At 54.6% G+C, this 115,343-nt stretch carries 93 protein-coding genes, 6 tRNA genes and 1 pseudogene (2 of these 100 running past the window's edge); 43 read left to right on the forward strand and 57 right to left on the reverse strand.

What is annotated here, in order from left to right; all coding sequences use genetic code 11:
* Positions 1-213, reverse strand: the 5' portion of a protein-coding gene (locus ABWV33_RS01245; RefSeq protein WP_353328728.1) for an NADP-dependent oxidoreductase. It extends 828 nt beyond the left edge of the window; 213 of the gene's 1,041 nt are visible here — the first part of the coding sequence; the start codon lies at positions 211-213; the stop codon falls past the left edge of the window.
* 176 nt (positions 214-389) lie between these two features.
* Here ABWV33_RS01245 and ABWV33_RS01250 point away from each other — a divergent pair, with 176 nt between their 5' ends.
* Complete coding sequence (locus ABWV33_RS01250) at positions 390-1,175, forward strand: inositol monophosphatase family protein (protein ID WP_113821711.1); 786 nt, start codon at positions 390-392, stop codon at positions 1,173-1,175.
* Positions 1,176-1,247: 72 nt separating this feature from the next.
* Here ABWV33_RS01250 and ABWV33_RS01255 read toward each other — a convergent pair whose 3' ends face one another.
* Positions 1,248-1,616 (reverse strand): GFA family protein, encoded by a 369-nt coding sequence (locus ABWV33_RS01255; RefSeq protein WP_353328730.1) that lies wholly within the window; start codon positions 1,614-1,616, stop codon positions 1,248-1,250.
* Complete coding sequence (locus ABWV33_RS01260) at positions 1,613-2,356, reverse strand: rhomboid family intramembrane serine protease (RefSeq protein WP_353328732.1); 744 nt, start codon at positions 2,354-2,356, stop codon at positions 1,613-1,615. The genes ABWV33_RS01255 and ABWV33_RS01260 overlap by 4 nt, the downstream gene beginning before the upstream one ends.
* Before the next feature lie 219 nt (positions 2,357-2,575).
* Here ABWV33_RS01260 and ABWV33_RS01265 point away from each other — a divergent pair, with 219 nt between their 5' ends.
* Both ABWV33_RS01265 and ABWV33_RS01270 read left to right on the forward strand, forming a co-directional pair.
* Positions 2,576-3,142, forward strand: a complete 567-nt coding sequence (locus ABWV33_RS01265; protein ID WP_353328734.1) for a tetratricopeptide repeat protein — start codon at positions 2,576-2,578, stop codon at positions 3,140-3,142.
* A gap of 250 nt (positions 3,143-3,392) precedes the next feature.
* A tRNA-Leu gene (locus ABWV33_RS01270) sits at positions 3,393-3,478 on the forward strand.
* Positions 3,479-4,475: 997 nt separating this feature from the next.
* Here ABWV33_RS01270 and ABWV33_RS01275 read toward each other — a convergent pair.
* Genes ABWV33_RS01275 through ABWV33_RS01290 form a run of 4 tightly spaced genes read right to left on the reverse strand, consistent with a single transcriptional unit; the run spans position 4,476 to position 9,184 of the window.
* On the reverse strand, positions 4,476-5,867 hold the full coding sequence (locus ABWV33_RS01275; protein ID WP_353328735.1) for an ABC transporter ATP-binding protein: 1,392 nt from the start codon (positions 5,865-5,867) through the stop codon (positions 4,476-4,478).
* On the reverse strand, positions 5,864-6,703 hold the full coding sequence (locus tag ABWV33_RS01280; protein WP_353328737.1) for an ABC transporter permease: 840 nt from the start codon (positions 6,701-6,703) through the stop codon (positions 5,864-5,866). The genes ABWV33_RS01275 and ABWV33_RS01280 overlap by 4 nt, the downstream gene beginning before the upstream one ends.
* Positions 6,700-7,656 carry an ABC transporter permease gene (locus tag ABWV33_RS01285; protein ID WP_353328739.1) on the reverse strand — a complete coding sequence of 319 codons (957 nt, stop codon included), beginning with the start codon at positions 7,654-7,656 and terminating at the stop codon, positions 6,700-6,702. The genes ABWV33_RS01280 and ABWV33_RS01285 overlap by 4 nt, the downstream gene beginning before the upstream one ends.
* Before the next feature lie 4 nt (positions 7,657-7,660).
* Positions 7,661-9,184, reverse strand: a complete 1,524-nt coding sequence (locus ABWV33_RS01290) for an ABC transporter substrate-binding protein (protein ID WP_353328741.1) — start codon at positions 9,182-9,184, stop codon at positions 7,661-7,663.
* 573 nt (positions 9,185-9,757) lie between these two features.
* On the opposite strand from ABWV33_RS01290, the gene ABWV33_RS01295 reads away from it, so the two are divergent.
* Complete coding sequence (locus ABWV33_RS01295; protein WP_353328742.1) at positions 9,758-10,681, forward strand: anti-phage phospholipase; 924 nt, start codon at positions 9,758-9,760, stop codon at positions 10,679-10,681.
* Between the two features lie 8 nt (positions 10,682-10,689).
* Positions 10,690-11,586, forward strand: coding sequence for an anti-phage nucleotidyltransferase (locus ABWV33_RS01300; protein ID WP_353328744.1), 897 nt, complete (start codon positions 10,690-10,692; stop codon positions 11,584-11,586).
* 1,279 nt (positions 11,587-12,865) lie between these two features.
* Here ABWV33_RS01300 and ABWV33_RS01305 read toward each other — a convergent pair.
* From ABWV33_RS01305 to ABWV33_RS01360, 12 genes are all read right to left on the reverse strand, one after another.
* Positions 12,866-13,582, reverse strand: a complete 717-nt coding sequence (locus ABWV33_RS01305) for a transaldolase family protein (RefSeq protein ID WP_353328746.1) — start codon at positions 13,580-13,582, stop codon at positions 12,866-12,868.
* Positions 13,536-13,799 carry a hypothetical protein gene (locus ABWV33_RS01310; protein ID WP_353328747.1) on the reverse strand — a complete coding sequence of 88 codons (264 nt, stop codon included), beginning with the start codon at positions 13,797-13,799 and terminating at the stop codon, positions 13,536-13,538. The genes ABWV33_RS01305 and ABWV33_RS01310 overlap by 47 nt, the downstream gene beginning before the upstream one ends.
* An 81-nt stretch (positions 13,800-13,880) precedes the next feature.
* Positions 13,881-15,314: a xylulokinase gene (gene xylB, locus ABWV33_RS01315; RefSeq protein ID WP_353328749.1), complete on the reverse strand. Its 1,434-nt coding sequence runs from the start codon at positions 15,312-15,314 to the stop codon at positions 13,881-13,883.
* Between the two features lie 66 nt (positions 15,315-15,380).
* A complete protein-coding gene (locus tag ABWV33_RS01320; protein ID WP_353328751.1) occupies positions 15,381-16,334 on the reverse strand; it encodes an ABC transporter substrate-binding protein in 954 nt (317 codons plus the stop codon).
* 33 nt (positions 16,335-16,367) lie between these two features.
* Positions 16,368-17,366, reverse strand: coding sequence for an ABC transporter permease (locus ABWV33_RS01325; protein ID WP_353328753.1), 999 nt, complete (start codon positions 17,364-17,366; stop codon positions 16,368-16,370).
* Between the two features lie 9 nt (positions 17,367-17,375).
* Positions 17,376-18,893, reverse strand: a complete 1,518-nt coding sequence (locus tag ABWV33_RS01330; RefSeq protein ID WP_353328755.1) for a sugar ABC transporter ATP-binding protein — start codon at positions 18,891-18,893, stop codon at positions 17,376-17,378.
* Complete coding sequence (locus ABWV33_RS01335) at positions 18,890-20,026, reverse strand: Gfo/Idh/MocA family protein (protein WP_353328756.1); 1,137 nt, start codon at positions 20,024-20,026, stop codon at positions 18,890-18,892. The genes ABWV33_RS01330 and ABWV33_RS01335 overlap by 4 nt, the downstream gene beginning before the upstream one ends.
* Positions 20,026-21,081 (reverse strand): sugar phosphate isomerase/epimerase family protein, encoded by a 1,056-nt coding sequence (locus tag ABWV33_RS01340; protein WP_353328758.1) that lies wholly within the window; start codon positions 21,079-21,081, stop codon positions 20,026-20,028. Before ABWV33_RS01340 ends, ABWV33_RS01335 begins: the two co-directional genes overlap by 1 nt.
* 19 nt (positions 21,082-21,100) lie before the next feature.
* On the reverse strand, positions 21,101-22,396 hold the full coding sequence (gene xylA, locus ABWV33_RS01345) for a xylose isomerase (RefSeq protein WP_353328759.1): 1,296 nt from the start codon (positions 22,394-22,396) through the stop codon (positions 21,101-21,103).
* Complete coding sequence (locus tag ABWV33_RS01350; protein WP_353328761.1) at positions 22,389-23,453, reverse strand: LacI family DNA-binding transcriptional regulator; 1,065 nt, start codon at positions 23,451-23,453, stop codon at positions 22,389-22,391. The genes xylA and ABWV33_RS01350 overlap by 8 nt, the downstream gene beginning before the upstream one ends.
* A 1,004-nt stretch (positions 23,454-24,457) precedes the next feature.
* A complete protein-coding gene (locus tag ABWV33_RS01355) occupies positions 24,458-24,850 on the reverse strand; it encodes a DUF2147 domain-containing protein (protein ID WP_108788555.1) in 393 nt (130 codons plus the stop codon).
* Positions 24,843-28,238, reverse strand: coding sequence for an SDR family NAD(P)-dependent oxidoreductase (locus ABWV33_RS01360; RefSeq protein WP_353328763.1), 3,396 nt, complete (start codon positions 28,236-28,238; stop codon positions 24,843-24,845). Before ABWV33_RS01360 ends, ABWV33_RS01355 begins: the two co-directional genes overlap by 8 nt.
* An 84-nt stretch (positions 28,239-28,322) precedes the next feature.
* On the opposite strand from ABWV33_RS01360, the gene ABWV33_RS01365 reads away from it, so the two are divergent.
* Positions 28,323-29,270, forward strand: a complete 948-nt coding sequence (locus tag ABWV33_RS01365; RefSeq protein ID WP_353328765.1) for a LysR family transcriptional regulator — start codon at positions 28,323-28,325, stop codon at positions 29,268-29,270.
* Here the strand turns inward: ABWV33_RS01365 and ABWV33_RS01370 are convergent.
* The 3 genes from ABWV33_RS01370 to ABWV33_RS01380 all read right to left on the reverse strand — a co-directional run bounded on the left by ABWV33_RS01370 (position 29,267) and on the right by ABWV33_RS01380 (position 31,964).
* Positions 29,267-30,664, reverse strand: a complete 1,398-nt coding sequence (locus ABWV33_RS01370; protein ID WP_353328767.1) for an MFS transporter — start codon at positions 30,662-30,664, stop codon at positions 29,267-29,269. The two genes, ABWV33_RS01365 and ABWV33_RS01370, sit on opposite strands and share 4 nt — an antisense overlap.
* Positions 30,665-31,349: 685 nt before the next feature.
* Entirely contained in the window at positions 31,350-31,514 is a 165-nt protein-coding gene (locus tag ABWV33_RS01375; protein ID WP_353328769.1) for a hypothetical protein, read from the reverse strand.
* Positions 31,515-31,832: 318 nt separating this feature from the next.
* A complete protein-coding gene (locus ABWV33_RS01380) occupies positions 31,833-31,964 on the reverse strand; it encodes a hypothetical protein (RefSeq protein WP_353328771.1) in 132 nt (43 codons plus the stop codon).
* Positions 31,965-32,202: 238 nt separating this feature from the next.
* Between ABWV33_RS01380 and ABWV33_RS01385 the strand changes: the two genes are divergently transcribed.
* The 3 genes from ABWV33_RS01385 to pdxR all read left to right on the forward strand — a co-directional run bounded on the left by ABWV33_RS01385 (position 32,203) and on the right by pdxR (position 34,954).
* Positions 32,203-32,364 carry a hypothetical protein gene (locus ABWV33_RS01385; protein ID WP_258546999.1) on the forward strand — a complete coding sequence of 54 codons (162 nt, stop codon included), beginning with the start codon at positions 32,203-32,205 and terminating at the stop codon, positions 32,362-32,364.
* Entirely contained in the window at positions 32,361-32,588 is a 228-nt protein-coding gene (locus ABWV33_RS01390) for a hypothetical protein (protein WP_353328772.1), read from the forward strand. The genes ABWV33_RS01385 and ABWV33_RS01390 overlap by 4 nt, the downstream gene beginning before the upstream one ends.
* Before the next feature lie 944 nt (positions 32,589-33,532).
* Complete coding sequence (gene pdxR, locus ABWV33_RS01395) at positions 33,533-34,954, forward strand: MocR-like pyridoxine biosynthesis transcription factor PdxR (RefSeq protein ID WP_353328774.1); 1,422 nt, start codon at positions 33,533-33,535, stop codon at positions 34,952-34,954.
* 378 nt (positions 34,955-35,332) lie between these two features.
* Here pdxR and ABWV33_RS01400 read toward each other — a convergent pair whose 3' ends face one another.
* The 3 genes and pseudogenes from ABWV33_RS01400 to ABWV33_RS01410 all read right to left on the reverse strand — a co-directional run.
* Positions 35,333-35,752 carry a GNAT family N-acetyltransferase gene (locus tag ABWV33_RS01400; RefSeq protein ID WP_353328776.1) on the reverse strand — a complete coding sequence of 140 codons (420 nt, stop codon included), beginning with the start codon at positions 35,750-35,752 and terminating at the stop codon, positions 35,333-35,335.
* 348 nt (positions 35,753-36,100) lie between these two features.
* A complete protein-coding gene (locus tag ABWV33_RS01405; protein WP_353328778.1) occupies positions 36,101-36,376 on the reverse strand; it encodes a hypothetical protein in 276 nt (91 codons plus the stop codon).
* A gap of 30 nt (positions 36,377-36,406) precedes the next feature.
* A pseudogene (locus ABWV33_RS01410) lies at positions 36,407-36,601 on the reverse strand (sulfatase-like hydrolase/transferase); the annotation flags it as partial.
* A gap of 921 nt (positions 36,602-37,522) precedes the next feature.
* On the opposite strand from ABWV33_RS01410, the gene ABWV33_RS01415 reads away from it, so the two are divergent.
* The gene (locus ABWV33_RS01415) at positions 37,523-38,527 is read left to right on the forward strand and encodes a D-cysteine desulfhydrase family protein (RefSeq protein ID WP_353328780.1); all 1,005 of its coding nucleotides are present in this window, start codon (positions 37,523-37,525) and stop codon (positions 38,525-38,527) included.
* Here ABWV33_RS01415 and ABWV33_RS01420 read toward each other — a convergent pair.
* Positions 38,513-39,469, reverse strand: coding sequence for a LysR family transcriptional regulator (locus ABWV33_RS01420; RefSeq protein WP_353329225.1), 957 nt, complete (start codon positions 39,467-39,469; stop codon positions 38,513-38,515). The two genes, ABWV33_RS01415 and ABWV33_RS01420, sit on opposite strands and share 15 nt — an antisense overlap.
* Positions 39,470-39,598: 129 nt before the next feature.
* Here ABWV33_RS01420 and ABWV33_RS01425 point away from each other — a divergent pair, with 129 nt between their 5' ends.
* From ABWV33_RS01425 to ABWV33_RS01440, 4 genes are all read left to right on the forward strand, one after another.
* The gene (locus ABWV33_RS01425) at positions 39,599-40,606 is read left to right on the forward strand and encodes a TAXI family TRAP transporter solute-binding subunit (protein ID WP_353328782.1); all 1,008 of its coding nucleotides are present in this window, start codon (positions 39,599-39,601) and stop codon (positions 40,604-40,606) included.
* Between the two features lie 91 nt (positions 40,607-40,697).
* Positions 40,698-42,914, forward strand: a complete 2,217-nt coding sequence (locus tag ABWV33_RS01430; RefSeq protein WP_353328783.1) for a TRAP transporter permease — start codon at positions 40,698-40,700, stop codon at positions 42,912-42,914.
* A gap of 1 nt (position 42,915) precedes the next feature.
* The gene (locus ABWV33_RS01435) at positions 42,916-44,151 is read left to right on the forward strand and encodes an NAD(P)/FAD-dependent oxidoreductase (RefSeq protein WP_353328785.1); all 1,236 of its coding nucleotides are present in this window, start codon (positions 42,916-42,918) and stop codon (positions 44,149-44,151) included.
* 16 nt (positions 44,152-44,167) lie between these two features.
* A complete protein-coding gene (locus ABWV33_RS01440; protein ID WP_353328787.1) occupies positions 44,168-44,905 on the forward strand; it encodes an aspartate/glutamate racemase family protein in 738 nt (245 codons plus the stop codon).
* A gap of 1,137 nt (positions 44,906-46,042) precedes the next feature.
* Here the strand turns inward: ABWV33_RS01440 and ABWV33_RS01445 are convergent.
* Entirely contained in the window at positions 46,043-46,378 is a 336-nt protein-coding gene (locus ABWV33_RS01445) for a winged helix-turn-helix transcriptional regulator (protein ID WP_113821402.1), read from the reverse strand.
* Between the two features lie 74 nt (positions 46,379-46,452).
* On the opposite strand from ABWV33_RS01445, the gene ABWV33_RS01450 reads away from it, so the two are divergent.
* Together ABWV33_RS01450 and ABWV33_RS01455 are read left to right on the forward strand one after the other, a co-directional pair.
* Positions 46,453-47,547, forward strand: a complete 1,095-nt coding sequence (locus tag ABWV33_RS01450) for an NAD(P)/FAD-dependent oxidoreductase (protein ID WP_353328789.1) — start codon at positions 46,453-46,455, stop codon at positions 47,545-47,547.
* 93 nt (positions 47,548-47,640) lie between these two features.
* Positions 47,641-48,396 (forward strand): globin domain-containing protein, encoded by a 756-nt coding sequence (locus tag ABWV33_RS01455; protein ID WP_353328791.1) that lies wholly within the window; start codon positions 47,641-47,643, stop codon positions 48,394-48,396.
* A 292-nt stretch (positions 48,397-48,688) separates the two neighbouring features.
* On the opposite strand, the gene ABWV33_RS01460 is transcribed toward ABWV33_RS01455, so the two are convergent.
* The 5 genes from ABWV33_RS01460 to ABWV33_RS01480 form a co-directional block, all read right to left on the reverse strand.
* Positions 48,689-49,675, reverse strand: a complete 987-nt coding sequence (locus tag ABWV33_RS01460) for a zinc-dependent alcohol dehydrogenase family protein (RefSeq protein WP_353328792.1) — start codon at positions 49,673-49,675, stop codon at positions 48,689-48,691.
* A 185-nt stretch (positions 49,676-49,860) separates the two neighbouring features.
* On the reverse strand, positions 49,861-50,769 hold the full coding sequence (locus tag ABWV33_RS01465; protein ID WP_353328794.1) for a 2OG-Fe(II) oxygenase family protein: 909 nt from the start codon (positions 50,767-50,769) through the stop codon (positions 49,861-49,863).
* A gap of 151 nt (positions 50,770-50,920) precedes the next feature.
* The gene (locus ABWV33_RS01470; protein ID WP_353328796.1) at positions 50,921-51,766 is read right to left on the reverse strand and encodes an enoyl-CoA hydratase/isomerase family protein; all 846 of its coding nucleotides are present in this window, start codon (positions 51,764-51,766) and stop codon (positions 50,921-50,923) included.
* 102 nt (positions 51,767-51,868) lie between these two features.
* Complete coding sequence (locus tag ABWV33_RS01475) at positions 51,869-52,657, reverse strand: SDR family NAD(P)-dependent oxidoreductase (RefSeq protein WP_353328797.1); 789 nt, start codon at positions 52,655-52,657, stop codon at positions 51,869-51,871.
* A gap of 36 nt (positions 52,658-52,693) precedes the next feature.
* Complete coding sequence (locus tag ABWV33_RS01480) at positions 52,694-53,479, reverse strand: CmcJ/NvfI family oxidoreductase (protein WP_353328799.1); 786 nt, start codon at positions 53,477-53,479, stop codon at positions 52,694-52,696.
* Positions 53,480-53,577: 98 nt separating this feature from the next.
* Here ABWV33_RS01480 and ABWV33_RS01485 point away from each other — a divergent pair, with 98 nt between their 5' ends.
* The 3 genes from ABWV33_RS01485 to ABWV33_RS01495 all read left to right on the forward strand — a co-directional run bounded on the left by ABWV33_RS01485 (position 53,578) and on the right by ABWV33_RS01495 (position 63,385).
* Positions 53,578-54,489 (forward strand): LysR family transcriptional regulator, encoded by a 912-nt coding sequence (locus ABWV33_RS01485; RefSeq protein WP_353328801.1) that lies wholly within the window; start codon positions 53,578-53,580, stop codon positions 54,487-54,489.
* A gap of 682 nt (positions 54,490-55,171) precedes the next feature.
* A complete protein-coding gene (locus tag ABWV33_RS01490; RefSeq protein WP_353328803.1) occupies positions 55,172-57,067 on the forward strand; it encodes a hypothetical protein in 1,896 nt (631 codons plus the stop codon).
* Positions 57,068-58,360: 1,293 nt separating this feature from the next.
* Complete coding sequence (locus ABWV33_RS01495) at positions 58,361-63,385, forward strand: beta strand repeat-containing protein (protein ID WP_353328805.1); 5,025 nt, start codon at positions 58,361-58,363, stop codon at positions 63,383-63,385.
* Positions 63,386-65,154: 1,769 nt separating this feature from the next.
* Here the strand turns inward: ABWV33_RS01495 and ABWV33_RS01500 are convergent.
* Positions 65,155-65,228: transfer RNA gene (locus ABWV33_RS01500), tRNA-Cys, on the reverse strand.
* Positions 65,229-65,464: 236 nt separating this feature from the next.
* On the opposite strand from ABWV33_RS01500, the gene ABWV33_RS01505 reads away from it, so the two are divergent.
* The 3 genes from ABWV33_RS01505 (at position 65,465) to ABWV33_RS01515 (ending at position 68,788) form a co-directional block, all read left to right on the forward strand.
* Positions 65,465-66,118 carry a protein-L-isoaspartate O-methyltransferase family protein gene (locus ABWV33_RS01505; RefSeq protein ID WP_353328807.1) on the forward strand — a complete coding sequence of 218 codons (654 nt, stop codon included), beginning with the start codon at positions 65,465-65,467 and terminating at the stop codon, positions 66,116-66,118.
* Between the two features lie 107 nt (positions 66,119-66,225).
* The gene (locus tag ABWV33_RS01510; RefSeq protein WP_502930888.1) at positions 66,226-67,644 is read left to right on the forward strand and encodes a TolC family outer membrane protein; all 1,419 of its coding nucleotides are present in this window, start codon (positions 66,226-66,228) and stop codon (positions 67,642-67,644) included.
* Between the two features lie 76 nt (positions 67,645-67,720).
* On the forward strand, positions 67,721-68,788 hold the full coding sequence (locus tag ABWV33_RS01515; RefSeq protein ID WP_353328809.1) for a hypothetical protein: 1,068 nt from the start codon (positions 67,721-67,723) through the stop codon (positions 68,786-68,788).
* Between the two features lie 3 nt (positions 68,789-68,791).
* On the opposite strand, the gene ABWV33_RS01520 is transcribed toward ABWV33_RS01515, so the two are convergent.
* Positions 68,792-70,249 (reverse strand): cobyric acid synthase, encoded by a 1,458-nt coding sequence (locus ABWV33_RS01520; protein WP_353328811.1) that lies wholly within the window; start codon positions 70,247-70,249, stop codon positions 68,792-68,794.
* Between the two features lie 181 nt (positions 70,250-70,430).
* A complete protein-coding gene (locus ABWV33_RS01525) occupies positions 70,431-70,751 on the reverse strand; it encodes a DUF6280 family protein (protein WP_113825024.1) in 321 nt (106 codons plus the stop codon).
* A 219-nt stretch (positions 70,752-70,970) separates the two neighbouring features.
* Between ABWV33_RS01525 and efp the strand changes: the two genes are divergently transcribed.
* Positions 70,971-71,534 (forward strand): elongation factor P, encoded by a 564-nt coding sequence (gene efp, locus ABWV33_RS01530; RefSeq protein ID WP_113824812.1) that lies wholly within the window; start codon positions 70,971-70,973, stop codon positions 71,532-71,534.
* A 116-nt stretch (positions 71,535-71,650) separates the two neighbouring features.
* Here the strand turns inward: efp and ABWV33_RS01535 are convergent, their stop codons facing one another.
* Together ABWV33_RS01535 and ygfZ are read right to left on the reverse strand one after the other, a co-directional pair.
* Positions 71,651-72,580 (reverse strand): ABC transporter transmembrane domain-containing protein, encoded by a 930-nt coding sequence (locus ABWV33_RS01535; protein ID WP_353328814.1) that lies wholly within the window; start codon positions 72,578-72,580, stop codon positions 71,651-71,653.
* A gap of 94 nt (positions 72,581-72,674) precedes the next feature.
* Positions 72,675-73,409 carry a CAF17-like 4Fe-4S cluster assembly/insertion protein YgfZ gene (gene ygfZ, locus ABWV33_RS01540; RefSeq protein ID WP_353328816.1) on the reverse strand — a complete coding sequence of 245 codons (735 nt, stop codon included), beginning with the start codon at positions 73,407-73,409 and terminating at the stop codon, positions 72,675-72,677.
* Positions 73,410-73,481: 72 nt separating this feature from the next.
* Between ygfZ and ABWV33_RS01545 the strand changes: the two genes are divergently transcribed.
* Positions 73,482-74,159 (forward strand): TIGR04283 family arsenosugar biosynthesis glycosyltransferase, encoded by a 678-nt coding sequence (locus tag ABWV33_RS01545; protein ID WP_353328818.1) that lies wholly within the window; start codon positions 73,482-73,484, stop codon positions 74,157-74,159.
* Position 74,160: 1 nt separating this feature from the next.
* Here ABWV33_RS01545 and ABWV33_RS01550 read toward each other — a convergent pair whose 3' ends face one another.
* The 5 genes from ABWV33_RS01550 to ABWV33_RS01570 all read right to left on the reverse strand — a co-directional run bounded on the left by ABWV33_RS01550 (position 74,161) and on the right by ABWV33_RS01570 (position 80,479).
* Positions 74,161-74,919 carry a hypothetical protein gene (locus tag ABWV33_RS01550; RefSeq protein ID WP_353328820.1) on the reverse strand — a complete coding sequence of 253 codons (759 nt, stop codon included), beginning with the start codon at positions 74,917-74,919 and terminating at the stop codon, positions 74,161-74,163.
* A 361-nt stretch (positions 74,920-75,280) separates the two neighbouring features.
* Complete coding sequence (locus ABWV33_RS01555; RefSeq protein ID WP_353328822.1) at positions 75,281-75,862, reverse strand: hypothetical protein; 582 nt, start codon at positions 75,860-75,862, stop codon at positions 75,281-75,283.
* 667 nt (positions 75,863-76,529) lie between these two features.
* A complete protein-coding gene (locus tag ABWV33_RS01560; protein WP_353328823.1) occupies positions 76,530-77,843 on the reverse strand; it encodes an HlyD family type I secretion periplasmic adaptor subunit in 1,314 nt (437 codons plus the stop codon).
* 3 nt (positions 77,844-77,846) lie between these two features.
* Positions 77,847-79,622 carry a type I secretion system permease/ATPase gene (locus ABWV33_RS01565; protein ID WP_353328825.1) on the reverse strand — a complete coding sequence of 592 codons (1,776 nt, stop codon included), beginning with the start codon at positions 79,620-79,622 and terminating at the stop codon, positions 77,847-77,849.
* Positions 79,623-79,831: 209 nt separating this feature from the next.
* Positions 79,832-80,479, reverse strand: coding sequence for a TIGR02466 family protein (locus ABWV33_RS01570; RefSeq protein ID WP_353328827.1), 648 nt, complete (start codon positions 80,477-80,479; stop codon positions 79,832-79,834).
* A gap of 323 nt (positions 80,480-80,802) precedes the next feature.
* Here ABWV33_RS01570 and ABWV33_RS01575 point away from each other — a divergent pair, with 323 nt between their 5' ends.
* A complete protein-coding gene (locus ABWV33_RS01575) occupies positions 80,803-81,522 on the forward strand; it encodes a hypothetical protein (RefSeq protein WP_353328829.1) in 720 nt (239 codons plus the stop codon).
* Positions 81,523-81,898: 376 nt separating this feature from the next.
* Positions 81,899-84,724, forward strand: coding sequence for a putative sodium/potassium/calcium exchanger (locus ABWV33_RS01580; RefSeq protein WP_353328830.1), 2,826 nt, complete (start codon positions 81,899-81,901; stop codon positions 84,722-84,724).
* Between the two features lie 437 nt (positions 84,725-85,161).
* Here the strand turns inward: ABWV33_RS01580 and ABWV33_RS01585 are convergent.
* Positions 85,162-85,245, reverse strand: a tRNA-Tyr gene (locus ABWV33_RS01585).
* Positions 85,246-85,362: 117 nt separating this feature from the next.
* Between ABWV33_RS01585 and rlmB the strand changes: the two genes are divergently transcribed.
* The 4 genes from rlmB to ABWV33_RS01605 all read left to right on the forward strand — a co-directional run bounded on the left by rlmB (position 85,363) and on the right by ABWV33_RS01605 (position 87,672).
* Positions 85,363-86,136 (forward strand): 23S rRNA (guanosine(2251)-2'-O)-methyltransferase RlmB, encoded by a 774-nt coding sequence (gene rlmB, locus ABWV33_RS01590; RefSeq protein ID WP_353328832.1) that lies wholly within the window; start codon positions 85,363-85,365, stop codon positions 86,134-86,136.
* A 12-nt stretch (positions 86,137-86,148) separates the two neighbouring features.
* Positions 86,149-86,448, forward strand: coding sequence for a hypothetical protein (locus tag ABWV33_RS01595; protein WP_113824825.1), 300 nt, complete (start codon positions 86,149-86,151; stop codon positions 86,446-86,448).
* 78 nt (positions 86,449-86,526) lie between these two features.
* A complete protein-coding gene (locus ABWV33_RS01600; RefSeq protein WP_353328834.1) occupies positions 86,527-87,003 on the forward strand; it encodes a YHS domain-containing (seleno)protein in 477 nt (158 codons plus the stop codon).
* Between the two features lie 198 nt (positions 87,004-87,201).
* Positions 87,202-87,672 carry a CoA-binding protein gene (locus tag ABWV33_RS01605; RefSeq protein ID WP_121999138.1) on the forward strand — a complete coding sequence of 157 codons (471 nt, stop codon included), beginning with the start codon at positions 87,202-87,204 and terminating at the stop codon, positions 87,670-87,672.
* Positions 87,673-87,676: 4 nt separating this feature from the next.
* On the opposite strand, the gene ABWV33_RS01610 is transcribed toward ABWV33_RS01605, so the two are convergent.
* The 3 genes from ABWV33_RS01610 to hisA are packed head-to-tail and all read right to left on the reverse strand — an operon-like array spanning position 87,677 to position 89,536.
* Positions 87,677-87,991, reverse strand: a complete 315-nt coding sequence (locus ABWV33_RS01610) for a phosphoribosyl-ATP diphosphatase (protein ID WP_113824828.1) — start codon at positions 87,989-87,991, stop codon at positions 87,677-87,679.
* Between the two features lie 10 nt (positions 87,992-88,001).
* Entirely contained in the window at positions 88,002-88,763 is a 762-nt protein-coding gene (gene hisF / locus ABWV33_RS01615) for an imidazole glycerol phosphate synthase subunit HisF (RefSeq protein WP_353328837.1), read from the reverse strand.
* Positions 88,764-88,813: 50 nt separating this feature from the next.
* Positions 88,814-89,536: a 1-(5-phosphoribosyl)-5-[(5-phosphoribosylamino)methylideneamino]imidazole-4-carboxamide isomerase gene (hisA, locus tag ABWV33_RS01620; protein WP_164620756.1), complete on the reverse strand. Its 723-nt coding sequence runs from the start codon at positions 89,534-89,536 to the stop codon at positions 88,814-88,816.
* A gap of 131 nt (positions 89,537-89,667) precedes the next feature.
* Here hisA and ABWV33_RS01625 point away from each other — a divergent pair, with 131 nt between their 5' ends.
* The gene (locus tag ABWV33_RS01625; protein ID WP_113825025.1) at positions 89,668-90,066 is read left to right on the forward strand and encodes a DUF2147 domain-containing protein; all 399 of its coding nucleotides are present in this window, start codon (positions 89,668-89,670) and stop codon (positions 90,064-90,066) included.
* A 26-nt stretch (positions 90,067-90,092) separates the two neighbouring features.
* Here ABWV33_RS01625 and hisH read toward each other — a convergent pair whose 3' ends face one another.
* Together hisH and hisB are read right to left on the reverse strand one after the other, a co-directional pair.
* Positions 90,093-90,731, reverse strand: coding sequence for an imidazole glycerol phosphate synthase subunit HisH (gene hisH / locus ABWV33_RS01630; protein ID WP_353328839.1), 639 nt, complete (start codon positions 90,729-90,731; stop codon positions 90,093-90,095).
* On the reverse strand, positions 90,732-91,319 hold the full coding sequence (gene hisB, locus ABWV33_RS01635; RefSeq protein ID WP_121999132.1) for an imidazoleglycerol-phosphate dehydratase HisB: 588 nt from the start codon (positions 91,317-91,319) through the stop codon (positions 90,732-90,734). It abuts the gene before it with no gap.
* 185 nt (positions 91,320-91,504) lie between these two features.
* Between hisB and ABWV33_RS01640 the strand changes: the two genes are divergently transcribed.
* Positions 91,505-91,744, forward strand: a complete 240-nt coding sequence (locus ABWV33_RS01640; protein WP_113824833.1) for an Lrp/AsnC ligand binding domain-containing protein — start codon at positions 91,505-91,507, stop codon at positions 91,742-91,744.
* A gap of 6 nt (positions 91,745-91,750) precedes the next feature.
* Here ABWV33_RS01640 and ABWV33_RS01645 read toward each other — a convergent pair whose 3' ends face one another.
* The 4 genes from ABWV33_RS01645 to ABWV33_RS01660 form a co-directional block, all read right to left on the reverse strand.
* Positions 91,751-92,614 carry a GNAT family N-acetyltransferase gene (locus ABWV33_RS01645; RefSeq protein ID WP_353328842.1) on the reverse strand — a complete coding sequence of 288 codons (864 nt, stop codon included), beginning with the start codon at positions 92,612-92,614 and terminating at the stop codon, positions 91,751-91,753.
* 96 nt (positions 92,615-92,710) lie between these two features.
* A tRNA-Gly gene (locus tag ABWV33_RS01650) sits at positions 92,711-92,785 on the reverse strand.
* Between the two features lie 47 nt (positions 92,786-92,832).
* Positions 92,833-92,907, reverse strand: a tRNA-Gly gene (locus tag ABWV33_RS01655).
* Positions 92,908-92,953: 46 nt separating this feature from the next.
* Positions 92,954-93,028 (reverse strand) — tRNA-Gly (locus tag ABWV33_RS01660).
* Positions 93,029-93,183: 155 nt separating this feature from the next.
* Here ABWV33_RS01660 and ABWV33_RS01665 point away from each other — a divergent pair.
* On the forward strand, positions 93,184-93,336 hold the full coding sequence (locus ABWV33_RS01665) for a hypothetical protein (RefSeq protein WP_353328844.1): 153 nt from the start codon (positions 93,184-93,186) through the stop codon (positions 93,334-93,336).
* 227 nt (positions 93,337-93,563) lie between these two features.
* Here the strand turns inward: ABWV33_RS01665 and ABWV33_RS01670 are convergent, their stop codons facing one another.
* The 3 genes from ABWV33_RS01670 to ABWV33_RS01680 form a co-directional block, all read right to left on the reverse strand.
* On the reverse strand, positions 93,564-97,004 hold the full coding sequence (locus tag ABWV33_RS01670) for a pyruvate carboxylase (RefSeq protein WP_353328846.1): 3,441 nt from the start codon (positions 97,002-97,004) through the stop codon (positions 93,564-93,566).
* A 138-nt stretch (positions 97,005-97,142) separates the two neighbouring features.
* A complete protein-coding gene (locus ABWV33_RS01675) occupies positions 97,143-98,288 on the reverse strand; it encodes an alpha-hydroxy acid oxidase (protein ID WP_353328848.1) in 1,146 nt (381 codons plus the stop codon).
* Between the two features lie 38 nt (positions 98,289-98,326).
* Entirely contained in the window at positions 98,327-100,147 is a 1,821-nt protein-coding gene (locus tag ABWV33_RS01680) for a sensor domain-containing diguanylate cyclase (protein ID WP_353328849.1), read from the reverse strand.
* Positions 100,148-100,334: 187 nt separating this feature from the next.
* On the opposite strand from ABWV33_RS01680, the gene ABWV33_RS01685 reads away from it, so the two are divergent.
* Positions 100,335-102,743: an ATP-dependent helicase gene (locus tag ABWV33_RS01685; RefSeq protein ID WP_121999127.1), complete on the forward strand. Its 2,409-nt coding sequence runs from the start codon at positions 100,335-100,337 to the stop codon at positions 102,741-102,743.
* A gap of 536 nt (positions 102,744-103,279) precedes the next feature.
* Here ABWV33_RS01685 and ABWV33_RS01690 read toward each other — a convergent pair.
* Positions 103,280-103,504, reverse strand: coding sequence for a DUF1127 domain-containing protein (locus tag ABWV33_RS01690; RefSeq protein WP_215194145.1), 225 nt, complete (start codon positions 103,502-103,504; stop codon positions 103,280-103,282).
* A 982-nt stretch (positions 103,505-104,486) separates the two neighbouring features.
* Here ABWV33_RS01690 and mraZ point away from each other — a divergent pair.
* Genes mraZ through murD form a run of 8 tightly spaced genes read left to right on the forward strand, consistent with a single transcriptional unit; the run spans position 104,487 to position 113,587 of the window.
* Positions 104,487-104,990: a division/cell wall cluster transcriptional repressor MraZ gene (mraZ, locus tag ABWV33_RS01695; protein ID WP_113824840.1), complete on the forward strand. Its 504-nt coding sequence runs from the start codon at positions 104,487-104,489 to the stop codon at positions 104,988-104,990.
* Positions 104,991-104,994: 4 nt separating this feature from the next.
* Entirely contained in the window at positions 104,995-105,987 is a 993-nt protein-coding gene (gene rsmH / locus ABWV33_RS01700; protein WP_353328852.1) for a 16S rRNA (cytosine(1402)-N(4))-methyltransferase RsmH, read from the forward strand.
* Positions 105,984-106,334, forward strand: a complete 351-nt coding sequence (gene ftsL / locus ABWV33_RS01705; RefSeq protein WP_113824841.1) for a cell division protein FtsL — start codon at positions 105,984-105,986, stop codon at positions 106,332-106,334. Before rsmH ends, ftsL begins: the two co-directional genes overlap by 4 nt.
* The gene (locus ABWV33_RS01710) at positions 106,331-108,118 is read left to right on the forward strand and encodes a peptidoglycan D,D-transpeptidase FtsI family protein (RefSeq protein ID WP_113824842.1); all 1,788 of its coding nucleotides are present in this window, start codon (positions 106,331-106,333) and stop codon (positions 108,116-108,118) included. Before ftsL ends, ABWV33_RS01710 begins: the two co-directional genes overlap by 4 nt.
* 19 nt (positions 108,119-108,137) lie before the next feature.
* Positions 108,138-109,619: a UDP-N-acetylmuramoyl-L-alanyl-D-glutamate--2,6-diaminopimelate ligase gene (locus ABWV33_RS01715; RefSeq protein WP_353328855.1), complete on the forward strand. Its 1,482-nt coding sequence runs from the start codon at positions 108,138-108,140 to the stop codon at positions 109,617-109,619.
* Positions 109,616-111,019, forward strand: a complete 1,404-nt coding sequence (locus tag ABWV33_RS01720; protein ID WP_353328857.1) for a UDP-N-acetylmuramoyl-tripeptide--D-alanyl-D-alanine ligase — start codon at positions 109,616-109,618, stop codon at positions 111,017-111,019. The genes ABWV33_RS01715 and ABWV33_RS01720 overlap by 4 nt, the downstream gene beginning before the upstream one ends.
* Positions 111,020-111,057: 38 nt before the next feature.
* On the forward strand, positions 111,058-112,140 hold the full coding sequence (gene mraY / locus ABWV33_RS01725) for a phospho-N-acetylmuramoyl-pentapeptide-transferase (RefSeq protein WP_353328859.1): 1,083 nt from the start codon (positions 111,058-111,060) through the stop codon (positions 112,138-112,140).
* 46 nt (positions 112,141-112,186) lie between these two features.
* Positions 112,187-113,587, forward strand: coding sequence for a UDP-N-acetylmuramoyl-L-alanine--D-glutamate ligase (gene murD / locus ABWV33_RS01730; protein WP_353328861.1), 1,401 nt, complete (start codon positions 112,187-112,189; stop codon positions 113,585-113,587).
* 17 nt (positions 113,588-113,604) lie between these two features.
* Here the strand turns inward: murD and ABWV33_RS01735 are convergent, their stop codons facing one another.
* Entirely contained in the window at positions 113,605-114,387 is a 783-nt protein-coding gene (locus ABWV33_RS01735) for a 3-methyl-2-oxobutanoate hydroxymethyltransferase (protein ID WP_353328863.1), read from the reverse strand.
* A 193-nt stretch (positions 114,388-114,580) separates the two neighbouring features.
* Between ABWV33_RS01735 and ABWV33_RS01740 the strand changes: the two genes are divergently transcribed.
* Positions 114,581-115,343, forward strand: the 5' portion of a protein-coding gene (locus ABWV33_RS01740; protein ID WP_353328865.1) for a trypsin-like serine peptidase. 65 nt of this gene lie beyond the right edge of the window; 763 of the gene's 828 nt are visible here — the first part of the coding sequence; its start codon is at positions 114,581-114,583; the stop codon falls past the right edge of the window.

A 115,343-nucleotide genomic window follows, 5' to 3' on the forward strand; every position in this document is an offset into this window, starting at 1 on the left:
CATGGTGCCCCCAAGGGGGACGGGGGCTGCATAGGATTTGGCATCATCCATACGACCGCGCATATAGGGGTCGAGAGACATAAAATGAACGCGGACCAAGACTTCCCCATCGCCGGGAACCGGGATTGGAGCAGGTTCGTAGCTGAAATTTGCCGCTTCGGGTGCGCCCGATGGGCGACTGGCAAGCGCGACACGGAACATCTGATCTGACATAAAATTTCTCCTCTTCTCAGATGCCCACGGTATCGGCCTTGAGGGGCTTGGCAAGCTCTCGGCCCTTGTTACGCCGCGATAATCGAAAGTATGGGGGCTGCTATGCGAAACCAGCCCCTTGGCAAGTGGCTCTGCGGCAAGTATACGCGCGATCTGACCGAACAGGAGCCCATTCAATGATTGGCAGTGCAAATCTCAACATCATGATCAAAGCCGCGCGCAAAGCGGGGCGGTCTTTGGTGAAGGACTTTCGCGAAGTTGAAAACCTTCAGGTGTCGATGAAAGGCGCCGGAGACTTCGTTTCCAAGGCGGATATCGCTGCCGAAAAGATCTTGAAAGACGAATTGTTGGGCGCGCGACCAACTTATGGCTGGCTGGCCGAAGAAGGCGGTGAACTCCCAGGCGAGGATCCCACACGTCGCTGGATCGTGGATCCGTTGGACGGGACGACCAACTTTTTGCACGGCTTGCCACATTGGGCTGTGTCCATTGCATTGGAACATAAAGGGCAGATCGTTGCTGGCGTGATTTTTGACGCAGCAAAAGACGAGATGTACTTTGCTGAAAAAGGCGCGGGCGCCTGGATGAACGAGACCCGTATCCGGGTTTCAGGGCGTCATCGTATGATCGAATCCATTTTTGCGACTGGTATTCCTTTTGCTGGTCGCTCAGATCTTCCGTTGACCTTGCAAGATCTGGCGCGCTTGATGCCGGCATGTGCAGGTGTCCGCCGGTGGGGCTCTGCGGCGATGGATATGGCCTATGTTGCCACCGGTCGTTACGAAGGATTTTGGGAACGGCGCCTGAACTCTTGGGACATCGCAGCGGGGATAATTTTGGTTAAAGAGGCCGGCGGGTTTGTACAACCAATTGATCCGGAAGGGCATGTTCTGTCTGATGGGAATGTGATTTGCGGCAACGAGCCTATTTTTGACGCGTTCGCCAAGGTCATTCGCGGCTGAAGCTTAGGCTGAAAGAATGGCCCTTTCACTTTGAAGGGCTTTAGATGAAAGGGGCGTTTTACGTCCCTTTTTTTACGTCCGGTCAGATGGGTGGTTGATGCCGTCGTGCCAAGGAATGTCACCGTGCGTGCGCGGGTCTGCACCTTCAATACATCCTAGGTTTACGCCGCATTCATTTGGGTCAGAACGTCGTTGATGATGTGTGTAGATGCCACAGGTTTTGCAAAAATAGTGTTTGGCTGTGTGACTGCCCCATGTGTAAAGGCTCAGGTTCTCGGAGCCCTTTAGCACTATTAGGGACGCAGCAACCGCGGTCACCGCAGCGGCGCCCCTGCGTTTACAGAACGAGCAATCACATCGCGCGGCCGAGGACAGCCCATCAGGAAACTCAGCCGTCAATTTAACAGCGCCGCAATGGCAAGAGGCGTTCAACTGTGTCACTTTTTCACAACCTTTGGGATGCGAGAGGCAGCATAGCGATACTCTTTTTCTGGATGCGGGGGCTGGCCTTTGGTTTGGTTCCAGAACTTGACCCCTCCGCGTTTGAGCCAAAGTGGAACACACAAGGCTAGACCAACTGCAAAACCACCGGTATGGGCCCAATAAGCGACCCCTCCCTGGTCAGGGTTAGATCCGATACTGCCAATGAATTGAAATCCCAGCCAGATTCCCAGCATAACAAAGGCAGGTACAGTGAAAATTCGGAAATAGATAATTAGAATCAGAAGAACATCGACCTTGGCTTTGGGGAACAGCAATAAATATCCCCCCATGACACCGGCAATAGCGCCGGATGCACCAATAGTTGGAACACCCGAATAGGGGGCAGAAATCACATGAATGAGGCCCGCACCAATTCCAGAGATCACGTAGAAGATGAGAAACGGGATGTGTCCCATCTCTTCTTCTAAGTTGTCACCGAAGATCCAAAGGAACAACATGTTCCCGGCAAGATGCATCCATCCGCCGTGCAAAAACATAGAGGTCACTAGCGTATCATAGCGTGCACCATCTGTTATGCGTGCTGGAAGAATAGCCCAATCGTAGAAAAGCTTATTTATGCTTTCTGGATCACCCATCTTGCTGACATATAACAAGAATATGATGACATTCGCAGCCAACAGGAAGTAGACAACGTACGGAGAGCGGCCAGAAGGGTTATGATCTCGAATTGGAAACATAGCGCGACGCTGTGCTGAAAATTGGGCGCCGTCAAGGTTTCTTCAAAGGTTGAAGGGCCTGAACAGGCAGCTGGGTATTCCGGGTGACAAAATTGTAGCCAAAATTCTGCTAGTGGCAGTTGGTTCTCTAAGTCGAGGGCCGTGATACAATAAGGAGCAGAGTATTGGGTTTCAGAAACGTGAATTGACCTGATGCCAAAATGCGCCAGGCTTAAAAGCATGAAACCATTTTTGCTTAGTCTTTGCCTGATTGCAGTATCGACACAAACCGTATCCGCAGATCGGTGCCCTGCGGCTCCGGATCATTCCGCAGGGTTAAACCAGCTCATTCAGGAAATTCAAAAGGTTCAAACAGAAGGCGCTGCCCGAGACATTTCAGGGCAAATGTGGGGGCTTTGGGCTGACGCCCCAAATGAACAGGCGCAGGCAATTCTGGATCAGGGTATGAGCAAACGATCCAGCTGGGATTTGACTGGCGCTCTTCAAGATTTCAATCGGTTGGTTGAATACTGTCCTGACTATGCCGAAGGCTATAATCAACGCGCCTTCGTTCACTTTTTGCGGCACGATTTTGCATCTGCATTGACTGATCTGGATCGTGCTATTGTGCTGTCACCAAAACACATTGCAGCGCTGAGCGGCCGGGCGCTCTCTTTGATGGGCTTGGGGCGCACTCAAGAGGCACGAGATGCTTTGATCGAAGCTTTGGCACTAAATCCGTGGTTGCCAGAGCGCGGCTTGATAGATGCAGGAGGACGATTGGCCCCTACAGGCGAAGAAATCTAGATGTCCCAAGCAGTTTTTAATCGAACAAAAACTTTCTGAAAGCACAGTTCTACCGTTGAGCTCTTTCTATTCCCAGTTTAGAGGAAGGGGATACCATTGGACTACGGGCGTGATGGACTGGTGGACATGCCAGATTTAGAACTCTTGAGTCTGTGCTGTAATGTACATACGGAACAAGGCGTTGCGACGAAGAGACCGTTTTCAGGCCCGATAAAGGCCCGAAACTGAAAATTGAAGAACAACGCCAGATGCGGGCGTGATGGAATGGTAGACATACCAGACTTAAAATCTGGAGGCCGTATGGCCGTGTGGGTTCGAGTCCCACCGCCCGCACCACATTAAGTCAATGATATTTGCGGGCTGTGACGCTTCTGTCGCCAAAGCCCGTGTTGTGCGTAAAAAGCTGCGGTAACGCTGCTGTGATAAAATGCGCAATTTTACGCATCACATCGTGCCCATTACGAGTTACACGCATCTTGCGCAAATGAAGTGGTAGGGGCTGGCCACAGCACTTACAGATCGTTTCCATCCCGATTGTCTCTACCGCCACACTGGCACCGCGTTTCGCATCACTCAGGGTTTATCAGGCGAAATCAACATCCAGCTTGCGGATCCGTTTGTGGGCGTGACGTTGTCTTTACCATCGGCCCTGTGTTGGCGCGATATTGCTTGGCAAAATGAAGGTATTGCGTAAGTGCAGGTCGTGGACGTATCCCTGCAATGTGACATGAGATATGCGCCTTGTCCGGTCGTCGTGGGGCACCTCGCAAGGATTGATGGATGTTGCATGCGCTAGGTCCGCGTTGCTTGGCCAATAACTCATCTAGAGTAATTTTTCTGAGGAGCATCAGGCGGCAAGAGCGGGCACTGGTTTGGTGTGCCGATTCCGGTGGTTTGGAACGGAGAGCTTCCGTTCGCCGCGTTTGACACCAAGGGCAGCGATGCGCAGAAAGGGGACCTTGTAAAGTTCAGAGAACAGGCCACAGCCGACATTGGATAACCGAGAAATCAACAGCGGCTTCGAACCTATTGCTGCCATTAGCCTGGATCCTTTCAAGTTTTGCAAGACCGCCACAGAAGCTAGCCGTTTTGAGGTGATTGAAAAACGTAGCTGCAGAGCCGTACAGAAGGTGAACTTGGATACTTCAAACAATTCCAATTGCGTTGACCGACCGTGACCCGATGTCAAACCCAGCAAATGGGCCGGGCTCGTAACGGATGATGTCGACGCAAGGAAACCGGAAATCCCGTTGTGCGTTCGCCGCTATCAACAGGTTTCAAAGAACGTGTTCTTCCGGGGCACGCCAAAGTGCAGTCTGCCCCTGAATATCTCTCAGGCAAGATCAATCACTCTATCTGCCCATTTGGTCGCAATGTCCGGATCATGGGTCACCAGAACGACGGCGATGTTTTCCTCGGCGGCGATCCGTTCCAGCATTTCAAGCGTGTCGCGTTGCGTTACCGGATCGAGGCGCGAAGTCGGTTCATCCGCCAGCAGGACCTGTGGCTCAACGGTCAGCGCGCGGGCGATCGAGATGCGTTGCAACTCTCCGCCGGAAACAGCGTCCGGTTTGCGATCCATCAGTGACGGGTGAATGCCGAGCTGCTTAAGGTGTTGCACTACGCGGCCCCAATCCGTGTTGTGCAACTGGGCAGCGTCTTGCACTGAATGCCGCAGCGGGATCCGCGCCGGGAAGGCCGCAGGAGGATCCTGATAAAGCTTCTGCACCGCATCACGAGGCAGACGAGCGCAGCGCGTCACGGTGCCCTTTGCGGGTGACAAAAGCCCGGCCAGCGCGTCCAGAAGCGTCGTCTTGCCGATGCCGCTTGGCCCGGTCAACGCAACTCGTTCGCCTGCTTTCAGAACCAGATTGAAGTCGGAAATCAGCTGCTTGCCGTTTCGGTTGATGGCTAAGTCAGTGGCGGTCAGGACGACCTCGCCCGCCGGGTGCGGATCACTTTGCGGCCAACTTTTCGGATCGGCGTCGAGCAAAGATAGGGTATAGCTGCTCGAAGGCTTGGTCAGCACCGTTTCAACCGGCCCCTGTTCCACCAATTGGCCGTCGCGCAGCACGATGACAAGGCCACCCAAACTCCGAGCAACCGAAACCTCGTGTGTGATCACAACCAGCGTTCCGCCAGTGTCCGGCACTTCGGCCAGCAGTTCGACAACCTTGGCGTGGCGTTCGGAATCCAAACCTTTGGTCGGTTCATCCGCCATCAGGATCGGTGCCTTGCCCGCCGTGGCGGCGGCAAAGGCGACTCGCTGTGCCATGCCACCCGAAAGCGCGCTGGGAAGGCGATCTTCGGCCCCGGCCAAGCCCAAAGCAGCAAAGGCACCAACGGCTTCCGAACGCGCTTGTGCCCGAGATTTGCCCGCGACATAGCGATAGGATTCCGTCACTTGCTTGAAGGACCGCATCAACGGATCCAATGCGCGCCATGGTTCCTGGGGCAAGGTGGCGACTTCGTGCCCCCACATGGAGGCACGATCAACCTGCGACAGAGTATCGACGCGACGGCCATTTACTTCGATCCGGCCCTCGGCGTGTAGGGCACCGGGTAAAGTGCCTAGAATTGCCTGCGCGATCAGGCTTTTGCCCGCGCCGGTTTCGCCCATGATCACCAGCGTGTCCCCTGGTGAGACCGCAAAATTGACCGGCCCCATGAGACGTGTAGCCCCGGCATAAACACACAGTGCGTCGACTTTGATGGAATAGGTCATGATCGACGGGTTCCTCCGACGAAGAGATGCAGCGCCAGCACAGTCAGGACCAGACAAGCAACGGGTTGCAGGATCAGGAAGGGGGCCTCGCGCCAATAGGGCAGAAGTTCGGTCATCATGACGCCCCATTCGGCGGTAGGCGGGCGAATGCCAACGCTAACGAAGCCAAGTGCTGCTACGGCGGTCACGGCAGTGGCCGCGCCAAAGGCCGCAATGGTCAAAAGGCCCGGCCCGATCTCAGGAAGCAAGTGACGCCGGATCAGCAACCATGGGCCGAGACCCAAAAGCTTGGACGCCTCGACCGATGGTTCGGCGAGAACGATCCGGGCGCGTTGCCGGGTATACCGGAAGTACTCGACCCAAAGGGTCAGCGAGATCCCGGCATAAAGCGCCCACCAAGAGCCCGGTGAAATCGCCGCCAGCATCAACACTAGAAGCAACCCCGGCAGCGCCAGAACCGCATCGGCAAAGGCTCCTAGTAGGCGGTCGGGCCAGCCACCGAACCATGCGGCGGCCACCCCCAGCAGCGTGCCTGGCAGACCTGCCGTAATCACCGACAAGAAGGCCAGCGAAAGCGAAAGCTGCGCTCCGGACAAAAGCCGCGCGGCCATGTCCCGGCCAAGGTTGTCGGTGCCCAGAGGGTGGGCAAGGCTGGGCGATTCCAGCGTGTGCAAGAGCGACTGCTTCGCTGGATCTAACCCGAACAAGGCCGGTCCGCCGATGGCGGCAATGGTCAAAAGCCCCATTAGCCCCCCCCCGATCATCCGTGAGGCAGGCAAGCCGGGCCTTTCGCTGGTCGTTCCGGAAGCGATCATCATTTCTGTCTGGTAGCTCATGTCGTGCGCCCTCTCGGATCGATGCCGCGACAAGCGAGATCCACGAACAGGTTCAGCGCCACATAGGTCAGCCCCAACACCAGCGCAGTGCCCTGTACCATGGCAATGTCGCGGCCAAAGATCGCGTGCACCAACGCATGGCCGATCCCCGGCCATGCAAAGACAGTTTCCACGATCACCACGCCTTCGATCAGATAGGCCAGTTGCACACCCACATAGGCCACCACCGGAAGCGCCGCGTTACGCAGTACATGACGGGTGAGGGTCAGGCGTGAGGACAAGCCCTTGGTGCGGGCAAACAGCCGCCAATCCGCGCTCATCGCATCGGCCACGGCGTCACGAACCACGCGGTTGGACACCGCCGCCAGCCCAAGGCCCAGTGTAAGGGAAGGCAAGATCAGGTTGGCAAAGCTCTTGAACCCGGCAACCGGGAACAGCCTGAGTTGCACCGCGAAAACCAGCACCAGTACGATCCCCAACGCAAAGGCCGGGATGGCCCGCACGAACATCGAGACCGCCAAAGAAATCCGGTCCACCAGCCGGCCAGGGCGCAGACCCGACGCAATCCCCACCGGCAGGGCAATCAGCAGCGAGGCCACAATAGCCCCCGCCGCCAGCAACATGGAATAGCCCAGTTGGGTACCGATTTCATCGGCCACCGGTGTGCCATAGACCGCTGATTTGCCCAGGTCGAATTGTGCCAATGTCTTGAGCCACGACAAGAGTTGCACAATCGCGGGCTGATCCAGCCCCAGTTCCCGCCGCACCGCTTCGGCGGCGGCGGCATCCATCATATCATAGCCATAGCGCCCTGCGGCAATGCGATAGGCCGCATCCCCCGGCAAAGCCTGCATCATCGCAAAGCTGACGATCCCTACTATGATGGCCACGATAACGGCGTGCAGCCCTCGCGCGGCGAGGGCTGCAAACACGGATCTAGCAAAGGGTTTCATCAGCTTACTCGGTCCAGAACATAGTGCTCAAACCATAGCTTCGTTGCAGCGGGTCGATGACCACACCGCCCAGTTTCTTGTCGACCGACACGGTGTGCTGATACCAGACGACCGGTATAACCGGCAGTTCCTGATGCAGGATGCCAGCAACCTTGGCGATGTTTTCGCCGCGCAGGGTTTGGTCAGAGGTCGAGGCAATGATTTCAATGGCTTTGGCCACATCGGCATTGTCCCAGCCCATGGCACCCCAATCGCCGCCACCTTTGCCAAAGTCCTGCAGAACGGAACCAACCGGATCCGGCGTCAGGCCATAGTTGCGGGCATAAAGCGCCACATGCAACGAGCCGTCCTGATGGCCCGCAGGGATTTCGGAATAGCTGGCAACCGAGACTTCAAGTTCAATGCCAAGTTCGCGCCACGTGTCCTGAAGCGCAGTGGCGATTAGTGGCAGTTCAGGACGGTCGGGGAAAGTGCGCAACGTGATCGAGAAACGCTCTCCGTCGCGGGTCAGGATACCGTCTTCGCCTTTGGCCCAACCCAGTTCAGCCAGCAACGCGGCGGCTTGATCCAAGTTGGTTTCCAGCGGTGCCAGATCCTTGGAATGCCAAGTGTCCAGCGCTGGCGGGAAAAGTTGGCCAGCGGCAGCTTCTGGGAAACGCGTAATTGACTTGGCGATGCCAACTCGCGGGATGGCGAGGCTCAGCGCCTGCCGCGCGCGCGCATCGTCAAAAAAGGCGTGGCTGGCATTGACCTTGAGCGCCACGACCCGCGGGATCGGCACGGCCATAGTTTCAATGCCGTCCACATGCTGTAGGTGGTTGTATCCTGAGGGATCAAGGGTAAAGACGATGTCGGCATCGCCGCTTTCGGCCAGCAGGGCACGGGTTTCGGCGCGGCCCGCAGCCAGGTAGGTCGCGGTTTCGATCTTGGCGGCTTCGCCCCAATAAGCATCATAGCGCGCCATGGAAATGCTCTGCGGTGGGGTGAATTCTGTCACTTTGAACGCACCAGTGCCGATCAGCGCTACAGGGGTGCCTGTCGCATCGAAAGCCGCCGGGGATGGAATGATCGTGGTGGCATGGGCAAGAAAAGCAGGAAGCGCGGTGAAAGGCGTTTCGAGAGTCAAGACCACCTTGCCATCAGCCTCGGAAATTCCGGTGACCGGGGTCTTTTTTAACACGCCCGGCTGTTCCCAAGCACGCGTCAGCGCGGCCACGGCGGCCTGGGCATCAAATAGGGTGCCGTCATGGAAAGTAACGTCTTTGCGCAGGATGAACTCCCAGGTCAGCCCGTCCTCCGAGACCATCCACTCGGTCGCCAAACCAGGACGCAGCGCGCCGGTTTCATCGGCGTCGACAAGGTTTTCCATGATCTGAAGCTTCTGGATCGCAAATCCGGCCACGGCCGGATCAAAACTTGCGACTTCCCACGGGGACACAATGGTTACGTCAGTTTTGGTTTCCGCAAATAACGGTGTGGTCGAGAGGGCAAGTGCCATCCCAATCGCAAAGCCGATGGGTTTCATCATTGAAAGTCTCCTGTCCAAGTTCGTGGGATTCGGTCGTCAGGTAACACAAATTGATACGATATAACATATCAATATACATCGAGTGCAAAGATGCAAAACCCAGAACTCTCAAGGATGAAAGCCCGGTGCCGTGAAGAGCTGGTATTCAGTTACAAGTAGAGTGCCCGTCAAGGGGGTCTCAACACGCTTCTCCCGTGTGGTGCATTGCCCCGCATAGCGGCCCTTGTTGGCATTAGTAGCAAGCTTCTGCTGTTAGCTCGAGGTGCAGGACAGCCAGGTCTGCTTTGGGCTACCAGCCGTCATCCGCAGGGGATGGCCGCGTTGCGCAGTTAATGACCTTTGCAAAGTTGGACTTCAGGACGCGCCAACATGGCTTGACCGACCCTTAGCGGCCGTCGAGACTGGTTTTCAATTACCTCACCCGCTACCCGCATTACCGACTTCCGCAAAGAGCGCAATTATTGAAGCGGAGCGGACAGGCCGATATGGGTGAAGAGCTATTAAATTGAGAGCCGCCACTTGCATAGCCCCCTGACAAACACCACAATACTTAGAGTTGAAGAGCTAACAGAGATGAGCAGTGATTTCTGCCGAATTCTAAGTTTAGATGGCGGAGGAGCGAAGGGATTTTATCCGCTTGGTATTCTGCGCGAGTTAGAGGCGCTCTTGCCTCAACCGATCCATGAAACGTTCGATCTCATCTTCGGCACCAGTACTGGCTCAATCATTGCCACATTGTTGGCGACTGGTCGTTCCGTAGACGAAATACACGAGCTATATAAAGAACACGTTCCTCCGATCATGCGAGCATCTGGCCGTGCGGCCAAAACAGCGCGACTGCGCGAGACAGGTGAACAAGTGTTTGGTGACTTTGGCTTTGATACCGTCCTGACTGGACTCGGCATAGTGGCCACAAAGTGGCAACTCGAGACACCAATGATTTTCAAAAGCCGGGAGACCCAAGCACACGGGCGAAGAGCTACATTCGTTCCCGGCTTTGGATGCCGGCTCGCAGATGCTATTGAGGCTTCGTGTTCGGCCTACCCGTTTTTTGAAATCAAATCTCTGGAGACAATCTCTGGCGACGTTGTTGAGTTGTTCGATGGCGGCTATTGCGCCAACAACCCTGCTCTTTATGCATTAGCAGATGCAATCGTTTCGCTCGGTCATGCCCCTGAGGATTGTCGCCTTTTGTCCTTAGGATGCGGGCAGTATCCCGAACCCAGACGCGGGTTCATTGCCCGGCAGATAAACAGCTTCTTGCCAGTTCAATTACTCCAGAAGACATTGGAAGTGAATACATCCTCAATGGATCAGCTTCGACGCTTACTTTATGCAAACGTGCCGACCGTCCGGATCAGTGACACCTTTGATAGGCCTGAAATGGCGACCGACATGTTTGAGCACGACTCCAAGAAATTGAACCTCCTCCGCCAGCTAGGCGTGGAGTCATTTGCACAACGTGAACAAGACGTGTGCCACCTGCTTTTAGATTAGGATTAGTAATGGCGATTTCGGAAGACCAGCTCAGGACATGGTCACATCAGGGTTCTGTGCAACAGTCAGCGGCAACGTATCAATCAATAAAAAGGGTTCTGGAAAGTCCACAGGCGCCGTACTCCAATCGGAGCTTCAAGGTGTTTCTTCAGGGCTCATACGGAAATGACACAAACATTTGGGCCGATAGTGATGTAGATATCGTGATCTGCCTGAGCTCGGTCTACTATTATGACATTGCCAGCCTGAACGACGATGAAAAAGCTCGCTTCGAGGCCAACCGGTCCCCGGGGCAGTATTCGTTCCAGACCTTCAAGTCAGAAGTGACTGCATGGCTGAGGGAAAATTTTGGCAATTCAGTATTGCCGGGCAAGAAGGCAATCAAGGTTCCCGCAAGTAACAGCCGTCGGGAAACGGACGTTCTCGCCTGCGTTCAGAATCGCGACTACTACGCGTACCCGGCTAGCGGTCAATCAAGCTATCACGACGGCATCTGCTTTTGGACCTCGAGCGGCGACAAAATCGTAAATTACCCGCACCAGCATATGGGTAATAGCACCACCAAAAACGGCAACACAAACAATCGCTTTAAGCCGAATGCGCGGGTGTTAAAGAACATGCGGAATGCTATGATTGATGCCGGATACATCGGTGATGGGGTGGCGCCCTCGTACTTCATCGAAGGGATGTTGTATAATGTGCCAGATAACCACTTCAGCTGGACACACCAGCAAACTGTCGAGGATGTTCTTGCGTGGCTGGATAGGTGCACTGCCTCCGACTTGCTATGCACGAACGAGCGGTACTATTTGGTCCGTGATGGCTCGAACGTGTGCTGGAACAACCAAGACTTCAGCACTACTTTGACGGCTATGCGCCTGTATTGGAATAGTTCTGGGCGTTAGATTGTGAGACAAAAAGGGGGTGCAGCTTAGCCGTGAGCCTTTCATCAGTCGAAGTCTGCGCTCACGTCAGAGTTTCGATCTTGATACAAGGGCAACGATGGTCTGCTTCGCGCCCCTATGTAGGTGGCACACCTCACAGCTTTCTTAGTAGAATAAGTCGAGTTCGGGCTGAAACTTTCCTAAAGGTCGTCGAAATCGGCCGCGCTATCGGAGACGTGTCTCAAAGGACTTCCTGACTCGCCTGTTAATGAACGAGTTGAGCCCTTCTCCGGCCTCTGCCAACGCAATCATGGTTTGCAAGGCTTCAGCTCCAACAGATGCAAGACTGTAGCGGTAGGTAGCACCTCCTTTGAACTCTACATCAATAAAGTTCTGGCCCACCTCATAAGCAAAGACATTGGAGTCATGGTCGACATCACGGTATCTGGGCATACATAGTTCCACTCAATATTTGAAATGCTCCCTCAGGTTGAATGGATTCGGGGCGGTTGGCAATGACTATCACCGAGCTGGGTTGGATAGAGTAACTGCACCAAACAAGTAGCTCACATTCTCCGCGAGCGGTCAAAAACGGAGAATTTGCGCCGCAGCACAAAACCGCAGCTGATTGTGTCAAATGCCCTAGTTTGCAGAGAGTATTTTTACGCTCAACTGCCGTTGGAGGAGGTCGCAACGAACTCGGCTCTCCACTCTAGTTGCAGGAACTTCATGTCAGCTTTGGGCTGACACCGGGCATCCGGTGGGGCAGATCAAACCAGCGGCGGTGGCCTTTGGTGCAAGACGAGGTGCTGCACCGCCGCAAGTCGGCTTGGAGCCCATTCTGTGAGATCGGTTTTCACGCCGCGCGCGCTCGCAGCGTGAAAAATTCTGTGTCCGTATAAATCTCGATGCTGCCACGCGGTGGGAAAACCAGCCATTCGTGCAGAGTGCGGCATGGATCAGAGGCCGAACCTGCACTTCAAGGAACAAAGAAGTGGCTGTATTTGGGTGCAGCTGCTGTTTATGCAGCATTTGTTCGCAATTGCAGAGATGTTTTGGTCCAGGGGCAGCCGTTCTATAAATGTGGCCGTTTTAGTCTCTTGATGCTGGCCATTTTCCAACTGTCGTTTCTGTTTCACTGCCCACATGTCAGATGTTAAGCGGCATGCGATAGGATATTCGGCCATTGAAATAAGCTGCGAGCTTCACTGGTCGGATTTTCAATAGCTTCCGTGATAGAAGGCAGGCCTCTCTCGACGTGCAGGACTGTCGTCAAGACGACATCGCCGTCTCGGTTTTCTCAGGTCATTCGTGCGGCAATCAATGTGACCAGTTTTTGATGATCCATATCGAAGTTTCGAATACCTTCAGCCAGTTTTTCTGTGGCCATTGCGTCCCCATTCATGCGCCAACGGAAAGTCGCCTCATCCATTGGAGGTTCGGAAATCTCGCCCTTCTGATCAGGCGAAAGCACGCGCGTAAGTTGGCTGTGATCATTGCTCAATTGATCAAGCAAACTGGGTGCAATCGTCAGGTTGTCACAGCCAGCTAAAGCCTTGATTTGGTCTGTGTTACGGAAGGACGCCCCCATCACGACCGTGCTTATCTTATTGGCTTTATAATAGTCGTAAATTGCGCTTACCGACTTTACGCCCGGATCGTCGGTTGGTGCGTAATGAACCCGGCCTTCATTCTTTTTGTACCAATCGGTAATGCGGCCAACGAATGGTGAGATCAAATATGATTTGGCATCGGTGCAGGCAACGGCTTGTGCCATGAAAAAGAGAAGTGTCAGGTTGCAATCGATACCTTCCGCTTGCAGGGTTTCAGCGGTGCGGATGCCTTCCCATGTTGCAGCCAACTTGATTAGGATCTGGCTCTTATCGGCGCCACGTTTTTTGTATTCATTGATAATGGCGCGCGCACGCAAGACCGACCTTTCGGTATCAAACGACAGACAAGCTTCAACCTCAGTCGAGACGCGGCCCGGGACCAGCGCCGCAAGTTCCGCCCCCATTGCAACCGTCAGGACTTCGGTCAGTCATTCCCGCAGTTTTCCCTGCCTCGATTTCGCGTGCGATTAAATCTTCGGATGCCGCATGTTCCAGAGCCTTGAGAACCAGAGACTGATTAGTTGTGCAATCAATCGGCTCATATGTCCGAACCGCCGCAAGATCGCCGGTATCAGCGACAACAGTTGTCATAGTGCGGAGTTGATCCAGGACATTTGTCATTAGAGCATTCCTTCTTTGCGCCACGGTGTTGGCGGCAACGGCTAGAATAAGATCGAACAGTCAGGGCTGAAACCAAAAGGGTCAATCTTTCCAAGCGTCTCTGAAGCTTTGCAAACGCGTTGAATAGAGGTCCGACAGCGTTGGATCTGCCGTGTAGGTCTGACGCACTTTTGACGGCATAAGGACGTCATCGACGGTTGCATCGCCCGTTCCCAATATTGCGAGCCTCGCCGCGCCCAATGCGGCCCCTTGCACGCCGCTGTCAGGCACATCAAGCGTCAGCCCAGTGATGCTCGCAATTATTTTAAGCCATACCGCCGATTGACTGCCTCCGCCTGCGACGCAGACTGAACCTGGGAGCGAGCCACACGCATCAAGTGCTGTACAGCAATCGGCGAAGGCAAAACCGACTCCTTCCATAACCGCCTGCACCATGTCGGCTAACGTATGATCGCGGCGCAGGCCGTGGAACGCACCTGTCGCGTTTGGGGCGTTATGGGGTGTGCGTTCGCCCGATAGGTACGGCAGGAACGTGATGGGGGAGGGCGCGCTCACGTCTGCCACGAGGCTGGACAGGGCCGCAGGCGTTTGGCCGGTGATCTGGCTAAGCCAAGCAAGCCCATCGGTGGCACACAGAATGACACCCATTTGGTGCCACGTCTCGGGCACCGCGTGGCAAAAACTATGGACGGCGCTGTCGGTGTTGGTGGCGAATGTATCCGTCACCGTGAAGAGCACGCCCGATGTGCCCAGCGACAGAAAACCTTGACCCGGGTGCACAACGCCAAGCCCGCAGGCGGTCGCCGCATTGTCCCCCGCACCACCTGCGACAGCGACAGGGCCTGTGCCCCATTGCGTTGCAAGTTCGGCGCGTAAATCGCCCGCTTTTTCGCTGCCTTCAACCAATCGGGGCATGTGGTCACGGGTCAGCCCCGTGGCCGCGAGCAGGTCATCGGACCAATCGCGTTTGGCCACATCGAGCCACAGGGTGCCTGCCGCATCCGACATCTCTGAGGCGTACTCTCCGGTCAGCCAGAATTTGATGAAATCTTTGGGCAACAAAATTTTGCGCGTCTTTGAAAAAATCTCAGGTTCGTTCTTTTGCACCCAACGCAGTTTCGGGGCGGTAAAGCCAGCCATAACGATGTTTCCGCCGATGCCGCGAAAATCTGCGCGCGCTTCAAGCTCATCGCATTCGGCAAGGGATCGCCCGTCGTTCCACAAGATCGCAGGGCGTAGCGGTTTATCATTGGCATCCAACAACGTCGCACCGTGCATCTGGCCAGACACGGCAATTCCCCGCAGCGCCGAAAATTCGGCGGGGACTGCGGCGCGTACTTGGGCTATCGCGGCTTCACAAGCGGTGATCCAAGAGAGTGGGTCTTGTTCGCTCCACATCGGATGAGGGCGCGCAACAGTGAGTGAGCCATGACCCTCAGACAAAACGTTTTGATCGCCATCAATGAGCAGCGCTTTGACACCAGATGTGCCGAGGTCCAGACCAAGATATGTCACGTGCGTCTCATTTTTTGTTGGAAAAGGTGGCCACCGGCGGAACCGCCGATGACCTTGGGAGTGCTATTAGAACGGGCTGTCAGGATAGTAGAAGTCCATCGCGTTCTCCTGCGTGATCAGGACCGACCCGATCACGAAGTCGCCAGACACAGGGGCGTTCGACGTCAGACCAACAGCCGTCAATTCAATCGCTGTTGCGATCATTGAAGGCGGATAAGTCACGTTGGCAGGGATCATTGCGTCGCCGTCGGCTGTCCGCTTAATCATTTCCTTCATACCAGCACCGCCAAGGACGAACTGCACATCATCACGACCCGCCGCTTCGATCGCAGCCAGAACACCAATGGCCATGTCGTCATCAGAGGCCCAAACAGCATCGATGTTGTCATACTTGGACAAGAAATCCTGCATCACAGTAAAGCTGTCGTCACGGTTCCAGTTGCCGTGCTCCATGTCCAGCACGTTGATGCCGGACCCTTCGATTGCGGCTGTGAACGCATCCACACGCTCGTTGTCGATGGTCGTGGGGATGCCACGGAAGACAACGATATCGCCGCCGTCAGGCATCTTGGACACCATGTAATCGCCGGACACTGTGCCAAAGCCCGTGTTGTCGCCTGCGACATACAGGTCCTCGATACCAGCGACAGACAGACCACGGTCAACAACAGTCACCCATGCGCCGCTATCTGCAACAGCCTGAACAGGCGGTGTCAGCGGGTCGGATTCAAACGGCAGAACAACCAGCGCGTCAATGTTGCGCGTGGCGACCATGTCTTCGATATCGTTGACCTGCTTGCCCGGATCGGACGCCGTTGCCAGAACGAAGTCAAGACCTGGATAGACCTCTTCGAGACGCTCGACAGTTTCAGCGGCGTGGAAGTTCATGCCACCGGCCCAACCGTGTGTCGCGGCGGGAATGGACACGCCGATCACCTTGACCTCGTGACCATCTGCAAATGCAGCTGTGCTCAGGGCTGTTGCCAGTGCTGTGGCAATAATTGTTTTCGTAAATTTCATGTTTGCTCCTCCCTTGAAGCGTTGGCTTGCAGCCTAAGATGCCGCCTTACGTTCGCGCTGTAGGATCACAGCGAGAATGATGATGACCCCTTGGATCGCGCCGTTCAGGTAGGGCGACACAAAGTCGGTCAAATTCAAAATATTGCCGATCAGGCTGAGGATCAGCACACCGATCACAGTGCCCCAGACCCGGCCAAATCCGCCCTTCAGGACAGTGCCGCCGATGATCACAGCGGCGATGGCCTCCAGTTCCCACAGCACCCCAGTTGAAGCAGATGCCGAACCCAAGCGCGGCACATACATGATGGTCGCGATGCCCACCAAAATGCCAAGTGCGGCATAAGAAATCAGGCGCGTACGGCGCACGTTCACGTTGGAATAATGCGCGACATGTTCGTTTGATCCGGTGGCAGCACAGTGGCGTCCATAGGTGGTGCGCGACATGATGATCTCTCCGATAATCACGACAACCGCAAAAACGATGATCGGCCAGCTGATCCCAAGGATGCCGTCAAAGTAGACCGGGCGGTAAAACGTGCGCAGACCGAAATCGAGCGACAGCGTGCCCCCGTCGGCCAGCCACGTCACCAGGCTGCGGTAGATGCCCATGGAGCCGAGCGTGACGATAAACGCCTCAATCCCCAAGGTCGTGATCAGAAAGCCGTTCAAAAGCCCCGCAAGCATGCCTGCAATAATCGCGGTCAGCATGCCCAAGAGGATGATCGGAATGCCGATCCCCAAGCTTGGTAGCGCCGCGTTCATCACCAAGATCATCAGCCCCGCGATAAAGGCCGCCATTGATCCGACGGATAAATCCAAGCCCCCTGCGGTGATCACAAAGGTCATGCCCACCGCGATGATCCCGATAAAGGCAGAGCGCGCCAGAACGTTGGTGATATTGGCCGCACTCAGGAAATTGGAGTTCAACATCGCGCCGATGATCAACAAGACTACCAAGGCAATAATGGGGCCCAGCACGGACATCGACGGAAGACGCATGCCGCCAGATTGAGGTGTGGTTGTTTCAGTCATCTGTTTCCCTCAGGCCATTTCCGGCGTTTTGTCAGTGCGCAATCCCATGGACAGGCGCACGATTGCGTCTTCATTAATGTCGTCGGGGGCCAACATGCCGCTGACAGCGCCAAGGCGCATGACCATGATCCGGTCCGCCAAACCGATGAGTTCAGGCATTTCAGAGGTGATCACGATGATCGCGTGCCCCGCATCTGCCAGCCTGCGCAGGAAGGCGTAAATCTGTTGTTTGGTGCCGATGTCGATGCCACGGGTGGGTTCATCGACGATCAAGACGCGGGGCTCAGAGAGCATGACCTTCGCCAGCAGCAGCTTTTGCTGATTGCCGCCGGACATATTGCCGACCCGCACATCACGGGTGCCCGCGCGGATATCAAATTCTGTGATTGCGTCGGTCAGGGCGGTTTCCTCGGCGCGGCGGTCAATCATGAAACCGCCGAATTTGTGCAAATTCGCCAGCGTCAGGTTTTCACGCATGCCGCGTTCCAACAACAGCCCGCGTAGCTTGCGATCTTCAGTCAAATAACAAAGCCCCGCCTGCTGCGCGTCGCCGGGGCGTTTGAAACGGGCGGGTTTGTCAAACAAGGTAACCTTGGCGGCGGTTGCGGGGCGCAAACCTGCAAGGCCTTCCATCACTTCCGTCCGCCCAGAGCCGATCAACCCGCCGATCCCCAGGATTTCGCCCTGCCGCAAGGTGAATGACACGTCGCTTGCAAACCCTGGCACGCTCAGATTTTCAACCTGCAATACAACAGGCGCATCCGCCGCAACGCCCGGCTTGGTGGGATAGAGATCAGACACATCGCGACCCACCATTGCGGTGGCCATGGCATCCTCGCTCATCTCAGAGGTCGCGCCAGAATGCACAACATCGCCGTCGCGCATGATCGTTATGTGGTCCGAAATCGCGGCGACCTCATCAAGCTTATGCGAGGTAAACAAGATCGCTGTGCCCGCCGCGCGCAGGGCTGCGACTTGTTTGAACAACACGTCTGTCTCGCGGTTGGTCAGCACGGCGGTCGGTTCGTCCATGATCAAGACCCGCGCGTCGCGCGACAGAGCCTTGGCAATTTCGACCATCTGCTTTTCTGAATTGGACAGCCCAGAAACAAGCGCGTCAGGCGACACATCGCAGGCAACACGGGTCAGGTATTCCTTTGTGCGGCGGCGCATTTCAGCTTTGTCGAGCAGCGGTCCGCGTTTCAACTCCCGCCCCAGAAAGATGTTTTGTTCAACGGTCAACTGTTCGGCGAGGTTGAACTCCTGATGGATCATCACGATCCCCGCCGCTTCGCCGTCTTGCAGGCTGCCGAACTGCGCGGGGTGCCCTTCAAACAGGACATCGCCCTGTGTGGGCGGCTGATAACCCGCCAAAATCTTCATCGTCGTGGATTTACCCGCCCCGTTTTCGCCAATCAGCGCATGTACGCTGCCAGCATGCAGCGCAAGATTTACGCCATGCAGCACTTCGACAGGGCCGAAGCTTTTGCTGACATCTTGCAGTGCGACAAGGGGGCGGGTCGTCATAGCGTTGTCCACGCCGCATTGCCTGCCGACGACGTGACGCAGGCGGTGATGAACCGCATTCCGTCAATGCCCGCCGAGATTCCGGGAAGGATGCCCATGGCTGTGGCGCGGTCTGTGCCATTTTGAGTTGCGCGGATCGCGTCCGCTGCCTCGTTATAGATCGTCGCAAACCCTTCAAGGTAGCCCTCAGGGTGACCGCCGGGGATGCGGCTGACGGCTTGGGATGCTTCAGTGGCACCCGCACCATTGCGCGTCAGCAAGCGTTTCGGTTCGCCATGCGGCGTGAACCACAGGTAGTTGGGGTCTTCTTGCGCCCATTCCAACCCGCCCTTTTCGCCGTATATCCTCAGTTTCAGCGCGTTTTCATTGCCCGGAGCCACTTGGCTCGACCACAGCATCCCACGCGCCCCGCCTTCAAAGCGCAGCATCATATGGGCGTTGTCATCCAACGTCCGTCCCGCGCCAAAAGATTGCAGATCAGCGGCAAGGCTTTCGACCCGCAAGCCGCTGACAAAACACGCCAGATTATGCGCATGCGTGCCGATGTCGCCAATGGACCCACCCGCGCCAGAGCGCGCCGGATCGGTGCGCCATTCCGCTTGTTTCAACCCTTCGTTTTCCATCGGCGAGGTCAGCCAATCTTGCGGGTATTCCGCTTGCACGATGCGCACCTCACCCAAGTCACCCGCAGCGATCATCTCACGCGCCTGCCGGATCATCGGATAACCAGTGTAGTTATGGGTCAGGATGAACAGCGCCTCGGCGTCCTTCACGGCTGCCTCAAGTGCGACCGCGTCGTCCATGGTCGAGGTCAGCGGCTTGTCGCAGATCACATGAATACCGTGGGCCAAGAACGCCTTGGCCGCCGCCGCATGAACGTGATTGGGTGTGACGATAGAAACCGCCTCGATCCCGTCGTCGCGCGCGGCCTCGGCCCTGGCCATCTCCTCAAAGCTGCCGTAGGACCGTGGAATGCCAAGCGCCTGCGCACTCGCTGCGGATTTTTCAGGGGTGGAGGACAAAGCGCCAGCAACCAGTTCAAACCGGTCATCAATGCGGGACGCAATGCGGTGGACGCCACCGATAAAGGCGTCATTGCCGCCGCCAACCATGCCAAGACGAATACGGGTCATCAGTCGATCCCCAACATTTTACGGTTTGCAGCGTCGTCTGTGCCGCCATCTGCGAAATCATCAAAGGCGCGTTCAGTGACGCGGATGATGTGGTCTTTGACGAACTGCGCCCCTTCGCGTGCGCCGTCTTCCGGGTGCTTCAGGCAGCATTCCCATTCGACCACGGCCCAACCGTCAAAATTGTTCGCAGCCATCTTGGAAAAGATTGCCCCAAAATCGACCTGACCATCGCCAAGGCTGCGGAAGCGGCCGGCGCGATCGACCCAAGGCTGATAGCCGGAATAGACACCTTGGCGGCCCGTGGGGTTAAACTCGGCATCTTTTACGTGGAACAATTTGATCCGGTCTTTGTAGATGTCGATATTGTCGAGATAGTCCATACATTGCAGCACATAATGGCTGGGATCATACAGCATGTTGCAGCGGGCGTGATTGTCGACACGCTCCAAAAACATCTCAAAGGTAACGCCGTCGTGCAGGTCTTCACCCGGGTGGATTTCGTAGCAAATGTTGACGTCATTGTCTTCGGCGTGGTCCAAAATGGGCCGCCAGCGGCGCGCCAGTTCGTCAAACGCTGCCTCAATCAAACCCGCTGGCCGCTGCGGCCATGGATAAACGTATGGCCACGCCAACGCTCCGGAAAATGACACATGGTTCTTGATCCCCATGTTGTTGGACGCAGAAATCGCCTTCATCATTTGATCCACAGCCCACTCCTGGCGGGCCTTAGGATTGTTGTGAACAGAAGGGTCCGCAAAGCCGTCAAAGGCTGTGTCATATGCAGGATGCACCGCGACCAGCTGACCCTGCAAATGGGTCGAAAGCTCGGTGACCTCAACGCCGTTCTCTTGCGCTTTACCCTTGAATTCATCGCAATAATCTTTGCTGGATGCCGCTTTGGCCAAGTCAATCAAACGCGCATCCCAACTGGGCACCTGTACGCCCTTATATCCGCAATCCGCCGCCCATTTGGTGATGCTATCCCAAGAGTTGAATGGGGCTTCATCGCTTGCAAATTGGGCTAGGAATAGCGCCGGTCCTTTGATGGTTTTCATGGTCTTCCTCCCTGTCCGCTTACACGAAGCGATTGACGATATTTTCCAAGATTTCCTGACGACCCGAACGCGGTTGCGGGTCGATGGGATCGGACGCAACTTGCGCTGCAATGGTGGCCAGATCACTGTCGAGCAACGTTTTACCGCCCGCGCTATCCCATCCGGCGTAACGCGCATTTCGCATTTCTTCCAATGTGCCGTCTTCGAGCATTGCGTGCGCCGCCTTAAAACCCCGCGCGCAGACATCCATCGCCCCTGCGTGCGCCGCGATAAGGTCAACTGGGTCCAAGGATTGCCTGCGCAGCTTGGAGTCAAAATTTGTGCCACCAGTGGTGAAGCCACCCGCCTTGAGCACCTCGTAATAGGCCAAGGCAACTTCGGGGGCATTGTTGGGGAACTGATCGGTATCCCAGCCCGATTGGTAGTCGTTGCGGTTCATATCGATGGAACCAAAGATGCCAAGCGACGACGCCAGCGCCAGTTCGTGCTCAAAAGAGTGACCGGCAAGGATCGCGTGGCCTTGCTCAATGTTCATCTGAACTTCACCTTCCAGGCCAAATTCTTTGAGGAACCCGTAGACCGTCGCCACGTCGAAATCATATTGATGCTTGGACGGTTCTTGCGGTTTCGGCTCAACCAAGATCGCGCCTTTGAAGCCGATCTTATGTTTGTACTCGACCGCCATCTGCAAGAACCGGCCCGCTTGCTGGCGTTCACGTTTCAGATCCGTGTTCAGCAGGGTCTCGTACCCTTCACGCCCGCCCCAAAGCACATAGTTCTCGCCGCCCAGCTTATGCGTGGCATCCATGCAGGCTTTGACCGTCGCCGCTGACCACGCGAAAATCCCAGGATCAGGGTTGGTGGCGGCACCGGACATAAAGCGGCGGTGGCTGAACAGGTTCGCCGTGCCCCACAAAAGCTTTGTCTTTGATGTCTGCATCTTGGTGCCGAAATAATCGATGATCTCTTCGAAATTCCGCAGGCTCTCGGCAAAGCTGTCGCCCTCGGGGCGGATATCGGCATCGTGCCAGCAAAAGAATGGGACGTTCAGCAAATCGAACATCTCAAACGCGACGTCGGCCTTCATTTTCGCCAAGTCCATCGTGTCGCCAAACCAAGGCCGCTGGAATGTCTCGGCGCCAAACGGGTCCCCACCGGGCCAAGCGAACGAATGCCAATAGGCCACGCCAAACCGCAGGTGATCTTCCATCCGCTTACCCGCAATAACCTCGTCGGGATTATAGTGGCGAAACGCCAGGTCGGTGCTTCCTGGTGCATAGGCCAAAGGAGAGATGTCTTTGAAAAAGTCAGTCATTTGTCTTGGCTTTCGTCATATCGGTCAGGGGGTCGGCAGGCAAATTATCCCGCACGTAAATTGTTGGCATCAGGCCAGGCATCGGCGGCAAGTCGCGGTTATCGATTAAGGCGCGCAAAACGGTGAAGGCGCGACTGATTTCAACGTCGGGGCGCTGGTCGATCACTAAGTCAATCAAGCCGTCTTGCAGCGCTTGCCGGGAATGGGCGACCAATTCATGAACGACACAGAACGGCCGCCCCGACTGTGCCGCACCGATCGCTTGCACAAGTCCGCTGTTACCAGCCCCCACGTTATAAAGAGCAGTGGTCTCGGGCTTACCCGTCAGAACCGCGTTGGTTTGCGACAACAAGACAGCCGCGTCATCTTTAGTCATGATGGGGTCGCACACAGTGATATGCGGGTAATCTTTCGCAATGACCTCGCAAAAACCTTGCAAACGTTCGACGTGGTCGCGGGCGTCCATTGAACCGGCAAACGTCTGGATTGACCCGTTGCCGCCAGCGTGGGCCATGCCGACCATCCGAGCAGCCGTACGTCCGGCGACGATATTATCGATGCCGATGTAGGCGGAGCGGAACTGTTGCGGAAGGTCTGATACCAGACCAATGACCGCCACCCCCCGCTCGCGCAGCGCCGCCAGCGGCTCTTCAAGACGTTGGCTTTGCAGCCCAACGATGGCAACCCCATCGAAGTCTTTCTTCACTAATTCGGCAATGCTGTCTTGCAAGCCCAAAACCGCAAAGGCTGCAACTTCGATTACCTCAACCGTCACGCGTTCAGCACTCAGGTGATCGGCCGTAAGCTGAATATGGTCATGGATGCGAGTAAAGAAAGCGTTTGATCCTTTCGGGATCAAGAATGCCAAGCGGTAGACGCGATTGCGCGACAAGTTCGCAGCGGCCACGTTGCGCACATAACCCAAAGCGGAGACTGCATCGCGGACTTTCTTGATGGATTTCGCGGCAACATTTCCACGATTATTTATGACCCGGTCGGCCGTGGCGTAACTGACCCCAGCAGCCTGCGCGACATCACTTAACGTCGGACTTGTCATGCTTCCTCCCCTCGCAACGAATCTCCCAATCGCCGCAGTGCCCCCATCAAAGGCGTCAAAATGCCATACGTCAATCATTTTTTGATAGACGTATGGCATTTTCGAGTCGTACCTAATTTGGCGTGGCGGCATTCGTGTATCATTAAAATTTGCACGGGACTTACGCTGATGATCTGCTTCGGATCCACCCCGGCATTCTGGTGTCAAAGCGCAAGAAAGACGTTCAAATCAGAACGCGCTTTAGTCACTCGTTCCACTTCGACAAGATTGCCTCCACAGGCTTCGCGTGACCCCTAAAGTACTGGAGAAAACCAAATGCAACCAATCTCGAACCGACCTTCATCTTGATAAACTATGAATGCCCGCGTTTAAGGAATTTCCCGGCAACAACTTTGCCTGCGACATGTGGGTTTGAGATCAAGCGCTACTAGTCAGTTTGAACGTCCGCTTTGGTGAAAAATACTGCACTGCCAAACATTCATCGCCGTGGTTGCAAGAAAATGCTGCGTCAGCAATAGCCGCACGTGCACAAGTCCGGTTTGTCCCGCATAGCGGCCATCCCCAGCGGATGGCTGCTGCCGCCCAAAGCGGACATGACCTTTATACAGGGAGGGCGGACTACTGCCATTCGCTGCTCTCTCTACCAACAGCAGCTATGCGCGACGTTGCGATTTTTGCATAGTCATCCGAACTGGTCAAAGCAGATACCCGGGCGCATGATAGAGAATTTTCAGCCTATTCCAAAGCGGACATAGGCCTTGCTCACGAGATCGAGACCATACCCTTTACCATTTCACTAGTTCCATGTCCTCTGAAGCGCTCGCGGAATACGGCTCTCAGAAATCGCACTATTGCACTGGACGAATGTCCAGATATCTGACCAAAGCTTTGCCAAGAAGACCATCACACTGGCTCTCAGTCACGAAACAAAAAGAAATCTTCATTCGTTCCGATTGCAGGCAACAATTCACAGTGTTTTTTACTCGGGTCTGAAACTATGTTGCTTACTCTGGCCGCTTCCAGTTCTGACCGTCGCAGAAACCAGAAACACAGCCTTCTACTCTGATAGCAGTTTTGCCCAGCGTAACGCGCGCATCGTAGTTGGTATCAGTCAGAACGTCATAAACGGTTCCGTTTTCCCAGCGGTTTTCCTCCACAATCTCCATGTCCCAAAAAATGGCCCGTCCGATAAGCTCTTGTGCGGCTGGGTTGTCCGAATTCACGACTTCGGTCACTGTACTGCACAGTTTTTCTTCGGCATTCTGGCATGGGTGGATGTCCACCAACAAATGAGCACCAGTGTCATCCGTGATCGTGCGCCAAATGCCATATGGTTCGTTTGCGAAAGCCGGTCCGGCAATCATCAGGGCCACGGCGCCAACAAACAGTTTATTCATGATATCCTCCTATTGGATCTGAGTGTTCTGTGAGTGATGGATTGAAGTTCTCGTGTTTTTTCGTCGCCTTTCGCCCTTGTGAACTTGCGAGCGTCCCTATGCGTTCAGCAATGTCGTGCAAGGCCGCAGCGGCGTCCGGAATAATGCCAACCCAGCTTTTGAAGCCGTGGATTAGGCTGCTGTATTCGACGTAATCTACTGGCACGCCCGCATCCCTTAGTGCGGAGGCAAATTCCTGCCCTGCGTCGCGCAATGGATCAAAACCGGCTGTCGCAATCAACGCCGGCGGCAGGTTTGCGTGAGTTACAGCCCGTAGCGGTGAAATTCGCGGATCTTCCCAATCGACGCCTTCGGGGATGTAATGGCGCGCAAACCAATCCTGCAACGCTGCATCCAACCCAAAACCTTCGGCAAACTCGATGGACGATGGTGTTTCATGCCCCACAGCAACCGAAGGATAGATCAACGCACTCCAGGCACATTTCGGACCGTCTGCGTCACGCAACAACTGAGCAGTCACTGCTGATAGGTTCGCGCCGGCGGAGTCACCTCCTACGCCAATGCGCGTTGGATCAAGGCCAAGTGCGGCTGCGTTTTGAACCACCCAGAGATATGCATCCCGGGCGTCTTCGACGGGCGCAGGGAATTTGAATTCCGGCGCGCGGCGGTAGTCCACGGAAATCAGCGTAACGCCGCTTCCAATCGCAAGTGCGCGGCAGGCATTGTCATGTGTGTCCAGATCCCCGATCACCCACCCGCCACCATGAAAGAACACCATTCCGGCCGCCTCGGGACTCGCCTCGGCGGGCCTGTAGATCCGGTAGTTCAGGGTTCGGCCTTCAAGCTCCATGGCCCCGTCTTCAATGGCGCATGGGATTGAGATCGGAGCTTCCAGTCTTTCAACCATCGCAGAGAACAATGCACGGGCATCCGGGGCAGACATCTCTTGCATCTTGGGGCCATTCTTGGCGTCCGGAGATGACAGGATCGCCCCGATTGTAGGATCCAATTTACGTGCTGGTGTCGGATCTTTGCCTGCTTGCCTTCTGGCCGTCCAGTTGCGGGGCGGTTTGCCTTTGTTGGATGCAAGTTCGGTCAGAACAAACTCTGCCTCATCCACATGGCTCATCTGGTTTGCAAAATCCCGTGCATTGCCCGGAAAAAGAGTTTCGATGCGGCCATTTGAACCGATGTACCAGCTATCACACCCGGACGCCCAAACGGTGTTGTCCAACTGCGATTGCAATGTGTCACTGAACTTATGGCAAGTCTCATCACTCACCGAAACCAAGCTATCACGCCCTGCCAATTTCATAACGTCAACGATCCAGTCCACGGATTGTTCGATCAGATAAACAACCGAAGTGGTGCCGACACCGGAGTTGGGACCAGTCACCAAGAAATAGTTCGGCAAGTCAGGAACCATGCTGGATTTATAGGCGTCAGCGCGTGACTGCCAGATGTCTTCCAACGAGCGGCCGTTCTGCCCTGTCACGCGGAAGGCAGACCGCTGCCCTTCGATATCAAACCCCGTCGCATAGATGATCGCATCCACCGGCGTCAGCGCTTCTTCGGATTTGACACCAGCCGGTTCAATTGCCGTGATTGGGGCGGTTTCAAGTGTTACGTTGGAGCGATTGAGCGCGGGCAGGAAGTCGTCCGAAATCAGGATACGCTTACAGCCAAGTTCATAATCTGGCATCAGCTTGTCAGCGAGGGCTGGATCGTTGATCTGCGAACGCATGTGCGCTTTGATTTCAGCTTCGGCAATCTTGCGGATCGCGGGACTTACGACAATCGGGTAAAGCCGGGTGTCCTTGTCTTTGAACTGTTCCTCCCGAACCGCCTGCATTTTCGAAGGATCTCTGCGGAAGCTTTGTTTTTCCTCGTCGGAGTACCCAAAATCTTCGCGCGCCGCGATGTAGTTGGGCGTGCGCTGATATAGCGTGACATGCTCTGCGGTCTGAGCCAATTGGGGAACTGCTTGAATGGCGCTTGCTGCGCTTCCGATGACAGCAATGCGCTTGCCGGTAGGATCAAAATTCTCGTCCCATTCCGCCGTGTGCATTTCGACGCCGTCAAATTTCTCGCGTCCGGGGAATTCGGGAATGAACGGCTTGTGCAGCCCACCGGCCGCATTTACGACAAAGCGAGCACGAACTTCTGATCCGTCTTCAAAACGAACGATCCACAGCGAGCTGGTTTCATCAAATTGAAGTTCGGTGATCTCGCACTTCAGGCTTATCCGATCCCGCACGCCATACTTTTCGGCGCAATGTTGGATATAGGACTGTATCTCTTTCTGCGGTGCATAGAAACGGCTCCAGTCGGGGTTCATCTCGAAAGAGTAGCAATAGAAGTGCGAGGGGATGTCACAGGCTGCCCCCGGATAGCGGTTGTGCCACCAAGTGCCGCCAAGACCATCGCTTTTTTCAAAGACGCGAAAGTTAACGATGCCGCTTTCTTGCAGTTTGATTGCCGCGCAGATTCCGGAAAAACCTGCGCCGATAACGGCCACGTCCAACGGTTCCTGGCCGACCCCAATGGCGTGCTCAAGCGCATAGTCTTCGATGGCTGCGCTTGCCTGCAAATCGGTCTCGATCTCGGAGAACCGCCCTGCAACGAAAGGCGCAAGATCGGCTTGTGTGAAGATATAAAAACGCCCTTTGTCGATCTGATCCAGGGCCCACTCGGCGACGACGTCCGGCTCGAGTCCTGCATCAATCGCGGCAGCCACCTGCCGGTCCTGCTCTGTTTGTTTTCGTGGGGCTTCACTTTCTTTTTTCGACGGGCTTCCTTGGGCGCTTTTATGAATATCTGTGCGCACCCACCCGGGGCACAACAGACCCACGCCGATGTCGGTAGACGCAAATTCCTGACGTAGTGCCTCGCTATATCCAACAAGACCAAACTTTGATGCATTGTAGGGGCCACCGCCGGGCAAGGCGAGGTGCCCTGCCATGGACGCAGTGTTCAAGATAAAGCCGCCCTCGCTTTGCGATTTGAACACGGGGACCAATGCTTCGGTGCAATGCACTGCGCCCATCAAGTTGATGCCAAGAATCCAATTCCAGTCTTTGATGGGAATTGTTCCTGTCTCTCCCCCCAAGGACACTCCGGCGTTGTTCGCCAGGAAATGAACCCTGCCAAATCGCTCTAGAGTAGCTTCGACGGCATTCTTTACCGATGCCGGATCCGAGACATCGCATTCTACCCAAGCTGCATCGATGCCCTTATCGCAAAGCTTTGCACAGCTTTGGACCAATGTGTCGCTGTCGACGTCCGCAAGCATGACGCACATGCCACGCCGACCCAACGAATTGGCAATCGCCAAACCGATGCCATTTGCCCCCCCAGTGACAAATGCGACTTTACCTTCGAATTCCATAAATCATCCTCTGCTCACAGTGCAAAGTTTGACCTGCTAACCTAACTTGTAAAGAATGTAAGCAATGCTTACGGAGATATCGAAATGGACGGCCTTAACCCTCTCAGGCAACTTGTTGCGCTTGGTGACACTGGCAATTTTCGCTTGGCTGGCGAGGCTTTAGGTGTTTCCCATTCGGCTGTGAGCCAAACAATTCGCAAGCTCGAAGAAAGCTACGGTGTTGAATTGTTTGATCGCACACGCGGGCGTACCGTGCCTACGGCCTTTGGCGAACGGTTAATCGAATCAGCCAGACGCTCGCTAAACGACATGGATACCGCAGCGCGCGATTTACAGCTGATGGAGAGCCATCAAGGCGGCAGGTTGGTTATCGGAGTGGATCCCGCAGTCAGCGAAAGCCTGCTTTCCCTGCCTCTTGCCAAGATGATCAACAAACATCCATCGTTGCAATTTACCGTCCTCTCCTGCAATCGCGCACGTTGGGAAAAGCGCCTGCGCAACCGCGAAATTGACGTGTATCTTGGCCTTCAGCCGGATCGCGAGGAAGACGTGCTGAGCTATCGCAAGCTTGTTTTGCAACCGCCCGCTCTGTTTTGTCGGTCTGATCACGCTTTGCTGTCGAAACCAACTATTCTTATCAACGACCTGCGACATCTGTCGGTCATTGGCGGGGACGTTCCAGACTGGTTCCTGTGGCGCATTCTTGATGCATATCCCGACGCTTTCTCGGGGCTTCAAGATCTGCGCGGTACGTTTCTGACATCGCAGGATTTCGGTTTGCTGCGTCAGCTACTGTTAAGAACCAATGCATTGGCCATCTTGCCTGAGTTCATAATTCAGCAAGAGATCGCTACAGGTCTAGTGCGCAAAATCGAAGTCCAAAGGTGGCCGTTCAACGATAGCACCATATCCGGCGTAGCCGCGTGGCTGCGGGAACGTCCACTGCCCCCAGCGGCCAAGCAGCTTCTCTCAGAAGTGCAACGCATGTTGGATCAATCCGTCTTCCGGCGCCGCACACCAGGTGGGCCTTAACCTTTCCCGAGGGCTTGGAGGTTATCGCCATGTTCGGATCGGGTCAGTGTGAATCCCTTCAGCACCCAAACAGAATAGGTGTACAACACTGCGATCAGTACGACATAGGGGATGGCAATGGAGTGCATTGTATTGCCATCGATCAGCCGACCGCTTTGCGCTCCCAAGCTCAGCATGACGCCCGACACAAATATCCCGAGGCCTGTCACAACCTTGCGCGTGAACGAAAACGCCGCAAAATACAGCCCTTCGGCGCGGTGCCCAGTACGGATCTGATCGGCGTCCACTAGATCAATCGTCATCGAAAATTTCACTGCGCTCAAAAGTACGGTCACGGTTGTCGTCAGGAATGTCAGGATGGCAACCACGTAAAACAATTCCGGGCTGCGTGGAGCTGGGAGCACGTCGAAGTACTTTCCAACAACCAGAGAAACCGACAACACCAGAGCCATCCAGCTCAGTGTTACAGCCACAGATTTCTTTTCAAAACCACGCACAACAAATGCAGTGGACAAGTAAGCGATGATCGCAGCAGGAACCATCGTTAGTGTTACAAGCGCGATCTGGGTTGAACTCAGACCAAAATAGAAGATTCCAAAATAGAGTTGCAGCGACATGGCTAAGCCAGACACTAGGTTGGTGCACAGCGATGCCAGAAACACCGACCTAAAGGAACTGTCGGCAAAGACATGCCCCACGTTCTTGAAAAATCGAAATCCGTAGCCTTCGCTGCTGGTGTCGGGAGTGCTGAAAACCTTGACGGCCCGTTGGGTTCCAACCGCAGACACAAACATCGTCACTACCATGACCAACGTGGCCCAGAATGCGTATCGTGTATAACCTTCTGGGTTCAGGATACCCGGGTCGTAGTCTACTGAATCCGGCAGAAACACCTGATAGACGACCACTGCCATGATGACCCCACCCAGCCAGCCAAACATTAGGCGCAAACCAGTGATGGCTGTCCGCTTGTCATAGTCATGAGAGATTTCACCGATCAACGCCGAGTTGGGAATCTCAAAAAAGGTGAGCGTCAGACGCACCGCCACCGACATGAACGTCAGATAGAGAAACAGAATGAACTCGCTGGCCTCTGGCGGCGTCCAAAGCAGGTAATAGGTGATCGCAATCGGCACGATGGAGGCATACATGAACGGATGTCTGCGTCCCAAGCGGGAGGTGCAACGATCTGACAAGTAACCGGCCCAGGGATCTGAAATTGCGTCAACCAACATCGCGACCAACAAGGCGATCCCAACCAGATAAGCCGGAAGCCCCAAAACTTGGTTGAAATAGATCATCAGGAAAGTCGAGAACCCGTTGTCCTTGATCCCATATGCAATCGATCCGATGCCGTATGAGACAATACCTCCCAAACCTACTTTTTGCGTCATGACCGTTCCTCCCGGTCGCCATGGTGTCTAAGGGGTATACGTTCGTAAACCGCGTAAGGGTTGCTTACAGGGACGTTGAGAACGTGCGAAAATAAACTTTTGGGTCGGAAGATCTGCGTCCTTATCGGCAGTGTTCTGTGACGATCCGTTCTCGCTTTCTTTCGAAGAAGGACGTCTGCACGCCTCTGCACCAGGCTCGAGAGGCAGTGAGAACCGGTTCTCACCCGATGAATCGGCGCTTTCAATTGGTAGAGTAACTAGCAGTCCCAATGTCCGCTTCTAGGTCGAGACATGAGTTAACAACACTCGCCGCAAAAGTTGGGGTTCTCGCCGGAGATGTAGAAGATCCATGTTCTCTTAGGACCGGGAGCAGCCGTTAGATGCCTTTTGCACCAACGTCCGCTCAGGGCCGGAAGCGGTTGTTGGATTGTTAGTGCACAGCGCCCGCATTTGCAATTTTCGTTGTGTCACGTTCGCAACCAATGAAGGTAATCCTCACGTATTCCATCGAGATCAATCGCCTCCTTGGCAATATTTCAAATTCTTCGGTATTAGTTCATCGTCGACGGTCGGTCGAGACGGTCTTGCACCTTGATGGCAAGCCGACGACGCCAATCCATGTTGTCGCGTCCTGGGCGGTCTGGGCTTACGTCAAACGACATCATGGTGCACCCCTTTGTCGGATCTAGGTGGGGCGCATGCCAGCGTCGTCAGCGCGACCGTGCAGTGTCCGGGATCGGCCACAGTGGACCAAGCCACCCGCGATGGGTACGAGCAGGTCAAAGCGATCGGTTTCGATCCGTGTGGGGCGCAATATACCCGCTTTGCTATAGCTGTTGACTAGGGCCATCAGTGCTTCCTCAATGCAGGGTTGAAAGCCCACTCTTAGCAATCATCGAGGTCGGTTTCACGGGTGTACCAAAATTGTGGCTGATCGCTGTAAGTTCCCATTTCGATTTTGGCGGTATTCTTCGGCGGTTGTACCAGCGTTATACGCCATCAACCCCAGCGGCCCAGATTGCTATTGAGTCCGGCAGAACTTAGGTTTTCCATTCGCCCCAAAAACAATAGGGATCGTCGGTGCGGTGACGGGGGGGCTCGTTAAAATTAACCAGCGGCTTTCCAGCCCAATCGAGCTTCATTTACGGCGTCCATTCTTTTTGACAGGCTAGATCAGCAGGAAACCCGCGGCCATCATCTGATTGATTTTGCCGCGCGCATTCTTAAAGTTGACGCGGGTGCACGGGTCTACACTTGCCGCCACTAGAACCTTGCCGATTTGCTCTGTAGTGGCGGCCATGGTTATCGCGTCGCGAAAGCAGTGGCAGTTCGCGCACTGAAACCATGATGGTCACCGGATCGTTAAGGCGGTTAATCTGGCCAATCAACCTAAACAAATCTGGGAGCGTCACTGGTGACTTATCGCAAACGATATCGTGTCATTTCGAAGAATGCGAGTTTGGATCGCACTGACATTTGAGGGATAGGGTGCTTAAAAGTGAACTTTAGAAATCTTTGGAAATGCATGCGGCACTCCCATTGTTGGTTCTGAGGTTAACGAGCTTATCTTGGGCAACGGTGGGAACGATATGGTATTGGGGGCAGGCGGCGACGACACTTTGGACGGAGCTGCCCTGGCAGATATCCTTGTCGGGGGGGCACGTAATGACACGCTAGAAGGCGGATTGGCGGTGACGTGATCACGCTGAACGCTCTGGTGTTAAGCGCAATCGGGTTCACCTTGTCGCCCAGCGAATTTCGGGTCCACAGCAAGGCGCAAGGCAACAATGGCTTGATCATCCACGATGCCACGAACTGCGCGCTCTACTACGATGCCAATGGAGTAGGGAGTGTTGCGCAGGTACAGTTCGCACAGTTCGATCCAGCGATCAGGCTCACCTCATCTGATCTTGAATTAGGTTGATCGCAATTTTCTCATCAACCCAAAGCTCATCTCCAGAAGGGGCTATCTTCGTTTAGCTACCACTCGTTCCCAATGGCAGGAGGCAGCCCAAGTTGATTTTGATGTCCAACTTCCCAGGCGGATATCAGCCAACAGTTGTACCAAATAGACCGTTTCGAGCGCGAGATCTCTGCGCGCCAAAACGCCGTATACCGGGTCTAGCTGGGAGGGGAGGAATCGGCTGCGCTGGCTGGAGTGCACTGAGATGGTTGGCATGCGACGGATCTCATCCGCTGTTTCCATTCAGCGTTGTCGCGATGTGGTTCGGGCAACCGATCAGCCTCACCCATGTTGGGTGACGCCCGCAGATACCATCTGGTTGATCAGCAGGCGGGATCGCCAAGTTAGCACAGCGGTATCATCTGGGGCTTTGGCGGATACTTGGGCATGCATTCTCTGGCAAGGTAGTTCGTTGCAGTTTCTCAATACTCATGCCTTTAATCGGGGTTGCCCTGAAAGCGGGAAAGGCGCTCACACCCTGCTCAAAAACCGCGCGCGCGTAGGCAAGTTTGCGGCCCTGGGGTAGTTGCTTTAGTTGGTTCCATTCTCCTTGGTCGCCCCTCCGGTGGTGTCTTGATTAGCAATGATTGGTGCAGGGCGGATGCACCGCCACTATAAAATCCCAACACAATTTCAAAACGCCATGCTCCAACGTATCAAGAACGAGAAGCGTCAAAACAATTGTTGTGATCAGCGCTTTGGCCATTTGCAGGATGGAGATGAAACACAGGAGCTACCCGTCACTGAGGCAATCCGACTAGGAAAATGTAAAAGCGCCCGGCAACTAATTTCCTCAACAAAGCCATAACGCGGACATTGTGAAATCATCAGTTCTGTTGGTGTAAGGATTGCCATAATTTTGGTCGCTCTCTATTGTTAGAATCTGAAAAAGTGAACATACCAAAATGACGCAAACTTCATGGTTAGCATTTTCCATTGATCGCACTTCCAAAACCCCGGTATTTGAACAAATCTGCGCTGCTATCCGCAAACGGGCCATCTCTGGAGAGTTGAGTGAAGGTACAAAACTGCCGCCAACCCGGGTGTTTGCAGCCGATGTTGGTGTGTCGCGATCCACCATTGTAACCGCTTATGAACAACTTGTTGCTGAGGGGTATTTGGACAGCTTGCAAGGGTCGGGGTATACGGTTTGCGCCCTGTGCGAAGTCGAACTGCCGAGCAAGACAAAACGTGCTCAACTCACGCTAGAGGAGGGCCCGGAGAAAAAAGTGCTCCCCTTTGAGGCCAGCCAACCTGACATGCGCCTGTTCCCGCACCGGCAATGGGCCAAAGCGGTATCCCGCGTTTGTCGTACCAATCCGCAAGCGATGCTTGTCGGCGGCAGCAGCTTTGGGAATTTCGAGTTGCGGCGCGCCATCGCCGCACATGTGTCAGAATGGCGGGGCATCGAGGCCCTTCCTCATCAGATCATGGTAACTGCGGGATCGACGGATGCTCTTGAGATCTGCTTGCGCACTCTGCTCAAAAAAGGAGACACCATTGGTCTGGAAAATCCAGGTTATTTGCCAATGCGTCATTTCGCAGATGCACATGGGCTTTTCACAAACTTTCTGGCTATCGACGAGAGCGGTGCCAAACTGCCGACGGACGCGGGATTAACTCGCCTTGTGGTTCTAACGCCGTCACACCAATATCCATTGGGTGGGGCAATGTCACCCAGCCGCCGGCTGGAATACCTGCAGTGGGCGACGAAAGAAGACGCTTGGGTCGTTGAAGACGATTACGACAGCGAATTTAGGTACTCTGGCCGCCCAATTCCGGCCATGTCGGGTTTCGACAACCTCAACCGAACAATTTACATTGGCAGTTTTTCCAAGATTTTTTCGAACTCTCTGCGGCTTGGATATGCCATCGTTCCCGAACCATTGATCGCACGCTTTCGCACCACAATGCGCCGGTTCGGGCTCAAGGCAAGTTTTATGCCGCAACAGGCATTGGCCGAATTCATGGCGTCGGGTGAGTTTTATCGACACCTCCGTCGTGTGCGCCGCACTTATGGTGAACGCCGTAAATTCCTATTGGAAAGGCTCGCGCTGGAATTTTCCCAATTCGGGTATGTGCGTGACCACCAAGCAGGTATGCAGATCGTATTCCATTTGACGGAAGGTTGCAAAGACACTGAAATTGCCCGCCGTGCATCTGAACAGGGTATTACTGTTGTCCCGCTGTCCATATTTTCAAAAGGAAACTCTGTGTACAATGGCCTGATTATGGGTTTTTGCGCATACTCTGAGGAAGAAATGGAGCTAGCTTTGGAACTCTTGAAAACTTGTTTTTGCGAAGCTCGCTCTGGGCATTCGGGGTAATATCAATGCAGTCATGGCTCCGCAACTCATAGCACGGGAACAGTGCAACAGAAGTATTAGTAAGCGCATCGTATTCTGTGTTTCACCCAACTTCTTTGGGTGGCAGCTCCACTTCCAGAACCTTCATTGCCCAAAGAGAAATCAGATAACGTCAAAATATTGTCCTGAGATATTCTTGGTTCTTCGCTATTACAGCTTCGTTGCTTTTAATGGCTGCTTTCAGCGTCGCCCAAGCGCTGTGTCACAGCAAGGCTGAGACGGACCTAGCATGCAATTTGTTGCGCGGTGCTCCAAGGACATAGTTGTGTACGAACCAGACACTCGGCTTGCAACGCCGAACGTCTGGTGTTGGGTATTGCAGTAGGGGGGAGAGTAACATCACCGACGCCCCGAAGTGTCCCATCTACGCGATTGCATAGACTGAGCGATCGCCTTTGTCTTTCCGCTTAGTTTCTCGACAGTTCGGGCTGCCAACTCAAGCGCAATCCTTGCCTCCGGTACAGTCAGAAGATCTGGGTAGGGTGTCTTCTTGTCAGTTGGTGTAAACCCATGCCGAGGGTAGAAATCCGGGACATCCAGAACGAACCAGGCATCCGTTCCAACGGACCTTAGGTGTGCGATACTGGTTTCCATCAACTCTTTGCCAACCCCATGGGCTTTAAGCTCTGGCAAAATGCCGGAAGGTGCCAAGAAGTAGTACTTTTTGTCCGGGTGGTCCTGTAAGACGAATGGGGTAAACAGGACGTTGCTAGCAACCAGCCCGTTACGTTTAACATAGGCTAAGGAAATCTTTGGCAAGTTGAACGGCTTCTTCTACTCCTGTTTTTCGGAACTCCAGTCTTTGGACTTTTGCGATAGTATCCATTTCTGCCTGGCACAGTTGTTCGTTCGGGAGCCCCTACATGAGAGGCGCTGCATCAGGGCCAGTCACGCTGGATGTGGATTCGCCAATGCTATCCAATGCCACTCTACGGTATCGACAGTGTAGATGATTAGAGTGTTTTCTTCGATCCTAAGTTCCTTGACCTTCTCGAGGATTTTCCCGGTGCGATAGTCAAGTGCTACGACCTTTTTACCGTACTTGTTTTTGATCGCAAGTTTGCCCTCAAAATCAGGTGAGGGAAGATTTGTCTGGTAGTGTGCTGCTCAGTTTATCGACATGAAAAACGGTTGATCCAGACCTGCGAGGCGCTCAAGTTCAGCCACAGATTTCTCGGCTCCTACGGAGTCCAAGTTAACCAGATCTGCGGTCGTCAAATCTTCGATGGTAAGTATCTCATTTGGCGCTTCACACGCCACTCTTTCAAGTACGCCAGTTGTCGTTTCACGAAAGAAAGCGCGCCGGTCTTCGGTCATCTGAACATGCCAGTCGGGAAGAGCATAGGTCAACGAGTTCAAATGATAGAGAAACGTTTTCTGCATCTTATCATATCCATGGGGTTTCGGCAGCGCTTAATCGGACTCTCCGAGGTGCCACTTGCCCATGAAGAAAGTGTTGTAATCAGCTTGCTTCAGCACCGACGCGAGCGTCCATTCTGCTGCTGGAAGCCCTCCGCCTTGGTCTTGAAAAGCCATGGTTGGCATGCCCGACCTGTTCGGGAAGCGCCCCGTTTGCATGGCTGCGCAACCCGGTGTGCAGGAAGATTGCGCATAAAAAGTCGGTTTACATCATTCCTTCCTTAGCCAATTGGTCAAGGTTAGGCGTGGCCATTCCGCGCGCGCCGCCGCAGTGGTAGGCTCCGAAGTTCCAATAGCCTGTGTCATCGGAGACGATTAGAATAATGTTCGGTTTACTGGCGTAAGTTGACAATGATGTCGGATCAAAGTTCTGTGCCGACGCAGAAACAGAAATTGTACACGAAAAAGCTGCGACAATCGCAGTCAGGCGATGAATTTTGGGCAATTTTTTCCTTTCGTAAAAGTGGTGGCGAGGACTTAGATCGCCAGGTTTTTGGTTTCTTTCTGTGATCTTGATTACTCAGAATGGTCCTATTTAAATATCGTTTAGATAATAGATCAATCTTTCAGCATTTCTAATCCTTGATCGTAAGGTTTATCTAAGTGGTGCAATCTAATAAGTTCCTATTGATCTCCCTGTTGTCTCCGATAAATTTTCCTGCATCAAGTAAGATGGTATTTCTGACTTAATAGATTAATATGCCAATGAGTGGAAGCTGGTTTGGGCGCGCTAATCAAAGGGTAGACTGAAGAGTGTCTTGGTTAAGTGGGAACCTAGAAATGGGTCGCAGTAATTTGGTAATATGGAATTTCAAAAACAACAAGAACGATATTTGTGTGATTTGTTTTTTCAATTAAGGTCGATTTGGGTTCAAGCCAGTCATTCGGTCAGGTTGTTAGGAGGGGTCGTTGATTGCATGTGTCGGATGGCGGTCAGCGGTCAAATTTAAGCCTCGATCAATTCAGGCCAATACCCTCTTTCGATTATCACGATTGTAGGATAGCGTTTCATCAATTGTTAGAAACTGGACTTCCAAAGCAGTTGCGGTGTGGTAACTCTACATTGTAGGGGCTGGGTCGTGCCGTTGCCGTGTCTTGCGAGGCAAAAAAATGATGGAAATTCCACAAGCAGGTTTCGTTTTAGTTCCGACACCGATCGAAAGGTTGAGTTGCCTTTCGGAAGCGCTCGAAATTGATCTTTGGGTGAAGCGTGACGATTTGGCGGGGCCATCATTTGGCGGAAACAAAACCCGTCAGTTGGATTTTTATTTAGGTGCGGCCGTTCAACAGAATTGCGACACCATTTTGATCACAGGTGCCGTGCAGTCGAATTTTGTGCGCACTGCTGCTGCGTTGGCTGCTAAGCTCGGTATGAGGACAATCATTCAGCTCGAGGCGCGGGTGCCAGAGCAGGACGTGCTCTATCAAAGCTCTGGCAATGTTCTACTGAATCAGCTTCTAGGGGCAGAAGTGATCTTCTACCCCGAAGGGGAGGATGAGGTTGGAGCAGATGCAGCCTTACGTGAGCGTGCTTTGCAAGAGCGCGCAAATGGGTTTCGTCCATATGTCATTCCGCTGGCACTTGGAAACCCTCCACTTGGAGCTTTGGGTTATATCAGTGCCGCCAATGAAATCATGGATCAGAAGCCGGACTTTGATTTTGTGGTTGTGGCATCCGGCAGTGGGCTTACCCATGCAGGATTACTGACAGGGTTAAACTCGCGTGGGTTTCCCGGGCGCGTGATTGGCAGTTGTGTCCGGCGGGATGCGGTTCAGCAGCGCGAGCGGATCAGAACGGTTTTGGATGGAATTGAGGCGCTGAACACACCGAGCAAGCATGTGCCATCGAACAAGATTTCAATCTGGGATGGAGCACTCAACCCTGGCTATGGGCAAATCGGCGCCGCTGCGTTTTCCGCTATGAAGATGATGGCGCAGACCGAAGGACTGATCCTCGACCCAGTCTACACCGCCAAAGCCTTCGCGGCCATTTCGGCGCATGTCGAGAACGGAGAGATCACAAAAGGAAGTAAGGTCCTATTCGTGCACACGGGCGGGCTGGCGTCGTTGTTCGCTTATCAAACCGACCTTGAACGGCTGCTAAGCCTCAACTGACGGAACCCCAAGCTCAGCACGTGCCCCAATCTCGTCTATCATCGTGAACAGGCTTTCCATCCAGCTATCTTTCACCCGTGTCGCCAGTTGCGAAAGAGGGCGGTGTAGCGGTGTCAACGTTGCGTATTCATATCGAATGGGCGCGTCAAACGGAACAAAGGCGACCTGACCTTTGGAAATATCCAGCTCCCGTTCCGTCACAACGGTCAACGGATCCACAATCGCACAGCAATGCCCCAGGCTTATAAATGGAATTAGCGGTTGGAAGAACTGCGCTGCTATATGGGATTCGAATGATGCGCCTTCCTGCTCGAATGCCACTGCTAGTTTGCGCGGGAAAGGATGATTGCCATGCAGCGTCCCGATGGACTGACCATCCAGATCCGCAATGGTGACAGTTTCGTTCTGCGCCAGCGCGTGATCGCGGTGCACAACGCAAAAGCAATCCGAACTAATGGTTTCCGAATTGTATTGCGGCAGCTTCCCCTCCGGTTCATCGAAATCGGCAAATCCAAAATCGATGCTTTGCGTGCTTGCCAACTCGCGGATCTGCGGAGAGCTTCGCGAAGAAATAGTGGTCTGAAAATTGGCATCAGGCCCAATATTCTGACTGATAAACCTCGGGAAAATATATGCAGACGGCCCCGGCATCGCCGCCACGTTTAGACTTCCTGTCTCCGCCGATCTCAATCCTTTCATCGTACCCGAAACAGTCGATAACCGATCAAGAACCATGGTTGCTTCGGCCAATAGATATTGTGCCTCAGGCACAGGGACTAGCCGCCTGCCGCGCCGCTCGAACAAGGACAGCCCCAGGCTTCGTTCAAGGTTCTTGATAGCCAAGCTGATCGCTGGCTGCGTGCGTCCAAGTTTTTTGGCGGTCTGAGAGATGGAGCCAGATTCCATCACCTCCCGAAAAACAGTGAGTTGGGTAAAGTTCATAGTCAATATATAAGGGAAACTTCTGTTTTATGAAATATTACAAATTTGTTTTTATGTAGATTTTCCATAATCTGAGCTGATCAGAATTCGGCTGAACCGAATCTCAATTTTTCCAACTGGGAGACGACAATGAACATGATCAAACATCTGGCGGGTATCGCTTTGGCCGGAACGCTGGCCGTTCCCGCTGTAGCTCAAGACCCTACGTTCTTTCGCATCGGCACTGGCGGTGCCGGCGGCACCTATTTCCCAATCGGCGGCACAATCGCGAATGGTATTTCAGCTCCCCCAGGCGCGCGTCCATGCGATAAAGGTGGCCAGTGTGGCGTTCCGGGTCTGATTGCGATTGCACAGTCGACCACTGCATCAGTGTTCAATAATGCCGCCGTTCAGAATGGGGAATTGGAGGCCGGTCTGGCTGGCGCTTATTCAACACGCGATATGTATCTTGGTGAGGGGAAATTCGAAGGCAAACCGCATCCGAAATTGCGCATCGTTGCCAATCTTTACCCAGAAGACCTGCACCTTGTTATGGCCAAGGGCACGAAAATCGACAGCCTCGCGGATCTGAAAGGCAAGCGCGTCGGTATCGCCCAAGCAGGTTCCGGGACACAAGTCGCAGTAGAATCGATGTTGGGTCTCTGGGGGGTAAATCGCGACAACATGGACGAGGCCGAACTGAACAACAGCCAATCCGCCGAACGGTTGGCGGATGGTCAACTGGATGCATATTTCTATGCGGCAGGCTGGCCAGTCGCAGCAATGGTTCAGTTGTCTTCGACCAAAGGAATGGAGCTGCACAACTTCTCAGAAGAAGACATGGCAAAGATCAACGAAGCCGTTCCCGCATATATCCCATCGGGCATTCCGGCCGGTGTTTATGAAGGCATCGACTACGACGTGAAGACACCAGCGGTGTCCGCGATGCTTGTCGTATCATCGGATCTGTCTGAGGAGTTGGTATATGGCATCACGCAGGCGTTGTGGAACGACAACACCCGGAAATTGCTCGACAATGGCCATGCCAAAGGCAAACAGATCACCGCTGAAACCGCACTTGATGGCGTTGCTGCCTTGGGGGTGCCGCTGCATCCCGGAGCCGAGAAGTTTTACAAAGAAGCCGGACTTCTGAAGTAACACTCCCAGACCCAACTTGGTCAAAGTCCGTGGTGCCCTATTTCTGGGCACCACACTCTCCCCCTACACGCGTGCCAAAGGGACTTGCAAGATGTCCAATGCCAATCTGTCCGAGACCCATGAGCTAACCGAAGAGCAGCTCGCCGCGATCGAAGAAAAATACGACGAAGGCTCCGCCACTCGAAAGGTTGGCCCTACCACGGGCATAATCTTGCGAACTGTTGCGTTGAGTTTCGCCATTTACCACTACATTACGGCCGGTTTCGGCCTGCCTGCGGACTATTGGCACATGGGCTGGCATCTGGCAGGTCTGTTCATCCTGACCTATGCCTTGTTTCCAATTATCGGGTCAAAGAACCTGTACGCGATTAAGGCAAGCGCGCTACGCATTGGCAATATTCCGATTTACGATCTTATCTTCATGATCCTGGGCGTCACCTCGGCGCTCTACGTGGGTCTTGCCTGGCGCGGTATTCCAATGCTCGGCATCGAGGAACAAACCTTTCGGATGGGCAACCCGAACCAGTATGATGTGTTCTTTGGCGTGGTCATCATTTTACTGGTGCTGGACATCGCCCGACGCACGTTGGGCTGGATATTGCCCCTGATCATCTGCTTTTTCATCTCATATGCGCTGCTGGGCCAATACTTCCCTGGTCTACTCAAGCATCCGGGGGTGAACTTTAAAACCTTCGTATCGTCGATGTACTTTCCTCAGGAGGGGATCTTTGGCGTCACGCTTTGGGTCGTTTCGACCATAGTGTTCCATTTCGTCCTCTTTGGTGTGATCGCGCAACGCACAGGGCTTGGGCAGCTCTTTATCGATAACGCAACGATCCTTGCTGGCCGATACACGGGCGGACCCGCCAAAGTCTCCGTCGTCTCTTCTGCATTCTTTGGAACGATCTCTGGCTCATCAGTTGCCAACACCGTATCCACCGGAGCCCTCACGATCCCAAATATGAAACGCTTGGGTTATCCAGGTCATTTCGCAGGCGGGGTTGAAGCTGCATCCTCTGCCGGGGGCCAGATCACGCCTCCGATCATGGGGGCTGCCGCTTTCATTATGGCCGAGTTCCTCGAACTGCCCTACACCACCATCGTGATCGCTGCGATCTTCCCTGCGCTACTGCACTATGTTGGTGTCTTCACCGTAGTGCACCTGATGGCGCGTAAACTGGACCTCAAGGGCCTCACCAAAGAGCAGCTACCACATTTCAAAACGGTATGGTCAACAGGTTGGGCCAACATCGTGCCGCTGATAGGGCTGCTGCTCGTATTGTTCTCAGGCTACACGCCTTACATGTCAGCGTTTTGCGGCATCTCGCTGTCCGTGGTTGTGGGAATGTCTCGGCTGCGTGAGCCGCCAACGTTGATCTATTCCGCGGCCTTCATAGCGTTTGTTCTCTGGAAATATGCGGGCGGTGGGTTCGACCTGACGATGACCATGGTCCTCGTGGCCGGATCGGCGCTGGCGACCTTGAACCCACAAGAACGCATCAAGATCCCCGAGATGTCCGCCGCGATGGAACTTGGAGTGAAATACGCACTCGCCGTGGGTGCTGCATCTGCCGCCGTGGGCATCGTTGTCGGTGTCATTAACACAACAGGAATCGGGTTCCGCATCGGCTTTATGGTCACCCAAGGCGCAGGTAACCTGGCCTCCGATATGTTCGGTTTTCTCTCGCTGGGTGGTTTATTCGAGTGGTTCACTGTGCAGGATTTGCAACTGTTCATCTCGCTGATATTCATCGCAATTGCGTGCATTTTGATGGGCGCAGGCATTCCGACGACGGCTCTCTATATCATGTTGGTTTCCGTGGCGCAGCCCGCGCTTGCGCAGCTTGGTGTGCCACCCATCGCAAGCCATATGTTTGTGCTCTACTACGGCGTAGTGTCTGAGATCACACCGCCGGTTTGTACCTCTGCCTATGCAGCAGCGGCCATCGCGAACTCGAACCCATTCCGCACAGGGCTATCTGCTTTCTCCCTCGGGCTTGGCAAAGTTGTGGCTCCGATGGCATTCGTCTACGCGCCTGTGCTATTGTTTGTCTCCTCCACCGGCTTCGATCTTTGGGAGTTCAGTTACACTGCGACCAGCTGCATCGCTGGCGTAATTGCGCTATCGACTGCTGTCGTCGGCTATTGGTTTGCCCCGATGGGGGCGGTGTCACGCATCTTGATGGCTATTGCCGGACTGGTCTTTGTGGCCCCGTCGCTGGCTGCTGACATGGTCGCACTAATCATTGCCGCGCCCGTGATTATCACACAGATGCTCGCGCGTCGCTCCGCGCCGAACCCCGCTTAAAGTGGGCGAGTCTGTCACAATCATCGGGGCTGGCATTGTCGGAATCTGTTGTGCGTTGTCCCTGCAGGAACGCGGTGTGAAAGTCAGATTGATTGACCGTAGCGCGCCCGGCCAGGAAACCTCCTTCGGCAATGCGGGCGTCATCTCGCCTTGGTCGATCATCCCGCAAGCGATGCCAGGGATCTGGAAATCAATACCTAAGATGTTGCTCAGTCCCGATGGCCCACTTTCTGTCAAGCCGACTTTTTGGCCCAAGATGATCCCGTGGGGGCTGCGGTTCTTGAGCAACGCAAACGAGACAACGACCCGCGCAACATCTGATGCAATGGAGACATTGTGCCAACCCTCTGTGATGCTCTATCGTCGCCATCTTGAGGGCACTGGCCACGAAGACCTCTTGGTCGACAGCTGGTACGTGCACGCGTTTCGTAACGCCGAAGGCGCAAGCCTACGCGACCTCGGCTTCCAGATCCGCAAAGAAAAGGGGGCAGAACTTGAGTTGATCGGCAGCGACAGAATTATGCAAATCGAGCCAGCTCTCTCAACAGATTTCAAGGCCGCGATCCTGATCAAAGGCCAAGCAAGAGCCCGCGCCCCGGGGCAAATCGCTGAAGTACTAGCGGAAAAAGCCCGCACCCAAGGTGCGGAAATCATTCGCGCCGAGATCACAGCCCTGCAAAGAGTCGATTCAGGCTGGCACCTGACCACGTCCAACGGCCTGCTCAAAGCCGGTGATCTTATCCTCGCCGCAGGCGTATGGAGCGCCGACCTGCTCAAACCCCTCGGCATAAAGCTGCCGCTGGCTGCAGAACGTGGATACCACGTCGAATTCGCAAACCCGGGCGTCTCGCTCAACAACTCTGTCATGGATGTGGATGCAAAGATCGTCGCTAGTTCCATGCTGGGAGGGATACGCGTCGCTGGCTCGTCTGAGTTTGCAGCAATCGACGCCCCCGCCGATCCCCGTAAGCAAAAGCTGTTGGCCAAACAGGCGCGCGCGATGTTGCCCGGCCTAAAATCAGAAGCAATGACCACATGGATGGGCCGCCGTCCGTCCTTTTCCGACAGCCTCCCCGCGCTTGGACCGATCGCTAACCAGCCGGGCCTCTATGCCGCCTTCGGCCACTCTCATTACGGCCTGATGATGGCTCCGAAAACCGGTGAGCTGATCGCCGATCTCGTCGCAGGCGTCGCTCCAAACACCGACCTCACCCCATTCGAACCGCTCAGGTTCTAACCCGAAAGTACATATCATGCCCCTTCACAAAGGCGGACAAAACATTTGTGGCGCAACCATCGGCGTCCTATGCCTTGAAAGTCATTTCCCAAAACCGCCGGGTCACATCAAAAACCCTTCCAGCCTGCCTTTCCCTGTCCTGTACGAAATGATCGACGGCATCACCGTCCCCGATCTGTTGAACAATCCGACACCAGAACTGCTCGAACCCTTCTTGGAAGGTGCAAAAAAGCTCGAGCGCGAAGGCGTCCGTGCGATCACGGGCAGTTGCGGGTTTCTGGCTCTGTTCCAGCAAGAACTTGCCGCCGCCGTAGATGTCCCCGTCTTCGCATCCAGCCTGATCCAGGTGCCCTTAGCCTACCAAATGACAGGTGCATCCGCCCCCGTCGGCATATTGACTGCGGATGCCTCGGCCCTCACAGGTGCCCATTTCAAAGCCATCGGAGCGGGCGATATTCCAGTCGCCGTACAGGGGCTTGAAGACAGCACCGAATTCGCTGAGGTCATCCTGAAATACCAACGCACAACGATGGACACTGACCTTATCGAGGCAGAGGTCATCGCGGCAGCACATAAGCTGCAGGCCGGTGCGCCAAATATTCGTTCGCTTGTACTGGAATGCACTGATCTGCCGCCTTACGCTTCAAGACTGCAACACGAGCTGCGCTTACCAATTTACGACCTCACGACCTTAGCGACTATGGCCCATAGTGTCGTTGTCCGAGAACCGTATAATGGGCATATGCCCTGGTGAGTACGCTTCGTTTCCACTCTTTGGCTCGCAGATTGTATCTTGATAGGTCACCCGCGAGCCGCGAAGTAAGCCCAGATCGGTTGCGCCGCTTTTGAAAATACATCTTGCGCAGCTTGTTCGCCTCTCCGGGTGTTCGTTGAACACGATAAGCCATGCTAGACTGCTCAGTACGGTGCTCCCGGCAAGTCAATATTTTAACTGTGCCAACGTTCCTTGTCGGTAAGAAGTCAACCAAGGTATCGCGATCAACACGGTCGAGATGACAAGAACAGAGTGGCTAACCGCCGCAATTTGTCCACGAATTGCCACCTAGACCCAATAATATCATCGTCATGGGTAATACGCAGCAAGACGCCACGCCTAGGGCTGATGGTGATCCTAAATAGCTAAGGCCAAGATTCTCTGCATTCCGGGTCTACTGTGGTCATCTTGGTGGGGCGTTGCGACAAAGGTCATAGGCCTGAATAGCTCCTTTTTGGGCTACAGGATCAAGAAGGATACCCAAAAAGACACCGCGATGTTGCGCGAGAACCAGTCGTTGTGAAGTTCGCAGAACGATTTCGAATTTAAGGGCAATTGAGAGGAGATTGCCTGGCACGAATACCTCTGACACTATACGAAGAGCTAGCAAGGGAATTGGAAGTGAACGACGGAAAAAGTGCCCCAGAAGGGTATCAATAGATTACGCCCAATTTCACGATCGTGGGAGCTGACCGTTTGATGGATTTTTTCGGCCTCATTCGACGCATGCGTGATCAAAGAAAGCAGATATGACGATAGCCGAATCCAGTATGCACGGCTGCGAATAGGCAGTTCTATCATCATGTTGACCGGATGGCTGGCATAAAGGATCCGTTTGGCAATGTTTGGTGGATTGCCACACACCGTTCATAGAACCGGGAAGCCTGTTAGAAGAAATAGTACGTTTGGGCTTGGACCCGATATGACACGGCGGCGGTGGCAATCGCCTGGACACCGCAGCTCCGCAGGCTGACTGAAGCGGTTACCATGCATAGAGCCCATTGCATGAAACGTAGACATTCACTCTACTGACGCTCGATGACGGGTGATTGGAAGACCGCCGATTGGCTCACGGTTCAAGGCGTCCTCATTTGCGCGCGCAATTACTTTAGGCTGCTATTTTTGAACGGATAGTTTGGCCGCGTTTGTGGCCGCCCAGTCATGCATTACTTGCAACAGGGGGATCAGGCTTCGACCCAACGGGGTCAGGCTGTATTCGACATGCGGTGGGATGGTCTTGAAGTCTTTGCGCGTAACAAATCCTGCATCTTGCAACTCGCTCAGTTGGCGAGTCAGTGTGCGATGCGTGATTTTACCAAGGTTGCGCTGAAGCTGATTAAAGCGAGATGTTTCCTGCGCCAGCCAGAAGATAATCAACAGCTTCCACTTTCCCGAAATCGCTTCAATCAACGGCTCAATGAGGCAATTCTCATCCGGGTTGGGCTCTTCCATGGCAGTATCCTAAATGACCGTACTTGCGGCATTGATCCTGTATTAATACCTACGGCTCGAAACGCGAGAATGCAATGAGGACCAGGATCGACATGAAAAAAGTAGTGATAGTTGGCGGCGGGTATGTTGGTTTTGAAGTCGCTCAGGAACTGGATGCATATGCAGATGTTACGTTAATCGAACAGCGCGAGGCCTTTGTGCAGCCACCTGCCACCATTCGGGCGCTCTTGGACCCTGCATTATTGGATCAGATCATCCTTCCCTACGATCATTTACTAAAGAACGGGAGTGTCGTTCGCGGACGCGCCGTTTCGGTGTCCCAATCCGAAGTTAGGTTGCAAGACGGTACCGCCTATCCGGCCGATTTCATTATTCTGGCAACAGGTTCGTCCTATGCAGCCCCTTTCAAACCTGTGGGCGATAGCATCGCTGCGTTTCGGAAGGCCAGCAGCGATGTCAGCGCGCAACTAGCGATGGCGAAATCTGTCGCCATCGTTGGGGCCGGGGCTGTTGGCACTGAATTGGCAGGGGAAATTGCGGTGGCCCAACCAGAGAAAGACATCACGTTGATATCGTCGGACACTGCCTTGTTTCCAATGTATCCCGCCAAACTTGGAGCGGAACTCAAACGAAAGCTAGAGCGCCTTGGCGTTTCTGTCGTTCTCGGGCAGCGCGCGCAGGATCTTCAGCGCATGGACATGCCCTATGCTGGATCAGTCACCCTGACCGATGGTCAAGTGGTGGCGGCAGATCTGGTGTTTCCGGTGATCGGATCAAAGCCAAATACGTCCTTGGTTCAGACTTTGCCGGGGGTAAAGAGCACGCCTTCTGGTCGGGTAAAAACCGACAAGTGGATGCGCCCCTCAACCTGCCCGAATGTCTTTATCGCAGGGGACATCGCTGATGTAGGTGATGGTATGACGATTGTCGCGATCTCAAGGCAGAACCCTTGGCTGATCAAGACATTGAAACACGCGTTGAAAGGAAAACCTGTTGAAGATCTAAAGCCCTATTCCCCTTGGAAGAAAGCACCAATCCTAGTGCCGCTTGGTCCGTCGATCGGTAATAGCTGGCTGTTCGCAACCGTCGGCGATTGGGTCACCCGCAAGATGAAGGGTAAAGAGCTGTTTATCCCAAAGTATCGCAAGGCGTTTGGCTTAACTCGCTAGCCGGCAAATGCACCCTTCGATCGTTGCCCGTGCTCTGATGAATGCGTCAGTCATCCGAAAGACCACGATCTGAATATCCAAGGAAATCACATCATGACTAATGTTGACCTTCCCAAATTCCCAACACGCCATGGATACATGAGTGAAAAGATTCAGCACAGCTATATTGCTGGCGCAATCGAGAAGGGATTGTTGCCTTCAGATGCGCACCGGCTTGCTGAGGTTGTTTCACTGACGGCACCGGGAGACCTGTCGAAGCCCATTCAGTTTTGGCAGCTCTACTCGGCCCTCGGACAAGACCCGATTGTCGGCATCGTGCAAAGATTCTATGAACGCGTCTTTGCGGATGAGCCGTGGTTTCGCTCTGTTTTTGAGCGGGTGGGAGGGCTTGGCCACCACATCAACACGCAGGCGTCGATGTGGATCGATGTCTTGGGTGGGGGCCCATACTATCATGGCGCGGAGTTCCGGTTGAGCTTTCATCATACACACAATGCAATGGCGCTGATGAATGACAAAGGGGCGGCGCGATGGGTCACTCTTATGCGCGAGACGCTGGATGATTCCGCAGATTTGATGACGGACGACCTGCGGGTGCGAACCAGTTTCAATACATTTCTGGCTTACTTCATGACCAAATATGCGGACGAATTTGCATTCGAGGATCGGCATGTTTTCGGGTGCACAAATGGTCCGCTCAAACGCCAGATCAACTTTATGAGGATGACAGCCGAAGCGATAGAAGCTTTGAGTTCACAAGAGCTTAGTGATGCTTTGGCACAGATGGGCGTTGACGTTTCGCAATGTCCAAGTAAGCAGGCGATGGTGAGTAAGGCACTGATGGTCTGACAATCGCAAGACATTGCCTGCCAGCGCTCACGGGCCAAAGTGAAAGCAGGGCCCAATTGGCAGATTGAGAAAAATTGCCCTGCAACGTGGCAGAACCATGAGACAAGCGTGCGGCGCAATGTGAACATTTACTGTTATTGCGCAAAAGGCTGCTATTAAAAAACAGTCAAAAACGGTCGTTCTTCTGGTAACTGAAACGTATGGGTTTTGGTAAACATGTAGCCTAACCTAATCCAACGAAAGGAACAGGCTGCGCAATTTGCGTAGCCTGTCCTAGGTTTTCTTGCACTGTTTAGATGTCAACGACCACTTTGCCGATGGCCTTACCGCTTGTCAGACGATCATATGCTCCACCGACATTTTCGAGGCCGAATACTTCATCATCTAACAAAGGTTTCAACGCGCCTGCGTCTACAATCTCCGCAAGCTTGGCCAAGATCGCGCCGTGTTTTTCACGCCCTTGGTTACTTAGCATCGGCAACAACATAAAAACTATGTGCAGCGACAAGCCTTTGAAGTGGGCGGGCGATAGATCAATTTCCAACAAGCCAACAGTTGAGGAGAGATTGGCATTGAGCGCTGCTGCTTCGAATGAATTTGTCATGTTAGCGCCTCCAACGGTATCAAAGATCAGATCAAAGCCTGCGCCATCTGTGTATTCGGCAACATAATCAGCGATCTTTTCAGCAGCGAAATCAATCGATGTTGCGCCGTACCCTTTGATCACCTCCAACTGATCTTCGCCCGTGCCTGTGCCATAGACATCAGCGCCAAAGTGTTTGGCCAACTGCAGAGCAAGGTGACCAACACCACCCGCGCCACCTTGAATCAAAACCTTCTGGCCAGCCGTGATGCCGGCGCGTTCAAGTCCCTCATACGCTGTGATACCAACCAATGGCATAGCCGCAGCTTCGCGCATTGAGATGGATTTGGGTTTGTGGGCGATCAGTTTAGAGTCGGCCAACATGAATTCGGCCAGTGCGCCTTGAATGTCGGCTAAACCACCTGCGCAACCATAGACTTCATCGCCCACGGAAAATTCTGTTACGCCTTCGCCAACACCCTCAATCACGCCTGCAAAATCCATACCCAAAACCGCAGGGAGTGCGGGGGACAAAGGCAGATCAGCTCCCATCGAGCGGATCATAGTGTCAACGGTGTTAACGCTACATGCTGCGATGCGGATCACAACGTGGCCCTGCGTTGCGGTTGGTTTAGACAAGTCAGCGGCTTCGAATGTTGCGCTCTCGCCGTAAGCGGTAATGGTCATAGCCTTCATTGTGCTGTTCCTTAGGGGTATTTGCTTAGCGATGGATATAGAATTCCAAAATGTAGTAAATCGACCGAAAAATAAGTTCAGTATTCCGTTTCTGAATACAATTTGGGCGCGCGCCACATTCCTGAGAAGGGCAAATCACTTTGCACTTCTCTTGCATCCGTTCATCTTGTTTCCGTGTCTCTGGCTCAGAACGGTGCGAATCCGTCGTTCAGGGTTGGTGGTACTGTCCAACGTTCTTTTGCAGGGATGGCATCTTGCGCTCCGCCGACACGGGGCACCTGACTACGATCGCCATACAGCCACAGAACAATGTTTGACCGTTCGCCTTTGGTGATGGGCATGGATTCATGGGGCACGCTGCCATGGTGGATCAACGCGGTTCCAGGAGCAAAGCTCAGCTCCGCTACCTGACGGGTTTTCGGGTCGAAGAACCTTACGCCAGAGCCGGAAAAATCTTCACCGGGAAGGTTTAGGTTAAGATTCAACGTCACAGACGACGCATCCGTATGAGCGCGCAGGGAGGTGTCCGCATCCGCTTGCCACTGGGTCGAGAAACCGAAGGTCTGGGTGTCATAGCCAATTATGTCAGGGAACAAGAGCCGCGATATGGGACGCATGTACACGTTCATCAGATCGCGGTAGAAGGCCTGAAAGCTCGGCGCGGCGATGTACCCTTCTGAGCGGCTGTCCAACATCGCGCCCCCACGGTTAAGCGAAATCCCGTAAGGGGGGCGCAGGGGAATATCCGCGTCGGCGACGTTCGCAAAGTAGTCGCGTAGAGCCGACAGCCGATCTGGATCAAAGAACTGCGCCTCATAGACGTTCGGAAAAACCTCTTTCCACAGCTCTTTAACCGCTATCTCCTTGCCAGGATCTTTCCACGCTTGCTCAACGGCATCACGCAACTTCGGATCATAAAGGCTTCTATCCAAGATAGGCCTTTGATCATCTCTGCCATCCCACTCCTTCCACGCATCCTGGAAGAGGTCTTTGTTTTGCTCCCAAAAATGTTGGACGGTTGGTGCCCGTTGCAGCATCTCTTGTCGGGTGGGCCGCTGAACCGAGCGGGCGCGTGCAAGTGAATTTTGTGCCATTGTTTCTTCTATCTTCGTGATTGTTACGCAGGCATTAGCCCTGCGCCTATCTGTGCAGCAGGTTAAGGCCAATTGGCGGGGCTGCGTTTGGGGGCTAAAGTTGCAGGAACTTCCCCGAATTTCGTCGGAAACCCCCAGCAAGAATTTGTGATTAATGAATTTCTTGCACATCCATGACCAAGTTATTCCAGTTGCGCTGGTTTTCCATGCTATGCTCCAGCCCTTGCTCATCAGCGATGGCAAAGCGTTTAATGGCAGGTGTTTTACTGGTTGTTTGATACAGCCAATAGGCTTCGGCTTTCAGAGCCTCATTAATCGGCTTGTCGATCGATTCATAAACCATTTGCTTGCACGCGTTGATCGATTCCGCTGGAAATTTGGCAATGCGATTGGCTAGCGCATTGATGTACTCGTCGATCTCATCGACCTCAAACGCTTTGTTGATCGTGCCCATGGCTTCGGCTTCATCAGCGCTGAAATCGCGGGCACTCAGGATGATCTCCAAGGCGCGGCCCAAACCAGTTTGACGGGCCATGCGGGACGCACCTCCGCCGCACGGCAGAATGCCCATTCCAACCTCCATCTGCATAAATTTGTATTTTCCCCGCACAGCGAAGCGCATGTCGAGAGCAAGTGCCAACTCGTGTCCACCGCCTCGTGCAAAACCTTCAAGCTTGGCAATTGTCGCCTGAGGCACCTTACTGATGCGCTCGCACACAGATTGCAGATCAAGCAGTTTGGCCTCTTCGCGCGACACCTCCTCGGTGGACATGTCCTTTAGCAGTTCAGTGTCATAGTGGCAGACCCAGATTTCGGGGTTGGCGGATTGGAAAATCACGACCTTTGTTTCGCGATCGCGTTCAAGCCGCATGGCAAGACTATTGAGGTCGGCGAGCATTTCTTGGCCTTGCACATTCACCGTGCCGAAATCAAACGTTACGGTTGCAATTGCGTTTTCGACTTTGACGTCAAATGTCGTGAAATTCTCATATTTCATCAGACTGCCTTTCTTGCTTCCGCACAGAATTCTCTGGCGGATTAACTGGGTTTCGGTATTTAAGTGAGGCTAAAGCCCGAAGTCAGGCGAACCTTTATGGGTTCAGTGCTGTTGGGTCAGAACACCCTTGATGCCCTGCATCACATCGGCACATAGAGCAGTATCAAGTGCCGCTGCATGTGGCTGTGCGAACTGCCCTTTGTCGTTATCAAAATACTTGCCGCTGGCCTTTGCAAACGCCTCCCCTAACGCAGCTTCACGCAGGATATTCGCTCCAATGGACAGATCGTTGCCAGCAAGCCCAAAGCCTTCTTTTACCATCTTAGACGCCAGCAAAGAACCAGGATTGACCGCGATGATCGAAGGGCCATCTGGCTGCTCTTTCGCCATTTCACGCGACCAGATCGTGAGGGCCAGTTTGCTTTGTGCATAAGCTTCCATATCATCCAGTTGCTTGCGCCCAAACAAAGCATCCAGATCAATCGGGGCTTGCGCTGCCGAGGACAGGTTCACGACACGCCCGTCTTTCGCGATGATCGGCATAAGATCCTGCGTTAGCGCATAGGGGGCAAATGTGTTCACCATAAACCTGATATCATAGCCTTCTTCGGTTACGGTGATCGGGGCCTTTAGGATACCTGCGTTGTTGATTACTACATCGATTTGACTGTGCTTTTTGCGAATATCGTCAGCCAGTGCATGCACACCAGCCATAGTAGACAGGTCGGCTATGTATTGCTCAGCCGTCCCCCCGACAGTTTTCGCCGCGGCCGCCAGCTTGGCAGCATTACGACCATGAAGCAGAATCGTGTGCCCCTCAGCAGCAAGGGTTTGAGCAGTAAGAAGCCCAATACCGTCGGTGGAACCTGTGATAAGAATTGTCTTGGTCATTTGGTGCTCTTTCTATGTAGATCCCAGCTTGGGGAATTAGGCCGCGTATCGGACCAAAGTTCGGCTTTCGATGCTGCGCCGGGCCGTGTGAATGTTTGGCTCCTCAATCATGTCCAAAGCACTGTGGGCGACTGAAGGCAGGCCGCGATTGTCGAAGATGTTGAAGAACGCGACCTCATCCGGCGTCATTTTGGACATATAAAGCCATTCATGATCAGGGCTCGCCGCGACTCCCATGATTTGCCCTTTGCGGTCCGGATAAATCAGGTCGAGTAAAACCCAATCCTGTTCTGCAACACTGGATGGACGGATAAACCCCAAAGGTGCTGAATTGATCGTCGCGCCGATGGGCCGCCACACGTTGATAAAGGCATAGTGCCCCTTGGACCACTCGGTGGCTTTGTCTTCACCCAGAATGTCGGTCAAGCGTTGCTTGGCCCCATCAATGCTGTAATCGCTATGGACGTTGCGGGCCGGTGCGCGATCTGCGTTTGGGTCATCCATACGCACCGTATGGTCAAAGATGATAACCTCCTGTGCGCCGATTTCGGCAGTCAGAAAATCGGACAATTCATTGTCGTAGTCATGCTGCCACTCATTTCCCACATCAAAGGAATGAACATCAGTTGGGGAAGTTGTGAAGCCAACAGAGTTACCTTCGAACGACATTTCTGCCTTAGGCATACGCAAGTCACGAACCGCCACCTGCATCGGCACGAGTTCGGGTGAAATCAGGTTGCCGACAATCCCGCCAGCATCTAGCTCAAATGCTTGCCGTTCAGGCTTGTGGACGTGGTAATTTACGGTTGCTATCTGGGCCATCGGATACTCCTGCGTTCGTCTTGCTATCAAAAATATCACTTCCATTAGCTATATAAAGTAGCTATTTTTGATTTCAGTATTCCGAAAAAGTAAATGGTATGGACACCCAAACTCTTCGCCTTTTTGTTCTCGCGTGCGAGACACTGAATATCAGCGCGGCAGGCCGCACGCTCGGCATGGCACCAGCCGTCGCGAGTACACGTATCGCGAAGTTAGAGCGTCTTGTCGGCGCTGATTTGCTACACCGATCAACCCGCAAAGTGTCGATGTCCTTAGAAGGTCAAGACTTTCTGCCATATGCGCGCGAAATGATTGCTCAGGAAGAAGCAGCTCTTGCTGCCCTTGGCAAAGGCCGCACAAAGATTAGCGGAACACTACGCTTTGCAGCGCCCAGCACCTTTGCTCAGCTCTACATCGCGCCGCTGCTGCCGATATTTATGGATAAATATCCAGAACTTCGGCTAGATTTGCATCTATCAGACTCGCAGTTTGATCTTATCGAAGGCAGTTTCGACCTTGCGCTCCGAAACTCGGTTCTTGCAGATAGCAGCCTCACCGCACGCAAACTGGCTGATGATACGCGCATCCTGTGCGCTGCGCCGGCCTATCTTGAACGCTATGGATCCCCCGGTAATCCAGACGATCTGGCAAAACATCGTTTGATTGCATTCAATGATGCTGAACCAAGGACGCTGGTATCAAGCGATGGCACAAAGGCGTTGTTCGAACCCAAGCGTGCAGCACATTGCCTGATCTTGAACGATGGGCTGACCCAGAAATTAACGACGCTCGACGGCGCAGGTATTTCAATCAATTCACTCTGGGCGGTGCAAACAGAAATTGGGAACGGAACGTTGACGCATGTTTTGCCCGACTATGAGTTAATAAACAAACCGGCGCTTTGGCTGATCTACCCAAAAAGCAATGTTGTCTCTGCCAAAGTCCGCGTGTTTATGGATTTCCTAATAGATCACTTAGGGCGTGCAAATGTAGCACCTAAAGAACCCTGATCAGCAATTTTACGCGACTGGCGGGTTTCGCAATTTGGAGCTTTGGCAGACATTTATCATGAGATGGGTAAATGTCGACGAAGAGCCTGTAGCTGTCTTCAACGTGAGGTGGGTTTGATGCTATCAACCAGCTGATCTTTTTGAAGGGCGGCAAAGCATGGTTAATAGCCTTTGCAAATTGTTGGCTCTGAATAATAGAACCGAACTTTCTATCGAACATTCGAGATATAGACTTGGTTGAAAGGATGCCCCTTCAATCACGTCGGCAGGTTGAAACCTAACAAAGTGTCAGCTACGCGCCAAAATGAGCGGTCATGCGGTACACATTTTTGGTGTCAGCAGCATCGGATCGCGAATGTAAACGCGCCTTGCCCTTATTACTTTAAGACGTCTCTCTCTGTGGGCGTGAAGCCTAGATCACCCGGGGACCACGGCCCTGCAGCATAGAAGCCTGATATCGCTATGGCCTGAATTCAGGAAGTTGAGCCAGGATAACTGATCGAACGCGGAATGAACCAATCCTATTTGGATATGCATTTTTCGTGTATGTTTACTCCCAGCTCGGCCTAGGAGTGTTCGATTCCGGGCAGGTTGAGTTTGTGGTTTTGGTATTTTCTTTGGCTTTTCAGCAGAATTTCCTGACGATTGGCCCATTACAAGTCAACATATTTTGGAGGTCTTCATGCCCAACCTTTCTGAAAGCAAATTCGAAATTCTTCTGGAAGCTATGCTGCAGAATGTCGATCTGTTTAGTCCTGTCAGCTTTGCCAATGAAGGGGACGAAGGCAATGAGGACAATGAAGGCAACGAGAATGACGAGGGCAACGAAGGCAATGAAATCTCGGCCTCGGCCTTTGATGACGATCACAACGAAGGCAACGAAGGCAACGAGGGCAACGAGGGCATAGCCGACCAGGAAGATGACGAGGGCGACGAAGCCGACGAAGGCAACGAAGGTCAAGAAGGCGACGAGGGCAACGAAGACGACGAAGGCAACGAGGGCGACGAAGGCGACGAAGGCGACGAAAACGACGAAAACGATGAGGATGATGAGGCGGATGAGGACAACGAATTCGACGAAGACAACGAAGATCAGCGCGCATTAGAAGATGAAAACGGGAATTTGGTTCGTCTTGAAGAGGCGGATGAAAATGATGAGCATGATGAAGGCGATGAGGACGGAACTGACAATATCGGTGGCCAAACTTACCTTCTAGACGAAAACAACGAAGACAACGAATACGACGAAGGCAACGAAGGCAACGAAGGTGATGAGGACAACGAAAGCAATGAAGGGGATGAAGACACAGAAGGAGATGAAGGCGATGAAAAGCTGCTCAATTTCTTCGATGAAGACAATGAAGACGACGAAGGCGATGAGAACAACGAGGACAACGAAGACAACGAAAATGATGAAGGGGATGAAGGCAACGAAGGCAACGAAAACAACGAGAACGATGAGTTCGATGAAGGAAATGAGAATGATGGCGCTGGAGATCGCTTTCAGGAGGCCGATGAGGGAGATGAATTCGACGAGGGGGATGAAGACACGGACATAGACAATCTCGGACAGGAAGCTGACGAAGGTGACGAGGGAGATGAAGGCGACGAGGATGACGAGGGCGATGAAAACGACGAGGGCGACGAGGGCGACGAAGGAAATGAGGCGCAAGCCAACGACGAAGGTGATGAGGGTGACGAAGGCGACGAATTGACCGACGGTGACGAAGGCAACGAAGGCAACGAACGCGACGAAGACAACGAGGGCAACGAAGGTAACGAAGGCAACGAAGACAACGAGGGCAACGAAGACAACGAGGGCAATGAAGACAACGAGGGCAATGAAAGCAACGAAGGTAACGAGACTGACGAAGATAACGAGGGCAACGAAGAAGACGAAGGCAACGAAGACAATGAAGGCAACGAAGGCAATGAAGGCCGTGAAGGCAACGAAGGAGATGAAGGCAACGAAGGTAACGAAGGAGACGAAGGCAACGAAAGCAATGAGGGTAACGAAGGTGGCGTAGACAACGAAGGCGACGAAGGCGACGAAAACGACGAGGGCAGCGAGCACGACGAAGGCGACGAGAATAACGAAGGTGACGAAGGCAACGAGGACAATGAGAACAACGAAGAAGATGAAGGCGACGAGGATGACGAGGGCGATGAAGACAACGAAGATGACGAAGAAGATGAAAACGACGAGGACGACGAGGGCGATGAAGGTGACGAATTCCATGAACCGGATCGACCATCACTGAACGATGAAGGTGACGAAGGAAACGAGGACGACGAGGGTGACGAGGATGCCAATGCTCTGCTCGATGATGAAGGGGACGAAGGCGATGAGGGGGACGAGGACGACGATGGCAACGAAGGCGACGAAGATGACAACCTCGCCGACTCCGGTAACGAAGATAATGAAGGCGACGAGCTGTACGAACCCGACAATGGCGACGAAGGCGACGAGCATGACGAAGGTGACGAGCACGACGAAGACGACGAGGATGATGAGGGCGATGAAGGTGATGAGGGCAATGAAGATGATGAAGATGATGAGGGTGACGAAGGCGTATAGGTGGAAGGCCGGTTGTTCCCACCCAATGGCACGGAAATGTCTTTGATCTCTGCTGGCGAACAGAGCTCTGAAGACATGTATGCGTCTTGATCATCGTTTAGGGGCTGTGCATCGAATTTCCAATATGCGCAGCCCGCAGGCCGTAAAAATCGTGACGACAATTTGATTTGCGGAACCGAACAACTCCGATATGTGGCCGGGAAATCATTGGCAAAAAGCACCGATGAATACTGAGGTTAATGACAGTCTGGGATTTGCAGAAATCGCGCTTTCTAGCCGTCAATGAATGCCGACTTTGGGCGTGGTGAAGCACGTAGAACAGCAGAAATCAAAGCGTCTAGAGCCTAAGGAATCCGGTTGTTTCGAGCCTGATTTGACGCGTCCGCTTGATTTGGGCGGAATTGTTTAAAGTCCATTTCCTTAATCAAAGATGGCCAGCGGATTGACGTCGAACATGGCGCAGAACGTCATCACCTGATCGCCGTGTATCGGTACGCCGTTAGACAGCCAGCCATAGAGCGCCGTGCGCCTGCGTTGCCTTGGAAACTCTGGATGCGATGCGGCGTGGTCTTCCCAGTCAGCCGAAAGCTATCCCAGCCCGCCAAACCTGAAGTTCACCAGAGTTTTTCTCGCCTGTTTTCGAAGAAAATTCGCAATGTGGTCAGGTTTCGCAGGTGCGGAGCACGGTGACAATAAGCGCGCAATGTGCTCTCTTTCAATATGTCTTATTGTGGCGGGGTATTTTTGGTGGAAAAGATTGATCGGCGGATTCTTCCCGATGAAAACTCTCAGAGTATTAGCTTGCCATTTGACATATCAAGTACTTCAAACGCAGACGGAAGCAATAATAATAGAGTTCAGGTTATTAGTAGTCCCATAAGCCCAGATGCAACGCATAGCGGAAAGTATAATTGGGACTTCGCATTTGATGGTATAACCATCACATCCATCTTACCAAATCAGGTTTCCACAGCAGAGTATTTTTGGTCAGAAGCGGAAGGGAGCGCTCTTGGGGATGGTATCACGCTCGGTCATACTGTCGATGGTGGGTTCTTCTATAGTACGTATGCGCATTTTCAGGCAGGTAGTGTCACTGTTTCTGACAGTAATCCCTTCGATAACAACTATCAAACTGTCGAAGGTGAAGCTTTAGGCGTTTCTGGTGATACAGGTTTTGGTAGCGGTCCGCATCTTCATCTCCAGATAACACCGCTATTCGATAATCGAGAAGAATTGAGAGCTAACAATCCACTGGTCATTGGCGGTTCCTTTGGTGCGAGCGTAGCGTCACCCGTGAAGTTTGATACGGCGCTTGGCGTTGTCCTTGATGGCGTTGTGTCAATTCAGAACATTGACTTATCGACGGATACGTCAGCCCTGAGAACCCCTGGTGGAAAAATAGTCGATGCGAACATATTCCTCATTTCCGATGATGCCATCGACGCAACAGGGAATGATGATGAGAATATCCTTTCTGGAAACTCAGGCAATAACGTCATTGCTGGTCTTGGTGGCGCCGATGCAATCTGGGGCGGCCAGGGCAACGATGAGATCTACGGCGAGGGTGGCAATACCGACACTGACAACGATACGGTCTCGCCCGGCGACACGATTTTCGGCGGCGGCGGTATTGATACGATCTATGGAGGTTCGCAGGGCGACTGGATTCACGGCGACAGCGGAGAGTATCGGCTTTGGCTCATGCAGGCCAGTTCCTCTGATCGCAGCTACGGCTTGTTACATCTGTCTACCTTCGACGACGGTGTCGTAATTGGTGGACCGGTCGACTTCCGATACGAAAGTCCACTAACCGCGGTCGCTGATTTAGGTGACGATCTTCGGGGTGACTCGGGCAACGATACAATTTTTGGCGGGGCCGGGAATGACACCATTTATGGCGGCACGGGTAACGACATAATCTTCGGCGGTGGGGATAATGACATCCTGTTCGGAGAACAGGGCGACGACACTCTTATTGGCGGAAGCGGCAACGATACCGCCGTCGTTGCGGAAATTGACGCCGAAGGAAACAACGCGTTCCTCGTACAACTGACCGGCGACGGTGGTGTCCGTCTCACCCACCAGGTACTGAATGGAACGACCGTGGGAGCCGGTTCAGATGGGTCTGATGTATTGTACGAAGTGGAAAGAGTGCGCTTCGGTGCAAACGGCGAAGAGTTCACAATCGAACAGGTCACAGCGGCGGGGTACCTTTATAAAGGGGATACATTTATTGAAGCGAATGGCAGGCTATCGCTTGGAAACCTAGACCGAGGCATTATCGTTACCAATCTCGCCGTGTTGTCAGGTAGCCGAGGTGACTACTTGTTTTCGGAGACTACCGATGGCGTAAACGTTCAACGGCTAACCGGGGTAGGCGCAGGCGAAACCTTTGAACTTATTGATACCGAGTACGTTCAGCTGGCGGGAATGCAGGTTGTCCGGTTCGACAAAATTTTGTCGCCAATTCCTGCACCAGAAGACGACCACAGCGACACGCGTGGCACAGCAACCCCTATCTCCGACCTCGATGGCACAGTGGTTCACGGCGAAATCGAAGTGTCGGGTGACGAGGATTATTTCACGTTCAGTACGCAGGCCGGTCGGACCTATGGCGTCGTTGTCACTCCCGATGGAAGCGCGGTCGACCCGGAAATAAGGGTCTACAATTCTTCGGGTCAGCTCGTAGCCTCGAACGACGATTTCAACGGTGTAAGCAGCGCTGCCACCTCATTCACAAGCTCGGGAGGAACATACTACGTCAAAGTCGCTGGCGAGGATGGATCAACGGGCGACTACGGGCTCGGCGTCGCGTTACTCACAGATGGATCGGGGGACGATGCGCCAGGAGATGCGCCAGAACCTGACGCGGATCTGGATGTGGATACCGGGCGCAGCGTTACCCACGAAGGGGATAACGGAGAAGATACCTGGCTCTTTAGCAGTTCTTCCTCGACCGAAGTGTTCATAGATGCGCGTGGAGGGGATGATCGCGTGGTCACGGGCCGCCGCGACGACATCGTTTTTGGCGGCGACGGAGAAGATGACATCGAAACAAATGGAGGCAACGACACGGTTAGCGGCGGCGATGATGATGACACTATCGACGGCGGTTCCGGCGACGATGGCCTTGTCGGTGGCGATGGCGACGACAGTATCGAAGGTGGTTCAGGTCATGACATCCTGGTCGGTGAGAGGGGCAAAGACACCCTGAAGGGCGATACCGGTGATGATGTCATCTCAGGCGGTGAAGGCGATGATCGGTTGGATGGCGAAGATGGCGACGATGGGGTCCTGGGAGGGGATGGAGACGATAACATCGATGGCGGTGATGGCGATGACGTTCTCTATGGACAAGACGATGAAGACGATATCGACGGAGAAGATGGCGATGATCGCCTTTATGGTGGGAACGGGCGCGATGACTTGAATGGCGGCGAAGGCAATGATCTCCTGGATGGTGGCGATGGCGACGACATACTTCTGGGTGGAGCGGGTAATGATCGGTTGAAAGGCGGAAGGGATGACGATCTTATTCGGCCAGGTCAGGGCGACGATGATGTAGATGGTGACGGCGGACACGACACTTTAAGCTACGAGCAGACTGATGGTGGGTCTGTGATTGATATGAACACAGAAACAGCCCGCGGGCCGGAAGTCGGTTTGGATACGTTTGACAGCATTGACGATGTAATTGGGACGCGCGGGCGGGATCTGATCCTGGGGGACGGCCAAGACAACTACATTGATGGAATACACGACCGCGACACCATTTCGGGCGGCGGCGGAGACGACTCCCTAGACGGGGGATCCAGCTCCGACACCGTGTTTTATTCAGGAAACCGGCGTGACTATGCGATTACTGTGTCGACAATCGCCGGCTACGACTTTCAGGTCGTTGATCTGCGGGGAGGATCCCCGGACGGAACTGACCAGGTCAATTCATTCAGTTTCTTTCAATTCGCCGACATCACGATCCGCGATGATGACGTTTTGTCGTCGGCGCCTCTGGCTGTGTCAGACAGGTTTGAGTTTTCCTCAATTGGACCCAAAGTGCTGGATGTCTTGGCCAATGATGCCGACCCCGACGGAAATCCGCTTTCAATTATTGAGGTTTCTGAAATCCCCATGGATACGTCGGTTTACACTGTCGGTGAAAGTATCGTTATTGATCTCCAAAATGCCATCAGCTTTGGCGAAATACGAGCGTTCAGCTTCTCCTATTCAATTTCTGACCAAACTGGTTGGTTTTCGGAAGCTGATGTAACGGTTTCAATAGATTTAAGAAATGTCTTTCCTACGATCGAAGGCAGCTCTGGCCACGAACAACTTACTGGTACAGGTTTAAGAGAGATCTTAATGGGTCTCGCCGGCAATGACACGCTGCTAGGCGGCGGAGGTGCTGACGAGCTTGATGGTGGTTCCGGCTTTGACCTCGCAAGCTATGAAGGCGCTGGTGAGCGTGTAAACCTCGATCTGCGGACGCGAGGTACAGCAGGCGATGCTGCTGGTGATACATTCATTTCGATCGAAGGCGTCATAGCGTCTGATCACGACGACTATGTTTACGGCAATAGCGCAGACAACTTCATCTTTGGTGATCAGGGTCATGATCGGTTGCGCGGAGATGGCGGTGACGACACTCTCGAAGGCGGCTCCGGGCGCGACGATATTCACGGAGGTTCTGGTGGCGATACGGCTTCTTTCGCCACGGCCGGATCCGGCGTGACAGCGAATTTGACCAGTGGCGTCGGGACGCGGGGCAACGCCAATGGCGACACCTACACGTCGGTCGAGAACCTGTTGGGGTCAGAGCATGAGGATCTTCTAACAGGGTCTTCAGGCAACAATCTGATCGAGGGCGGGCGCGGCAACGACACGCTGCGGGGCTCAGCCGGCGATGACACGCTTGAGGGTGGGATTGGCGCTGATGTGATCCACGGCGGATCTGGCACTGATACGGCGAGCTTTACCACAGCTGGATCTGGGGTGACCGCGAACCTTACGAGTGGGGTAGGGACGCGGGGCAATGCGAACGGCGATACCTATCACTTTATCGAGAATTTTCTAGGTTCGACTTACGGCGACGTGTTGACTGGATCGGCTGACAACAACCTGAGCGAAGGCGGCCGCGGCAACGACACACTGCGCGGCTCGGCGGGCAACGATACGCTTGAGGGGGGCATCGGCGGCGATGAACTCCACGGTGGTTCCGGTGTGGATCTGGCCTCCTTTGTGACCGCTGGATCTGGGGTGACCGCGAACCTTACCAGTGGGGTAGGGACGCGGGGCAATGCGAACGGCGATACCTATCACTTTATTGAGAATTTTCTGGGTTCGACTTACGGCGACGTGTTGACTGGATCGGCTGACAACAACTTGATCGAAGGCGGCCGCGGCAACGACACACTGCGCGGCTCGGCGGGCAACGATACGCTTGAGGGGGGCATCGGCGGCGATGAACTCCACGGTGGGTCCGGTGTGGATCTGGCCTCCTTTGTGACCGCTGGGTCCGGGGTGACCGCGAACCTGACCAGTGGCCACGGCTCGCGCGGCAATGCGAACGGGGACACCTATATTGCGATTGAAAACCTGCTGGGGTCAGAGCACGCGGACTTATTGACAGGGTCTTCGGGCAACAACGTGATCGAAGGCGGGCGTGGCAACGATACGCTGCGTGGGTCGGCAGGCAATGACCGACTAGAGGGCGGCATCGCGGGTGATGAGGTCAACGGTGGGTCAGGCACGGATTCAGCCGCCTTTGCAACTGCAGGGGCTGGAGTGACGGTGAACCTCACGGCCGGTGTGGGCACACGTGGAAATGCCAACGGTGACACCTACATTTCGATTGAGAACGTCATCGGTTCGAACCACGACGATATCATCACCGGCTCTTCGGCACGCAATATTTTAGTAGGCGGGCGTGGAGACGATCTGCTGCGCGGTTCAGCGGGTAATGACGTGATGCGGGGCGGCTTGGGAAATGACACGCTGAACGGCGGCTCTGGTGCGGATGAGTTCCGGTTTGATACAGCGCTGAATGTCGGCACAAACCTAGACACGATCGAGAACTATTCCCTCTCTCATGACCGGATCAGCCTCGATGATCGCGTGTTTGCTGCCATCGGTTCCAGCCTGTCATCCAGCGAATTCCGCATTGGATCATCGGCCCAGGACGGTAACGACTATGTCATCTACAATTCCACAACCGGGGCTCTTTATTATGACGAAGACGGGGCCGGTGCTGCTGCGCAGGTTCAGTTCGCTACTCTGACTGTGGGCATAGCCCTGACTGTATCAGAGTTCGATATTGTGTGAGGGTGGATCAAATACAAAAAATTGCTGTTTCGCCACCTCTTTCAAATTTGATAGATACAGAAAGCTTTTGCTAGCAGTCGCTCCCGGCTAATGCGACGTATGTAAATGCGGGAATGCTTGCACGTGTTCGGTTCACCGCTACGACTGCGCGATGCCATAAACGCGCTTTTATCAAATCAAATACTTGTTGGTTTATGTTCGGGATGTGCAGCCAGAATTCGATTCTGGTCACGATTCACATGGTGCGTGTTGGCTCAAACTTGATCAGCATGGATTGGCGAAAATTCGAACAAATTTGGCAACTTTGAGCAACCAAAAATCAATAGAATACATAATTGGTTGGTGTAGCTAAAGATAAAGGTTCTTATGAAATTGCTTGCAGCATTTACGCTTGGGTTAGAAGCCCTCATGACCGCATGTGGGACTACAGTATCCACTTAATAATACGCTTCGAAGGATGGCATCAGTTTGAGGTATAGTGCGTGGGATACTGTGCCCACGTTAACAGCACAAGCGCTTGATTTGGCCGTCGAACACTGCGCAAAGTACGCTAACTACAAAGGTGGAAATTCGGTTACCGCACTTGTAAGTGCTGAAAGGATTCATCAGTTCGCATGTGAAGTGAATAAAGCCGACGACAGTGTGGTATTGGCGGCACAATCTTTGAGACCCGCATACTTTCCGGTGGTTGCACCTTCTCCAACAACAAATACAAATTGCACGACGGTGGGCTATTTGACCAACTGCGTTACATATTAATCGGCGTTTCTCGGGTGGATGACATGAAAGACTCAGCCGTCGATTTGCCAGTAGCAGGATGTCCCTGTTTGTACCCGGATTGGCCACATTGAAGCATGCGTTCGTAGGGACATGGGTGATAAAGCACATGTCTGATTTAACCCTGTGCCTGAAGTATCAGCCGGTTTCTGGTATCCGTAACTGGTCTTCAATGCAAAGAGCATCCGTTCCCACTGACAGGCAATTTCGCGGCGCTGCGTAAGTCGTCTGGCTCGGTTGTAGACCCGATACACACCTTAGGCCGATTGGGTTGAACAGTGTTTCAGCATCCGATCAATGTCTTCTTCGCTATTCTTGGCCCCTGCCAAATGAGTGGCAAAGCTGCGCCGGTTATCGTGCAACCGGAATGACAGAGAAACGCCAGCCCGACGAAACCAGCACTGTTTGCAATGGGCCCTGTTCGCATTTTGAAGCCGTGACGGGCAAAGGTTGACGGAGATTGCCCACTTGGTCCAAGGCGACGATATGGGCCGTTTCTATCTTGTTGGTGGGCAAATGCATATCGACACCTTGCATCCGTTAAACGTGGAAACTCATCGCGTCCCTGTGCTGTTGTCCACTCAAGATCAAGAGCTACCAATAGGAGGTCTAGTGAACATCTTCTTTGTATGCGGTCACACGATACGACACCCGCAATTGTTCCAGTGATAAGACGGTGTCACGCGGGTTTTCTTTGCCGGGCATAAGAGTCGGATGCAGATCGGTGTGACCTTGTGCCAGTTGTCCAGCGCCTCAGGGCATTCGTCAGGTCAACATTGGACAGGTCTCGCATTTCAGAATATGAGTGAGTTCCAAGTACCCTGCAAAGCTGGGCGTTTCGCTCTGCACACGTCCTGATTGGGTCTAGGTGCTGGTCATTATTGGCCGCGTGGCCGCGTCGATACGCATGGAGCTTCTTTGGAAATTCGTGGACGTATCGTGCGTTAGAATGTCACGACGATTTAAGTTAGCCCAATCAATGGCTTGTGACTTGGAGGCGAGTACGAGAATCGAACTCGTGTACACGGATTTGCAATCCGCTGCGTCACCACTCCGCCAACTCGCCTTCTCTAGCAATTTCAATAACTTGCTGTGGTGTGCGCGGGTTTTATCAGTAATCGCTTAGGGCGTCTAGATGTAGTTTTCAATTTATTCGCTCGAAGCTGGGTGTAGGCGTAATTGGCGATTTTTGGGCCTAGAGAGCAAGGCGCGACGCAGGGCGTAAAGTCACGTATTGGGGCGTTGCTGGTTGCGAACAGATGTGGCAAAAGTGCTATAACCAACTGATAGATGAGTTTAGCTATGACAGATTTCGCGGCCCGGCGTCGATTGATGGTGGATACACAAATCAGGCCTTCAGATGTGACGAAATTCCCGATCATAGAAGCAATGCTTTCGATTGAGCGAGAGAAGTTTGTTCCGGATGCAATGCGCGAAGCCGCTTATGTTGGTGATCTGGTGGATTTGGGGCAAGGGCGATGCCTTTTGGAGCCTCGGACTCTGGCAAAGATGTTTGATGCGCTTAATGTCACCAATACTGAGTTGGTACTCGATATCGGCGCTACCTACGGGTATTCGACCGCGGTCGCGGCGCGGATGGCCGAACTGGTCGTGGCAGTCGAAGAAGATGATGCAATGGCCGATGAGGCGCAGGCTCTATTGATGGAGAATGGTGTCGACAATGCCGTTGTCCACAAGGGACCTTTGGTTGGCGGAGCTGAAGAACACGGTCCTTATGATGTGATCTTGATTCAGGGTGGCGTAGAAGACGTTCCGGCGGCCCTTCTTGAGCAACTCAAAGAGGGGGGGCGCATCGCTTGTATATTTATGGACGAAGATCTCGGAACTGTCCGGATTGGCTACAAGTCGGCTGATCGGGTTTCTTGGCGGTTTGAGTTCAATGCTGGTGCACCGGTGTTGCCTGGATTTGCAAAGCAGCCTGTATTCTCGCTGTAGCGGTAACAATACCATATTGGGCTTGTAAAAAGGCGAGGCGTCCTTGCCTTATGTGTTGCAAACGCGCATTTTGAGCGGGAACACACATTAAGATTGTGAGACACGTGATGCGCAGAGCAGTTAAGAGTAGATTTTCCAGGACAATTCTAGCCGCGATGGGAATTGCGGTTTTTGGTATGATGCCTCGAGTGGCAGCCGCTGATAATCTGGCTGATGCTTTGATCGGCGCCTATAATACCAGCGGGTTGTTAGAGCAAAATAGGGCGCTGTTGCGTGCCGCAGATGAAGATGTAGCCATTTCAGTTGCCGCGCTCCGACCGATTATCGACTGGACTGCACGGGTTCAGCGGAACTTAGTCGAAAACCGAACCGGCGGGTTGGTATCCGATAGCCAGACGTCGACTTTTTTCACAGGCATTTCGCTTCAACAGTTGCTATATGATGGTGGCGCCAGCCAGCTTGCTAAGAGTGCAGCCCAAGAAACAGTTTTGGCGACACGGCAAAGCCTTTTGCAGGTCGAACAGTCGGTCCTGTTCACAGCGGTTTCTGCTTACATGAATGTGCTGCTTCAGGAAGAGAATGTGGTGCTGCGTCAGAACAACGTGCGGGTGCTGGGAGAAGAACTCCGTGCGTCGCAAGATCGCTTTGAAGTTGGTGAAGTGACGCGAACTGATGTTGCCTTGTCCGAATCTCGGCTGGCCGGAGCGCGTGCAAATCTAGCGGATGCACAAGGCGCTTTGATCACAGCGCGCGCTGTGTATGTGAATGCTGTAGGGAACGAGCCTGGTAAAATCGCTGGACAACCTAGGTTGCCACAACGACCCGCTTCGATCGACGCAGCTGTCGCCTTTGGGGTGCGCAATCACCCGAGTATCCTTGCTGCGCAACATCAGGTCAAAGCTGCTGATCTTACCGTTGAGCGGACACGAAAATCGCTAGGGCCCAACGTTACCTTGCGCGCTGACATCGGACTTACCAATACTTACGGGAACTCAAACTACAACGATACCGCCAGCGCCGGCGTACTGTTTACGCAGCCGGTTTATGCGGGGGGGCGCCTTGCGGCGACGGTACGGCGCAGTATGGCTACTCGGGATTCGATCAAAGCCAATTTGTTGAATGTCAACAAAGACGTGATTCAAGCGATAAACGAAGCCTATGTTCGCTTTGAAACAGCCGGTGCAAGCCTGACAGCATCGAACGAACGTGTACGGGCCGCTCAGGTTGCATTCGACGGGATTCGTGAAGAGGCTACATTGGGTGCACGGACCACGTTGGACGTCTTGACCGCAGAGCAAGAATTGCTGGATGCGCAAACGGCACAGATCAGTGCCCGTGCGGAACGCTCTTTGGCGGCGTATCAGCTGTTGTCTTCGCAGGGGCTTTTGACAGCTGAACGTTTGGGGCTCGCTGTTCAGATTTACGATCCGACACTTTACTACAACCTGGTAAAGGGGGCTCCGGCTAAGGTGTCCAAGCAGAGCAAAGATCTGGACCGTGTCTTAGAAGCCCTAGGTAAGAAATGAGAATTCTCGCTATCTGTTGTGAGAATCCCTGACGTTGGTTACACTTACTACCTGAGGCTAAGTGTGGTGAATTCGAATGTCTGATCCTGTAACCAATCTTGAGATCGAGGATGTCTTGTCCTCGATCCGTCGTCTGGTCAGCGAAGAGGGTCGATCAGAAGCGCGCGCAGAGGTGGTTAAACCGGCGCGAACTACAGATCGATTGGTTTTGACCCCAGCGTTGCGTGTCGCAGAGACTTTAGATGAGGATGAAGCTGAATCGGTTGTGCCGGTTGAAGATGCTGCGTCATCCCAATCCTCTGACCCCGTTGATTTGGGGGATGAACCTTGGACTGTTCCAGACGCAACCCTGTATGAAGCAGCGCAAGCGGCCAGTACAGACCCTTATGATGTTGACTACACGGTCAAAGATCACTTCGAAGAGACCGATTGGGAGAATGGCGAAACACCCACAGCTGATGTTGAATGGGCGCAGGTTAAGCCGGACCAAGAGCTGGATGATGTCGATGTGACGTCGAAGGATCAGTTGCTTTCAGAAACTGAAAATGAAGGACCTTTCCTTGAGGATGAAATCTCAGAGGAAGTCAATTTCGAAGCAGAGTTAGAGCCAGCGGCTCTTGATCCAATCGATAGCCTGAGCGCAAAGATACAAGCGTTAGAGGCGGCAATCGGACGTACACCCGATCAGTGGGAACCTGATGGCGAAAGCGACGAGGCATATTCGGGAACGCGGATCGAGACAATTGCTTGGCAAGATCACGAGCCAAACTCCGTTGTGTTTGAAGAAGACGAAAGGTCAGATGTCGAAGCCGCCCCGTCGGATCGTGAAATGGCGGGTATCGAAATGCCTGACGTAGCGCCTCTGTCAGAGGTGGACCCGATTCATGAAGACTTATCTTTTCAGACTGATGACGTGCCAGTTGAACCGCAGGACCAGGTTGAGGACGAAGTTCAGGCGGGTGGCGAACGCGATATTTTAATGTCGGACGATACCATTTTGGATGAAGAAAGCCTGCGAGAATTGGTTGCTGATATCGTGCGCCAGGAATTGCAAGGCGCTTTGGGCGAACGGATCACACGCAATGTGCGCAAGCTCGTGCGCCGCGAGATTCATCGCGCTTTGACCGCTCAAGAGCTAGAGTAACCGTTACTTTCTGTGTGGTACAGCCGCGAGCGCCAATAGGTGGTCGAGATCCATGTGCGCTTCTAGATGGTCGGCGAGGGCTTCTAAAACCTCTTCGACTTCATCTTCATAGGACAGATCTGATTTATGCCCCAGCTCAGCCAAATAGGTTGCGCGGAATGCATCCGAAGAGAAAACCCCATGCAGATAAGTGCCGCGAATTTGGCCATTTGCCGCAGCGGCGCCCTCACGGCGCCCCTCAACCGAAAGCCACGGGCGATCACAGTCCGGTCCTTCGCTGCGACCCATATGGATTTCATAACCGGTCACCGGTTCACCACCAGGCAGGGCTGTTGCATTGCGCAGGGTGACTTGTTTTTCACCTGCCATAACAGTGTCGATGTTCAGCAAGCCAAGACCGGGAACTTTTCCCGGGGTGCCGTCAACACCCAGAGGGTCATCGATGCTGTTGCCGAGCATTTGAAATCCGCCGCATAGGCCAATCACATGTCCACCGCGTCGTACATGAGCATGTAAGTCGATATCCCATCCTTGCGCCCGGAAGTACGCCAGATCGCCAATGGTTGACTTGCTGCCGGGCAGCAGGACTAAATCGGCGTCGCCGGGCAGGGGGCGTCCGCCGGGGATGATCTCAACCGTTACATTGGGTTCTGCTGCTAGCGGATCCAGGTCGTCAAAATTGGCCATGCGCTCAAGTTGAGGCACAACGACTTTGCAAGCGCCTCCCTTGGTTGAAGCTATGTCCATCATGTCTTCGGCGGGTAACTTCCACGCATCTTTGAACCAAGGCACAACGCCCAAACTGGGCCAACCGGTGCGGCGCGAAATGTCGTCACGACCCTCATCAAACAGGGTAATGTCTCCCTTGAACCGGTTGACGGCAAATCCCTTGATTTGATTCAAATCCGTTTCATCCAATACGGCCTGTGTGCCGACGATCTGGGCGATAACACCGCCACGATGTATGTCGCCCACTAGAATGACCGGGACACCTGCGGCACAGGCAAAGCCCATATTGGCGATGTCGCCTTTGCGCAGGTTGGTCTCAGCCGGGCTACCGGCTCCTTCTATCAATATCAGATCGGCATCAGCGCAGAGGCGATCAAAGCTCTCAAGAGCGGCTCCAAGCAGCTTGGATTTGTCGCGACGATAGTCTCCTGCTTTCATCGTGCCAGCGCGCTTCCCCTGCACGATAACCTGCGCTCCAGTGTCTGTTTCGGGCTTTAACAGGATGGGGTTCATATCTGTGTGGGCTGCGCGCTTGGCGGCGCGAGCCTGCAATGCCTGTGCGCGCCCAATTTCTCCACCATCTTCGGTTACGGCGGCATTGTTGGACATGTTTTGGGGTTTGAAGGGGGCAACTTTAAGGCCGCGACGAGTAAATGCGCGGGCGATGCCAGCAACCAGCATGGACTTCCCGACGTTGCTGCCAGTGCCCTGAATCATGATGGCTCGAACCATGCATCGCCTCCTGTGTTTTCGTGCAAATGACCTGAAATGAGGCCAAAGGGAAAGACCCTGCGCGAGGTGGGTTAAGAATACTCATAGCAAGGTGGGCAAGCCTGCCCAGATCCGACCCTCTGAAACAGAAAAACGCGCCCCCCCAGGAACGCGTTTTTCAATTCATAATTCAAACAGCTGTTTAAGCTGCTTCGGCCTGTTGGGCTGCATTGCGGCGTTCGCTTTCTTCACGCGACAGAGCGACAGAGGTGCGGACCCCACGGCCAACAAAATCCATCAGGCCCGACACAACGCGTTCGTTGGGGTCGATGCCCGCGCAGGACAACACTTCGCGGCCATCCCGCGAACGTGCCCAGCGTGCGATTTGTTCAGGACCATTGCCATATTTCTTGTCGTCTGCGATGGCGTCGTCCAGAGCAGCCAACACAACGGCTGCAAACAGTTTACGTGCACGATTGCCTTGCTCGTTATTAAAGGCAGTGCCGTCAACGAAATCTTTCATCTCGTCTTCCTTGTTGTTCTTGCTCTTGCAATTTTCGGCGTGGCGTTCCTTATGACTGAACATATTTGATTCGGATACCCCAGGAATGCATAGTTGCGTTGCGTAGCGTGCATGGCTTGCTGCAGGTGCAGCACTAGGTATCGTTGTCTTGTCAGCCTCCTTCCCGCCAGATATAGGGGCACAAACCAATGCATCAACCGTGTGTGAAGGATTTATGTCATGCCCAAAATTAACGGAAACGAAATCCGCCCCGGTAATATTCTGGAGCACAATGACGGACTTTGGGCCGCTGTGAAAGTGGATCACGTCAAGCCAGGCAAAGGCGGAGCGTTTGCTCAAGTCGAAATGCGCAACCTGCGCAACGGATCGAAATTGAATGAACGCTTCCGGTCTGCGGACAAAGTTGAAAAAGTGCGTCTGGAACAGAAAGACCAACAATTTCTCTATGAAAACGATGGGATGCTCGTTTTCATGGATATCGAAACCTACGACCAAGTCGAAGTTTCTGCAGAGATTTTGGGTGAACGTCGCCCGTTCTTGCAGGATGGCATGACCGTTGTTGTGGAGTTCTACGACGAAGAAGCCCTGAGCGCGTCATTGCCCCAAAAAGTAACCTGCAAGATCGCTGAAACAGAGCCGGTGGTCAAAGGTCAAACTGCCGCCAACTCTTTCAAGCCCGCGATCTTGGACAATGGTGTCAAAGTCATGGTGCCTCCCTTTGTTGGTCAGGACGAAATGATCGTAGTGAACACGGAAACCATGGAATATTCCGAACGCGCGTGACGCCACGTCGATTTGAAATGCAAACAGAAAGAGCGGCCCAATCGGGTCGCTCTTTCTTGTTTGGTAGGGTCCAAAAGGGGCGGTTCAGCGAAAATCCAATCCTGTTCGGCTGCAGATTAGCCTTTGGTGCGCTTACCTACCGGGGGAAAGATTTCCAGCAGCAGCTCGTATTTGATCCGATTGGCGCTGACTTGTCGGTAATAGGCGATCAAAAAGGCAGTCGGCCCCTGAATGCGCCCCAAACCTATCGTGGCTGCGACAACGGTCCCCACATCTGTGCGTCCCTCGATAACCATCCACCCGCCCAGCAGCAGGATGGCCACCGTTCCGCTGCCATTGATGGCACTGAGCAGGAACTTGGTTGAAAGTTTCCAGATGAACATGCTTTTACGCGCGTCATAAATGGCATCAAAGCGGGTTAGGACATCTTGCTCGACTTCGCGAATTTCGTTTCCGGTCAATTGATCCGTAGCATTGCGCAACAGACGTACACGTTCGGCGACATACTGGTTCACTTTGCGCTGAGACAGCAAAACGATGACAATCTGGGGGAACACCATCAACAGGGCAACGGTTCCCAGACCGGGTTGTGATGACGCGATGTATCCGATCACGCTGATCAACGTTCCGATTTGGACAACTGGTTCTGAAAAAGCAGCGCCCGCAAATTTCCCTAACTCTTCCGCCTCGGCAGACACCGCGGTCGAGAGTGTTCCCTTGCGTAGGTTGCCGCCTTCGCTGCGATAGGTGATGGAACGGGTGACCAAGCGGCCGCGAATAAATCGAATGATGTCTTCGCCCAATAGGCCCGAGCGAAACCCCATCAGCCATTTAAGCGCAAGGCTGAGCAAAATCGCCCCCATCATGTAAAGGCAGTACCAAAACAGATCTTCTTCGTTGATCTCGTTTTGCGTCAGAAGGTTGACGATTTCCTTTTGAAATTCCAGCGGGACCGCGGCAAGACCTGCGATCGCAACAGAGATCAGAATCAAGATAACTTGGCGACCTGAACTGATGCGCCAGATCGCTGCATAGAGTTGGAACATCGCTGACCTCTTGTGGCGTCCCCCAATGGTGCGCCGACTGGATCAAGAGTTCAAACAGTTGTAGCCGCAGTCCGCGGCAACCGTGCCGGATGGGTCACAATGGGCGAACGATGGCGTCTCCAGCCTGCATCTCATCCTGAACCCGGTCAAAGCGCAGATAAGCGAGGCCATAGCCGCCAGCCTGCGTGAACAATGCGCCGATGGTTTTGCCATTCGCCGTGATGTCCGTTCCAACTGGTGCGCTGCCCTCGAGGGCAACCCGGCGCAGCCCTTTGCGCAATTCTGTTTTGTGTTTCATCCGGGCAGTTACTTCTTGCCCCACATAACATCCCTTACGAAAATCAACGCCGTTCAAGGCTTCGAACTGGTTTTCCAGGATATAGCTGTCAGGCGTCAGTTCTATGTTGGTTTCCGGGATACAGTGTGTAATCCGAATGGCGTCCCAATCAGTGCCATCATCGCGGGCTGCGGCGTGAGTGTAGGCACGCCAGCCCATGTCCGGGTGTCTGGGGTCCGTTAGCCCGCCGTCTGGGGCTGGGCCAGTGCCACGCTGCAAGGACAGCCCGCTATCTGCGATTTGCACATCCGCCCGCAGCTTGTACATGGTCAACCGCTTGATCAGCCCGTCCGCAAGTGTCTCAGAGATGTCCATCAAGAAGCCATCACCGTCCTGTGTGACAAAGAAATCTGCTAGAAACTTTCCCTGCGGGGTCAGGATCGCGGCGTACAAAAGCCCTTCGCTAGCACGCTTGATATCGTTGGTGATCAAGCCTTGCAGGAAATCCTCGGTGTCATTGCCAGTTAGGCGCAGGATACGACGGGCGGTCATGGGCGGTTCCTCGTGTCAATCTTGGTCTCTGTGATATAGGCAAAACCAACCCGCTGACCAGAGGAGAGAGCCTTGCCCGCAAAGATCAGTATCGTCATCCCGACGCTGAACGCTGAAACTGCGTTGCAGCAGTGTCTTGAGGCCTTGATGGAGGGGCTGTCCGAGGGCCTGATCCGCGAGCTGATTATTAGCGATGGCGGGTCAAACGATGCGACTATGCAAATTGCCGAGGCAGCAGGGGCCAAAATCGTGACCGGACCGGCCTCGCGGGGGGGGCAATTGCAACGAGGCTGCGCAGCGGCGCGCGGAGATTGGATCTTGGTTCTGCACGCTGATACGGTGCTAAGCCGTGGGTGGGCGACCGTCGTAAACGACCACATCAACAACAGCGAGCAGGGCGCTTATTTCCGGCTGAAATTCCGGGCAAGTGGCTTGGGGGCGCTTTGGGTTGCGGGTTGGGCAAATTTGCGATCACAGGTATTCAGCCTACCATACGGCGATCAGGGCTTGCTGGTCCGCAGGGCGGACTATGAGGGGGCCGGGGGCTACCCAGATCAACCCCTGATGGAGGACGTGGCCTTGGTACGTGCCTTGCCGCCATTAGTCGGATTGTCCGTAAAGGCGACTACGAGCGCAGACCGTTATCAACGCGCCGGGTGGGTGCGCCGCGGCGCACGCAATCTTTGGACATTGCTCCGGTACTTCGCAGGTGTATCACCAGAGAAGCTGGCGCAAGCCTATCGTCGCTAAGTTATTTTAGCTCGACAATCGATTTACCCAATCGAAAAGGGGCTGCGAAACTTACGAGACACAACGCGATAACCTGCAAGATCAAAATATGTGCATTGTCCTGCAGAAATTCCCATTCGTCTTTTAGCTTTCCAACCTGTTCAATCAGGTCATCGTAAGCCATTGCTAAGATCAGATAGTCCCCGGCAATCGTTGGTATTTTCCGCCGCAATGTATCCACGGCCGCCTGCGTTGGCTCATCCATCGAAGTGAAGACCAAAAACTGGTCAGGGTTGAAGGCATTGGCCTGTTCTACCATGGTCTCCATCTTGTCCATGTCATCCGTGCCGCCAAGGCCAAACAAAACGGTGAATCCCGTAAGTGGAGCCACTTCATTCGTCACGGCAATAAACAGCGGCAATTCCGAATTGCTGGCTGTTGAGGCGGACAGGAATTCGACCTTTTCACACAACATTTCGATGTCGTCGTCATAAGCCGGATCACAGAACCTAAGCCGAAAGCGTGCCGCATCGCGATCAAAGGATGCGGTGGCGGCATAGGCAATGTCGATTTGGCGATCCAGGCGAGAGCTGTCGGCCTTGTACAGGCCGGCCATAACGGCCACCAACGCACCAATACCGCCCAGCACGACCCACACAAGGTCGGCCATCTTCCAAGAGCGGTGCCCAGCCGGTTTGCGAAACAAAAACGCAGTTCCAATACAGCCAGTGATAAAAAACACGATCAAGAGCGGCAGCTGGTTGTCGGCGATAAAGGTCATTCATGGCTCCGCAGCGGGTGTTAAGTGACCATAGTAAGGAGTGGTGCCTCGCTACAACCGGGCTCACGAGGCTGTGTAATGCTTTGTTTGATCCGTCGCGGTCGAAATGATCCTTTGAACTGGCTGGGCTCAAAAGAAATCCCCTCGCCCCTCATTTACAGGGGAATTGGGTCATTGTTGAAAATACACTCACTCACGTGTCGTGATATTGGACGCCGCCGCAATTTTATCTCATTCATTTGCACCTGCTAATGTGCCGTGTTGTCCGGAGGCTGGGCCTCGAGTTGTTAAAGCCTATGGAATTGCTACAGATTTTCGCCGGATCAGCACGATGTCCGGTTAGCGCCCCTTGCTCTTCTGTCTAGTCAGAGCAGGAAGGGGGCACAAAAGTTTCCAACATATTGCCAAGGTATATTATCCGGTTTGGCATGATTTTCCGAACAGAGGCCTCGATATCTGTCGGTAAACGGCCAGGGTGATGCGTCATTGTCCACACAAACAAAGCGCTTTCTGCGATATCTTCGGTGTTTGGGTTTTTAGCTGCATATTGAGTGATGAAACCGCCGTCAGAAACCTGATTTGACCGCCAATCAGGATCGTTAGAAAAAAGAGAGTCCAGCGCAATATGTGCAGTCTCATGAAAGACAGTTTCATCCAGATCATGCTCGAGCAAACGGCGCTCCATCAACCCATCGTAAAGGGTAAAAAAACGCCCCAGATCTTCGGCCCATGCCGACCCGTCACCGTCTAGGATATTGACGTACCTAACAGCTGTTCTCATTTGAAGAGGCAATCTGGAAACAGATGCAGCAGCTTCAAGAGCGCGTTGTTTAGGGTCGCCCACTTCAGGATGCACATTGATACGAATTTGTTGGTTGGGATAAGAAACGCTGAAATGAATAGCACCCTCGACAAAAAGAGTATCACGCCTTGGGTCATACATCTCGGTCTTCTCGCGCCCGGTTTCTGCGATTGACCAACAAGCACCAGGGTCGTCTGGCAGAATAAAATCAATGTCGTTGGACGCGACCGAATTTGGATAGAGTGGCTGCGCACCTAATGAAACGGGGGCACAGAGAAGCATGAACGTTAAAAGGAGCGGTTTCAATATTGCCTCCAATTTTTAGAATGTACTTACTCTTAAGCCCTTTAGAGATGCCTCTCGATTGCAGGTCAAGTTTCAAAGCATAGGAGATTGCGATGTGAGGGCGGTCATTTGCGTCTCGTATCGCGATCAACGCAAAGTGTTCGATGGGGCCACTCACTGGACGCGGCCCCCATGTCATCTCTCCGCTAATTCTGTTGGAAAACTCCCGGGCCAGTAAACCGCTTGCAAAGTTTGAGCCATTGTTTCGTGGATGCACCTCTGACAAGCGATAGCCTTAGCATGGCATGTCAGCAGGACAGCGGTCCAATTTAGTGCATCGAATTGGGGCAGCGAAAGATAACTCACTGAGCCAGAAAAGAAGGGTAGGGGGCGGGCAAGCGCGCCACATCCGTCGATACATAAAATTGGGTTGAGGGATCGCCAGTCGTTGCTTTCAGTTAGCTACCCGAGATCGGTCTTTCTCAACGAATTGAAGTTCAAGAAATATCACACTTTTCTAAGGTTAGCTGTCCCGGAAAGCTCTATCGAAGTAATTCTTTAACGGCCGCAGCACATAATTGAATGGCGTGCGGCTTTCAGTGGATAGATAAGCCTCGACCGGCATGCCTGGTAGTAATTCCCGCTGCCCCAGCTTCTTCATTTCGTCGTCCAGCAGCCCGACCTTGACCTCATAATAGAACTTCTTGGTCACTGGATTGGAAAAGACATCTGCTGAAATGCGTTCCACCTGACCGACTATGATTGGAATGTCACGACCACTGAAGGCTGTAAATTTTAACGAAGCGCTTTGACCGACAAACACCTGATCTATGTCCGCTGCTCCCACCCGTACACCGACTTGGATCGGGTCGTCATCCGGCACGATCATCATCAAGGGTTTGGCCGCCACGACCACTGATTGCGGCCCCAGAACCTTGGAATCGTGGATCTTTCCGTTGATCGGTGCCCTGATTTCCAACCGGCTCAGGTCAGCTACCAAGCTAACTCGCTTTTCCAGAAAGCGAGTACGCAGGGGGCGCAGTTTGCTCATGGCTTCTTCTGCTTTTTCCTGCGCTGTAGGCAGGACTGCCAACCGTTTTTGGTTCAGTTCAGAGATGCGGCCACGCAATGCTGCGATGCGGGCGCTGAACCGGCCAATATCGCCGCGGACGGTCACAGCGGCCTTCTGCAAGCGGAACACTTCAGACAGTTTAATCAGCTGCCGGGTTGCAAGATTCTGCACATTCACCAGCTCTTGTTTCAGATACTCCTGTTCGTCGCGTTTTGCTGCAAGCTGGGCCTCGACCCCCTCGATCTCAGCACGGACCTGCTCGATCTGTTCATCCAACAGGCTGGTTCCCGCATCGAGCGCCTGGAAATACGACAGCAGCTGTTGTTGTTGACGGACGACCATCCGCTCGAGATCCGGACGTTGTCGCAACGCTTCGCGCAAGAGCGGTGGCGGTTCTAGCGTGCGCCGACTGTCGATGATGGCTTGGAGACGGGCAATGTTCGCGAGAACCTCAAACAGTTCGATCTCAACCACATTCAGATCTGACCGCAGTTGACGGCTATCCAGCCGAACCAACAGATCGCCTTCAAGCACCTCATCCCCGTTTTGGGCGTGTATGTCCTCGATCACGCCGCCGATGGGATGTTGAACTGCGGTCATTGTCGTCGATACTTCTATTACGCCGTCTCCGATCACCGCACCCGAGATGTTCACGCGCGACGACCAGAACATCACACCGATGATCAGCATGACAAAGGACAGTATCGCCAATCGTAAGGGCATGCCGGTGTTCCAGGTGCTGCGTTGTCTAGAAGGCTCTGCCATCGGTCAGCTCCGCACGATTTTGGGGGTATTGTCCTTGCCGACCACTGACATTTTGGCAGCAGCCGCGGGCTTAATAGCGGGTGAATTGTGATCTTTTCCGGACTGGTTGGCAGCTTTGGTCTGGCGCACGGCCAAGCGCCCGTCCTGCAGGGTGTAGCTGCGCGTGGTGTCGGGCAGATTCAACGGTTGCCGGGTCAAAACGATGATTGTCACGTTATCCCGTTCCCGGAGCAGCGAGAAGGTTGTCTCGAGTTTCTTGGGAATGCGCACCAGCATTTCGGAGTCGAGCGTGTCGATGATCAGGATCTGTGCGTCTTTGTAGAACGCTCGCGCCAACGCCAACTGATTGCGTTCGAAGTTCGATAGACAGCTGGCTTGTGGATCCAGTTCGGTGTTGTAACCCATCGGCAGGGCACAGATCGCCGCATGCATACGGGCTCGCCGCGCTGCCAGGCTCACTTTTTCGGGGTTGGATTGGGGATCGAGCCCCGAAATGTTCTCGGCAATCGTTCCGGCCAGGAAACTGGGGTTTTCCGGAGCATAGCCAAACACGGTCTGTGCCTCGACGTCGGTCAGGCGCCCGGTGTGGTGCCCGTTCACCAGGATGCTGCCGCTCGACAGTTTCCACATACCCAGAATGGTCTCAGCTAGCACAGTTTTGCCTTGGCTCGACGTCCCGGTGATTTCGATCAGCTCTCCTCCTGTTGATGTCAGTGACACCGAACGCAGTAGCAAGGCACCAGTCAACGGCGAGCGTACCGAGACATTATCCACCACGAGACGATGGGGTGTGCTTGGCTGTTCTGAATAGGCATCTTCGAGTTCCATCGCCCGTGTTTTCAGAACTTGGTTCAGGCTGCGCCATTGTTCGCGGGCCTGTATCAGACGGGGGATTTGGGTCACGAAACGTTCCACCGGTCCTAGAACTCGGGTCACCATGAAGGTGGCAGCCACCATGGCACCGGCTGTCAACTCACCCTGCAGGGTCAAATATGCGCCAGTGGCCAGAACCGAGTAACGCACGACCATGACAGTAATCCGCGAAATGCTGTTGAACCAACTGGTCCAATCTTGCAGGGAAATGGCTCGGTCGCGGGCATCGTCACGGGCAGTTTTCCAGCGTTCCTTGAACCCCACGCTCATGTCCTGCTTGCGCATCGTTTGGTGCGAGGCGACGATAGCATTTTTAAGCTTACCTATTGCGCCACGCGCCAAGTTCGCTTGTTCTTGTCGCCCGCCCTTGAATACCGAACGGATTAGCATCAGCAAGCAGATGACACCGATACCGCCAACGCAGATCCAGCCCAGCAGTGGGTGCAAGACGAACACCACGGCGACAAACATCGGGGTCCATAGAAAATCCAGCACCGCAATCAGAGACCCAGAATGCAGGAACCCACGCAGACCATCGACTTCATCGAGGCCGAGCGCAGGTTTGGCGCGGCCTTGCTGGAAAAACTGGTTGCGTCCGGAATGAGACAGCAGGGTCTCTTCTATCTGTTCCTGAAACTGCGCGCCAAACCGGGCGAGCATACGTTTGCGCGCGTAATCCAACGTGCCCAATACGCACAGCAACATAATCAGTAGACCAAACAGTGCCACCAACGTTTCGACAGATCGTGAAGTTAGGACCCGGTCATAGATCAGCAACATGAACAGTGGCCCCGCAAGGCGCAGCAAATTAACTGCAAAGCTGATTCCGAACGCGGCCGTCAAAACGAGACTGCCTCGCCTGACAGCGTGCCGCGCGGCACCTCGAAGAGCCTGTGCCGAGTTCATTCAATTCTCCTCTCAGGCAATCTGGACGCTCCTATCCTTTACGGCATCGGTCTCTGCCTTGATCGAGAGACACGAAGGCGTATGATCTTTGATCCCTATTCCACCTCCAAGGTTGGTGTGCAGGCATCAAACTGTCCGACATTCACCCTAACCTAACCGACAAGCTTAATTTGACCAAATCCAAGGGGCTGGATCCGGCTCTACTAAGGCTATTTGGGTTTCTTGACCTGATTAAGGTTGAAGCTGATGATAACGCGGTTCGCTGCGTCCCCTTTTTCAGTGGTCAGGTTTGGATCCACCGCGTGATAAAGCCAGCTGGGGAAGATTAGCATTCGGCCCGCCTTTGGAGTGAACCGTACTTTGGTCCAGTTTTCCTTGTTACGCTTCTTGTTTGGTTGGAATTTGGCTTGGTTCATTAGGTGAACCGTGCGCGGCTCGATAAATTCGATCTGGCCGCATTTTTCCGGGGCCTGAATGTAATACACCCCGCTCCATAAGCAACCAGGGTGAACATGGGCTCGGTTGGCGCTGCCGGGCGGGTTGATGATGGACCACATCGTGCCGATGCGGACGTGGTGCGAATCGGCATAACCTAGGTTGTCCGACATCTTACCAGTCGCTTGGCTGATAAGATTTACCAGATCAGCATAGTCATTGGACTTATGCAGATCGTTGTGGCTGTGCCAGCCGCCCAGTTCTGGAATGTTCGAGCGGCTGATCCCTTTCTGATCCCGTTCCCGCTCTGAATAAATATTACTGAGCAGTTTGTTGTTCAACTCTGTCGGGTCGGGTACCTCGACTTGGAATACCATTGTGGGGAAATACATCCTCCGAACGAAGCTGAAGTCTTGTTCCATTACTTCTTCAATCCTTTTGTTTTCTTAAGTCGCTCCCAGCCCGAAAATCTGACTGCAATAATCTTGTTCACCAAAAAAAATAGCTATCGATAATATTGATAGGTTCGTTAACCCTAGGAAAAAAATGTGATTCCTTCAAGGTGGGCGCACTGGTGCGGCAGCGTGTGCCCACAGATGCTGAAGAGGTGGCCGGATTTCTTGCTAAATGCAGTCTCTCGGCGCAGAGTGGCAACAGTGACCTGTCAGCCTAATTGTCCGGCCAATAAATCCCGCCGTTTGATCTGGCCGACTGGTCCGAATGACCCGAAGCGGAAAAGACTGACATGAGCGATTCTACCATGGCAGACTGGCTAGTCCTGCACGGGCTGACTCCAGAATCTTGTTTGCACCTGCTCGGCCCGGAGGCCTCGGAACAAGTATCTGCAGAGCACCGCCCTCCAGAGGTTACAGTTCCCAGCGGCTCTGATCTCTGGACCCTGTCTTCGGACATCTTGCAAGTACAGGCACCTGCCTTGGCCGCACAGATTGCGCGTACAACCGAGCAGACCTTGACCCAATTCGCTCCGGATACGGAACGGTTTCCCCGCGCGTTTACCCTGCATGACATCGGTTACGGACGTCCCTATGTGTCTTGCCCCTGCAAAGGCACAGCCGGCGATGTGATCCGTGTGGCGCATGAGTTCGGTCATGCTCTGCAACTCATGTCAGGTCCCCCTTTGCCACCCGTGCTTCGTGAAATCTGCGCCTTTGCGTCCGAAGCCCTTGTCGTACGTGGGTTGCGAGACCGTAACCCGAAACTTGCGGAGGCAGCGTCCGCTGTGCTTGTCGCCAACACTCGCCACGACTTGGGCCGGTTACACCAAGATCTTCGGGCCCGTTTGTCTCAGCCGGACTGCCCCTATGATTACGACTGGAACTATCCTCTCTCCCGCTGTTTGACGGTGCGGTTGATGCAAATGCCTGACGAAACGCTGCTCACGAAACTCTTTTGTGAGGGCCTTTCAACGGTGGAATTGACAGAGTCGCTGCCCGAGCAAGTCTGATTGAAAAACCCTGCTCGGATCAATGTCCGGGCGAAATTCAACGCTTAGGGTTGCAAGGGAGCTTCCATGATCTCGGTCAAGGTTTGTTGCTTTGCAGCAACAGGCCCGATCCGCCAGATTTTCATTGACAGCAGCCCCCACCACACCTGAGCATGGTTAACAAATCTCATTTCTTTGGGCCGTGGCGCAAATTTTCGGCATCACTTTGGCCCAACTCTTATCCGCGGGAACATGCGGATCGGGCTTTTTCAAATGTGACTTGCAAACATTACTGCGCTCCGGTCCACTGATCGACCTTCCCGTGAAAATCAACACATTTGCCGACCTGCGCCCGACAGTAAGAGCGCTTGCAGGTCGATTTATCGGGAGAAGACCCATGACTGCTTTTATCACCGCACTGACCGCCACAGCTACCCTGACAAACGAAGAACTGCCCGCTCTGATCGAAGAACAGCTGCGCGCTCAAGGGCTGCTGGCCGGGATCAGCTTCTCTCATGATTATGTCGATGGTGATGAAGGCAATGAGAGTGATGAAGGCAACGAAGCGAACGAAGGCGACGAAGACAACGAAGGCGATGAATTCGACGAGGGCAACGAGAACGACGAAGGCAACGAAGACGACGAAGGCAATGAAGACAACGAAGACAACGAAGGCAACGAAAGCAACGGCGACAACGAAGGCAACGAAGGCAACGAAGGTAACGAAGACAACGAAGGCGACGAAAACGACGAAGGTAACGAAGACAACGAAGGCAACGAAAACGACGAGGACGACGAAGGCGACGAAGGCAACGAAGACGACGAGGGCAACGAAGAAGACGAAGGCAACGAGGGCAACGAAGGTAACGAAGACAACGAAGGCAATGAAACGGCGAGCAGTGGCGACGAAGGAAACGAGGGGAACGAGGACAACGAAGGTGATGAGCCTGACGTCATAAACAACGAAGGAAACGAAGGAAACGAAGGAAACGAGGGGAACGAGGGCAACGAAGGCAACGAAGATAACGAAGGTAGCGAAGGCGACGAACAGAACGAAAACGAAGGCGTCGAAGGCAACGAGAACGACGAAGACGACGAGCGGAACGAAGGCGACGAGAACGACGAAGGTAACGAAGGCAACGAAGGCAACGAAGACGACGAGGGCAACGAAAACAACGAAGGCAACGAAGGCGACGAGGGCGCCAACGAAGGCGACGAGGGCAACGAGGGCAACGAAGGCGACGAAGGCGACGAAGACAACGAAGGCAATGAAGGCGACGAAGGCAGCGAAGGCGACGAAGGCAATGAAGGTGTCTTTGGCGACGAAGGTGACGAACAGAACGAGGGTGACGAGAGCGACGAGGATAATGAGGGCAACGAGGGCGATGGCACCGATGGCCTTGATGACGAGGGCGACGAGGACAACGAAGACGACGAAGAAGACGAAAACGACGAAGATAACGAGGGCGACGAAGAGACCGTCTTTGATGATGAGGGTGACGAAGGCCAGGAGGGCGATGAAGGCAACGAAGGCGTAATTGGTCAGGAAGACAACGAAGGCGACGAAGACGACGAGCACGATGAATCAAACGAAGGCGACGAGGCCGATGAAGGCGATGAAGCCGACGAAGACGACGAAAACGACGAAGATGATGAAGACAACGAAGGCGACGAACAGAACGAAGATGACGAAGATAACGAAGGCGATGAAAATAACGAAGATAACGAAGGAAACGAAAGCGACGAAAACGATGAACTAGACGAGGATGACGAAAATAACGAAGACGACGAAGGCAACGAAGGGGATGAGTTAGACGAAGGCGACGAGGATAACGAAGGCAACGAAAGCGACGAAGATAACGAATTCGACGAGGTCGGATCAGGTTACGGTGACGAAGGTAACGAAGACAACGAAGGTGATGAAAACGACGAGGACGACGAAAACGACGAAGGCGACGAAGAAGACGAAGGCGACGAAAACGACGAGGGCAACGAGTACAACGAAGGCAACGAAGACAACGAAGAAAACGAAAGCGACGAGGGCAACGAAGGCAACGAAAACAACGAAGGCAATGAAGACGACGAAAATAATGAAGGTGATGAAAGCGACGAAGGTGACGAAGCCAACGAGTCTAACGAAGGCGACGAGTTAGACGAGGGCGACGAAGGGAACGAGAACGACGAAGGCGACGAAGTTAACGAAACCGACGATGGAACCTCCGGCGACGAAGGTGATGAAGGTAATGAAGGCGACGAAGGCACCCTGAGTTCGAATGGCAACGAAGGTGACGAAGGCGACGAGAACGACGAGGCTGACGAAGACAACGAATCCGACGAAGGCAATGAAGCTGACGAAGGCAACGAAGGCAACGAGTTCGACGAAGGAAACGAAGACAACGAATCCAATGAAAGTGACGAAGACGACGAAGACAACGAAGGCAACGAGGCTGACGAAGACGACGAAGGCGACGAGCACGATGAAGAGGATGAAGGCGAAGAAGGCAACGAAGGCGACGAAAACGACGAAGGCAACGAGGGTGACGAAGGCAACGAAGACGACGAAAACGACGAAAACGACGAAGATAATGAGGGTGACGAGAATGACGAAGGTGACGAAGGCAATGAAGGCGGCATGAACAACGAAGGTGACGAAAACGACGAAGACGACGAATCTGATGAAGGTGACGAAAGCGACGAAGGCAACGAAGGAGATGAAGACGACGAAGGCGACGAAGCCGAAGAAGGTGACGAACACAACGAAGGCGATGAAAACGACGAAAACGACGAAAATAATGAAGGTGACGAAGAAAACGAAGACGACGAAAACGACGAACACGACGAAAACGACGAAGACAACGAAGGCAATGAAGACGACGAAGACGACGAAAACGACGAAAACGACGAAGACAACGAAGACGACGAAGGCAATGAAGAAGACGAATCCGACGAAGGCGACGAAGGCAACGAAGGGGACGAAAACGACGAAGACGATGAAGACAATGAAGGCAATGAAGACAACGAAGTCGACTCCGGTGACGAAGGCGATGAAGGAGACGAAGGAAACGAAAACGACGAAGGGGACGAAAATAACGAGGGCGACGAAGGCGATAGCCAGCTTGACAACAACGAAGGTGACGAAGGCGACGAAGACAACGAAGGCAATGAAGGAGACGAAGGCGACGAAGACGACGAAAACAATGAAGGCGACGAGGGTATCCAATAATCGTCGGATTTGCTTCGGGTGGCCTGCATTTGCTGCAGGTCCCTGCATAAAGGGGCGGCGCTTTGGCGCCGCCTTTTACGTTTCTGACGGCCAAGTCCTCTTAGCTTGACGTGTTCCGCTAAAAGCTCAGCGGTTTGAGGTCAGCCTGTTATCCAAACAAGCAGGCTAAGAATACCGAAGAGCGGATGCACGACGTGCCCGCATTCAAAGATTGGTTGGGATAAAACTATGAAAGCCCTGTGCAAGGCGATGCGCTGTGCAAGGAACTGAGACAGCATTCTTCGTGGTTTGAGATTGGTAAGATCGGTTAGAATTTTGGCGGCTCAAAGTTGCGCCGAACTGCGCTCAACCCCGTCAAACTGTGTTGAGCCTCGTAAGGGCGCCACAACGCGGCGCTGTCCACCACTTCCTTGTTTTTATTGAATAAAATATGGAAGTGGTGGGCGACCCTGGAATCGAACCAGGCGTGCGTCTCCGCGAGGGAGTTACAGTCCCCTGCCACACCTTGCGGCCTGTCGCCCACTATCAGGCGTTGCACCTGATGTGTGGGCGTGATTACAAGCACCCCAACGGGGCGTCAACAGGAAAAGTTATACTTAGGCGCCCTAAACTGAATTGATTTGCCGGAGACCAGAAAAATGAAGAAACCCAAGTGGGTTGTAGAGAAGGAACAGGCTCGCAAAGCGTCGGGTCCTGAGACTGTGTGGCTCTTTGGCTTGCATGCCGTACGGGATGCGTTGATGAATCCAAAACGGCAGAAATTGCGCCTGATTGTGACGAAAAACGCCCATGACAAGCTGTCCGAGGCAATTGCTGAGGGCGGGATCGAGCCCGAGGTCGTTGACCCGCGTAACTTCTCGGCTCCGTTGGACCCTGGGTCGGTGCATCAAGGGGCTGCGATGGAGGTCAAACCGCTCAGCTGGGGATCTTTGTCAGAAAATTGCATCGGACGTGAAACGCCTCGTGTGATTCTGCTCGACCGGGTTACAGATCCGCACAATGTTGGGGCGATTCTACGCTCGGCCGAGGTTTTGGGCGCAAGCGCAGTGATCGGCACCCGGCATCACTCGGCCCCTGAAACCGGTGCCTTGGCGAAAACCGCCAGCGGCGCGTTAGAGCGGCAGCCTTACCTGCGGATGCGCAATCTGTCTGACACCATCGTTGAACTACAACGTATGGGATTTCTGGTGTTGGGTCTGGATGGCGAAGCCGAACAGACGATTGAAGAGACGCTCGAGGGTAAAATGCACCTTCCCGTGGCTTTGGTTTTGGGTGCAGAGGGACCCGGATTGCGGCAAAAAACCAAAGAAACCGTGGATCATCTGGTGAAAATTGATGCAGCAGGTGGATTTGGCTCTCTGAACGTCTCGAACGCGGCAGCTATCGCCTTATATGCAAGCAAAGCCCGCTAACTCGAGGTCCACGTGAAGCCCATCCCTAAAATCGCCACTTGTTGTTACTGCGGCACGCGCGCGGCGCTTGTCCTGCGCGGTGAGGGGCGGCACGAGCTGAGTTGCGCTGCCTGTGGTGCACCACTCCATGACTTGAAGATGTTGCCACAGGAAAAAGCTAAACCTGCTAAGGTCAAAAAGGTGGGGGGCGGGTCTGCCCCCTACAAGAAGGTCAAAAAGCACAAAGCGTACAAAAAGCCCAAAAAACGAAAGGGACTTATGGCGCGTGTGTTTGATGAAGCATGGGATGTTATCGAAGACGTCTTTGATTGAACCCAATGTGGTTTCGGGCACACGATGTGTTCACATCCTTGTCAGGTCCCTTGGCGTGCCTTGTTGGACAATGCATGTATGAGGGGTGACTCTCAAAATGGTACGTTCATGCTGTCTCGTCGACTCTTTCTGGCTGGTTTTGTTGCGTTGGGCTTTGCCCCCGCCATACAGGCGGAATCCCCGATTTTCTATGCGTCACAGGGCGCGGCGATAAATGGCTATGACACGGTTGCCTATTTTTCGTCAGGAGAACCTGTAATTGGGGCCCCTGATATCGCGGTGATGTGGAAAGGGGCGGTTTGGCATTTTGCCACTCAAGAGAACCGCGCAGCTTTCGAAGCCAATCCACGCGCTTACGCGCCTCAGTTTGGGGGGTATTGCGCCTATGCGATGGGGATGGGGTATATCTCTACAACGGATCCGCTTGCTTGGCAGATTATCGATGGAAAGCTGTATCTTATCCATTCGCAGGGCGTTGAGCGGATGTGGTCGCGTGATGTCGCTGGGAATATCTCACGTGCCGAGGTTAACTGGCCAACTCCGCTGTTTGACTGATTCCAAGCGAAAAACTGTCTTGTCATCAAAAAAATGCACCCAGCCTCTTTTTTTTAGTCAGGTAATGCCTAAATGATACAGTGACCGCGGAAAGGAACTGCCGCGGGTCATTTCACTGTCCCTCGTTCCACACTTTGCGCCCAGGGTTTCATCCCTTGGGCGCTTTTTTCTTTTGATGGTCCGGGTTACGGTAAGCCCATGACATATTACCCAGATCCGCATCTGAAACAGATTCTGACCCGCACCAAGGTGATTGCCGTGGTGGGGGTGTCTATGAACCCGGTCCGCCCCAGCTATTATGTTGCGCGCTACCTCGGAATAAAGGGGTTTCGTGTGATTCCGGTTAACCCGGGGCATGCTGGAAAAGAGCTATTTGGCGAAACAGTCCGTGGCTCACTCAGCGACGTGTCTGAACCCGTCGATATGGTGGATATTTTTCGCCGCTCCGAGGCAGTACCCGCGATTGTCGAAGAATCGCTCGCACAGTTTCCCCAGTTGCGGACAATCTGGATGCAGATCGGTGTCGAACACGCCGAGGCGGCAGCACAGGCCGAGGCGCGCGGCGTGGATGTGATCCAAAACCGTTGCCCAAAGATTGAATATCAACGCCTGTTTGGTGAACTGCGTATGGGTGGCTTTGCCACTGGGGTTATTTCTTCGAAGCTGTAGCAGCTCAGGTGGGGCGGGCGGCCTTTTCAGCAAGGCCGCTGGTGCCTTGCCGCTTGGCCAGCACGTCCAACACATCATCCAATGCCACATCCCGTGCGGCCAGCATCACCAGCAAATGATACAAAACATCTGCGGCCTCGCTGGTCAGCTTTTCACGGTCGCCTTTGGCCGCTTCGATGATCGCCTCAATGGCTTCTTCGCCAAACTTTTCGGCACATTTTTCAGGGCCCTTGGCAAGCAGCTTGGCGGTCCAACTGCTGTCCGGATCCGCGCCTTTGCGAGCTTCGATTGTGGCGGCTAGATCGTGCAGAATGCTCATATTTAACCCCTTAAGACAGGCGCATTGGAATACCGGCGGCAGCCATGTGTTCTTTGGCCTCCTGAACGGTAAATTCCCCAAAGTGAAAGATCGAGGCGGCCAGCACAGCACTTGCCCCGCCTTTGGTGACGCCTTCGACAAGGTGGTCCAAGGTTCCCACACCACCTGACGCAATGACGGGTACGTTTACCGCGTCTGAAATCGCTTTGGTGAGCGGCAGGTTAAAGCCCGATTTGGTTCCATCCCGATCCATCGACGTCAGCAAGATTTCTCCGGCGCCTTTGGCGACCACGGTTTTGGCGAACTCAACCGCGTCAATGCCGGTTTCTTTACGGCCACCATGGGTAAAGATCTCCCACTTGCCCGGCGCGACGGTTTTTGCATCAATGGCCACGACGATACACTGGCTGCCGAACTGATCAGCGGCCTCGGCGACGACATCCGGGCGGGCCACGGCTGCCGAATTAAAACTGACTTTATCCGCGCCTGCCAGCAACAGATCGCGCACATCTTCTTTGGTGCGTACGCCCCCACCAACCGTCAGCGGAACAAAACACTGTTCAGCGGTGCGCTGCACCACATCAAACATGGTGCCCCGGTTTTCGTGAGTGGCGTGAATGTCCAGAAAACAAATCTCATCCGCCCCCGCCGCATCATAGGCTTTGGCGGATTCAACCGGGTCACCGGCATCTCGGAGACCGACAAAGTTCACGCCTTTGACAACGCGACCATCGGCGACGTCCAGACAGGGGATAATGCGGGTTTTCAACATAAGGTGTTTACCGTGACTGGATGTGGGGACAGGGGGACGGTCATTGCGGATCAGGATGCCAAAGTGGCAAGGGCTTCTTTCAGGTCAAGCGCGCCATCATACAACGCACGTCCTGATATGGCACCATTCAAGTCAACGCCGCAGTCGCGCAGGGCAATCAGATCTGCCAGCGAGCTGACCCCACCGGACGCGATCACCGGGATCGATACCGCGCGGGCCAAATCAGCGGTGGCTTCGATGTTTGGCCCCTGCATTGCGCCATCGCGATTGATATCTGTGTAGATGATGGCGGACACGCCTGCGTCCTCGAACGATTTGGCCAGATCAGTGACCTGCACATTGGTCTCTTCGGCCCAGCCTTTGGTCGCGACCAACCCGTTACGCGCGTCTATGCCAACGGCAACTTTCCCGGGGAATTCGCGGGCTGCTTCGCGAACCAAATCAGGGTTTTCCACTGCAACGGTCCCAAGGATCACCCGCGCTAATCCCTTTTCTATCCATGTCGCGATGGTGGCCATATCGCGTATTCCGCCACCCAGCTGCGCAGGAACATTGCAGGCTTTCAAAATCGCCTCAACCGGCGCGGCATTGACTGGCTCACCAGCAAACGCACCGTTCAGGTCCACAAGATGCAGCCACTCACACCCTGCCTCGACAAAAGCCATCGCCTGCGAGGCGGGGTCGTCGTTAAAAACAGTCGCTTGGTCCATTTCACCGCGCACAAGGCGTACGGCTTGGCCGTCTTTGAGGTCGATTGCGGGATACAGGATCATGGTGCGCGGCCTTATGCTTATGTTCAGGCGCGATATGGCACGACTGGGGTAGGGGATGCAACGCGACCCAAAGTCAGTCTTGCCCGAAGCGGGGAATCCACGTCACAGTGGGGCAAACAGGGAGAGTAATGATGAAAAAACTGATTATCAGTGCAGTGTTTGCCTTGGGCTTCGCGGGTCCGGCGCTGGCCGATGCCGTGTCGGGCACCTGGAAAACAGCAGAAGGCGAAGAAGGCGGTTACCTGCATGTGGCGATTGCCCCATGTGGTGCGGCTATTTGCGGAACCATAAAAGCCGCTTATGATAAAGCAGGCAGCCTGTCGTCAGGTTACGAGCATCTCGGCAAAAAGATTATCTGGGATATGAATGTCGACGGGGGCGGGGCTTACAGCGGTGGTAAAATCTGGGCCCCAGATTCGGACAAGACCTATTCGTCAAAAATGTCGCTGAGCGGCAAAACCCTAACCGTCAAAGGCTGCGTTGCAGGCGGTTTGATTTGTCGCGGTCAAGATTGGAAGCGCGTCAAGTAACGACCCAACGCGCAAGAGCTGGGCGATCAAGGCGCCCAGTTCAAGAAATTGGCGATCAGGCGCAGGCCGGTGTCTTGGCTTTTCTCAGGATGGAACTGCATTCCCACCATCGTGTCCCGCCCGATAACGGCGGTGATGTCCCCGGCATAGTCCACATGCGCCAATCGCTGGGCAGCATCTGCCACATGAAACTGGTACGAATGCACAAAATATGTGTGATCGCCGGTTTGAATGCCCTCAAAGACAGGATGCGGGTTGTCGATCACCAGATCGTTCCACCCCATATGAGGCACCTTCAGGCTAGGGTCCTTTGGTGTGATCTTGACGACTTCACCACCGACCCAATCCAACCCCTTTGTGTCTTCGTATTCGCGACCCCAGGTTGCCATTAGCTGCATGCCGACGCAGATCCCCAGAAACGGGCGACCTTTGTCCTCAACAGCTTCGCGCAGCGCGTCAAACAGGCCAGAATGTCCGCGCAACGCAGCGGCACATGCGGGAAAGGCACCGTCACCGGGCAACACAATGCGATCTGCGCGGGCCACTACATCGGCGTCGCCGGTGACGATCACCTCACCAGCGTTGGTTTCCTGTGCCATGCGCTGAAACGCTTTTTCAGCAGAATGCAGGTTGCCGCTTTCGTAATCGATAATTGCCGTCAGCATTCAAAGTGCACCTTTGGTCGAAGGAATCGCATCAGCCTTGCGCAGGTCCGTTTCAACGGCTGTCCGCAACGCACGCGCGACGGCCTTGAAAGCCGCTTCCGCGATGTGATGGCTATTGAAGCCATGCAGCTGATCAACATGCAGGGTGATTCCGCCGTGGGTGCTCAAGGCCTGAAAGAACTCTCGCACCAATTCGGTGTCAAAGGTCCCGATCTTTTGCGTGGGAATATCCACGTTCCAGATCAGAAACGGGCGGGCCGACAGGTCCAGCGCACAACGCACTTGGGCGTCATCCATCGGCAGGTGACATTCGCCATACCGATTGATCCCCTTTTTGTCACCCAGCGCGCTCGCCAGGGCCTGACCTAGGGCAATGCCGGTGTCTTCGACGGTGTGGTGGTCATCGATATGATAATCGCCTTTGGCTGTGATCGTCATGTCGATCAAAGAATGACGCGCCAGCTGGTCCAGCATGTGGTCAAAAAAGCCAACACCAGTTTGATTGTCATAAGCTCCGGTTCCATCGAGATTGATCTCGACTGAAATCTCGGTCTCGGCGGTTTGGCGAGTAATGGTGGCGCGACGCATGTCCTGTCCCCTCAACGGTTCTTGCGCGCTTATAGGCGCAGATTGCGCCGAATTTCCAGCCCGCGCAAAGCCCCTGATGCGATATGTTGCGGCGCGGCACTAAACAGGGGCCCACCGCAACAGGGATTGCGCCTGTCAGGCCACCATGTCAGCTTGGCGGCGAACTCCAAATAAAAGGCTCCGGCATGTCCACTTGTGTCTTCATCCAGATTCGCTGCAAACCCGGCACCACTTACAAAGTGGCCGAAGATATCGCGCTGCGCGAAATCCATTCAGAGCTGTATTCCACCAGCGGTGATTTCGACCTGCTGATGAAGCTGTATATCCCCGCTGACGAAGACGTGGGCAAATACATCAACAACCATTTGCTGGACATTGACGGGATCGAGCGGTCCTTGACCACGATGACGTTCAAAGCGTTCTAAGGCGGCTCAGCCCAGCTCAAAACTGGTGACACCAAAAATACGTGTCATGTCGATATCCGGCGCGGGTCCCGTATACATCCGCGCCGTTTCAAAAACAGGCTCCATTTCCAATTCGCCCGCCAACGCCATCGCTGAATCATTGCAGTCGGGCGTGTCCAGATACACGGTTTGCGACCGTTGATTTGCTGGAACTTGATCCAATACAGCCGCCAGCAGATCCCGAGCGATCTCTTTGTCATCGGCAAAGAGCGGCCCGATTTTGTACCCATCCCGGCAGGGACGCAACACAGTGTATCCTCGCAATTCCCCTTGATCCCACACGGCACGGGCATGATGCCCGGGTGCGGTTTGCCAGGCCTGCAAAAAGGCGTCTCGCGGGGCAGGGAACACGCTGCGATCGTATTGTAACTGTTGGGGCGATATCTCTGACAAAGCTGCGATTTCGGGCCGGGGCGTGGGCAGTTGTGCAAGAACCGCAGCCACGCTGCCGTGCTGGCGAATGTTACGATAGGCCAACGTAAAGCCGGACTTGCGGTAGTTCTCTTGCTCCTGCACGACACCATCCAACCCTACCAGCCGATCCCCGGCATGGGCGATTGCTGTCAGCCACAGTTCAAGCCCTAAACCCTCCCCGCGAAATTCAGGGCGCACGATGTAAAACCCGAGAAACGCGAACACCTCATCGTAGTTCACGACCGAAATCGACGCGATCATTTCACCGTCCAGAAATCCTCCCCAAAACCCCTGCGGATCCACCGAAAGAAAACTGTCGGCATCAGCGAGCCCGGGGTTCCATCCTTCATCCGCAGCCCATTGAATGGCCGTCTGCACTTCCATGGGGGTCATCGGGCGGACGATATAATCAGGCATGGCGAACCTCTGATCCAAAAACGAATTGTATGGGATGCAGCATGGCTGAAACGCACAAGGCAGGCCAGAGGCCTGCCATGCAAATACGATCTATATTGGAGCGGGCGAGGCGATTCGAACGCCCGACCCTAACCTTGGCAAGGTTATGCTCTACCCCTGAGCTACGCCCGCAACCTATATAGTCGTCACTGTTTCCGGACGGGTAATCCGGATCTTGATGGAGCGGGCGAGGCGATTCGAACGCCCGACCCTAACCTTGGCAAGGTTATGCTCTACCCCTGAGCTACGCCCGCATCATCAAGTCTTCTATCGTCCCGGATGGGTGACCCGAAACTCTCATGGAGCGGGCGAGGCGATTCGAACGCCCGACCCTAACCTTGGCAAGGTTATGCTCTACCCCTGAGCTACGCCCGCTTCCTTGAGTGAGCCGTGAATTAAGTTCTATAGCCGATCACCGCAAGGGTAAAAGTGCAGAAAGGCAAAAAAACTTTGCTGCGACGGAAACCAAATGTTCAGGCGTTCAATGAACATTGGATCGCACGGTCTGCTTCTACACAACGAGGTTTCACATGTCCTTTTTTGAACGTTTGAAAACAGGCAGCTTGATTGCGGCAATCACTGTCGCGTTTCTCTTGCAGGCACAGGACGACACCCCGCAAGACGCGTTTGAACCGGTGTTAGGGCATCCATCCTACGTTGCGATCAACGTTCTTGCTGGGTGATGAGAACGGGCGTGAAATCAGTGTATTAGATAGTTGGGCGTGCAGGTGGCACTATCAGCGCCACCATACATGGTGGGCTTAGCTTGGCGCCAACTCTTACATTCGGCAGATTTTGTCGAATGATCCTGCCCGAAGTGACTTGATGATCTAGCTCGCTTGGGTTCGCATCAGGTCCGAGTGATCACCCAGCTATGAAAAGGGCGGGGAAAACCCCGCCCTTTGTTATTTTATTCGAACTCGACAAGAAGATCCTTGGCGTCGATTTGCCCACCGGGTTGAACATGCAGCGCTTTGACTGTCGCGTCATGCTCGGCATGGATGCCGGTTTCCATTTTCATGGCTTCAATCGTGAGCAACAGGTCACCCTCTTTGACCTGTTGACCATTTTGAACGGCAACCGAAGCAACGACACCGGGCATTGGCGCGCCGATGTGGTTGGCATTGCCGGCTTCTGCTTTCGGGCGCTGAATGGTCGAAGATTTCACCAAACGGTTTGGCACCCGGATCACCCGCGGCTGACCGTTCAGCTCAAAGAATACCTTCACTTCGCCGTTTTCGTCGGTTTCACCGATCGCCTGACACAGGATTTCCAAGGTTTTACCGGGGTCAATTTCCGCCGCGATTTCTTCACCGGGCTCCATGCCGTAAAAGAACGTGCGGGTCGGCAGGCTGCGGACAGGGCCATACTGACGATGACGCCCCATGTAGTCTTTGTAGACCTTGGGATACATCAGATAGCCGTTCAGATCCTCGTTATCGATCTCTTTGCCTTCCAGCTCGGCGCTCAACTCGGCGCGCGCGGCCTCCAGATCAACAGCGGGCAAATGCTTGCCGGGGCGCTCAAGATTTGGCGCTTCGTCTTTAAGAACCTTTTGGATGATCGTGTTGGGGAACCCTCCGGGAGGCTGACCAAGGTTGCCGCGCATCATATCCACGACCGAGTCGGGGAACGCCACATCGCTGGTCGGGCTTTCCACGTCATCGCGGCTCAGACCCTGGCTCACCATCATCAACGCCATGTCGCCCACAACTTTGGACGATGGGGTCACTTTGACGATGTCGCCAAACATCTGGTTCACGTCGGCATACATCTGCGCCACTTCATGCCAGCGCTCTTCCAGGCCCAGGCTACGCGCTTGCGCCTTCAGGTTGGTGAACTGACCGCCGGGCATTTCATGCAGATACACTTCAGACGCTGGCGCCTGTAAACCGCTTTCAAACGCAGCATACTGACCGCGGACGCTTTCAAAGTAGTCGCTGATCTCGCGAATGGCTTTGATGTCCAACCCGGTGTCACGATCGGTGTTGCGCAGCGCTTCTACAACCGATCCCAACGTCGCCTGCGAGGTGTTTCCGCTGAAGGAATCCATGGCGCAATCCACAGCATCCACACCCGCGTCCGCGGCGGCCAAGATGGTGGCTGAGGCGATGCCCGCCGTGTCGTGTGTGTGGAAGTGGATCGGCAGGCCAACCTCTTCTTTCAGGGCCCGTACCAGCACGCGGGCAGCGGCGGGCTTCAGCAATCCAGCCATGTCTTTCAGACCCAGAACATGTGCCCCGGCATCGCGCAGCTCTTTGCCCATCGCGACATAGTATTTCAGGTCATATTTAGACCGGTCGGGGTTCAGGATGTCGCCAGTGTAACAGATGGTGCCTTCGCAGACTTTGTTCTGTTCCACCACCGCGTCCATGGCGACACGCATGTTTTCAACCCAGTTGAGGCTGTCAAAGACGCGGAACACATCCACACCCGAAGTCGCGGCCTGACGCACGAACTCCTGCACCACATTGTCGGGATAGTTGGTGTAGCCAACGCCGTTGCTGCCACGCAGCAACATTTGCGTCATCAGGTTTGGCATGGCTTCGCGCAGGTCGCGCAGACGCTGCCATGGGCATTCCTGCAGGAACCGGTAGGCAACATCAAACGTTGCGCCGCCCCAACATTCAACCGAGAACAGTTGCGGCAGGTTGGCCGCATAGGTTGGCGCCACTTTGATCATGTCGATCGAGCGCATGCGCGTTGCCAACAGTGATTGGTGACCATCGCGCATGGTGGTGTCGGTGATCAGCAATTGACGCTGGGCCTTCATCCAATCGGCGACTGCCTGCGGGCCCTTTTGCTCCAGCAGGTTGCGCGTGCCCATCATCGGCTCGGCGTTTCTGGCCGGAGCCTTTGGGGCTTTCAAATCGGCCGAGGGCAGGGGCCGGTCCTTGGTTTCAGGATGCCCATTAACGGTGATGTCGGCGATATAAGTCAGCACCTTGGTGCCCCGGTCCCGACGGCGCTTGAACGCGAACAGGTCTGGCGTCTCGTCAATGAACTTGGTGGTGTATTCATTGTTCAGGAACGTCGGATGCTTCAGCAGGTTTTCCACAAAGGCGATGTTGGTGCTAACACCCCGGATCCGGAATTCACGCAGGGCGCGATCCATGCGGGCAATCGCCATTTCGGGTGTTGGCGCTTTGGCGGTGATCTTGGTCAGCAGGCTGTCGTAATAGCGCGTGATGACCCCGCCGGCATAGGCGGTGCCGCCATCCAGACGAATTCCCATACCGGTGGCCGACCGATACGCTGTGATGCGGCCATAATCGGGAATAAAGTTGTTTTGTGGATCCTCGGTGGTGATCCGGGTCTGCAGGGCGTGCCCGGTCAGAGTGATCTGGGATTGATCAGCTTTGCCAGTGGCCTCGGCAATTGTCTTTCCTTCGGCGATCAGGATCTGCGCACGGACAATGTCGATGCCCGTAACTTCTTCGGTCACAGTGTGCTCAACCTGAACCCGGGGGTTCACTTCGATGAAGTAGAACTTGCCGTCATTCATATCCATTAGGAATTCAACGGTACCGGCGCATTCGTAATTTACGTGGGCACAGATTTTGCGGCCCAATTCGCAAATTTCAACGCGCTGCTCTTCGCTCAGGTAGGGGGCAGGCGCGCGCTCCACGACCTTTTGGTTGCGCCGTTGGACCGAACAATCCCGCTCAAACAAGTGATAGATCTCACCATGCTTATCGCCCAGAATTTGAACCTCGACGTGGCGGGCGCGGGTGATCATCTTTTCCAGATACCCCTCGCCATTCCCGAATGCAGCTTCGGCCTCGCGACGCCCTTCCAGAACTTTCTCTTCCAATTCATCCGGGCCGTGGATTGGGCGCATACCCCGTCCACCACCGCCCCAAGACGCCTTGAGCATCAAGGGATAGCCCACTTCTGCCGCCTCGGCGCGGATCGCATCCATGTCATCACCCAAAACCTCGGTCGCCGGGATGACGGGAACGCCGGCCTGAACCGCCACTTTACGGGCACTGGCCTTGTCGCCAAGGGCGCGCATAGTTTCCGCTTTGGGGCCAATAAACGTGATGCCGTTTTGGGCACAGGCATCCACGAATTCTGGGTTCTCAGACAACAACCCATAGCCTGGGTGAATAGCATCTGCGCCGCTTTCTTTGGCGACACGGATCATCTCATCAATACTCAGGTAAGCTGCAACCGGACCCATCCCTTCGCCAATGCGATAGGCTTCGTCCGCTTTGAACCGGTGCAGGCCCAACTTGTCCTCTTCGGCATAGACGGCAACTGTGCGCTTTCCCATCTCATTGGCAGCGCGCATTACACGGATAGCTATCTCACCGCGGTTTGCGATCAGGATCTTTTTAAAGTCAGTCATGGCAGGTCCGAGTCCCTTAGGAGTTTGGGCGTGGGTTTTAGGCGGACAATAAGCCCGCGTATATTGGTAGTTCTGGGTAGAACCGGCATGTTAACGCTCGCAAACGCCGGTTTCATACTTTTGTTGCAATGATTTCGCTCACTGAAGTGCAGGTAAGTGGGTCGCAGCAGGAAGATCGCGCAAAGATCTTGCGCCGAGTTGGCCCATATTCGCCATCATATCTTGCTTTAGAATGTCGATGACATGGCCTGGGCCTTTGGCGCCAAGCGCCGCCAGACCAAAGTGAAAGGCCCGCCCCAACATGACAAAATCCGCGCCCAAAGCCAATGCGCGCAAGATATCCAAACCCCCTTCGATGCCGCTGTCGAATATCAACGGCAGCTGGGTCGACGCGCGGATCAGCGGGAGCGCTTCGATCGTTGCGGGTGCGCCATCAAATTGCCGCCCCGCGTGATTTGAAACCCATAGGGCATCGACGCCGACGGCCTCTAACTGTGCGACATCCTGAGCCCGCATCACACCTTTGACAATAAAGGGGCCATCCCAATGGTCACGCAACCATTTGACATATTCCATATCCGGCGAGGTGCGCAGCAAATAGCCGATATGCGCGGTGGGGGGCAGATTAGATTGCTTCTGTATATATTTATCCAGGCTTCGCATCCGAGGCATGCCATTTTGGGCCATACCCAAAGCCCATGCTGGGCGCATCGCGATCTGGGCAAGCAAACGCGGGGTTAATTTCGGAGGTTGCGTCAAACCGGATCGGGTCTGGCGCTCCCGGCGCGAGGCGACCGGAACATCCACTGTCAACACAAGTGTTGAGAAACCTGACGATTTTGCACGATCCAATAAGTCGTGTCGGATGTCAGGCTTTTTGGGCGGATAAAGCTGGAACCACGCCTGCGATCCAATATGCGGTGCCATATCTTCAGGACTTTGGCTGGCAACCGTTGACAAGGTATAGGGGATATCGGCGCGCGCCGCCTCTTGCGCCAAAAGCTGTTCCGCTTTGGGCCAAATAAGACCTGACATCCCAATCGGGGACATGCCAAAGGGCAGCGGATGGTTCTGCCCCAGAAAGGTTGTGCTCAGATCAAAATCCATCGCCCCGTGCAGGATCGAAGGATTGAACCCTATGTGGTCCAACGCAGCGCGGTTGCGGGCTTTGGTGGCTTCGACACCTGTGCCGCTATCCAAATATTCCCATACGAAACGGGGCAAGCGGCGCTTTGCGCGCCACTTCAAATCCATAATGCCTGGATAGGTGCTGTGTAAATCCATGGGGATTGATCGGTGCTCTCATCCGATTCGGCAAGGGCTTACTCTGCTGCCAGCGTTGGGCCGGGATTGACCGCCCCCTTTGGGCGCGCGCCCATCTGTGCCTTTTCATCCGTTTCGCCATTCAGGCTCTCGTTTTGAGACGGTGCATTCTGTGCCACCTGGATTTGATTGCGCCCTTTTGCCTTAGCATCATACAAGGCGTCATCTGCCGAGCGCATCAAATCCTGCGGCATGGTCCCATGGGTTGGGAAGAATGATACCCCTGCCGATATCGTGATGCGCGGCAGTGTCTTTTCTCCATAACGTACGGAAATGGCTTCAACTGCCTGACGTACGTGTTCAGCCCGAGTCATGACATTATCCTGCGTTGTTTCTGGCAAAATAATCATAAACTCTTCGCCCCCCATTCGGCAGGCCACTTCTTCACCGTCACAGGCCTGCTCCAGAACAGATCCAACAGCGCGCAGAACCATGTCACCAGCATCATGCCCATGGGTGTCGTTGAATTTCTTGAAGTGATCGACATCGATCGCAATCAGGCTGAGCTCAGCGCCGGTGTTCTGACTGCGCGCCACTTTTTTGCGCAAGTAATCCGTCAGATGACGGCGATTGAATAGGCCTGTCAGCGGATCACGGACAGATTGATCATGCAATTGATCACGCATACGCACGTTGGCTATGGCCATGCTGATTTGCTCTGCACACATCTGAGCAAGCTTTTTGCTCTCGGCGAATTCCGCACAATTATCTGTCTGCGCGCGCAGATGCATCAATCCAACCGTTTCACCGTGTGCCAAAATGGGAAAGCAGAAATAAGGGCGGCCATCGTGTGGCTCTGCATGTTCGCAGACAAAGTCGATTTCGCTGCTGCCATATTCATAAGTACGCCCGCGGCGCAGACCCCAGCACCCATCAGGGTGAATGTGGGCTTTGTGATCGCCGCCGTTCCAGCTGGCGCTGCCATCCAGCACATCGCGTGAATTCGAGTATACGTAAACGCTGCCTTCTGCCGTCGGCAAAATATGCGTCATGAACCGGGACACCATATCGAACAGTTCTTCCAGGGACCGGCTGGATTGCAACCATTCGTTCAATTCACCGAGCAATTGAACCTCGCGGGCAAGACGCAATTGATCCTTTAGCAGGTGCCGCTCTTTTTCAGTACGATCATGCAGCGCGTGAAATTGACGGCGGTTGGTGCGAAAGATGACGAACGACACCGTCGCCATTGCTAGCAACGCAATGACCGAAAGAATGGCCAGTGACATGCGAACACGCGTCACAAAAACCGCACGCATCTCGGTGAAGTCCGTGAAAAACTCAATCGCGCCAATGAAACGGCCATTCTCCATCACCGGCATGTAGACTTTGGCCACATGCCGTTGTTCCACTTGGGATGCATTTTCGACATGCAGGTCCAAACCGTCTATTTCGGACAGCGGCTTCAACTCGTGCACGTAATGGATCATGCCCTGCGCCAATTCGTTTCGGAAAAAGGCACCGTTTTCAATCTCACCAATTTCGTGCTCACGTGTGGACCAGAAAACCTGACCCATCGTGTTCAGGAGTTTGTAGCGGTAGACGCTCGACGCTTCGGGAATCGCTCTCAAAAACTCTTCGTCGTGTTCATTGAACTGACCCGTTTCAAAGGAAACCGAAGGGCTCTCCATATGCAGCGTGACCCGGCGCTTCCACAACTCGGCCTCGTGGCGAATGTCCGTTTCAAGCATCTGTTCAACCAGCGGGCCGGGGATCTTGTAGACTCCCCACGACGCGGCGGCCGTCAAAGTTATGAACAAAAGGCCGATTCCAGCCCACTTGAGCCTATGGCTCAGTGAAAAGGCGGTAGTGAGTGACATATTCGCGCTCCGTAGGATCTTAAGGGATCTATGGGTAACAGAGCTTGATAAAGTCTTAATTTTGTCGATGGGCAGTAGTCCTAGGCGCCTACATTTTGAACGAAATACCTGAATTTTGTTCCGTAATGCGCGAACAGTTCGTGAACAAAGCCTTTCCCTCTGGTTAATTCCAGCGTATTTTGAACCCATGAGCAGCTTTGATGAAATGGACGCCTTTGAAGGCGCCTCTCTGTCGGCGCGCGCGATGGCCGCGCGTCCGATGCCGTACCTGGATGACCTGAATCCTGAACAGCGCCGCGCGGTTGAAACACTGGATGGACCCGTGTTGATGCTGGCCGGAGCAGGGACGGGGAAAACCAAGGCGCTAACCACGCGGATTGTTCACCTACTGAACACGGCACGCGCGCGCCCCAATGAAATATTGGCGGTGACATTTACAAACAAAGCGGCGCGCGAGATGAAGGAACGCGTCGCACGTATGTTGGGGCAGCCAGTTGAAGGCATGCCTTGGTTGGGGACGTTTCATTCGGTCTGCGTGAAGCTGCTGCGTCGGCATGCGGAATTGGTGGGGCTCAAATCCAATTTCACTATTCTTGATACTGATGATCAGATCCGTCTGCTCAAGCAGTTGATCAAAGCAGAACAGATTGATGACAAACGCTGGCCTGCACGGCAATTGGCCGGGGTTATCGACAGCTGGAAAAACCGCGCCTTTACGCCGGCCAACGTCCCGACCTCGGATGCCGGGGCCTACAATTATCGCGGCGTTGACCTATACGCGCAATATCAGGCCCGCCTGAAAGAGCTGAATGCCGTCGATTTTGGCGATTTGCTGCTGCATGTGGTGACGATTTTCCAAACGCATTCAGACGTTCTTGAACAATATCAGCGTTGGTTCCGCTATGTGATGGTGGACGAATACCAAGATACCAACGTCGCACAGTATCTGTGGCTGCGCTTGCTGGCAGGTGGACATAAAAACATTTGCTGTGTTGGCGATGATGACCAATCGATCTACGGCTGGCGCGGGGCCGAGGTCGGCAATATCCTGCGGTTTGAAAAGGATTTCCCGGGGGCGCATGTGGTGCGGCTGGAGCAAAACTATCGCTCAACCCCGCATATTCTGGCCGCCGCTTCGGGGGTCATCGCCGGAAATTCCGACCGACTCGGAAAAACCCTGTGGACCGAAGCTGAAGACGGCGAACAAGTGCGCTTGATCGGTCACTGGGATGGCGAAGAAGAAGCCCGTTGGATTGGCGAGGAAATCGACGCCTTGCAGCGGGGCACGCGCGGGCAACGTCCGGTCTCCTTGGACGAAATGGCGATTCTGGTACGGGCATCGCATCAGATGCGCGCGTTCGAGGACCGCTTTTTAACCATTGGCCTGCCTTATCGCGTGATCGGTGGCCCGCGATTCTATGAACGGTTAGAGATTCGCGATGCCATGGCCTATTTTCGAGTGGTGACCAGCCCCGAAGATGATCTGGCGTTTGAGCGGATTGTGAACACACCCAAGCGTGGATTGGGCGACAAAGCTCAGCAAACCATCCAGATGACGGCGCGCGCGCATGGGGTTTCGTTGCTCGAAGGGGCTCGGATCGCAGTGCAAGACGGCGCGATCAAAGGCAAAGGCGGCGCGGCCCTGCGTCGCTTGGTCGAAGATTTGACCCGCTGGAACGGTATGACGCGTGGCCCCGTGGTTCAGATCGACGAGGATGCTGTTCTTGATGACGGCGGCCCGCCACAGGTCCGGTTCGGAGAGCCTGAGATCAGCCATGTTGAACTGGCGCAGATTCTGTTGGATGAATCAGGCTATACCGGGCACTGGCAAAACGACAAAACACCCGAGGCCCCGGGACGGCTGGAAAACCTCAAAGAACTGGTGAACCAACTGGACAATTTCGAGAACCTGCAGGGGTTTTTGGAACACGTCAGCCTGATCATGGACAATGAGCAAAGCGACGATGGGGCCAAAGTCTCGATCATGACGCTGCACGCGGCCAAAGGGTTGGAATTTCCGGCCGTTTTTCTGCCGGGGTGGGAGGATGGGCTTTTCCCCTCGCAACGTTCAATGGATGAAACCGGCCTTAAAGGGCTCGAAGAAGAACGCCGACTGGCCTACGTGGGCATCACCCGCGCCGAAGAAATCTGTACGATTTCATTTGCAGCCAACCGACGGGTTTTTGGTCAGTGGCAAAATGCACTGCCCTCGCGGTTTATCGATGAGTTGCCCGAAGCGCACGTGGATGTGTTGACCCCGCCCGGACTGTACGGCAGCGGTGGTGGATATGGCGATAGCGGTGGACTAGAGGCGCGTGTGTCCGAGGCCAACGTATATAATTCCCCCGGATGGAAAAGATTGCAGGCGCGCCAAGGGCAACGCGGAATGGCACAGCCAAAAGAAGCCCGGAATTCAGTGATCGACCTAAAGGCCGTGTCGAGCTTCATGGTTGGTGAGCGCGTATTCCATCAAAAATTCGGCTACGGCGAAGTCGTGGATATCGAAGGCGACAAAGCCGAGGTCAATTTCGAAAAAGCGGGCGTGAAAAAAGTGGTCTCCAAATTCCTATCCGCAAAAGACGACGTTCCGTTTTGAGCTGTTGTTAAATTGAATACGCCCCAAGGGCGTATGCACGATCTTTGATTTGGCGCCTCGGTCTGACCGGGGCGCTTTTTTTTTGGGGGGTGCGTAAGTGGTCGGCGGACACAAAAAAACGGCGACACCAGGGAGGAGGGGTGTCGCCGTTCTTTAACAACATCAAGGCAGGGAGGAGGAGGCCCTGATGTGTTCCGACCCGGGTTTGAGCCCGGTATGAGATCGCGGCGATGTCAGGGAGGAGGAGGACATCGCCGCGGGCTTTCAACATCAAGGCCAGGGAGGAGGAGAGGCCCGGATGTATCCGTGATCCGGGTTTGAGCCCGGTATGAGATCGCGGCGACACCAGGGAGGAGGAGGGTGTCGCCGCGGCTTTCAACATCCAGACCAGGGAGGAGGAGAGGCCCGGATGTATCTGCGATCCGGGTTTGAACCCGGTATTTTGTGCGGCGACATCAGGGAGGAGGAAGATGTCGCCGCGTTTTACAGACCCTCAGGGAGGAGGAGAGAGGGCCTGATCTCTTGTTTCGGTGCGCTTAGCGCGCTGTGTATTCGCTGGCCGCTTGCTGCGCGACGCGCTTGATCATCGACCGGTGCAGGCCCAGATCGGCCAATTCCCGGGCGCTGAGCTCAGACAGTTCATTGACAGTCTGGCGGTACATCCGGTGACGGATGAAGCGTGCTTTCATGGCCTCGATCACCGAGGAGAAGCCAAAGCTCGGGGTGCCTTTTACGGCGGTGAAGTCGCTGGTAACAGCCATGTTCGTAACCTATCGTCGTCTCGTCTGCGCCGCGTCTCTGCGGCCTTGTTGAGATCAAAATAAGCAAATGCTGCAAGTGCACAATAGGGTACGCCCTCAATGCCGCTATGCAGCAAGTGCATAGATTAGTTCACAAAAATGAGAGGACCGCCGGGAGCTATATTTTCTTGAGGTTCCTTTAGGGAAATAAGAGCGAACGTTCACCCTTGAGGTTATGGGGGTCATTCAACTCGCCCTTAACGGTATCAAATGCCGTGGCGTTTGGGGTTGTCTATGGGATGCAAAGCAGGGGTGTGCAGGGACTCAATGTAAGGGCGAGGGTCGGTTGGGATTTCGTGGGATGGCTGGTGTGGGATTTCATGGGAGCAGTCTATGGGATTTTATGGGATGCCTCTGTTCGGCTCTCTTTAGGGGCTCAAATCTGAGCGAATTATCGAAATCTGCGAGTGATTCGGGCCGGACCTGATGCCAAGTGCGGATACTCAGCCAGAAAATTCTAAATGGGTGTGGGTATTCTAGGGAAGTCATGGAAGTTTTTTCACCACAACATCCTGTTCTGTATCTTGTGTATTGCTTGAAGCCTTCTACTAGGTGATGTGCTATTGAATCTTTTGAGAGCCGGTTTGACGGCATTTGGTTCGAATTTCAAAGGCTCCATAAAGAGTCGTGCGGTAGTTTCCTGTTGATTTCCATGAATTCCCATGGCATCCCTTGTTCATCGGATGAGAACGAGACGACAGGGGCACCAAACGACCCCAACCACTAATAAGCAGGTTTCATACAGGCGCTTCGCTTTCATCAGACCAAAGAGATCCGGCGCGCGAGCGAGCAGACATCCCCCCAGGTGGCGCGCGCAGTCGGACATCCCCGCAAAGCGGGATCAGGCGGCGGGTTGATCAGTGGCAGCAGATCAACCCGCCGTTTCTAATTTCTGGGGACGAAAAAAGAAACGCGATAGCGCACAACGAAAGGGACAGTCGTTTTGGCGCGCAGGTTCAGAGGCGAAAGCCAGAATAAGGTCGATACGAAGGGTAGGGTGTCAATTCCTGCCTCGTTTCGCCGTGTTCTAGAGGCCGGCGACCCGAACTGGCAATCTGGCGACGCCCCGGAATTGGTCATTGTCTATGGTGACCACCGCCGCAAGTTCCTTGAATGCTATACGATGGAAGCCATCGACGAGGTTGACGATAAAATCGACGCCCTGCCGCGTGGCTCGATGGAACGGAAAATGCTGCAACGCATGTTCCATGGGCAATCCCACCCCACCACAGTAGATGAAACAGGGCGGCTGGTACTGCCTGCGAAACTGCGCAAAAAGATCGGCCTGAGCGGTGAGGCCTTTTTTATCGCGGCCGGGGATACCTTCCAGATTTGGAAGCCTGAAACCTACGATACCGAAGAATTGGCTCAGACCGAAGAGTGGCTTGACGAGCTGCCGGATGACTTTGATCCGATGGCATTCCTAGATGGCGCAGGAGGCGCATAACGGTATGGCTGCTGCGGCCCGCCCTGACACAGACTCTCACATCCCTGTTCTGCTGCGCCCTTTGCTGGCCGCCGTTGCCCCAGTTTCCGGCGTTTGGCTGGATGGCACCTTTGGCGCCGGGGGGTATACCCGCGGATTGCTGGCAGCTGGCGCTGATCGGGTCATTGGCGTTGACCGGGATCCGCTTGCATTTGAAATGGCAGCCCCTTGGGCCAGCGAATATGGCGACCGGCTTGTCATGCAGGCGGGTGTCTTTTCTCGCATGGATGAATATGCACAGGATCTGGATGGCGTCGTGCTTGATTTGGGCGTGTCTTCTATGCAGCTGGATCTGGCAGAGCGCGGGTTTTCGTTCATGAAAGACGGGCCACTGGACATGCGCATGTCTCAGGATGGCGTGTCTGCCGCTGATCTGGTGAACGAGTCCACCGAAGAGGCAATCGCCGACATCCTATTCCACTATGGTGAAGAACGCGCCAGTCGCCGGATCGCGCGGGCAATCGTGCGCGAACGCGCCCTTGCACCGATTACAACGACCCTACGGTTGACCGAAATCATCGAATCCTGCCTGCCCCGTCCCAAATTCGGGCAATCACACCCGGCAACCCGTAGCTTTCAGGCGCTTCGGATTGCCGTGAACGCAGAATATGACGAGCTGTTTCAAGGTCTCATGGCTGCGGAACGCGCGCTCAAGCCCGGCGGACAATTGGCTGTTGTGACCTTCCATTCCATCGAAGACCGCATGGTCAAACGGTTCTTTCAGGCGCGCGCAGGCAAAACCGGGCGTGCCAATCGCTATGCCCCGGAAATTGCCGAAGAGGCCCCGCAATTCACGCTCAAATCCCGCAAGGCGATTGGCCCGGATGATCAAGAGTTGGAAGAGAACCCACGCTCACGCTCTGCAAAACTGCGTGTCGGGATTCGGACGGATGCACCCGCAGGCGCGGTCGACGCACGCAGCATCGGAATGCCGCAGCTCAAGGAGAGCTTAAAATGAAGGGCGTCATTTACGTTTTGACCGCTCTGACGGTGTTTGGGTTGGCGCTTTGGGCCTATCAAGAGAACTACAAAACACAGGAGGTGTTGAAAGATACGCAACGCCTTCAGCGCCAGATTGGTGCCGCACAGGTCCGTCTCAGCGTGTTACGTGCGGAATGGGCGTATTTGAATCGCCCAGATCGGCTGCGGGAATTGGCGGATCTGAACTTTGATCGCTTGGGTCTCTTGCCGCTCCGCCCCGATCAGTTTGGCCGGGTGGATGAGGTCGCCTATCCAAAGGCGCCAGATATTCCAATTATCAACCCCGTCGATGTATCCACAATGTCTCAGGAGCAGTTGCCATGATCCGAACGCCACTTCGTCCTCTGGCGCGGATTTTGGATGCCCGGGCCAAGGGGGAAAACCCCGGCCTGATCGAAAAGGAAAACATTCGCCAGCGGCATGATGATATGCAGGACCGGGCCCGCGCACGGGCCGAAGGGCGCTTGCTTGTACTTGGGGGGTTTTTCCTCTGTGCGTTTGTTGTGGTTGGCGTGCGCATGGGGTTGATGGCAACCTCGGTCCCTGTTGAACCTCTGGCTTCGGCCCCCGGCGCCATGATCGCGGCGCAACGGGCGGATATCGTCGATCGTCAAGGGCGCATTCTAGCCACCAACTTTGAAACGCATTCGCTCTATGCGCAACCACAGCTGATGGTCGATCCGATCGCTGCGGCCAAAGGGCTTGCACAGGTCTTTCCCGATCTGGAAGAAGCGCGACTGATCAAGGATTTCACCGGCAAACGCAAATTTGTCTGGATCCGGAAAAAGATCTCTCCTGAACAGAAACAAGCCGTGCATGACATCGGCGATCCCGGATTGTTGTTTGGCCCGCGTGAAATGCGCCTCTATCCAAATGGCAAATTGGCATCGCACGTGATGGGCGGGGCGGGCTTCGGCAAAGAAGGCGTGAACGCTGCCGAGGTCATCGGGGTTGCAGGTGTGGAACGTCAATTCGACGGATACCTGCGCGACCCTGCAAATGGCAGCAAGCCGCTGCAACTTTCCTTGGATCTGACCGTTCAGGCCGCCAGCGAACGCGTGTTGCTGGGTGGCATGAAAATCATGAACGCCAAAGGCGCCTCCTCGGTTTTGATGGACGTCCACACGGGCGAGGTGATCTCTGTCGCCTCTTTGCCTGCATTTGATCCCAATGACCGTCCACGCCCACCGACATCTGGATTTGATCCCTCGGATAGCCCGCTGTTCAATCGCGCGGTGCAGGGGGTCTATGAACTTGGATCTGTGTTCAAGATCTTTACAGCGGCACAGGCGGTTGATCTGGGACTGGCGAACAGCAACACCATCATCGACACTTCCGGTCCGATGCGGATCGGGCGTTTCCCGATTGGTGAGTTTAAGAACAAGAACTACGGCAAAATCAGCGTCGCTGACATCATCGTCAAAAGCTCGAACCGGGGCACCGGGCGTCTCGCTCTGCAAATCGGCTCCAAGCGGCAGCAGGACTTCCTGAACTCTTTGGGCATGTTTGACCCAACTCCGTTCGAAATAGTCGAGGCAAAAGGCGGCCAGCCCCTAATGCCCAAGAACTGGGGCGAACTGAGCACCGTGACAATCTCGTATGGCCACGGATTGTCGACTAGCCCCATGCACTTGGCGGCAGGTTACGCTGCAATTGCCAATGGGGGGCATTACGTCAGCCCGACAATCCTCCGCCAAAACGGACCGCAACACGGCCCACGCGTGATGTCGTCCGAGGCCGCGCTGGCCGCGCGCGGTATGTTGCGCAAAGTTGTCACCGACGGCACCGCCAGCTTTGGCGAAGTCCCCGGATATCAAGTGGGCGGTAAAACCGGAACAGCGGATAAACCCAAACCCAAAGGCGGGTATTACGAGAACAAAGTGATCGCGACCTTTGCCACCCTGTTCCCGGCGAGCGATCCCAAATACGTGCTGATCGTTACATTGGACGAGCCGTCAATTCTGGCTTACGGCGAAAAGCGCCGCACAGCGGGGTGGACAGCCGTCCCCGTAGCCGCAGAAATGATCGGTCGAATTGCGCCACTCTTGGGGTTGCGTCCACAGGTTGAGCCCGGCGTCACGGCTGGTATAACGCTCACTTCGAATTAACCAAACAGGCAGGGGCGTCATGGGCACACCGGCACAGAAACTTAGCCAGCTGGCCCTGACCGCACGTGCAGGCCGCGATCCCGAAATCACAGGGATGGCCGTAGACAGCCGCGACGTGCGCGATGGCTTTTTGTTCGCTGCACTACCGGGCACGCGTGTCCACGGTGGTGAGTTCATCCAGTATGCTTTGCGCATGGGTGCAGCTGCCATTCTGACCGACAGCGAAGGCGCTGAAATCGCCGCCACCGAATTGGCCGCCTCCGATGCCGCGCTGATCGTGGTACAAGATCCCCGTCAGGTATTGGCCTATACCGCCGCTCTCTGGTTTGGGGCACAGCCAGAGACCATGATCGCCGTGACTGGCACCAACGGTAAAACCTCTGTCGCCACCTTTGTGCGTCAGATCTGGACCGAACTGGGCCACGATGCGGTCAATCTCGGCACCACGGGCGTCGAAGGCGCCTGGACCGCGCCCTTGGCCCACACAACCCCCGAACCCATCACCTTGCACCGATGCTTAGCTGATGCTGCGGCGCAAGGCGTGACCCACGCCGCGATGGAGGCATCGTCCCACGGGTTAGAGCAACGTCGTCTGGATGGGGTTCAACTTGCCGCCGCCGGGTTCTCGAACTTCACCCAAGACCACCTCGATTATCACGACACGTTCGAGGCCTATTTTGCCGCCAAAGCTGGCTTGTTCCGCCGGGTTTTGCCCGTGGATGGCACCGCTGTGATAAATCTTGACGATCCCAAAGGCGCAGAAATGCGCGCCATCGCCGCTGCCCGTGGTCAGTCGGTTCTGACCGTCGGGCAGGGCGTCGGGGATCTCAGCCTGCTGAACCAACGGTTTGACGCGACGGGGCAGGATCTGCGCTTTTCGTGGCAGGGTAAGGTTTATCAAACTCGCCTGAACCTGATCGGTGGCTTTCAGGCTGAAAACGTTTTGCTGGCCTGTGGTCTGGTGATCGCAGGTGGCGAAGACCCCGAACGCGTGTTTGAAACGCTGCCGCATCTGCAAACCGTGCGTGGCCGTATGCAACTGGCCGCGACACGCTCAAACGGGGCTGCCGTTTTTGTCGATTACGCCCATACGCCCGATGCTGTTTCAACTGCGCTCAAGGCGCTGCGCCCTCATGTGATGGGACGCTTGATTGCTATCGTTGGTGCCGGGGGGGACCGCGACGCAACCAAACGTCCGTTGATGGGCCAAGCCGCTGCAGACAACGCTGATGTGGTGTTCGTGACCGACGACAACCCCCGCTCCGAAGACCCAAGCCTGATCCGTACCGCCGTCATGGCAGGCGCACCCGAAGCCACCGAAGTGGGCGACCGGGCCGAGGCGATCCTGCGCGGCGTTGATGCACTCCAACCCGGTGATGCATTGTTGATTGCGGGCAAAGGACACGAAACCGGGCAGATCGTTGGCGATGATGTGCTGCCATTTGATGACGTTGAACAAGCCAGCGTCGCCGTTGCCGCCTTGGATGGAGGGATCGCATGACTCTTTGGACCGCAGCCGAGGCCGTAGATGCGACCGTCGTCGCAGGTGGACGCAGTCAGGGATCTTGGTCCGTAACGGGCGTCTCGATAGATACACGTACCCTTGAACCGGGCGACCTGTTTGTGGCGCTGACAGCAGCACGGGACGGTCATGATTTCGTGGCCCAAGCGCTCAAAGCTGGGGCAGGGGCCGCGCTGGTGTCGCGTATCCCCGACGATGTGCCCGCTGATGCACCTTTGTTGATCGTCGATGATGTGCTCGCCGGGCTCGAAGCCTTGGGCCGCGCCGCGCGCGCACGTTGTCCGGCGCGGGTTGTCGCCGTAACCGGAAGCGTTGGCAAAACCTCGACCAAAGAGATGTTGTTGCGGGTGTTGGGCGATCAGGGACGCACCCACGCCAGTGTCGCCAGCTATAACAACCATTGGGGCGTGCCGCTGACCTTGGCGCGGATGCCGCGTGACACCGAATATGCGATCATCGAAATCGGCATGAACCATCCGGGCGAAATCGCCCCCTTGGCGCGTTTGGCGCGTCCGCATGTGGCGCTGGTCACCACCGTCGCCGCCGCGCACCTCGAGGCATTTGACTCCATCGAAGGGATCGCGCGCGAAAAGGCCGCCATTCTGGACGGGTTGGAACCAGACGGGATCGCAGTCCTGAATGCGGATATCGATCAGGCTGACATCCTGATTACTACGGCCAAACGATTGGGCGCGCAGATCATCGGATTTGGACGCGCCGCACAGGATTACACGCTGGTGGATGTCGAAGTTGTTGGCGATACGACCAACGCGGCCGCACGGGCCAATGGGATGCCTCTGGAATTCTCGATCCAATCTGCAGGGCAACACTTTGCCATGAATGGCCTTGGGGCCTTGGCCAGTTGTGCCGCTCTTGGCGCGGATTTGACCAAAGCAGCCCAAAGTCTTGGCAGCTGGACCCCTTTCAAAGGGCGCGGTGCCCGCGAATTGATCAGCCTGTCCAAGGGTCACATCGACCTGCTGGACGACAGCTATAACGCAAACCCAACCTCGATGGCCGCGGCTTTGGATGTGCTGGGCTTGGCCACGGGCGCGCGGCGTGTGGCGTTCGTTGGGGATATGAAAGAACTGGGCCCTGACGCGCTCGCGCTGCACAGCGCCGTGGCAAATTTGCCAGCTGTCCAACAGGTTGATGTGATTCACTGCATCGGCCCACTGATGAAGGCGCTGCACGCGGCTTTGCCGGCAGGCAAGCGCGGGATCTGGGCCGAAACCAGTGCGGAGCTGGCGCAACAGGTGCCCGAATTGCTACAGGCAGGCGACATTGTGCTGGCCAAGGGCTCTCTCAGCATGCAATTGGCGCGGATCGTTGACGCGATCCGTAAAATGGGTCAAGGCGGGCCCGCTTCGGGCGCCTAAGCGTTCCGACCCAAAGATGACGAGTAAGAAAGGCAGACATGCTTTATTGGTTGACCGCACTGTCGGACGGAGGGGATTTCTGGAATCTCTTTCGGTATATCACCTTCCGCGCAGGGGGGGCATTTCTGACGGCATTGCTGTTTGGCTTTATCTTTGGTCAACCGCTGATCAATGTCTTGCGCCGCAAACAAGGCAAAGGGCAGCCCATTCGCGATGATGGCCCCGAGGGCCATTTTGTCAAAGCGGGCACACCCACGATGGGCGGCTTGCTGATCGTTGGCGCCTTGGTGACGGCAACCTTGCTATGGGCGCGTCTGGACAACCCGTTTGTCTGGCTGGTGTTGTTCGTGACACTCAGCTACGCAGCGATTGGCTTTGCCGATGATTACGCCAAAGTGTCCAAACAAAACACCAAGGGTGTACCGGGTAAGGTGCGGGTTTTACTGGGTATTTTGATCGCCGTTATTGCCGCCATCTGGGCCTCGGCCAACCACCCAGACGCGCTGCAAAACCAACTGGCCATGCCGATTTTCAAAGATACCCTGATCAATCTTGGCTATTTCTACATCCCCTTCGCGGTGTGCGTTGTTGTTGGGGCTGCCAATGCCGTGAACCTGACCGATGGGTTGGACGGTCTTGCCATCATGCCTGTGATGATCGCAGCCTCGACCCTGGGTGTGATTGCCTACGCTGTGGGGCGCGTCGACTTTAGTGAATATCTGGATGTTCACTATGTTGCGGGCACTGGCGAGATCCTGATCTTCACCGCTGCTCTCTTTGGCGGCGGCCTTGGCTTCCTGTGGTACAACGCCCCTCCAGCGGCTGTGTTTATGGGCGATACCGGGTCGCTGGCGCTTGGCGGCGCTCTGGGCGCGATTGCGGTCGCGACAAAGCACGAGCTGGTACTGGCCATCGTTGGCGGTCTGTTCGTGGTCGAGGCCCTCTCGGTGATCATCCAAGTGCTCTATTTCAAACGTACCGGCAAACGTGTGTTCCTGATGGCGCCAATCCACCACCATTACGAGAAAAAAGGCTGGGCCGAACCCACCATCGTCATTCGGTTCTGGATCATTTCGCTGATCTTGGCCGTGATCGGCCTTGCGACTTTGAAAGTCCGCTAAGGGCTTTTACCATTTTCACAGACAACGCTGAGCCAAAGGTGACAGAATGATTCCGGTCAAAGGATTTGCAGGCCAGAACGTGGCCGTATTGGGATTGGGCCGCTCCGGGCTTGCGACCGCGCACAGCCTGCGAGACGGCGGCGCACACGCGGTGTGCTGGGATGACAACCCAGCCGCGCGCGAAACGGCCGAGGCCGAAGGGTTCACCTGCAAAGATCTGCGCAAGCAGGGCGCCTTTGATGATATCGCTACGCTGATCGTCTCGCCGGGCATTCCGCATCTCTACCCACATCCCAACCCCGTGGTCGTGGCCGCATTGGATGCCGGGGTGCCTGTAGACAACGATATCGGCTTGTTCTTTCGCTCGTTCGCTGACAGCAGCTGGGACAACTTTGATACCCTGCCGCGCGTTATCGCCGTGACCGGGTCCAACGGCAAATCCACCACCGCCGCTCTGATCCACCATATCCTGACCGAGGTCGACCGCGCCTCGCAACTGGCCGGTAACATCGGGCGCGGCGTGCTGGACATCGATCCCCCCGAAGACGGCGCGGTGGTGGTGCTGGAACTCAGCAGCTACCAGACCGAACTGGCCCGTTCGATGACACCCGACATTGCGTTGTTCACCAATCTCTCGCCCGATCACTTGGATCGCCACGCAGGCATGGGGGGCTATTTCGCCGCCAAGCGTCGCCTCTTTGCCGAAGGCGGCCCAGATCGCGCCATCGTTGGCGTCGATGAACCCGAGGGGATGTTCCTCGCCGGGCAGATGTCCGAAGGGCCAACCGATGACCGGGTGATCCGCATTTCTGTGGACCGCAAATTGACCGGCCCCGGCTGGCAGGTGTTTGCCCGCAAGGGGTTCCTCAGCGAATATCGCAAGGGCCGTCAGGCTGGCTCGATCGATCTGCGTGCAATCAAAGGCTTGCCGGGCGCGCACAACCACCAAAACGCTTGCGCTGCCTATGCGGCCTGCCGGTCGCTGGGCCTTGCCCCGCGCGTGATCGAAGCCGCCCTGCACAGCTATCCCGGCCTGCCACACCGCAGCCAGATCGTTGCTGAAGCAGGTGGCGTAACCTACGTAAATGACTCCAAGGCCACAAACGTGGATTCCGCTGCCAAAGCCCTCAGCGCCTTCAAACGGATACGCTGGATCTGCGGCGGGCTGGAAAAAGAGGGCGGTCTAGGCGCGTTGAACACCGCCAAAGACAACGTGGCCAAGGCTTATGTCATCGGCCGCGAAGCCGCAGCCTTTGCGCTCCAACTCGATATGGAAACCGAAGTTTGCACGACCATGGCACAGGCGGTAGAGCGCGCCATGGCCGAGGCGCAAGAGGGTGAGACTGTCCTGTTGGCCCCTGCCGCCGCCAGCTTTGATCAATACGACAACTTCGAACAACGCGGCGAGGATTTCACGCAAGAAGTGCGCGCGCGACTGCCCGCCTAAACGGGCCGCGCACACCATCAGATCTTGCTCAGGAAATCCGCCAATGCGCTGTCTTCCATCTGGGTGATCTGTCCCGCTTCGGGGAACGCGCCGCTGGTCACATCCGCGATGTACTCGCGATAGGCAGCGATGCGGTCGTCCTGCATCCGGTCCCGTTCGGCGGCAAAGTTGCGATACACTTTGGCATGGCGCGGGATGTGCCCCCGATTTTCACCAAGCAGGTCAGCCGAAAACAGGTATTGCACATCGCAATCGCCACCTGATCCCAGCGAAACCGTCAGCAGAGATGTGCGCTTGGTGATCTCGCACGCCAAATTAGCCGGAACCACCTCCATCTCAACGGCAAAGGCCCCGGCAGCCTCGAAATCGCGCACTTGCTGCCAGATCATCTGCGCCTGATCCAAGGTTTTGCCCACTGCGCGATAGCCGCCTGTCCAAGTGGCTTTGGGCGGAACAAGCCCCACATGACAAATCACCGGAATCCCTTCGCGCGCCAAACCTTCGACAAGGGTCGGGCTCATGCCGCAATACACAGATTGCGCGCCCGCCTGCATTGCAGCCATCGCATCGCGCAGGGCTTCGGTGGCATTGGCGTGCTTGCCCCAAGGCAGGCCAAATTGAAAATGCGCGCCCGCTGCGGCTTTGGCAAAATGGGCGCGTTCGGGGATAAACGCGGTGCCGATCATATCCATGCCGGCCTCGGCTGCGGCCACCGCCTCTTCCTCGCGGGCGACCTGAACATAGGCCATCTGACGCTTGCCCTTGGCCTCCAAAAGATCTTTGACAGTCATTCCACGCATTGACCCATCCTGTTTTGCTCGTTCCTGTGACTTGCTTGTGTCAGACATCTCAACTCAACCAAAATAGAATATTGCCGTGAACTTCCTCAGAAATTCAGAAGTTTTGAAACGGGACGACCACGCCCAAGACCGCAGGGGTTCTCATTCAGCCGCCTGAGCTTAAGGTGGCCTTATGTGAAAAGGGACCGTTACCATGTTGCTCCGTTGGATTGCTCTGTTTTGTATATTCGCACTCTGGGCGCTCAGTGCGCAGGCAGAGGACGCCAAAGCCGAAGCCGGATCCGATGCGGTCTGTTGGGTTGGCAAAACCTTGGGTGCTGGGTGTCAGGATATCCGCGATCGCGAAATCCTGGATGCGGCACAGGCCCCGTGGCGCGCCATAGGTCGGGTTAATTTTGCCAGCCAACAGGTCAAAACGCACTGCACAGGGGCGCTTGTGTCGGACCGGATTGTACTGACGGCCTCACATTGCCTGTACAATTTTGCGCGCAAACGGTGGATCCCCGCAAGCAGCATTCGGTTTGTTGCAGGGTTTCAACGCGGAAGCTATGTGGCGGTATCATCAGTTGATCGCTATGTGCTCAGCCCGGTTCATGTGCAACGCGATCAACCGTTTCGGGTCGTACCGTCGCAGGACTGGGCTTTGCTCGTGCTTAAGGACCCTCTTGGGGCCACTGTTGGAACTTTGCCCACGCGGATCATATCCTCACAAGAGGCCCACGAAAGCGTATTTCAAATGGTTGGATATTCAGGGCTACGCAAAAATGTGTTGTCGCGATCTGAATCCTGCGGACCACCGACATCAGGCCAAGATGCAGGGGCGTTTTATCAAACATGTACGGTTATGCCCGGCGATTCAGGGGCGCCGATCCTGATGCGCAGCGGGGCAGAGCTTGCGCTGGTGGGGGTTTTATCAGCGGTTCAGAAAAAGGGCTCCAATGTGGTCAGCATTAGTA

Source organism: Phaeobacter sp. NW0010-22 (genome assembly GCF_040365955.1).
Taxonomy (GTDB): Bacteria; Pseudomonadota; Alphaproteobacteria; order Rhodobacterales; family Rhodobacteraceae; genus OMPR01.

Bases quoted from the DNA above. Each gene is read 5' to 3' on its own strand.
- ABWV33_RS01445 (WP_113821402.1), bottom strand. From the start codon at position 46,378: ATGGAAGAGCCCAACCCGGATGAGAATTGCCTCATTGAGCCGTTGATT.
- ABWV33_RS01290 (WP_353328741.1), bottom strand. From the start codon at position 9,184: ATGATGAAACCCATCGGCTTTGCGATTGGGATGGCACTTGCCCTCTCG.
- ABWV33_RS01250 (WP_113821711.1), top strand. From the start codon at position 390: ATGATTGGCAGTGCAAATCTCAACATCATGATCAAAGCCGCGCGCAAA.
- ABWV33_RS01680 (WP_353328849.1), bottom strand. From the start codon at position 100,147: ATGTCACTCACTACCGCCTTTTCACTGAGCCATAGGCTCAAGTGGGCT.
- ABWV33_RS01665 (WP_353328844.1), top strand. From the start codon at position 93,184: ATGTCCTTTTTTGAACGTTTGAAAACAGGCAGCTTGATTGCGGCAATC.
- ABWV33_RS01260 (WP_353328732.1), bottom strand. From the start codon at position 2,356: ATGTTTCCAATTCGAGATCATAACCCTTCTGGCCGCTCTCCGTACGTT.
- ABWV33_RS01480 (WP_353328799.1), bottom strand. From the start codon at position 53,479: ATGGCCCAGATAGCAACCGTAAATTACCACGTCCACAAGCCTGAACGG.
- ABWV33_RS01535 (WP_353328814.1), bottom strand. From the start codon at position 72,580: ATGTTCCAACTCTATGCAGCGATCTGGCGCATCAGTTCAGGTCGCCAA.
- ABWV33_RS01280 (WP_353328737.1), bottom strand. From the start codon at position 6,703: ATGAGCTACCAGACAGAAATGATGATCGCTTCCGGAACGACCAGCGAA.
- ABWV33_RS01560 (WP_353328823.1), bottom strand. From the start codon at position 77,843: ATGGCAGAGCCTTCTAGACAACGCAGCACCTGGAACACCGGCATGCCC.
- ABWV33_RS01305 (WP_353328746.1), bottom strand. From the start codon at position 13,582: ATGGGGGCGGAACTTGCGGCGCTGGTCCCGGGCCGCGTCTCGACTGAG.
- hisF (WP_353328837.1), bottom strand. From the start codon at position 88,763: ATGTTGAAAACCCGCATTATCCCCTGTCTGGACGTCGCCGATGGTCGC.
- hisB (WP_121999132.1), bottom strand. From the start codon at position 91,319: ATGCGTCGCGCCACCATTACTCGCCAAACCGCCGAGACCGAGATTTCA.
- ABWV33_RS01735 (WP_353328863.1), bottom strand. From the start codon at position 114,387: ATGCGTGGAATGACTGTCAAAGATCTTTTGGAGGCCAAGGGCAAGCGT.
- ABWV33_RS01565 (WP_353328825.1), bottom strand. From the start codon at position 79,622: ATGAACTCGGCACAGGCTCTTCGAGGTGCCGCGCGGCACGCTGTCAGG.
- ABWV33_RS01340 (WP_353328758.1), bottom strand. From the start codon at position 21,081: ATGAAAACCATCAAAGGACCGGCGCTATTCCTAGCCCAATTTGCAAGC.
- ABWV33_RS01365 (WP_353328765.1), top strand. From the start codon at position 28,323: ATGGACGGCCTTAACCCTCTCAGGCAACTTGTTGCGCTTGGTGACACT.
- ABWV33_RS01670 (WP_353328846.1), bottom strand. From the start codon at position 97,004: ATGACTGACTTTAAAAAGATCCTGATCGCAAACCGCGGTGAGATAGCT.
- ABWV33_RS01575 (WP_353328829.1), top strand. From the start codon at position 80,803: ATGAGCGATTCTACCATGGCAGACTGGCTAGTCCTGCACGGGCTGACT.
- ftsL (WP_113824841.1), top strand. From the start codon at position 105,984: ATGAAGGGCGTCATTTACGTTTTGACCGCTCTGACGGTGTTTGGGTTG.
- ABWV33_RS01360 (WP_353328763.1), bottom strand. From the start codon at position 28,238: ATGGAATTCGAAGGTAAAGTCGCATTTGTCACTGGGGGGGCAAATGGC.
- ABWV33_RS01320 (WP_353328751.1), bottom strand. From the start codon at position 16,334: ATGAAATTTACGAAAACAATTATTGCCACAGCACTGGCAACAGCCCTG.
- ABWV33_RS01475 (WP_353328797.1), bottom strand. From the start codon at position 52,657: ATGACCAAGACAATTCTTATCACAGGTTCCACCGACGGTATTGGGCTT.
- rsmH (WP_353328852.1), top strand. From the start codon at position 104,995: ATGGCTGCTGCGGCCCGCCCTGACACAGACTCTCACATCCCTGTTCTG.
- ABWV33_RS01550 (WP_353328820.1), bottom strand. From the start codon at position 74,919: ATGACCTTTATCGCCGACAACCAGCTGCCGCTCTTGATCGTGTTTTTT.
- ABWV33_RS01380 (WP_353328771.1), bottom strand. From the start codon at position 31,964: ATGGCCGCCACTACAGAGCAAATCGGCAAGGTTCTAGTGGCGGCAAGT.
- efp (WP_113824812.1), top strand. From the start codon at position 70,971: ATGCCCAAAATTAACGGAAACGAAATCCGCCCCGGTAATATTCTGGAG.
- ABWV33_RS01440 (WP_353328787.1), top strand. From the start codon at position 44,168: ATGCCCCTTCACAAAGGCGGACAAAACATTTGTGGCGCAACCATCGGC.
- ABWV33_RS01470 (WP_353328796.1), bottom strand. From the start codon at position 51,766: ATGAAATATGAGAATTTCACGACATTTGACGTCAAAGTCGAAAACGCA.
- ABWV33_RS01645 (WP_353328842.1), bottom strand. From the start codon at position 92,614: ATGCCTGATTATATCGTCCGCCCGATGACCCCCATGGAAGTGCAGACG.
- ABWV33_RS01425 (WP_353328782.1), top strand. From the start codon at position 39,599: ATGAACATGATCAAACATCTGGCGGGTATCGCTTTGGCCGGAACGCTG.
- ygfZ (WP_353328816.1), bottom strand. From the start codon at position 73,409: ATGACCGCCCGTCGTATCCTGCGCCTAACTGGCAATGACACCGAGGAT.
- ABWV33_RS01370 (WP_353328767.1), bottom strand. From the start codon at position 30,664: ATGACGCAAAAAGTAGGTTTGGGAGGTATTGTCTCATACGGCATCGGA.
- pdxR (WP_353328774.1), top strand. From the start codon at position 33,533: ATGACGCAAACTTCATGGTTAGCATTTTCCATTGATCGCACTTCCAAA.
- ABWV33_RS01375 (WP_353328769.1), bottom strand. From the start codon at position 31,514: ATGGCCCTAGTCAACAGCTATAGCAAAGCGGGTATATTGCGCCCCACA.
- ABWV33_RS01520 (WP_353328811.1), bottom strand. From the start codon at position 70,249: ATGGTTCGAGCCATCATGATTCAGGGCACTGGCAGCAACGTCGGGAAG.
- ABWV33_RS01325 (WP_353328753.1), bottom strand. From the start codon at position 17,366: ATGACTGAAACAACCACACCTCAATCTGGCGGCATGCGTCTTCCGTCG.
- ABWV33_RS01275 (WP_353328735.1), bottom strand. From the start codon at position 5,867: ATGACCTATTCCATCAAAGTCGACGCACTGTGTGTTTATGCCGGGGCT.
- ABWV33_RS01710 (WP_113824842.1), top strand. From the start codon at position 106,331: ATGATCCGAACGCCACTTCGTCCTCTGGCGCGGATTTTGGATGCCCGG.
- ABWV33_RS01720 (WP_353328857.1), top strand. From the start codon at position 109,616: ATGACTCTTTGGACCGCAGCCGAGGCCGTAGATGCGACCGTCGTCGCA.
- ABWV33_RS01455 (WP_353328791.1), top strand. From the start codon at position 47,641: ATGACTAATGTTGACCTTCCCAAATTCCCAACACGCCATGGATACATG.
- ABWV33_RS01460 (WP_353328792.1), bottom strand. From the start codon at position 49,675: ATGAAGGCTATGACCATTACCGCTTACGGCGAGAGCGCAACATTCGAA.
- ABWV33_RS01430 (WP_353328783.1), top strand. From the start codon at position 40,698: ATGTCCAATGCCAATCTGTCCGAGACCCATGAGCTAACCGAAGAGCAG.
- ABWV33_RS01715 (WP_353328855.1), top strand. From the start codon at position 108,138: ATGGGCACACCGGCACAGAAACTTAGCCAGCTGGCCCTGACCGCACGT.
- ABWV33_RS01515 (WP_353328809.1), top strand. From the start codon at position 67,721: ATGTCTGATCCTGTAACCAATCTTGAGATCGAGGATGTCTTGTCCTCG.
- ABWV33_RS01265 (WP_353328734.1), top strand. From the start codon at position 2,576: ATGAAACCATTTTTGCTTAGTCTTTGCCTGATTGCAGTATCGACACAA.
- ABWV33_RS01485 (WP_353328801.1), top strand. From the start codon at position 53,578: ATGGACACCCAAACTCTTCGCCTTTTTGTTCTCGCGTGCGAGACACTG.
- ABWV33_RS01640 (WP_113824833.1), top strand. From the start codon at position 91,505: ATGTCCACTTGTGTCTTCATCCAGATTCGCTGCAAACCCGGCACCACT.
- ABWV33_RS01580 (WP_353328830.1), top strand. From the start codon at position 81,899: ATGACTGCTTTTATCACCGCACTGACCGCCACAGCTACCCTGACAAAC.
- ABWV33_RS01295 (WP_353328742.1), top strand. From the start codon at position 9,758: ATGAGCAGTGATTTCTGCCGAATTCTAAGTTTAGATGGCGGAGGAGCG.
- ABWV33_RS01525 (WP_113825024.1), bottom strand. From the start codon at position 70,751: ATGAAAGATTTCGTTGACGGCACTGCCTTTAATAACGAGCAAGGCAAT.
- ABWV33_RS01415 (WP_353328780.1), top strand. From the start codon at position 37,523: ATGATGGAAATTCCACAAGCAGGTTTCGTTTTAGTTCCGACACCGATC.
- ABWV33_RS01685 (WP_121999127.1), top strand. From the start codon at position 100,335: ATGAGCAGCTTTGATGAAATGGACGCCTTTGAAGGCGCCTCTCTGTCG.
- ABWV33_RS01505 (WP_353328807.1), top strand. From the start codon at position 65,465: ATGACAGATTTCGCGGCCCGGCGTCGATTGATGGTGGATACACAAATC.
- ABWV33_RS01570 (WP_353328827.1), bottom strand. From the start codon at position 80,479: ATGGAACAAGACTTCAGCTTCGTTCGGAGGATGTATTTCCCCACAATG.
- ABWV33_RS01625 (WP_113825025.1), top strand. From the start codon at position 89,668: ATGAAAAAACTGATTATCAGTGCAGTGTTTGCCTTGGGCTTCGCGGGT.
- ABWV33_RS01605 (WP_121999138.1), top strand. From the start codon at position 87,202: ATGACATATTACCCAGATCCGCATCTGAAACAGATTCTGACCCGCACC.
- ABWV33_RS01600 (WP_353328834.1), top strand. From the start codon at position 86,527: ATGAGGGGTGACTCTCAAAATGGTACGTTCATGCTGTCTCGTCGACTC.
- hisA (WP_164620756.1), bottom strand. From the start codon at position 89,536: ATGATCCTGTATCCCGCAATCGACCTCAAAGACGGCCAAGCCGTACGC.
- ABWV33_RS01300 (WP_353328744.1), top strand. From the start codon at position 10,690: ATGGCGATTTCGGAAGACCAGCTCAGGACATGGTCACATCAGGGTTCT.
- ABWV33_RS01510 (WP_502930888.1), top strand. From the start codon at position 66,226: ATGCGCAGAGCAGTTAAGAGTAGATTTTCCAGGACAATTCTAGCCGCG.
- ABWV33_RS01350 (WP_353328761.1), bottom strand. From the start codon at position 23,453: ATGACAAGTCCGACGTTAAGTGATGTCGCGCAGGCTGCTGGGGTCAGT.
- ABWV33_RS01675 (WP_353328848.1), bottom strand. From the start codon at position 98,288: ATGGATTTACACAGCACCTATCCAGGCATTATGGATTTGAAGTGGCGC.
- xylA (WP_353328759.1), bottom strand. From the start codon at position 22,396: ATGACTGACTTTTTCAAAGACATCTCTCCTTTGGCCTATGCACCAGGA.
- ABWV33_RS01690 (WP_215194145.1), bottom strand. From the start codon at position 103,504: ATGGCTGTTACCAGCGACTTCACCGCCGTAAAAGGCACCCCGAGCTTT.
- rlmB (WP_353328832.1), top strand. From the start codon at position 85,363: ATGAAGAAACCCAAGTGGGTTGTAGAGAAGGAACAGGCTCGCAAAGCG.
- ABWV33_RS01285 (WP_353328739.1), bottom strand. From the start codon at position 7,656: ATGAAACCCTTTGCTAGATCCGTGTTTGCAGCCCTCGCCGCGCGAGGG.
- ABWV33_RS01335 (WP_353328756.1), bottom strand. From the start codon at position 20,026: ATGACCCGTATTCGTCTTGGCATGGTTGGCGGCGGCAATGACGCCTTT.
- ABWV33_RS01355 (WP_108788555.1), bottom strand. From the start codon at position 24,850: ATGAATAAACTGTTTGTTGGCGCCGTGGCCCTGATGATTGCCGGACCG.
- hisH (WP_353328839.1), bottom strand. From the start codon at position 90,731: ATGCTGACGGCAATTATCGATTACGAAAGCGGCAACCTGCATTCTGCT.
- ABWV33_RS01330 (WP_353328755.1), bottom strand. From the start codon at position 18,893: ATGACGACCCGCCCCCTTGTCGCACTGCAAGATGTCAGCAAAAGCTTC.
- mraY (WP_353328859.1), top strand. From the start codon at position 111,058: ATGCTTTATTGGTTGACCGCACTGTCGGACGGAGGGGATTTCTGGAAT.
- ABWV33_RS01555 (WP_353328822.1), bottom strand. From the start codon at position 75,862: ATGTATGACCCAAGGCGTGATACTCTTTTTGTCGAGGGTGCTATTCAT.
- ABWV33_RS01610 (WP_113824828.1), bottom strand. From the start codon at position 87,991: ATGAGCATTCTGCACGATCTAGCCGCCACAATCGAAGCTCGCAAAGGC.
- ABWV33_RS01450 (WP_353328789.1), top strand. From the start codon at position 46,453: ATGAGGACCAGGATCGACATGAAAAAAGTAGTGATAGTTGGCGGCGGG.
- ABWV33_RS01405 (WP_353328778.1), bottom strand. From the start codon at position 36,376: ATGCAGAAAACGTTTCTCTATCATTTGAACTCGTTGACCTATGCTCTT.
- ABWV33_RS01490 (WP_353328803.1), top strand. From the start codon at position 55,172: ATGCCCAACCTTTCTGAAAGCAAATTCGAAATTCTTCTGGAAGCTATG.
- ABWV33_RS01420 (WP_353329225.1), bottom strand. From the start codon at position 39,469: ATGAACTTTACCCAACTCACTGTTTTTCGGGAGGTGATGGAATCTGGC.
- ABWV33_RS01310 (WP_353328747.1), bottom strand. From the start codon at position 13,799: ATGACAAATGTCCTGGATCAACTCCGCACTATGACAACTGTTGTCGCT.
- murD (WP_353328861.1), top strand. From the start codon at position 112,187: ATGATTCCGGTCAAAGGATTTGCAGGCCAGAACGTGGCCGTATTGGGA.
- ABWV33_RS01465 (WP_353328794.1), bottom strand. From the start codon at position 50,769: ATGGCACAAAATTCACTTGCACGCGCCCGCTCGGTTCAGCGGCCCACC.